This is a genomic window from Halonatronomonas betaini (assembly GCF_015666175.1).
GTDB classification, from domain to species: domain Bacteria; phylum Bacillota; class Halanaerobiia; order Halanaerobiales; family Halarsenatibacteraceae; genus Halonatronomonas; species Halonatronomonas betaini.
This window is the reverse complement of sequence record NZ_JADPIE010000002.1, coordinates 57,672-173,014: the sequence shown is the minus strand read 5'-3', so window position 1 is coordinate 173,014 and position 115,343 is coordinate 57,672. Positions and strand designations below refer to the sequence as shown.

The 115,343-nt window shown below is 33.9% G+C and carries 105 protein-coding genes, 3 pseudogenes and 2 riboswitches (2 of these 110 cut by a window edge); of the genes and pseudogenes, 98 read left to right on the top strand and 10 right to left on the bottom strand.

The window, feature by feature from the left end; all coding sequences use genetic code 11:
* The 20 genes and pseudogenes from I0Q91_RS03920 to I0Q91_RS03820 form a co-directional block, all read left to right on the top strand.
* Positions 1-428 carry the 3' portion of a FadR/GntR family transcriptional regulator gene (locus tag I0Q91_RS03920; RefSeq protein ID WP_270453005.1) on the top strand. 253 nt of this gene lie to the left of the window's left edge, so 428 of the gene's 681 nt are visible here — the last part of the coding sequence; the start codon falls outside the window, past its left edge; its stop codon occupies positions 426-428.
* Positions 429-584: 156 nt separating this feature from the next.
* Entirely contained in the window at positions 585-1,775 is a 1,191-nt protein-coding gene (locus I0Q91_RS03915; RefSeq protein ID WP_270453003.1) for a D-galactonate dehydratase family protein, read from the top strand.
* Positions 1,776-1,930: 155 nt separating this feature from the next.
* Positions 1,931-3,628 carry an ABC transporter substrate-binding protein gene (locus tag I0Q91_RS03910; protein WP_270453002.1) on the top strand — a complete coding sequence of 566 codons (1,698 nt, stop codon included), beginning with the start codon at positions 1,931-1,933 and terminating at the stop codon, positions 3,626-3,628.
* Between the two features lie 77 nt (positions 3,629-3,705).
* The gene (locus I0Q91_RS03905; protein ID WP_270453001.1) at positions 3,706-4,695 is read left to right on the top strand and encodes an ABC transporter permease; all 990 of its coding nucleotides are present in this window, start codon (positions 3,706-3,708) and stop codon (positions 4,693-4,695) included.
* 3 nt (positions 4,696-4,698) lie between these two features.
* Complete coding sequence (locus I0Q91_RS03900) at positions 4,699-5,562, top strand: ABC transporter permease (RefSeq protein WP_270452999.1); 864 nt, start codon at positions 4,699-4,701, stop codon at positions 5,560-5,562.
* Between the two features lie 3 nt (positions 5,563-5,565).
* Positions 5,566-6,558: an ABC transporter ATP-binding protein gene (locus I0Q91_RS03895; protein ID WP_270452997.1), complete on the top strand. Its 993-nt coding sequence runs from the start codon at positions 5,566-5,568 to the stop codon at positions 6,556-6,558.
* Positions 6,545-7,477: an ABC transporter ATP-binding protein gene (locus I0Q91_RS03890; RefSeq protein ID WP_270452996.1), complete on the top strand. Its 933-nt coding sequence runs from the start codon at positions 6,545-6,547 to the stop codon at positions 7,475-7,477. Before I0Q91_RS03895 ends, I0Q91_RS03890 begins: the two co-directional genes overlap by 14 nt.
* Positions 7,478-7,735: 258 nt before the next feature.
* Positions 7,736-8,758, top strand: a complete 1,023-nt coding sequence (locus tag I0Q91_RS03885; protein ID WP_270452995.1) for a sugar kinase — start codon at positions 7,736-7,738, stop codon at positions 8,756-8,758.
* A gap of 132 nt (positions 8,759-8,890) precedes the next feature.
* Positions 8,891-11,125, top strand: coding sequence for a beta-glucosidase (locus I0Q91_RS03880; RefSeq protein ID WP_270452994.1), 2,235 nt, complete (start codon positions 8,891-8,893; stop codon positions 11,123-11,125).
* 457 nt (positions 11,126-11,582) lie between these two features.
* Positions 11,583-12,032, top strand: coding sequence for a hypothetical protein (locus I0Q91_RS03875; RefSeq protein WP_270452992.1), 450 nt, complete (start codon positions 11,583-11,585; stop codon positions 12,030-12,032).
* Between the two features lie 17 nt (positions 12,033-12,049).
* Entirely contained in the window at positions 12,050-13,048 is a 999-nt protein-coding gene (locus I0Q91_RS03870) for a DUF6765 family protein (protein WP_270452990.1), read from the top strand.
* A gap of 79 nt (positions 13,049-13,127) precedes the next feature.
* The gene (locus I0Q91_RS03865; RefSeq protein WP_270452989.1) at positions 13,128-14,051 is read left to right on the top strand and encodes a hypothetical protein; all 924 of its coding nucleotides are present in this window, start codon (positions 13,128-13,130) and stop codon (positions 14,049-14,051) included.
* Between the two features lie 68 nt (positions 14,052-14,119).
* Positions 14,120-15,316: a YfbR-like 5'-deoxynucleotidase gene (locus I0Q91_RS03860; RefSeq protein WP_270452987.1), complete on the top strand. Its 1,197-nt coding sequence runs from the start codon at positions 14,120-14,122 to the stop codon at positions 15,314-15,316.
* A 350-nt stretch (positions 15,317-15,666) separates the two neighbouring features.
* Complete coding sequence (locus tag I0Q91_RS03855; protein ID WP_270452985.1) at positions 15,667-16,695, top strand: S66 family peptidase; 1,029 nt, start codon at positions 15,667-15,669, stop codon at positions 16,693-16,695.
* Positions 16,696-16,977: 282 nt separating this feature from the next.
* Positions 16,978-17,577, top strand: coding sequence for a nitroreductase family protein (locus I0Q91_RS03850; protein ID WP_270452984.1), 600 nt, complete (start codon positions 16,978-16,980; stop codon positions 17,575-17,577).
* 6 nt (positions 17,578-17,583) lie between these two features.
* Positions 17,584-18,017: pseudogene (locus tag I0Q91_RS14405) on the top strand (chorismate synthase); the annotation flags it as partial.
* Between the two features lie 164 nt (positions 18,018-18,181).
* Positions 18,182-19,042, top strand: a complete 861-nt coding sequence (locus tag I0Q91_RS03830) for a macrolide 2'-phosphotransferase (protein WP_270452980.1) — start codon at positions 18,182-18,184, stop codon at positions 19,040-19,042.
* Positions 19,043-19,138: 96 nt separating this feature from the next.
* Complete coding sequence (locus I0Q91_RS14475) at positions 19,139-19,321, top strand: LUD domain-containing protein (protein WP_427854495.1); 183 nt, start codon at positions 19,139-19,141, stop codon at positions 19,319-19,321.
* A gap of 63 nt (positions 19,322-19,384) precedes the next feature.
* Positions 19,385-20,236, top strand: coding sequence for an aminoglycoside 6-adenylyltransferase (locus I0Q91_RS03825; protein WP_270452979.1), 852 nt, complete (start codon positions 19,385-19,387; stop codon positions 20,234-20,236).
* Complete coding sequence (locus I0Q91_RS03820) at positions 20,237-20,410, top strand: hypothetical protein (RefSeq protein ID WP_270452978.1); 174 nt, start codon at positions 20,237-20,239, stop codon at positions 20,408-20,410.
* A 184-nt stretch (positions 20,411-20,594) separates the two neighbouring features.
* Here I0Q91_RS03820 and I0Q91_RS03815 read toward each other — a convergent pair whose 3' ends face one another.
* Positions 20,595-20,954 (bottom strand): helix-turn-helix domain-containing protein, encoded by a 360-nt coding sequence (locus I0Q91_RS03815; protein ID WP_270452977.1) that lies wholly within the window; start codon positions 20,952-20,954, stop codon positions 20,595-20,597.
* An 84-nt stretch (positions 20,955-21,038) separates the two neighbouring features.
* Between I0Q91_RS03815 and I0Q91_RS03810 the strand changes: the two genes are divergently transcribed.
* From I0Q91_RS03810 to I0Q91_RS03615, 41 genes and pseudogenes are all read left to right on the top strand, one after another.
* A complete protein-coding gene (locus I0Q91_RS03810; RefSeq protein ID WP_270452976.1) occupies positions 21,039-21,893 on the top strand; it encodes a DUF2268 domain-containing putative Zn-dependent protease in 855 nt (284 codons plus the stop codon).
* 14 nt (positions 21,894-21,907) lie between these two features.
* The gene (locus I0Q91_RS03805) at positions 21,908-22,294 is read left to right on the top strand and encodes a hypothetical protein (protein WP_270452975.1); all 387 of its coding nucleotides are present in this window, start codon (positions 21,908-21,910) and stop codon (positions 22,292-22,294) included.
* Between the two features lie 159 nt (positions 22,295-22,453).
* Positions 22,454-22,612, top strand: a complete 159-nt coding sequence (locus I0Q91_RS03800) for a MerR family transcriptional regulator (protein ID WP_270452974.1) — start codon at positions 22,454-22,456, stop codon at positions 22,610-22,612.
* A gap of 71 nt (positions 22,613-22,683) precedes the next feature.
* Positions 22,684-23,349 (top strand): hypothetical protein, encoded by a 666-nt coding sequence (locus tag I0Q91_RS03795; RefSeq protein ID WP_270452972.1) that lies wholly within the window; start codon positions 22,684-22,686, stop codon positions 23,347-23,349.
* Positions 23,350-23,642: 293 nt separating this feature from the next.
* On the top strand, positions 23,643-25,331 hold the full coding sequence (locus I0Q91_RS03790) for a hypothetical protein (RefSeq protein ID WP_270452971.1): 1,689 nt from the start codon (positions 23,643-23,645) through the stop codon (positions 25,329-25,331).
* Positions 25,332-25,343: 12 nt separating this feature from the next.
* Positions 25,344-25,565, top strand: a complete 222-nt coding sequence (locus I0Q91_RS03785) for an ankyrin repeat domain-containing protein (RefSeq protein WP_270452970.1) — start codon at positions 25,344-25,346, stop codon at positions 25,563-25,565.
* An 89-nt stretch (positions 25,566-25,654) separates the two neighbouring features.
* Positions 25,655-25,846: riboswitch (cobalamin riboswitch) on the top strand.
* 204 nt (positions 25,847-26,050) lie between these two features.
* Positions 26,051-26,662, top strand: a complete 612-nt coding sequence (locus I0Q91_RS03780; protein ID WP_270452968.1) for a precorrin-8X methylmutase — start codon at positions 26,051-26,053, stop codon at positions 26,660-26,662.
* Between the two features lie 9 nt (positions 26,663-26,671).
* Positions 26,672-27,787, top strand: a complete 1,116-nt coding sequence (gene cbiD, locus I0Q91_RS03775; protein ID WP_270452966.1) for a cobalt-precorrin-5B (C(1))-methyltransferase CbiD — start codon at positions 26,672-26,674, stop codon at positions 27,785-27,787.
* Positions 27,780-28,418: a precorrin-6y C5,15-methyltransferase (decarboxylating) subunit CbiE gene (cbiE, locus tag I0Q91_RS03770; RefSeq protein ID WP_270452965.1), complete on the top strand. Its 639-nt coding sequence runs from the start codon at positions 27,780-27,782 to the stop codon at positions 28,416-28,418. Before cbiD ends, cbiE begins: the two co-directional genes overlap by 8 nt.
* Positions 28,399-28,995, top strand: a complete 597-nt coding sequence (gene cbiT / locus I0Q91_RS03765) for a precorrin-6Y C5,15-methyltransferase (decarboxylating) subunit CbiT (RefSeq protein ID WP_270452963.1) — start codon at positions 28,399-28,401, stop codon at positions 28,993-28,995. Before cbiE ends, cbiT begins: the two co-directional genes overlap by 20 nt.
* 1 nt (position 28,996) lies before the next feature.
* Entirely contained in the window at positions 28,997-29,704 is a 708-nt protein-coding gene (gene cobI, locus I0Q91_RS03760; RefSeq protein WP_270452961.1) for a precorrin-2 C(20)-methyltransferase, read from the top strand.
* Positions 29,704-30,456 (top strand): annotated as a pseudogene (gene cobM / locus I0Q91_RS14400) (precorrin-4 C(11)-methyltransferase); the annotation flags it as partial. The gene cobI and the pseudogene cobM, both read left to right, overlap by 1 nt.
* 9 nt (positions 30,457-30,465) lie before the next feature.
* Entirely contained in the window at positions 30,466-31,227 is a 762-nt protein-coding gene (locus I0Q91_RS14395) for a sirohydrochlorin cobaltochelatase (RefSeq protein WP_345790950.1), read from the top strand.
* Positions 31,228-31,243: 16 nt separating this feature from the next.
* Positions 31,244-32,131, top strand: coding sequence for an ABC transporter substrate-binding protein (locus I0Q91_RS03750; protein ID WP_270452958.1), 888 nt, complete (start codon positions 31,244-31,246; stop codon positions 32,129-32,131).
* Between the two features lie 24 nt (positions 32,132-32,155).
* Positions 32,156-33,163 carry a FecCD family ABC transporter permease gene (locus tag I0Q91_RS03745; protein WP_270452957.1) on the top strand — a complete coding sequence of 336 codons (1,008 nt, stop codon included), beginning with the start codon at positions 32,156-32,158 and terminating at the stop codon, positions 33,161-33,163.
* The gene (locus I0Q91_RS03740; protein ID WP_270452955.1) at positions 33,160-33,936 is read left to right on the top strand and encodes an ABC transporter ATP-binding protein; all 777 of its coding nucleotides are present in this window, start codon (positions 33,160-33,162) and stop codon (positions 33,934-33,936) included. The genes I0Q91_RS03745 and I0Q91_RS03740 overlap by 4 nt, the downstream gene beginning before the upstream one ends.
* Before the next feature lie 41 nt (positions 33,937-33,977).
* Positions 33,978-34,724, top strand: a complete 747-nt coding sequence (cobJ, locus tag I0Q91_RS03735) for a precorrin-3B C(17)-methyltransferase (protein ID WP_270452954.1) — start codon at positions 33,978-33,980, stop codon at positions 34,722-34,724.
* On the top strand, positions 34,721-35,482 hold the full coding sequence (gene cobK / locus I0Q91_RS03730) for a precorrin-6A reductase (protein WP_270452953.1): 762 nt from the start codon (positions 34,721-34,723) through the stop codon (positions 35,480-35,482). The genes cobJ and cobK overlap by 4 nt, the downstream gene beginning before the upstream one ends.
* Positions 35,483-35,485: 3 nt before the next feature.
* Complete coding sequence (locus I0Q91_RS03725; protein ID WP_270452952.1) at positions 35,486-36,568, top strand: cobalt-precorrin 5A hydrolase; 1,083 nt, start codon at positions 35,486-35,488, stop codon at positions 36,566-36,568.
* A gap of 92 nt (positions 36,569-36,660) precedes the next feature.
* Positions 36,661-37,521: a cobyric acid synthase gene (locus I0Q91_RS03720; protein ID WP_270452951.1), complete on the top strand. Its 861-nt coding sequence runs from the start codon at positions 36,661-36,663 to the stop codon at positions 37,519-37,521.
* Positions 37,514-38,377, top strand: coding sequence for a cobyric acid synthase (locus I0Q91_RS03715; protein WP_270452950.1), 864 nt, complete (start codon positions 37,514-37,516; stop codon positions 38,375-38,377). The genes I0Q91_RS03720 and I0Q91_RS03715 overlap by 8 nt, the downstream gene beginning before the upstream one ends.
* Complete coding sequence (locus I0Q91_RS03710) at positions 38,370-39,377, top strand: FecCD family ABC transporter permease (RefSeq protein ID WP_270452949.1); 1,008 nt, start codon at positions 38,370-38,372, stop codon at positions 39,375-39,377. Before I0Q91_RS03715 ends, I0Q91_RS03710 begins: the two co-directional genes overlap by 8 nt.
* The gene (locus tag I0Q91_RS03705) at positions 39,374-40,150 is read left to right on the top strand and encodes an ABC transporter ATP-binding protein (RefSeq protein ID WP_270452948.1); all 777 of its coding nucleotides are present in this window, start codon (positions 39,374-39,376) and stop codon (positions 40,148-40,150) included. Before I0Q91_RS03710 ends, I0Q91_RS03705 begins: the two co-directional genes overlap by 4 nt.
* Before the next feature lie 36 nt (positions 40,151-40,186).
* A complete protein-coding gene (locus I0Q91_RS03700; protein WP_270452947.1) occupies positions 40,187-41,551 on the top strand; it encodes a cobyrinic acid a,c-diamide synthase CobB in 1,365 nt (454 codons plus the stop codon).
* 2 nt (positions 41,552-41,553) lie between these two features.
* Positions 41,554-42,513 carry an adenosylcobinamide-phosphate synthase CbiB gene (gene cbiB, locus I0Q91_RS03695; protein ID WP_270452946.1) on the top strand — a complete coding sequence of 320 codons (960 nt, stop codon included), beginning with the start codon at positions 41,554-41,556 and terminating at the stop codon, positions 42,511-42,513.
* Between the two features lie 34 nt (positions 42,514-42,547).
* Entirely contained in the window at positions 42,548-43,426 is an 879-nt protein-coding gene (locus tag I0Q91_RS03690) for a GHMP family kinase ATP-binding protein (RefSeq protein ID WP_270452945.1), read from the top strand.
* On the top strand, positions 43,427-44,524 hold the full coding sequence (cobD, locus tag I0Q91_RS03685) for a threonine-phosphate decarboxylase CobD (protein ID WP_345790949.1): 1,098 nt from the start codon (positions 43,427-43,429) through the stop codon (positions 44,522-44,524). It begins immediately after the preceding gene.
* Between the two features lie 128 nt (positions 44,525-44,652).
* Positions 44,653-45,576 (top strand): ABC transporter substrate-binding protein, encoded by a 924-nt coding sequence (locus tag I0Q91_RS03680; protein WP_270452944.1) that lies wholly within the window; start codon positions 44,653-44,655, stop codon positions 45,574-45,576.
* Between the two features lie 236 nt (positions 45,577-45,812).
* Positions 45,813-45,894: riboswitch (cyclic di-GMP riboswitch) on the top strand.
* A gap of 71 nt (positions 45,895-45,965) precedes the next feature.
* On the top strand, positions 45,966-47,762 hold the full coding sequence (locus tag I0Q91_RS03675) for a FapA family protein (RefSeq protein WP_270452943.1): 1,797 nt from the start codon (positions 45,966-45,968) through the stop codon (positions 47,760-47,762).
* A 144-nt stretch (positions 47,763-47,906) separates the two neighbouring features.
* Positions 47,907-48,335, top strand: coding sequence for a GGDEF domain-containing protein (locus I0Q91_RS03670; RefSeq protein WP_345790948.1), 429 nt, complete (start codon positions 47,907-47,909; stop codon positions 48,333-48,335).
* Position 48,336: 1 nt separating this feature from the next.
* Positions 48,337-49,431: a cobalamin B12-binding domain-containing protein gene (locus I0Q91_RS03665; protein WP_270452942.1), complete on the top strand. Its 1,095-nt coding sequence runs from the start codon at positions 48,337-48,339 to the stop codon at positions 49,429-49,431.
* On the top strand, positions 49,413-49,925 hold the full coding sequence (locus I0Q91_RS03660) for a hypothetical protein (RefSeq protein ID WP_270452941.1): 513 nt from the start codon (positions 49,413-49,415) through the stop codon (positions 49,923-49,925). Before I0Q91_RS03665 ends, I0Q91_RS03660 begins: the two co-directional genes overlap by 19 nt.
* 30 nt (positions 49,926-49,955) lie before the next feature.
* Positions 49,956-51,386 carry a bifunctional diguanylate cyclase/phosphohydrolase gene (locus tag I0Q91_RS03655; protein ID WP_270452940.1) on the top strand — a complete coding sequence of 477 codons (1,431 nt, stop codon included), beginning with the start codon at positions 49,956-49,958 and terminating at the stop codon, positions 51,384-51,386.
* Between the two features lie 350 nt (positions 51,387-51,736).
* Positions 51,737-52,837 carry a chorismate synthase gene (gene aroC / locus I0Q91_RS03650; protein ID WP_270452939.1) on the top strand — a complete coding sequence of 367 codons (1,101 nt, stop codon included), beginning with the start codon at positions 51,737-51,739 and terminating at the stop codon, positions 52,835-52,837.
* A 236-nt stretch (positions 52,838-53,073) separates the two neighbouring features.
* Positions 53,074-53,997 (top strand): leucine-rich repeat domain-containing protein, encoded by a 924-nt coding sequence (locus I0Q91_RS03645; protein WP_270452937.1) that lies wholly within the window; start codon positions 53,074-53,076, stop codon positions 53,995-53,997.
* A 131-nt stretch (positions 53,998-54,128) separates the two neighbouring features.
* The gene (locus I0Q91_RS03640) at positions 54,129-54,323 is read left to right on the top strand and encodes a PucR family transcriptional regulator ligand-binding domain-containing protein (RefSeq protein ID WP_270452936.1); all 195 of its coding nucleotides are present in this window, start codon (positions 54,129-54,131) and stop codon (positions 54,321-54,323) included.
* Between the two features lie 658 nt (positions 54,324-54,981).
* Positions 54,982-55,656, top strand: coding sequence for a DUF975 family protein (locus I0Q91_RS03635; protein WP_270452935.1), 675 nt, complete (start codon positions 54,982-54,984; stop codon positions 55,654-55,656).
* Between the two features lie 73 nt (positions 55,657-55,729).
* Positions 55,730-56,761, top strand: a complete 1,032-nt coding sequence (rsgA, locus tag I0Q91_RS03630) for a ribosome small subunit-dependent GTPase A (protein WP_270452934.1) — start codon at positions 55,730-55,732, stop codon at positions 56,759-56,761.
* A gap of 43 nt (positions 56,762-56,804) precedes the next feature.
* On the top strand, positions 56,805-57,947 hold the full coding sequence (locus tag I0Q91_RS03625) for a serine hydrolase domain-containing protein (protein ID WP_270452933.1): 1,143 nt from the start codon (positions 56,805-56,807) through the stop codon (positions 57,945-57,947).
* Between the two features lie 2 nt (positions 57,948-57,949).
* On the top strand, positions 57,950-58,477 hold the full coding sequence (locus tag I0Q91_RS03620) for a flavodoxin domain-containing protein (protein WP_270452932.1): 528 nt from the start codon (positions 57,950-57,952) through the stop codon (positions 58,475-58,477).
* Positions 58,478-58,564: 87 nt separating this feature from the next.
* Positions 58,565-58,972 (top strand): ASCH domain-containing protein, encoded by a 408-nt coding sequence (locus I0Q91_RS03615; RefSeq protein ID WP_270452931.1) that lies wholly within the window; start codon positions 58,565-58,567, stop codon positions 58,970-58,972.
* Here I0Q91_RS03615 and I0Q91_RS03610 read toward each other — a convergent pair.
* Positions 58,962-59,900 (bottom strand): alpha/beta fold hydrolase, encoded by a 939-nt coding sequence (locus I0Q91_RS03610; RefSeq protein WP_270452930.1) that lies wholly within the window; start codon positions 59,898-59,900, stop codon positions 58,962-58,964. The genes I0Q91_RS03615 and I0Q91_RS03610 overlap by 11 nt on opposite strands.
* 258 nt (positions 59,901-60,158) lie before the next feature.
* On the opposite strand from I0Q91_RS03610, the gene I0Q91_RS03605 reads away from it, so the two are divergent.
* From I0Q91_RS03605 to I0Q91_RS03570, 8 genes are all read left to right on the top strand, one after another.
* The gene (locus tag I0Q91_RS03605; protein ID WP_270452929.1) at positions 60,159-61,352 is read left to right on the top strand and encodes a M28 family metallopeptidase; all 1,194 of its coding nucleotides are present in this window, start codon (positions 60,159-60,161) and stop codon (positions 61,350-61,352) included.
* A gap of 78 nt (positions 61,353-61,430) precedes the next feature.
* On the top strand, positions 61,431-62,516 hold the full coding sequence (rseP, locus tag I0Q91_RS03600; RefSeq protein ID WP_270452928.1) for an RIP metalloprotease RseP: 1,086 nt from the start codon (positions 61,431-61,433) through the stop codon (positions 62,514-62,516).
* Positions 62,517-63,518: 1,002 nt separating this feature from the next.
* Complete coding sequence (locus I0Q91_RS03595; protein WP_270452927.1) at positions 63,519-64,745, top strand: 6-phosphofructokinase; 1,227 nt, start codon at positions 63,519-63,521, stop codon at positions 64,743-64,745.
* A gap of 96 nt (positions 64,746-64,841) precedes the next feature.
* Positions 64,842-65,729 carry a fructose bisphosphate aldolase gene (locus tag I0Q91_RS03590; RefSeq protein WP_270452926.1) on the top strand — a complete coding sequence of 296 codons (888 nt, stop codon included), beginning with the start codon at positions 64,842-64,844 and terminating at the stop codon, positions 65,727-65,729.
* 92 nt (positions 65,730-65,821) lie between these two features.
* A complete protein-coding gene (locus I0Q91_RS03585) occupies positions 65,822-67,303 on the top strand; it encodes a gluconokinase (RefSeq protein ID WP_270452925.1) in 1,482 nt (493 codons plus the stop codon).
* Positions 67,304-67,528: 225 nt separating this feature from the next.
* A complete protein-coding gene (locus I0Q91_RS03580) occupies positions 67,529-69,952 on the top strand; it encodes a bifunctional diguanylate cyclase/phosphodiesterase (RefSeq protein ID WP_270452924.1) in 2,424 nt (807 codons plus the stop codon).
* Between the two features lie 8 nt (positions 69,953-69,960).
* A complete protein-coding gene (gene arfA / locus I0Q91_RS03575) occupies positions 69,961-71,472 on the top strand; it encodes an arabinosylfuranosidase ArfA (protein ID WP_345790947.1) in 1,512 nt (503 codons plus the stop codon).
* Between the two features lie 120 nt (positions 71,473-71,592).
* Positions 71,593-72,372, top strand: coding sequence for a thymidylate synthase (locus I0Q91_RS03570; protein ID WP_270452921.1), 780 nt, complete (start codon positions 71,593-71,595; stop codon positions 72,370-72,372).
* Positions 72,373-72,497: 125 nt separating this feature from the next.
* Here I0Q91_RS03570 and I0Q91_RS03565 read toward each other — a convergent pair whose 3' ends face one another.
* Both I0Q91_RS03565 and I0Q91_RS03560 read right to left on the bottom strand, forming a co-directional pair.
* Positions 72,498-73,589 carry an NAD(P)-dependent alcohol dehydrogenase gene (locus I0Q91_RS03565; protein ID WP_270452919.1) on the bottom strand — a complete coding sequence of 364 codons (1,092 nt, stop codon included), beginning with the start codon at positions 73,587-73,589 and terminating at the stop codon, positions 72,498-72,500.
* Between the two features lie 188 nt (positions 73,590-73,777).
* The gene (locus tag I0Q91_RS03560) at positions 73,778-74,530 is read right to left on the bottom strand and encodes an RraA family protein (RefSeq protein ID WP_270452917.1); all 753 of its coding nucleotides are present in this window, start codon (positions 74,528-74,530) and stop codon (positions 73,778-73,780) included.
* A gap of 288 nt (positions 74,531-74,818) precedes the next feature.
* Here I0Q91_RS03560 and I0Q91_RS03555 point away from each other — a divergent pair, with 288 nt between their 5' ends.
* The 5 genes from I0Q91_RS03555 to I0Q91_RS03535 all read left to right on the top strand — a co-directional run bounded on the left by I0Q91_RS03555 (position 74,819) and on the right by I0Q91_RS03535 (position 80,061).
* On the top strand, positions 74,819-75,979 hold the full coding sequence (locus tag I0Q91_RS03555; protein ID WP_270452915.1) for an ATP-grasp domain-containing protein: 1,161 nt from the start codon (positions 74,819-74,821) through the stop codon (positions 75,977-75,979).
* Positions 75,980-75,997: 18 nt separating this feature from the next.
* Positions 75,998-76,747, top strand: coding sequence for an esterase family protein (locus I0Q91_RS03550; RefSeq protein ID WP_270452913.1), 750 nt, complete (start codon positions 75,998-76,000; stop codon positions 76,745-76,747).
* A gap of 111 nt (positions 76,748-76,858) precedes the next feature.
* On the top strand, positions 76,859-77,887 hold the full coding sequence (locus tag I0Q91_RS03545) for an alpha/beta hydrolase (protein ID WP_270452912.1): 1,029 nt from the start codon (positions 76,859-76,861) through the stop codon (positions 77,885-77,887).
* 233 nt (positions 77,888-78,120) lie between these two features.
* Positions 78,121-79,809: a hypothetical protein gene (locus tag I0Q91_RS03540; RefSeq protein WP_270452911.1), complete on the top strand. Its 1,689-nt coding sequence runs from the start codon at positions 78,121-78,123 to the stop codon at positions 79,807-79,809.
* A gap of 30 nt (positions 79,810-79,839) precedes the next feature.
* Entirely contained in the window at positions 79,840-80,061 is a 222-nt protein-coding gene (locus I0Q91_RS03535; protein ID WP_345790946.1) for an ankyrin repeat domain-containing protein, read from the top strand.
* 55 nt (positions 80,062-80,116) lie between these two features.
* Here the strand turns inward: I0Q91_RS03535 and I0Q91_RS03530 are convergent, their stop codons facing one another.
* Positions 80,117-80,524 (bottom strand): type II toxin-antitoxin system death-on-curing family toxin, encoded by a 408-nt coding sequence (locus tag I0Q91_RS03530; RefSeq protein WP_270452909.1) that lies wholly within the window; start codon positions 80,522-80,524, stop codon positions 80,117-80,119.
* Positions 80,521-80,745 carry an AbrB/MazE/SpoVT family DNA-binding domain-containing protein gene (locus tag I0Q91_RS03525; protein WP_270452907.1) on the bottom strand — a complete coding sequence of 75 codons (225 nt, stop codon included), beginning with the start codon at positions 80,743-80,745 and terminating at the stop codon, positions 80,521-80,523. Before I0Q91_RS03525 ends, I0Q91_RS03530 begins: the two co-directional genes overlap by 4 nt.
* Positions 80,746-80,965: 220 nt before the next feature.
* Here I0Q91_RS03525 and I0Q91_RS03520 point away from each other — a divergent pair, with 220 nt between their 5' ends.
* The 4 genes from I0Q91_RS03520 to I0Q91_RS03505 all read left to right on the top strand — a co-directional run bounded on the left by I0Q91_RS03520 (position 80,966) and on the right by I0Q91_RS03505 (position 86,974).
* Positions 80,966-81,424, top strand: coding sequence for a GNAT family N-acetyltransferase (locus I0Q91_RS03520; protein ID WP_270452905.1), 459 nt, complete (start codon positions 80,966-80,968; stop codon positions 81,422-81,424).
* A gap of 375 nt (positions 81,425-81,799) precedes the next feature.
* A complete protein-coding gene (locus tag I0Q91_RS03515; RefSeq protein ID WP_270452903.1) occupies positions 81,800-83,479 on the top strand; it encodes a hypothetical protein in 1,680 nt (559 codons plus the stop codon).
* Between the two features lie 166 nt (positions 83,480-83,645).
* The gene (locus I0Q91_RS03510) at positions 83,646-86,372 is read left to right on the top strand and encodes a diguanylate cyclase (RefSeq protein ID WP_270452901.1); all 2,727 of its coding nucleotides are present in this window, start codon (positions 83,646-83,648) and stop codon (positions 86,370-86,372) included.
* 38 nt (positions 86,373-86,410) lie between these two features.
* On the top strand, positions 86,411-86,974 hold the full coding sequence (locus tag I0Q91_RS03505) for a methyltransferase family protein (RefSeq protein ID WP_270452900.1): 564 nt from the start codon (positions 86,411-86,413) through the stop codon (positions 86,972-86,974).
* 89 nt (positions 86,975-87,063) lie between these two features.
* On the opposite strand, the gene I0Q91_RS03500 is transcribed toward I0Q91_RS03505, so the two are convergent.
* Both I0Q91_RS03500 and I0Q91_RS03495 read right to left on the bottom strand, forming a co-directional pair.
* Complete coding sequence (locus tag I0Q91_RS03500; protein WP_270452899.1) at positions 87,064-88,290, bottom strand: NupC/NupG family nucleoside CNT transporter; 1,227 nt, start codon at positions 88,288-88,290, stop codon at positions 87,064-87,066.
* Positions 88,291-88,382: 92 nt separating this feature from the next.
* Entirely contained in the window at positions 88,383-88,835 is a 453-nt protein-coding gene (locus I0Q91_RS03495; RefSeq protein ID WP_270452898.1) for a DUF6075 family protein, read from the bottom strand.
* 156 nt (positions 88,836-88,991) lie between these two features.
* On the opposite strand from I0Q91_RS03495, the gene I0Q91_RS03490 reads away from it, so the two are divergent.
* From I0Q91_RS03490 to I0Q91_RS03450, 9 genes and pseudogenes are all read left to right on the top strand, one after another.
* Positions 88,992-89,981 carry a YhdH/YhfP family quinone oxidoreductase gene (locus I0Q91_RS03490; protein WP_270452897.1) on the top strand — a complete coding sequence of 330 codons (990 nt, stop codon included), beginning with the start codon at positions 88,992-88,994 and terminating at the stop codon, positions 89,979-89,981.
* Positions 89,982-90,207: 226 nt separating this feature from the next.
* Positions 90,208-90,975, top strand: a complete 768-nt coding sequence (locus tag I0Q91_RS03485) for a response regulator transcription factor (protein ID WP_270452896.1) — start codon at positions 90,208-90,210, stop codon at positions 90,973-90,975.
* Positions 90,976-91,196: 221 nt separating this feature from the next.
* Positions 91,197-93,575 (top strand): leucine-rich repeat protein, encoded by a 2,379-nt coding sequence (locus I0Q91_RS03480; protein ID WP_270452894.1) that lies wholly within the window; start codon positions 91,197-91,199, stop codon positions 93,573-93,575.
* A 48-nt stretch (positions 93,576-93,623) separates the two neighbouring features.
* Positions 93,624-95,192, top strand: a complete 1,569-nt coding sequence (locus I0Q91_RS03475; RefSeq protein ID WP_270452892.1) for a GLUG motif-containing protein — start codon at positions 93,624-93,626, stop codon at positions 95,190-95,192.
* 1,037 nt (positions 95,193-96,229) lie between these two features.
* Positions 96,230-97,218, top strand: a pseudogene (locus tag I0Q91_RS03470) (YhdH/YhfP family quinone oxidoreductase).
* An 805-nt stretch (positions 97,219-98,023) separates the two neighbouring features.
* Entirely contained in the window at positions 98,024-98,152 is a 129-nt protein-coding gene (locus I0Q91_RS03465; RefSeq protein ID WP_270452889.1) for a hypothetical protein, read from the top strand.
* Between the two features lie 28 nt (positions 98,153-98,180).
* Positions 98,181-98,306: a hypothetical protein gene (locus tag I0Q91_RS03460; RefSeq protein WP_270452888.1), complete on the top strand. Its 126-nt coding sequence runs from the start codon at positions 98,181-98,183 to the stop codon at positions 98,304-98,306.
* A 576-nt stretch (positions 98,307-98,882) separates the two neighbouring features.
* Entirely contained in the window at positions 98,883-99,254 is a 372-nt protein-coding gene (locus tag I0Q91_RS14390; RefSeq protein ID WP_270452886.1) for a helix-turn-helix domain-containing protein, read from the top strand.
* A gap of 403 nt (positions 99,255-99,657) precedes the next feature.
* Positions 99,658-100,998 carry an MBL fold metallo-hydrolase gene (locus I0Q91_RS03450; RefSeq protein ID WP_270452884.1) on the top strand — a complete coding sequence of 447 codons (1,341 nt, stop codon included), beginning with the start codon at positions 99,658-99,660 and terminating at the stop codon, positions 100,996-100,998.
* Between the two features lie 116 nt (positions 100,999-101,114).
* Here the strand turns inward: I0Q91_RS03450 and I0Q91_RS03445 are convergent, their stop codons facing one another.
* Together I0Q91_RS03445 and I0Q91_RS03440 are read right to left on the bottom strand one after the other, a co-directional pair.
* On the bottom strand, positions 101,115-101,387 hold the full coding sequence (locus I0Q91_RS03445) for a hypothetical protein (RefSeq protein ID WP_270452882.1): 273 nt from the start codon (positions 101,385-101,387) through the stop codon (positions 101,115-101,117).
* A gap of 74 nt (positions 101,388-101,461) precedes the next feature.
* On the bottom strand, positions 101,462-101,881 hold the full coding sequence (locus I0Q91_RS03440) for a MerR family transcriptional regulator (protein ID WP_270452880.1): 420 nt from the start codon (positions 101,879-101,881) through the stop codon (positions 101,462-101,464).
* 409 nt (positions 101,882-102,290) lie between these two features.
* On the opposite strand from I0Q91_RS03440, the gene I0Q91_RS03435 reads away from it, so the two are divergent.
* From I0Q91_RS03435 to I0Q91_RS03385, 11 genes are all read left to right on the top strand, one after another.
* The gene (locus I0Q91_RS03435; protein WP_270452879.1) at positions 102,291-104,147 is read left to right on the top strand and encodes a GLUG motif-containing protein; all 1,857 of its coding nucleotides are present in this window, start codon (positions 102,291-102,293) and stop codon (positions 104,145-104,147) included.
* A gap of 176 nt (positions 104,148-104,323) precedes the next feature.
* On the top strand, positions 104,324-104,521 hold the full coding sequence (locus I0Q91_RS03430; RefSeq protein ID WP_270452878.1) for a hypothetical protein: 198 nt from the start codon (positions 104,324-104,326) through the stop codon (positions 104,519-104,521).
* Between the two features lie 42 nt (positions 104,522-104,563).
* Positions 104,564-105,682: a metallophosphoesterase family protein gene (locus I0Q91_RS03425; protein WP_270452877.1), complete on the top strand. Its 1,119-nt coding sequence runs from the start codon at positions 104,564-104,566 to the stop codon at positions 105,680-105,682.
* The gene (locus I0Q91_RS03420; RefSeq protein ID WP_270452876.1) at positions 105,672-108,110 is read left to right on the top strand and encodes an AAA family ATPase; all 2,439 of its coding nucleotides are present in this window, start codon (positions 105,672-105,674) and stop codon (positions 108,108-108,110) included. The genes I0Q91_RS03425 and I0Q91_RS03420 overlap by 11 nt, the downstream gene beginning before the upstream one ends.
* A gap of 137 nt (positions 108,111-108,247) precedes the next feature.
* On the top strand, positions 108,248-109,420 hold the full coding sequence (locus tag I0Q91_RS03415; RefSeq protein WP_270452875.1) for a dipeptidase: 1,173 nt from the start codon (positions 108,248-108,250) through the stop codon (positions 109,418-109,420).
* 196 nt (positions 109,421-109,616) lie between these two features.
* Positions 109,617-110,489, top strand: a complete 873-nt coding sequence (locus tag I0Q91_RS03410; protein ID WP_270452874.1) for an aldo/keto reductase — start codon at positions 109,617-109,619, stop codon at positions 110,487-110,489.
* 169 nt (positions 110,490-110,658) lie between these two features.
* Positions 110,659-111,801: a Gfo/Idh/MocA family protein gene (locus I0Q91_RS03405; RefSeq protein WP_270452873.1), complete on the top strand. Its 1,143-nt coding sequence runs from the start codon at positions 110,659-110,661 to the stop codon at positions 111,799-111,801.
* A 755-nt stretch (positions 111,802-112,556) separates the two neighbouring features.
* Positions 112,557-113,978: an FAD-binding oxidoreductase gene (locus I0Q91_RS03400; RefSeq protein WP_270452872.1), complete on the top strand. Its 1,422-nt coding sequence runs from the start codon at positions 112,557-112,559 to the stop codon at positions 113,976-113,978.
* A gap of 358 nt (positions 113,979-114,336) precedes the next feature.
* Positions 114,337-114,714, top strand: coding sequence for a gamma-glutamylcyclotransferase family protein (locus I0Q91_RS03395; RefSeq protein WP_345790945.1), 378 nt, complete (start codon positions 114,337-114,339; stop codon positions 114,712-114,714).
* Entirely contained in the window at positions 114,710-115,174 is a 465-nt protein-coding gene (locus I0Q91_RS03390; RefSeq protein WP_345790944.1) for a gamma-glutamylcyclotransferase family protein, read from the top strand. Before I0Q91_RS03395 ends, I0Q91_RS03390 begins: the two co-directional genes overlap by 5 nt.
* Positions 115,167-115,343 carry the 5' portion of a hypothetical protein gene (locus I0Q91_RS03385; protein ID WP_270452871.1) on the top strand. 45 nt of this gene lie beyond the right edge of the window, so the window shows 177 of its 222 coding nt (coding positions 1-177); it begins with the start codon at positions 115,167-115,169; its stop codon lies beyond the right edge, outside the window. The genes I0Q91_RS03390 and I0Q91_RS03385 overlap by 8 nt, the downstream gene beginning before the upstream one ends.

Here is a 115,343-nt window from a genome sequence, read left to right as displayed (position 1 = left end):
CAATACCTACTATATTTTTAAATGAAAAAGATATAATTGATGTTTTGGAATTCAGAAGCATTATTGAAAAAGAAAACGCTCGTTTAGCTGCTATTCGAGCTAACAAAAGTGATATTGAAGAAATTGAGTATTCATTAAATAAAATGATTGAAAATAAAAATGATTATAAAGAATATACTTTATGGGATTATACTTTTCATTTAAATATAGCTAAAGCATCTAAAAATAAAATATTATACCAGACTATGTTAAGGCTAAAAGATATTTTATTAACTCATTTAAAAGAAATGAACAAGAATGGTGATTTTGATAAAAGTATTAAAGGACATAAAAAACTTTATTTTGCAATTAAAAATAAAGATCATGATTTAGCTGTAAAGTTATCAGAAGAAGATAATAGAGAAAGGTCTAAAGATTTAAATATTTAATAAATTTTTTGATAAAATCACAACTAAAACAATTTATTTATAAGTTTGCTTGTTGGACAACCTACAACCAAAACATTTTTTAAGCTTACTTGTTGGACAACCTACAACTATTCTATAGTGTTTTACTGTAATTAAAATTAAAGTGAAGGTGATGAAATGAAAATAGAAAATATTAAGGTAATAGTGACAAGTCCTGGTCGTAATTATGTAGTCGTTAAGATTGAGACTGATGAAGGTATTTATGGTATTGGTGATGCAACTTTAAATGGGAGGGAGCTTACAGTTGCTGAAACTATAGAGGAATATATAGCTCCAATTTTAATCGGTAGGAATTCTGATAATATAGAAGATATCTGGCAGTATTTATATAAAGGGGCTTACTGGCGGGGCGGCCCGGTTTTGATGACTGCTCTGGCAGGAATAGATATGGCGCTCTGGGATTTAAAAGGTAAAAGATGTTCAAGACCTGTTTATTCATTGTTAGGTGGTAGAAGCAGAGAAAAAGTTCTCTGTTATACACATGTTTCAGGAGATAAATTTCAGGAAGTTAAAGAAAATGCTTTAGAAAAGATTGCAGAGGGCTATAAAGTTTTAAGGGTTCAGGTATCAATTCCTGGACTGAATGGAACATATGGAACTGTAGAAGATGATGCCAGGGTACTTCCATTTGTGGAAACCTGGGATTCTAAACCATACTTAAAGGTTATTCCAGAGTTATTTAAGTTTTTGCGGGCAGAGATTGGCGATGAGGTTCATCTGATTCATGATTCCCATGAAAGGTTACAGGTTCCTGAGGCGATAAGACTGGCTAAGGAGCTTGAAGAGTATAATCTGTTTTTTTTGGAGGATTTATTAAAACCCGAAAATATAGCAGGATTTGAGCAGATCCGTAATCAGACTTCAATACCTTTAGCCATGGGAGAACTTTTTAATTCAAAGTGGGAGGCATTACCGCTTATTAAAAATCAGTTAATTGATTATATTAGATGTGATTTAAGTCATATTGGTGGAATAACTGAGGCGATGAAACTTGCGGCCCTGGCAGAGACTTTTCATCTTAAGACTGCTTGGCATGGTCCGGCAGATATATCTCCAATTGCACATCTGGCTAATTTACATGTAGATTATGCAGTTTCGAATTTTGGGATTCAGGAACTGGCTGAATTTCCAGAAGAGGTGTCTGCTGTATTTAAGGGAGGGCCTAAATTTGAAGATGGTTATTTGACTATCCCGGATAGACCTGGTTTAGGCTGTGATATTGATGAGGAGGCTGCAAAGAAGTTTCCATATAAAAAAGCTTATCTACCAGTAGCTGAGAGTCTTGATGGTAGTGTTCATGAGTGGTAAGCAAAATCATTTACTAGAAATGTTATTTAATTATGTTTTAATTTACTTCAATCTTTTAAGTGGTTATTATAATTGAGGTAAATCTAATATAAATAATAGTGAAGGGAGGGTAGCCTGTTAGATTTAATTAAAAAAAATATAAAGGAGTGTAATTAATGAAATTAAATTTAAAATCAATTTTAATTTTAACATTAGCACTATTTATTACTTTGGGGATACAAGTTCATTCAGAAACTGTTGAATTAGGTCCTTTAGAAGCTGAAGAAACATTAGTTATGACAGGAGCATTATGGTCTCCGCCGTCAACCTGGAATATATTGATTCCAGATAGTGTAAGAGGCACAGGTGGTTTAGTATATGAAACTATGTTTTCATATCACCCATTAAATGATGAATTTACTCCCTGGCTTGCTAAAAGTGGAGAGTGGGTTGAAGATGACGTCTATTTAGTTGAATTTAGAGAAGGTATTGCTTGGTCAGACGGAGTAGATTTTAGTGCTGAAGATGTCGTTTTCACCTATGAATTAGCTAAAGAAAATGACTTATATTATTCACCAGTTTGGGATATGCTGGATTCAGTTGTTGCTGAAGATGATTTAACAGTTAGATTTACTTTTGATGAACCACAGTATGCATTATGGGATTCAGAACTTTATGAACGTTATATTATTCCAGAGCATATTTGGAGTGAAGTTCCTTCAGATGAATTAATAACAAGAACAATGAGAGAACCAGTTGGAACTGGTCCATACACTTATAGGAGTTCTGAACAAGATAGAATGGTTTGGGAAAGAGATGATAATTGGTGGGGTATTGAAGTTTTTGGCGAGCCAACACCAAAAAATATTGTTGATCTTGTAGGTGAGAGTAATAATGTTACAATGGGAATGTTAATGAGAGGCGAGTTGGATTTAAGTCATAATTTCTTACCAGGAATTCAAAGAATTATCGAACAGTTTGACCTTCAAACATGGTTTGAAGAAGAACCATATATGATCCCTTGGAATACAGTTAACTTGTATATGAATACTTTAACAGAACCAATGGATGATGTAGAATTTAGAAAAGCTATGGCATATATGGTTAATCCAAATACAATTGTTGAAAGAGTTTATGGTGGATTAGTAGAAGCAGCTAACCCTACTGGCTTATTTGGTGGAGGTTGGGGTGCTTATCTTGATGAAGAAGTTGTAGAAGAGCATGGTTTTGAATATGACATCGAGAAAGCTAAAGAGATTTTAGATGCTGCAGGTTATGTTGATGAAAATGGAGATGGATGGAGACAGATGCCTAATGGTGATAATATTGAACTAGAACTAGCTGTTCCAAGTGGATGGACTGACTGGATGGAATCTGTTAATGTTATTACTAATTATGCTGAAGAAGTTGGAATAAATATTGTTTCTGATTTTCCTGACTCTTCATTATTCCATAATAAAAGGTTTAATAGAGATTTTGATATGATTTTAGCTCACTTCGAAACTTCTATAACTTCCTCACCTTTTGATTATTGGAATGGAGTTGCAAACAGTGACATCCATGGCGACCAAATAACTCAAGGTAATTATGGTTCATATGATAATCCAGAATTATTTGAAATGATTGAAAGATTTAATAAAATACTTGATGAAGATGAAAGACAAGAAATAGCAACAGAAATACAGACAATTCTTTTACAGGACATGCCTACTGTTCCTTTATGGCATAATGGAATGTGGATGCAAGCTACAACAAATAATTGGACTAACTGGCCGAATGAAAATAATCCTTATGGCATTCCTGTAAGCGGTGGAGTAAGTGGATTCCAAATAGGAATGATTCAAACATTAATTGGTATTGAACCGGCACAATAAGTTTGAAATAAGGTAATATAATAATTTAAGGCCCAATAATATTATTGGGCCTTAATATATAGAAAGGAATTCAACCAATGGGCAAATATTTACGAAAGAAAATATTAATGTATGCAATTACTTTTGTATTAGCTGTAACAATAAATTTTTTGATTCCTAGAATGATGCCTGGAGATCCAATTCAATCACTTTTATCTCGGTTTTCAGGTATGGAAGGTGGAAGAGAAATACTTGAAAATCAGCTTAGACTATTATTTAACTTAGATCAGCCTTTATGGAGACAGTACTTAGGATATTGGCGATCAATATTTACTCTTGATTTTGGTATTTCAATTACTCATTTTCCGACACCAGTAATGCAAATAATTAAAAGAGCAATTGTGTATGATTTAGCTGTATTAATGCCAGCAATAATATTAAGTTGGATAGTCGGTAATAAACTAGGAGCATATTCAGGTTCTAATAAAAGAGCAGATAATGTTACAATGCCATTTTTTTATTTTTTAGCTTCATCACCATATTTTTGGATGGCTGGTTTAGTTGCTTTTTTCTTAGGGGTATCTTTAGGCTTGTTTCCTATTAGTGGCCCTTATGGTTCTTTGCAAACTCCAGGTTTAAACTTAGGCTTTATTTTAAGTTTTTTACATCACTGGTTTTTGCCATTTTTTACAATGTTCTTAGTCCAGCTTGGAGGATGGGCTATAGGTATGAGAAATATGATAATTTACGAAACAAGTTCTAATTATTCTAAATATATGGAGACTTTAGGTGCCTCAAACAGATTGATTAGAAGATATGGATTTCGCAACGGAGTATTGCCTCAAGTTACAGGTCTTGCTTTACGTATTGGAAGAATAGTGGGTGGTGCTATAACTGTGCAGGTAGTATTTAATTACCCTGGTTTAGGCCGTATGATGTTAAATGGAGTTCAATCTCAAGATTATTTTTTGATTCAGGGTATTTTCTTGACTATAATAGTCATGGTATTAATAGCAAACTTTATAGTGGATATTATATATATGTTTATAGATCCACGAGTAAGGCTTTCATTTACCGAGGAGGAATAATAGATGTTTAAAGACTTTTGGATTAGACATGAAAATTTATATTATGCTTTGACAAATAAAAAAGTAATCTTTGGTTTGACTTTAGTGGCTTTAGTATTTTTATTAGCAGCCTTTGGACCTAGTATATCACCGTATGGATATAATGAATATGCAGGAGAGGGCTATCTACCACCATCTAGTGATCATTATTTTGGTACTACTATTGATGGAAGAGATGTTTTTACTAGAACTGTATATGGATTACGCTCTACATTATTAGTAGGTGCTATAGCTGGAACAATTGCAACTTTAATAGGTTGTATTGTTGGTTTTTTATCCGGTTATTTTGGAGGAACGATTTTTGATGAAACTTTAATGATGTTAACCAATATATTTGTTGTTATACCACAACTTGCTTTATTAATAGTTATTGCAGCTTTTTTAGAAGTAAGAGGAGTAGTTGCTATGGCAATAATTGTTGCAATTACAGCTTGGCCATGGACGGCTAGAGCAGTTAGATCTCAAACATTATCACTTAAAAATGAGGAATATGTATCTTTATCTAAAGTTTCTTCACTTAGTGTAGGCAGAATATTAAGAGAAGATATAGCGTCTAATATGTTTTCTTATGTTTTTATGGTATTTATTTTACAAGTTAATGGAACTATGCTTGCAACTGTTCAACTTGAGTTTTTAGGGCTTGGGCCTACCCGTGGAATTACCTTAGGACTTGTAATGCAAAATGCAGTAATTTGGAATGGAATTCAACTTGGTATGTGGTGGTGGGCTATAATTCCAGGTTTAATTTTAACAATTTTTATTACTGCACTATATTTTATTAATACTGGACTAGATGCAGCATTTAATCCACGGTTGAGGGAGATGTAGATTATGAAAGATAATGTACTAGAAGTAAAAAATTTGAAAGCTTATTATGACATCATGAAAGGTAAAGTAAAAGCTGTTGATGATATTACCTTTAATTTAAAAAAAGGGGAAATTCTGGGCTTGGCAGGTGAATCTGGGTGTGGTAAAAGCACACTTGCAAGCACATTTATTTATAGGAAAAAACCATTAAAATATATATCAGGAGAGGTTGATTTAGTAGGAAATAAAATCATGGAAATGAGAGAAAAAGAGTTTAAAAAACTACGTTTAAACACAATTTCTTTAATTCCGCAATATGCTTTAGATGCTTTTAGTCCTACAAAAAAAGTAAAACAATATATATTTGATTTAGCAAGACAGCATGGTGTAAAAACAGATAAGAATTTCTTAAATAAAGTTAAAGAGAGATTTGAATTAGTTAATTTGGATGAATCAACATTAAACCGTTATTCTATTGAATTATCGGGTGGTATGAAACAAAGAGTAATAATGGTAATATCTACTATTTTAGATCCAGACTTTTTAATTGCAGATGAAATCACCTCTGCATTAGATGTTAGCTCTCAACGTTTTGTTGCAACTATGCTTGCTAATTTAAGAGATTTAGAGATCATTAAATCAGCGATTTTCATAACTCACGATATATCTATTTTATATCAAATTGCTGATAGAATAATGATTATGTATGCTGGAAATCTTGCAGAAATAGGTCCAACAGATGATATTATTGATAATCCATGTCATCCGTATACAAGGGCTTTGATTGATTCTTTGCCTAAAGTTGGAGTTCAATATAAAGACAATAGGTTATCAGGTATTAAAGGAACGCCACCTCATTTGCTTGAAATTGGTGAAGGCTGTAGATTTAGAAAACGTTGTTCATATGAAATTGATGAATGTAAAGAAACACCTAAAAGAGAATTTGTAGCAGCAGATCACTTTGTTGCTTGTTGGAGATGGAAAGAGTTAGGAAGTGATTTAAATGGAGAAAAATAAAGATGTAGTTATGACAGTAGAAGGTTTAACCAAAGTTTTTAAAAGCGGCATTATTAATCCAGAATATACAGTTGCGGCTAAAGATGTGTCTTTTGATATAAAGCGAGGAGAAATAATTTCTTTAATTGGAGAAAGCGGTAGCGGTAAAACAACAGTTGGTAAGTTAATTTTAAAACTAATTAAGATATCTGAGGGAAAAATTAAATACAAAGGTAAAGATATCACCGAAATCAATAATAAAGCTGAAGTCAAAAAATATTATCGAAGAGTTCAAGGAATTTTTCAAGATCCTTTTGCAACTTTTAATCCTCTATATAGGGTTGATAGAATATTTGATATGATTTTTGATTCTTTTGATTTGAATTATAAGAATAAATCTCAAGCTATTAAAGAAGCTTTAGATGATGTAAATTTAAATCCTGATAGAACTTTGGGTAAATTTCCACACCAATTAAGTGGAGGTCAGTTACAAAGGTTATTAATTGCACGTGCTTTATTAATGGATGTTGATATATTAGTTGCTGATGAATTAATAAGTATGTTAGATGCTTCAACTAGAATTGGAGTATTAAACTTATTGGTGGAATCATGTAAAAAACATGGAATGGCAGTAGTTTTTATTACTCATGATTTAAATTTAGGATATTATGTTTCTGATAAATCACTGATTATGTATAAAGGTCGCTTGGTAGAAAGAGGAAATACTAAAAAGATTTATGAAAACCCTATTCATCCTTATACAAAAATGTTATTTAAAGCTGTACCAGAGATAGGTGAACGTTGGGATCAAGATGTTGAATTCATCCCAGAACAGGTAATAAACGATGTAAATGAATTTTATAATAATAATGAAGGTAAAGGTTTTGTAGAAATTGAAGAGGATCATAGTGTTTTATTTAGTGACAAAGAATATAAATAGGATAATTTTATATTAATAAAATAATATAGTTTGATTTTATAATAATAACAACAGGCAAACTTATTAACGACTGGTGGCGTTAATATTGATAATGCAAAAGATTGGTTTGAAGCCGGAAGCTTTGCAGTTGGAGCCGGTAGCGCCATAGTAAATGGTGCAGAATCTGGAGATTATAAAAAAGTAGAAGAAAATGCCAGACAATTTGCAGAACTAATATCTACTATTAGATAATTAAAATATTACAAAGGAGGAAATAAGATGTCAAAAAAATTAGTTACTTTTGGTGAGATTATGCTCCGTTTAACTCCGCCAGATAACAAAAGATTTGTTCAGGCCGACAGCTTTAATGTTATATATGGTGGTGGAGAAGCAAATGTAGCAGTTTCAGCGGCTAATTATGGCCTGGATTCATATTTTGTTACTAAACTTCCCAAAAATCCAATTGGGCGGTCAGCACTAAATGAAGTAAGACGGTATGGAGTGAACACAAACTATATAGCCCGTGGTGGTGATAGATTAGGTATCTATTATTGTGAAAGTGGAGCAAGTCAGAGAGGCTCAAATGTTATATACGATCGTGCTCATTCGGCAATTGCTGAAGCAGATTTTCATGATTTTAATTGGGATGAAATATTTGATGATACTGACTGGTTTCATGTAACAGGAATTACCCCGGCATTAAGTCCTAGAATGTCTGAAATTACAATTGAAGCTGTAAAGAAAGCACAGGAACTAGGTGTAAAGGTAAGTTGTGATTTAAATTATAGAGCAAAATTATGGACCCAGAAAGAAGCCAGAAAAGTAATGACTAAAGTGATGCAATATGTTGACGTCTGTATAGCTAATGAAGAAGATGCTGAAATGACCTTTGGAATAAAGAGTGGCTCTGATGTAGATTCTGGCGAAATCAATATAGAGGGCTATCAAGATGTAGCTCAGCAATTAATTGATAAGTTTGATTTAGAAATGGTAGGTAGTCATCTAAGAATTAGCCATAATGCTTCACTAAATGACTGGATAGTTGTACTTTATGATGGTGAAAAATTTGTGCAATCTAAAGAATATAATATTCATATAGTAGATCGTGTAGGTGGAGGAGATTCATTTGCAGGTGCATTAATATATGCTCAGTTAACAGATAAAAGTCTTCAGGAAACAGTTGAATTTGGTGCAGCAGCTTCTGCATTAAAGCAATCAATACCAGGTGATTTTAATCATATGTCTGTTGAAGAAGTTGAAGCAATTGCAAGCGGCCCGGCATCAGGAAGGGTCAAAAGATAATTTATTATATACATATTAATTTTTTTGAGTAGCATATTATATGAAAGTGTTTAACCTGAAAATGAACTTGAACTAATTAAAAAAATTTATTTTATACAATTAAAATGAGTGAAAATGAAAAGAGGTAAAATTATGAAAAATAATATTACTGAAATATTAGAAGAACTTACCTTAAAAGAAAAGGCTTCAATGTTTTCAGGTGGAGATTTTTGGCAGACAGAAACAATTGAAAGACTGAGTATTCCTGCAATATTTTTAGTTGATGGTCCGCATGGAGTTCGTAATGTTGTTGATCGACATCATACTGATCCAGCTAAAAAAGCTACCTGTTTTCCAACAGCAGTTAATTTGGCAGCAAGTTGGGACTTAAGTTTAATTGAAAAAGTTGCAGAGGCGCTTGCTGAAGAATCAAAATGTCTTGGAGTAGATGTGCTTTTAGGACCTGGTATTAATATGAAGCGCTCACCTCTTGGCGGTAGAAATTTTGAATATTTTTCCGAGGACCCTTTTTTAACTGCTGAGTTGGCAATAAAATTTATCAATACAGTTCAAAGAAAAGGGATAGGTACTTCCTTAAAACATTATATTGCCAACAACCAAGAATATAAACGCTTTTCGATTGATGCTCAGATAGATGAAAGACCTTTAAGAGAAATTTATTTGTCTGCGTTCGAAAAAATAGTAAAAAAAGCAAATCCCTGGACAATAATGGCTGCTTACAATCAGGTTAATGGTGATTTTGCGACTGAGAGCAGTTATTTACTTAAAAAAATATTAAGGAACGAATGGGGATATAAAAACTTAGTTGTTTCTGATTGGCGGGCTGTGCATAATAGAGTCGAGGCATTAAAGGCTGGTCTTGATCTAGAAATGCCTGGCTCAGTACCAATTAATGATCAAAAAATTTTAGATGCTGTTGAAAGTGGTGAATTAATTAAAGAAAAAGTTGATCAATCAATTAAAAGGCAATTAGATTTAATTTTAAAGTCTCAGTCTACCAAAAAAGAAAATATTGATTTACCTATAGAAAAACATCATCAATTATCAAAAGAAATTGCTAGTGAAACAATAGTCCTTCTTAAAAACCAGGGTAAACTACTACCACTGACAAAAGAAAGATTAGATGATACAAAATCAATGTTAGTAGTTGGAGAATTAGCTAAGAAAATACGTTATCAGGGAATTGGAAGTTCACAGGTTAACCCTACAAAATTGGACACTCACTATAAGGCTTTAAAAGATAAATTTGATAAACAATTGGAAGTAGATTATGCAGAAGGTTATAAGTCTAATGATAAACTAGAAGAAAATGAAAATTTAAAACAAAAGGCACTCAGCACTGCTAAAAATAAAGACTATGTTATTGTGTATGCTGGTTTACCTGATAAGGTAGAAGCTGAAGGCTATGATCGTGAAAATATAAAATTACCAAAAGAACAAAATGAGTTAATAAAAGAATTAACAGAAATTAATTCAAATGTTATAGTTGTTTTAAATAATGGTTCAGCAGTTGATTTACGAGAATGGATTGATAAAGTGTCTGCAGTTATTGAAGCGGGATTACCAGGCCAAGCTGGTGCTTTAGCTTTGGCAGATATTATTTCTGGAGAGGTTAATCCTTCTGCAAAACTAACAGAAAGCTATCCTTTAAAATTAGAAGATAACCCTTCTTATCTCAATTTCCCAGGTAATAATGGGATCGTACGCTATGGAGAAGGAATATATATTGGGTATCGTTATTATGATAAAAAGAAAATGGAAGTTCTTTTTCCCTTTGGTTATGGGCTTTCTTATACTGAGTTTGCTTATAGAAAAGCGGAAGTTCCAAATCATCTAGAAGAAGGAGAAAACTTAAAAATTAAAGTTTTAATTGAAAATACTGGTCTGTTTAAAGGGAAAGAAATAGTTCAAGTTTATATTTCACAAGAAAAACCGCGCCTAGATAGACCTCCAAAAGAACTGAAAGGTTTTGGAAAAATTGAGCTGGATCCAGGAGAAGAAGGACGGTTAGAATTAGAGCTTGATTATCAAGAACTTGCTTATTATCATCCAGAAGAAGGCTGGGTTGTCGAATCTGATTACTATAAGTTAATGATTGGTGCTTCTTCTAGAGATATTAAAATTACAGAAAAGATTTGGGTTGAAAGTTCAACAATTATAAAAGGTTTAACAAAAAAATCTCCTTTTATAGATTGGCTTAATGATCCTTTCGGTCATAAAGCAGTAAAAAAAGTTTTAACTGAAGAACAGATAAAAGAAATTGAATACCATAATTCTAGGCCTATTTATAGGTTACACTTTTATTCTCCTGATCAAGTCAGTCTTAAAAATATAGAAGATATTTTAGATGTTTATCAAAATTTATAATAATTTATTTAATATAATTATATAAAAAACCTGAGTTGGAGACTTTTTATCCAACTCAGGTTTTTTAGTTAAAATGAATAATGAATGAAGAAGTAATTAATAATTAAAGATTACAAATGTTTAAAACTTTTATAACTAATAAATCTTAATGAAAATTTCATTATAATTTTTATGGCATTTATCTATCTTTTTGGGGCTATGCCGAATTCTATCTTACAAACAACTCTAAAAACAATCCTATCAGAAATCAATATATTTCAATTAAATAAAACATCATCCACATAATAACCATCCTAAAAGCATTATAATTCTACAATAAAACAACATGCAAGGCACAATAATGAAAGATATAAGTGACATAATAAAGATAAAGCAATAAATTAAATCTATTTGCAAATTAAACGAACGTGTGTTATGATTATATTGACATTATAAATTAGTGTGAGGAGTGGTTGATATGTCTAAAGATAATAAAAAATCAAACAATATTAAAACTCAAAATGATAATATAGAAGAAGAGAATAAAGATATAGATTTGAATTTTGAATGGTATTCGAAAGAATTAGGAGCACCATTGGTATCAGTAGCGAGTTATGGATTAACATTTAGCAAGTCAGCAGTAAAAAAACTTGGCAAACCTCATTCAATTAAAATTGGTTTTGATAGAACTAATAAATTAATAGTTATAAAAACTTTAGAAGCTTCAGAATCAGATGAAGATTCATTTGAGTTTGCAGACAAAAAAAGAGAAGAGTATGGTCACGTTAGATTAAATAATAAAGGGTTTATAAAGTTATTAATATCTGAAACCGAGTATGATTTTGAAGAAACCCTAAGATTTGTACTAAAAAGATATAATGAAAGTCCATTATATATATTAGATTTAAAAATGCCTGTTAATAACTAACCTGGGAGGTTAAATTAATGGATATTGAATTTCACTATTACGTGACTTATTTGACGTCTGTTATTGCTGGATTTGACCCAGATTCTGCTTATGTAATCGCTTATTCCTCTCAATATGTTGATGACAATGATATTACTTTTGAAATTAATGGAGACACTACTTATGAAAATTATATTAGCCAAACATTCAATATAACTAAACCTCAAGGTAAACTTCAAAGAATCTATTCACTATTCCACTTTATACCTGGTGAAGCTGAACAATACTCTAGAGAGATCACCAAAGATGAATACCCCACTCTAACAACCACCCCTAATAGTATATATGCCAATCAAATGATAGATAAAGCATTAGAATCCGGCAACCTATATAGAATAGGGCTTGCAGCTCATGCTTATCTTGACACCTGGTCACACCAAAATTTTATCGGAACTACAGATTCATATAATTCAAAATCATTTTTAAACCCTCTTAATTTATGTCATGCTAATGCAGGACATAAACCTGATAGGCCTGGATTAGTATGGGAAGATAATCGCTTAATTAATTCAGAAATAGACAACAACAAGAGGTTTTTAGAAGCAATCTCATATCTTTATGATAAATTATCAAATCAAACTAATTCTTCAATAAACAAAAGCAATAAAGAAAGATTAATTACCGATATTGAAGAGATTATTTATAATGAAGATACTAAAGAGTTTAGAATTGATAAGTATAAAGAATTAGCACTTAAAGATATTTACTCAGGAAAAAGAATCCCAGATTACAATAAGTTCAAATGGTTTAATGAAGCAATATGTGAAGATTATCCTGAAGAAAGAACTATTGAAATTTTTTATCAGGATTTTAATTTGAAAGATGCATTTTTTAAAGACTATACATGGGCAGACCATGATAATTATGAAGACACCCACTGGTATAAATTCCAGAAAGCAGTCAAAGACCACCAGGAAATGATGATAGATATTCTAGATGAATTATTGGATGAAGTAAAGGATATGGATGAGTGGTAGGTTGAAATATATATAATTTTGGGCTCATGTAAAATAAATTTTTAATTTCTTAAAGAATAAATAAACCAGGAGGATAAATATGATAATTTCAAAAACAAGAATTTATAATGTAGTTAAATATTTAGGTTTTTTATCAGAAGGAGCTAATTTTATACTTGGAGTAAAAATACAACCAGATGACAATTTCAATTTAGAAAAAATTGGTTTTCCAAAAAACATATCAAATGGTGATACAATTTTACCAAATGCAGATATTGGTCCAGTTTCAAGCTATAATGCAGAAGGTAAATATATTAAACATAAAGATAGAGAAATGGAAACTGCTTATATGCAAAGAGAATGGCATTGGGAAGAATTTAGAGGTCGTGATAAAAAAGTTAAACGTTCAAAAATAGTTGATGTTCCTTATGAAAGATATCCACGTACTTTTATAAAACCATCATCTTTTGAGTTAACTTATGTTTTTAATTCAACTCAATTCATTAAAATTAATTATGTTTTTGAATATAGAAAAACAAATATCGATAATATAAAAGATGGTATTAATTTGTTGTTAGAAATTTTTGGTAGGTGTGAGGTATTCACAAAAGAATTAGATGAAATATCTCCTCCTAAACTGAAACGTTTAAATTGGGAAGTATTGCCAAAAGGTAAATATCCTTGGGAAAAAGTTCAGCCAAAATTAGAGGAAATTATAAAAACTAAGCCTAAAGGCAAGCAACCTGTATTGAGAAATAGATTGGATTTAATTAAAAATTTTGAACCTGAATTTGTAGCAATTGGACAATCAGGTTTTAAGGGTTATTTTATTTTTGGTTTTCCTGAAAATGATTTATATGTTTTAGAAAGCACAGAATACGGAAATGCCACTTATGTTTTGTCAGATGATTGGAAGCAATTATCTCAATTAACAAAGGCAGAACTACTAGATGAAGGCCTCCACGAGAAGCGTATTATTCATAGAGAATCGTGGCAAGATAAAATTATTGATTTGTTTGCTTAATTTATTTATATTTTCAAACTATCAATTTATTAACTTATAAAACTCATACAAAAGCAAGGAGGATCGAAATGATTAATAGTTTGTTTGCATTAAAATTGTTTGAAGCTTTTTCTATTGAACGCTGGAATGATAGAATTCGTCCAATTGTATTAAATGAGATGGATAGAAGTGGGCATAAAATGATGATTGCATACTTTTTAGGTAAGTATGAAGAGAAAAGCGGGAAAGATATAGAGTGGGATAAGATTATCTATGGTGGTTTATTTGAGTTATTAAAAAAAATAGTATTGTCTGATATAAAAGCTCCAGTACATAGAAGAATTAAAGATGGATATCCCGAAGAATTTAAAAAATTAAATAAATGGGTAGTACAGCAATATGAAATAATTATTGAGGACCAAGATTTGCTAGACAATTTTTATAAATATATAGATGAAAAGGAAAATTTAGATGATGTAAATTTTAGAATTTTAAGAGCTGCCCATAAATATTCTTCTTTAAGAGAATTTGAAATAATTAAAAATTCAAATACAATGACTCCTGATTTGCAAAGAATAGAGAAAGAATTAAATGCTGATATTAAACAATTTTCTGACATCCAAGGGTTGCAATCATTAATTTTGAAACAAGAATTATTTGATTTTGTTACAAAGATTGAACAATTGAGATATCAGGTAAGATGGGGACAATCTCCAAGAATCCCAAAGACATCAGTTTTAGGTCATTCAATGCTTGTAGCAATATTATCATTATTAATAACACGTGAATTTAATCCAACGGGCAAAAGAATTTATAATAATTTTTTTGCTGGTTTATTTCATGATTTACCAGAAGCAGTTACTAGAGATATAATTTCTCCAGTAAAAAAAGCTACAGAAAAATTACCTGATATTGTTAAGAGAATTGAAAAAGAAATTGTATCTGAACAACTATATCCATTAATCGAAGACTTTATTGAAAAAGAATTAAAATATTTTACTGAAAAAGAATTCAAAAATAAAATTATTGAAAATGAAGAAATTAAAGAAGTGACCATAAAAAAAATAAATGATGAATATAATTTTGATGAGTTTTCACCACTTGACGGTGAGCTAATTGGTTTATCAGATCAAATAGCTGCATATCTCGAAGCATATAAATCAATTGAATATGGTATAAGTTCTTCTCATTTAGAACAAGGGAAGACTTATATTTATCATAATTTAAAAAATAATAACTTAATTTCTGAATTAGATATTCGAAAATTTTTAATGGAATTAGAATAGACTACCCTTTAATATTGAATAAAATTAATAGTTTTGCTTTTCTTTATGAAAATTAATTTAGCAATAAATACGGCAGGGCTTAGTGAAATTGTAAATTATCTAAAGGATAGTGGACATTTAGTTAATTAAACTCATATTTATTTTAAAAATTTCACTTTACTAAGCAATGACATTTTCTTTTAGACAACTTTTGTTGCAAAAGTTTATTTTGAATTTAAAGTAAAATATTTGATTCCTATGATTATTAAAATAAAATATATATTATAAGTAACTGTTAACATTTATATCTTTAATACTGAGCTATCTACAATAATGATTAAATGTATTTTTTTTAAGGAGTTGACTAATTAATGATAAAATATCCAGAACCATTAAAAAAAGGAGATACAATAGGAATTACAGCACCGTCATCAGGTGTAACCGGAGTTTTTGCGAAAAAGCTAGATAATGCAAAAAAGCAGTTAAAAGAATTAGGTTATAATTTTATTGAAACAGCATCTGTAAGAAAACAAAAGAAATTAACCAGTGCTCCAGCTGAAGTTAGGGCAGAAGAGTTTACATCATTGTATTTAGATGAGAATGTAAAAGCAATTGTTCCTCCCTGGGGTGGAGTATTTTTAATGGATATGCTTCCATATTTAAACTTTGAAGAACTAAAAAATGCTAAGCCTAAATGGGTATTAGGTTTCTCTGATACAAGCACTTTATTATTTGTATTAACTTTAAAACTTAATATTGCAACAGCACATGGACCTAATTTACTTGATTTTGGTAATGATTCAATTGACAGATCTGTATTAAAGGTATTAGATATTTTAAGTAAGAAAGCAGGAGAGAAATTTACACAATTCAGTTTAGGCTATTACCAGAAAGAATGGCTGGAGGTAACAAAAAATAATTTCCCTGCTTATGATTTAACTGAAAAGGTAGAATGGATGATTCTAGGCAATCAGAAGGAAGCCAATTGTGAGGGAAGATTGATAGGAGCAAATCTAGATGTCATCTGCAAATTGATAGGAACTCCCTTTGATCTGGTAAAAAGATATAAAAATGATTATAAAGAAGATGGTTTGATTTGGTATTTTGAGAGTTGCGAAATGAATTCAACTGATATCTATAGAACTTTGTGGCAAATGAAAATGAATGGCTGGTTTGAAAATTGTAAGGGGATATTATATGGAAGGGTTGACGGATATAGAGATGTAGATGACTTTAGACTTACTGATGCATTAGAGTATGCATTATCCGATTTAGAGGTACCAGTTATTTATGAAGTCGATTTAGGACATCTACCTCCCCAATTGACTTTTATTAATGGTGCTTATGCAGATATATTAGTGAGAAATGGAGAAGGAAAAATAACTCAAAAGTTAGTTTAGTTTTCAATCCACCCTGCGTAGAACTTAATAAATGTATCGACTGTACATCCACCCAGCGAGTCTGCAACAGCCTGGTAACCATCGAAGGCCAGGCAGACAGAGACAGAATTAAAGGGAAGAGATAAGTTTAACTGCTAAAGAAAAAGATAATCCTTAATTTTTGAAAAGGCCCAGGGCCATATAGTAGGAATTTCCCCAGTTTCAGCAACAGTTTCATATATCAGCGGCTTTAAAATTATTTGAATGAGGTACTTAGATTATAAGTAGAAAGGAAGATGTAAGGTGTTATTGGATTTACTAAAGAAGCGGTCTAGTGTCCGTAATTTTATAGATAAAGATATTCCTGATGAAATTATTAATTATATACTTGAAGCAGGGAGAATATCGCCTTCAGGTGGTAATGAACAGCCCTGGAAATTTGGGGTTATTAATAATCAAGAGTTGATCAGGAAAATTTCTGAAATAGCATATAATCAAAAATGGATTAGAAATGCAAATTTATTAATTGTTTTATGTACTTATATAGTATCAGATGAACGAGGTGGAAGGGATATACAAAAAGCAAGATTTCCGGAGTTAGAACATGAAATTGAAAAGATGGATAAAGAACTTTATAGTAAGTTAAATCAAGAGGAACATCAGACCAAGATAGTTGGAACTCATATGGTATTGGCAGCTTTAGAACATGGGATTGGTTCTACCTGGGTTTCTTATTTTAAAGTAGATCAGTTATCTAAATTATTAGGTTTGCCTGAGAGTTACATTCCAGCAGAAATAATAGCTTTTGGATACCCTAATGATGAAATGAAGGTTACAAAGAAGAAAAGTATTGATGAAATTATATTTTATAACAGTGAATTCACAGAAGAAACAGAGAGGTGATCTGACATGTCAGGTTCAATATTAGGAAACATATTTAAAATTTCAACCTGGGGTGAATCCCATGGGAAGGGTCTGGGAGTTGTAATAGATGGCTGTCCTGCCAGTCTCCTTTTGCTACCCTGAGAAAAGAAGGAGATAAAATAGAAATATTATCAGGAGTATTCCTGGGAAGAACAACAGGGCACCTATATCTATGATAATCTTTAATAAAAATCAGAAATCCAAAGATTACTCTGCTTTAAAAGATGTTTATCGCCTGGCTCAATACGATTATAGTTATGATTTAAAATACAGTTTTAGAGACCACCGGGGAAGTGGCCGTGCTTCTTGGACAAGAAACAGCTGTCAGGGTCGCTGCAGGAGCTATTGCTAGAAAAACATTGGCGTCTTTAAATATTAAAATAACAGCCGATACTTCCTCAATCGGGCCGATTAAAGCTACTCCTTCTATAGAGAAGACAAAGGTTATCTCTCTGACTACTGGCTGGAGTAGAAGGTCTTATAGCTGCCAGTGAAGAGAAATCAATAAAAAAGAAGATTTCATGACTATATCTGATATTGATATTGTTTTTCTTTATATTAAAAAAAAGAAGGTGTAAAAAAAATGAGTAAAGATAAAAAAGAAATTATTGAAATGGCCAGGGAACATGGGCTGAATTTAAAAAAAGAGTCTTTAAAATATAATGAGTCTGGCCTTGATTTCCAGGTTATTATGGCACAATCTGAAAAGGGAAAAGACTGGGTGTTAAGGATTCCTAGAAGAAAAGATGTAATGGCCATAAGTAAGAAAGAAAAAGAGATTCTTGATTTTGTAAATGGCAAAATATCTATAGAAGTGCCTATCTGGGAAATTTATACTGAAGAATTAATTGCTTATCAACTATTAACAGGAGTGCCTGCTGGAACGATTGATCCAGAGGCCGAGAGATATATATGGGAAATAGATGAAAAGAATTTACCTATACAGTTTATCAAAACTCTGGCCGAAGCAATGGTATCTTTACATCAAATAAATCTTAAGGATTTTGCAAATACAGGTATTGAACTCAAAACAATTGATCAATGTCGCAAGAATATGAGAACCCGCATGGAAAAGGTTAAAGAAGAGTTCAATGTTAATCAGACACTCTGGCGGCGATGGCAAAAATGGCTTGATGATGATTCGCTATGGCCTGATAGAACAGCCTTAATACATGGAGAGCTACATGCCGGTCATATTCTAATTGATGATAACTCTTCTGTAACAGGCTTAATCGATTGGACAGAAGCAGAAGTTAGTGACATTGCAAAAGATTTTGTTGCCTACTATATGATTTTTGGTAAAGAGGCTCTAGATAAGCTCATCTCTTATTATCAAGAAGCAGGCGGTTATGTCTGGCCAAATATGATGAAACATATTATAGAATATAATGCCACATATCCACTTGATATTGCCGAATTCGCTATTAGATCTGGGCTAAGGTAATATAGAGAAATGGCCAGGAAAAGCCTGGGAGTAAAATAATTGCTGTGGGGAGAGATATTAAGTCTTTAAATGAAATAAAAGATTTGACCATGACATATAAAAGCGGTCGAGGTATTTTTAATATCTCTTTTAACTGACTGGCATCTCACAGGAACTAACGCCATCTTATCTACAGGCCACATTGTCAATATAGATCACAGCGGCAATCGAGTTGCTGCCATGCTCTATGGGCCAGAGAGGGTTATAATTATTTTCACCTCTTCTGCAACAGCCTGGTAACCATCGAAGGCCAGGCAGTAACTTAATTTTTGCAGGGTTGAATTTACTGGAAGAGAGGTTCTCATGAGAACAGAAAAAGAAGTTTTATCAGAATTTAAAAAATGGGCTAAAGAAAAAGATTTTATTAGGGCTGCAATCTTAACAAGTTCCCGGGTAAAGCCTGATGCAGAGATTGATTTTCTATCTGATTATGATATCGAACTTTATGTTTCTGATCTGAGTATCTTCAAGAAAGATGACAGCTGGCTTGAGCCATTTGGTCCTATTATGGTCCGCTGGCCTTATAAACCCCGTTCAACAGGCTTTAAGCCAGGCAACTGGATTACCAGGCTTATTTTATTTAAAGATGGCGTCAGAATAGATTTCCAGATTACAGATCAGCAACAGATAAAGCCAGATGCATATGATAACGGTTATAAAGTCTTAATCGATAAAGATCAATTGACCTGCCAGTTAACAGAGCCGACCTATTCAGAGTATATTATCAATAAGCCAGGCAAAGAAGAATATGAAACCCTTGTAAATGAGTTCTGGTGGAATGCCTATTACGTTCCCAAATATCTCTGGAGAGATGAGATAACCTATGCTAAGTATATGCTGGATAATATCCTTAGATATTCATATTTACATAAAATCATAGACTGGTATATCGGGCTGGAAAACGACTGGTCAGTGGAAACCGGTGCATTAGGCAAAAATTTCAAGGATTACCTTAGGCCAGAAATCTGGGCTGATTTAGAAGAAACCTATACAGGAGCTGATATAACAGCTAACTGGAAAGCATTTATTAAGATGACTGATATTTTTAGAAGATTAGCTGAAGAAGTCGGCCAGGAGCTTGGATATAAATATCCAGTAAGAGTAGACCAGGAAGTAATGGAATTTTGCAAGAGTATTTTTACTTGTAATGGATGAGTGATACCGAAAGCAAAAGCTGAAACTATTGCTGCCAGGCTAAATGTAACTATATTGATTTCTGATATACTGGCAGCCAGAGAAAAAATAATGCCTCTAAATAATAATTATTCAATAATCAGGAAAATAACTGCAAAGTTAAAGATACTCTTTTTATTCATTTTTATATTATAACTAGAGTTTTTAGCAACTAAAGCTGCAATCGGTAGCCCTAAAAATAGAACTGGAAAGGCTGCTGTACTCTGATCATACTGATATAGATTTTCTGCTCCTGGATAGATCTTAATAAATGTATCGACTGCTCATCCGATCAATTGTGATAGAAAGGAAAAGCGTTTTTATGTGCAATAAAATTAATTTAAATGTCTTTAATAATATTGATATACTCATAAAGCTTTTTAATTTCTTCTACCGATAAACCACTCTCTTCATAAATTTCTATACCTTGAATAATTTCTAAGACATCTTCTCCTTCAATAGGGTATTTCTTTAATAGTTCATCCTGGTTTTTATAGTCAGTTTTTCCAGCCAGATAATCCATAGAACAGTTAAAGAAATATGCTAATTCCATCAATATTTCTAAACCTGGTTTCCTGGTACCAGCTTCATAATTGGATAGAGCTGACTGAGATATTGAACCCATTTTTCTTGATAAGTCAACCATTGTTAGTCCTTTAGACTCTCTTAATTCCTTTAATCTTTCTGAAAAAATGTTCAAATTTATCACCTCTAAACCTATTATATATAATAAAAACCAAAAAAGAAATAATATTTATATCTTCCTATGCAATTCAAATTATCAATGATAAAAAAGTCTATCCTGACCTGGAATCTGATCAGGCGGAAAAGATATAGAGAACATTATTATCTGCCCAACCAAAGGGTCTTAGATAATCATTTTAGCCGCTGGGGCAGCTCAGATATCCATAAGCTTAAGGAAATGGTAGCTGGCTGGAAAAAGGCAAAATTTAAGCCTGTAATCGAAGCAATCGAAGATTTTAAATTTATCCAGGTTGAAGAGACTATCAAAGAGGCTAACAGTATTTTAGGTGAGATCAAAGATTTTGATATCTACTTTCTCATAGGCGATTTCCGCTCAGGTCTTTATATTGATCAAATTAATAACCGGAATATTATAGTTATAGCAATGGAAGTAGTTAGAGAATATGGAGATTTAGAAAAAGTCATTCTGCCCTCAATCAGCCATGAACTATTCCATATCTATCATTACAGCCGGCTCAAAAAAGAGGGTATCAATCGAGAGAAAAGCTTTAAAAATTTAATTGTTGATGATGGCCTGGCAGCCTATTTTTCATCTATGCTAAATAGTTCTTATAACCTGCAGGAAATATTGCTCTACTCAGATGAGCAGCTAGAGCAGATAAAAGCTAATGAGGCAGAGTATGGCCGGCAATTATTCAAATTAATAGAAGAGAAAAGTCTGGATGAGTCAATATTATTATTTAATGCCCCTAAAGCCATGCAGGAAGAAAAATTGACTCAGGTCCCTGATTGGCCTCCCAGGCTCAGCTATTATTACGGCTTTAAAATAATTGAAAGCTATATCCAGGAACATGGAAAAGACTATATAAAAGAACTAACCTTAATTCCACCAGAAAAGGTTATAGCAGAATCAAGGATATCAGGGAAAAGGTAGCGGATCATTTTGCCATGTCATTTCTTATCCAGAGAAATGTATTAAAAAATTACAGCTATTACTTTGATGGCTATATTGATTTAGACTTGATAATAGAAAAGAAGCAGGAATTTGGTGTTAGTGCAAAAGCACTTATCACTACTTTAAAAGAATATGGTTATATTGACAATAGAATATTAGGTTCATTATTTAAAAAGCTGAAAGATGCCGGTTATAACAAAACCGAGCCTGAACCAGAGGACTATATTAATAAAAATGAAAAACTTCAGGCCCTGGTCAGAAAACTAATAATAAATGAAGAGATAACCATTAATAAAGCAGCAGAAGTCTTCGGAATACCAGTCCTGGATATGCGTAAACTGGCCAGGAAATGGAAAAACTATGAATACAGAACAGCTTAAAGGTGGTTATAAAGGAATCTAGCTGTTATTTATCTTAAAACCTGAAAACCGAAATATCAGATAGTTATTCATTAAAATCTTAATATCTATATAGCCCTTGACTTTAACCTTTGGTTATAGTTTATAGTTAACTTAAACCAAAAGAAATGAGGGATTTACATGTTAATTAATCAGGTAATGAAAGAGACAGGGTTAACCAGAAAAGCCATCTATTATTATGAATCTGAGGGACTTGTATCTCCAGATAAGAATCCAGAAAATAATTATCGAGAGTTTACAGTAAAGGATTTAGAAAAACTAAAAAAATTAATTTGTTAAGGAAGTATGGCCTTTCAATTACAAAAATAAAAAAAATATTTTCAGGAGAAGTCAACTTAGAAAATGTTATATTGGAAAAGATAAAAACTATCGAAAAAGAATTAGAGTCACTAGAAACTGAAAAGGAGATCTTATCTAACCTAATTAAACAGGATAGCGAGGATATTCTAAGGAGACTGGCGGCTGAAGAAAGCAAATTCGAATCGGCAGCAAAAGAAAGAGAAGATTATCTTTTAAAGGAGTTTTTAAGGTTGTTCCCAGGTAAACTGGGATATATTTTCGCTGCAGTCAACAGCTCTTACCTCCTTGATTCAAAATTAGATGATGAAAAGAAAAAAGCGGCCTGGGAAAGATTAATAAATAAACTCGATTCTTATAATGAGCTTGAAGTTGAGGATCAGCTTGCAGGTATTTTAAATAAGTTATATAAAAAGTATGATGAAAAATATTTAGCAGAACTAAAAAACAACTCAGTTGAAATAACAGATGATATTATATCTGGCAAAAAAGATCCAGCCAAATTATTAAAAGAAGTTAAAAACTCTCCAAAGGATTTTGATATTACAGAGGAAGAGGAGGCCTTAGTTAATCAATATCTTGTTAGGGAAATCCAGCCTATCATGTCTGAAGTTGGGGCAGAACTTAAAATTATTAGCCCCAGGTTTAAGGCTTTTTCAGAGAAAATTGAAAGAATGGAAATCGATGACGAATTAGAGGATATGATTCCAGAAGTATAAAAGTAAAGCTAATTTAGAGCGATTCTATGGGCTGGACTACAGGTCTGGCTCAAAGAATCGCTCTTTCAGTTTTCTATTATCCTAAAATGTTACAACAATGCAGCACTTTTGCAAGTTCGACCTTTCTTGCACTTACTTTCTCTGATTATTAACTTTTCTGAGATCAGACCGATAGTAATTCAAAACTAATATCAAAAAATCAAAAAAATAAAAAGGAAAATTTTAAGCAATCACTAATTAGATAAATGATAGCTTTAATAAATATTTATATCACAAAAACTGGAGGGGTTAAGTTGAAGAGTTTAAGGCCTATTCTACTATTTTTTATCGGTTCATTTGTAATCCTGCTGGTACTATCCTTATTTTATTTTAATTTTTATCAGAATAATCCAGATGAAATTCAGCATCTGAGATTAGAAGACTGGTCACAGCCAGTTCAAGTTGCTGCAAACGTACCGACTGGATCCTATGATATTCTATTGAATGATCAGGGCTATAGTCTTTTTACCATTGAAGATGATGATGGCCAGAGAATTATTAAACAAAAAGATATAGTTTACAGTGGCGAAATTCTGGCAGAAGCTGAACCTGTCAGAGTAGGCCAGGTAGTAGCTCCCCAGGCAATCTCTGTTGCAGATGAAGATTACCTCTTTTATTTTGCCGGTTCAAGCTCCAGCAATCAAAACCTAAAATCTCAAAATCTAACTGCTGAAAGTGACCCGGTTACTCTGCAGGAAGATATAAGTTTTCCAGGTTCATTAAGCATTACTGAAACTGATGATATGCTTATTTTAGCCTACAGTGAAAGGGATCAAGAATTAGGGCAAAACATTCTATCCATTAAGGGTTATGATGAGCTTTATGAAGAACAAATTTTTTCAATAACCCATACCTTTGAACAGGGTATAGGCTATCCAAAGTTAGCCTCTATCGATAATGAAGTCTTCTTAGCCTGGCAGGAAATTAATCCAGAGAAAATGTTCATTTCCAGTGATGATGATAGATTTAACCGCTATCTACTTAATCTCAGTCAGTTAGATACTGAAACTGGAGAATTTGAGGCAACAGAAGAACTTGGTCAATCCTATGGAAATAATGCCAACATAAAAATTGGAGAATACAATAATGAGCTATGGTTATCCTGGGTTCAACTTGATAGTGACATTGATAATAATATAATCATAACTGGACATTTAAATAATGAACTGGATTTTCAAGAGTTCTCCCGCAATCCTGGTATAAATCCATCATTTTTTGTTGATGGTGACGAAAAAGTAATTATCAATTCCCGTAATCTTGAAATAAGAGGACAGGCAGCCCTCTTTAAAAATCGCTTTTCTGAAGGCGATAATGGCCTACAAAACAAACGAATATTTCCGGCTTATAATTTCAGCAGTAATTCAAATGTAATAGAACATGAAGATAAACATCATTTATTCTGGACAGAAGCAGCCTCTCCTGGAAGAGATATATATTATTCAAATACAATAGAACCAGAAGAGATTGGAGTTATGGAGTTGATGGGATTCAACACTATCGAAACGCCACTTGAATTATTGTCTATTTTAGGAATCCATCTTTTTTATCCTATAGTTGGATTCAATTACGGCCTGGTAAATATCCTGGTTCCAGTATTACTGGTATTTATAATTATATATTTATTGAGTAAAAAATCCATAAAATTCAGTAACCTGACAAATGATACACCTCTGGTTGCTTTTATAGGCATAGTTTTTAGCATAATTGTCTTTAATATATTTATTCATGGTAGTTTACAGTATCTATTCTTTATATATCAGCCTCCAGCAGGCCATATTCCTCTTATATTTGGAATTGTAACATTAGTCAGCCTTGGATTTATTTATTTCCTTAAATATGACAGGGACCATTCATTATATATAGGCATAGGTTCTGCAATACTGTGGTTTTACTGGCTTAATCAGGCAATATTTGTTTATGAGCTCCATTCGTTTTTGATTTAAGATAATGAAGCATTGTTCAATAATTCAGAAGAAATTATTCATACCCTATTGGATTTTGGTGCAGATCCAACCATGCAGGATAGAGATGGTATGATGGCCTTAGACTATGCAGAGAAAAACCCAGAATTAACTGAAACTGAATCCTATGAAAGATTATCTGAAAAAACTGAAGCAGCTATATTCAATATCTATGCCACCTTTATAATTAAAAACATTGAGGAAATTTTCTTTTAGCAAAAATTTCTTGCTAAGCCTTTAATAAAAAAGATTTAAGAAATAAAAAAGGAATTTTAATTTTTATCTTGAATAATTAAATTAGAAAACAAAATATTATATTATCAGGTGCCTCTGGTTACGGCCAGAGGAGAATAGGGAATCAGGTGTAAAACCTGAACGGGCCCGCCACTGTAATCAGGAGATTATTTCATAATGACCACTTGCTTATTATAGCAGGGAAGGTTGGAATAATCATTAATCCTGTAAGTCAGGAGACCTGCCTGGTAGTATTTATCTACAGAGACCTCGAAAGCAGGTAGAGTAGATAAATAGCCAGCTTTATAGCACTCTTTTTGCATTATTATAGGCAAATCAGGTCTTTTTATAGGCTGAACTATATCTAAATGTGGCTATTTACTCTTTATACTCAACCTTCGGGTTGGGTATTTTTTATTATAATAAAATTTATTTCTTATATAAATGAATTTAAAGAGGTGGTAAGTATGCAGGATAATAACCCAGAAAAAATTGAATCAAAGAGTATGAAAATAATAGAAAAAGAACTAAATCAGCTAAAAGGGTCCGAAAGAGAAAAACAGGTCATCAAAAGAGTTATTCATGCAACAGCAGATCTTAACCTGGTAGATAAAGTAAAGCTCTCACCAGATGGCATTAACCAGCTAAGATCATTAATTGAATCAGGTGCCGATATTATTACTGATGTAAATATGCTTAAAGCTGGCATTAATACTAACAAATTAAAAGAATATGGTGGTCAGTTAAAATGCTATATTGCAGATCAACAAATTCGAGAAGAGGCTAAAAAGACAGGTCTTACCAGGTCAATAATGTCAATGAGAAAGGCAGTTAAAGAACCAGGTAAAAAAGTCTTTGCAATCGGTAATGCTCCAACTGCTCTTTTTGAATTAATCAGATTAAACCAGGAAGAAAATATACAGATTGATTTTATCGTCGGAACACCAGTCGGCTTTGTTGGGGCTGCAGAATCAAAGGACAAATTAATTGCGTCAGATATTCCTCATATTTCATTGCAGGGAAGAAAGGGAGGGAGTGCTGTAGCAGCATCAATAATCAACTCGATCCTTTACATGTAGGTGATAAATATGGCTTTTAACAAATATATAAAAAAAGCTGGCAAAGAATATAGACTGGGCTATACTACTGGGACTGCAGCAGCAGGAGCAGCAAAAGCAGCAGCTAAATTACTCTTTAAAAATGAGAAAGACAGGACTATTATCATCCCAACTCCAGCAGGTATAGATGTAGAATTAGACATTTTGAATTATATCCTTAATGATAAATCTGCATTAGCTTCTGTTAAAAAAGATGGAGGTGATGATAAAGATATAACTGATGGGCTTGAGATTATTGCTAAAATAAAAGAGATTGAGCAGAATGAAATTATTATTAAAGGTGGAAAAGGAGTAGGAACGGTCACTAAACCTGGCCTGGCAGTAGATGTTGGCCAGCCAGCAATAAACCCGGTTCCCAGGAAGATGATAAAAAAGGCAATTAAAGATTATTTGAAACCTGGCAGTGGCCTGGAAGTAGAGATTATAGTTCCAGAAGGAGAGAAGGCAGCTGCAAAAACATTCAATCCAGATCTTGGTATTGAAGGTGGCATCTCTATAATCGGAACTACTGGTATCGTTGAACCGATGTCAGAATCGGCTTATAAAGAATCTTTAGCCCTAAAACTTAAGCAGGCAGCTGAGTCTGGCAGAGAAAAGTTAGTATTTGTCTTTGGCAATCATGGCAAAAATAAAGCCTTTGAACTGGGTTACCAGGAAGATGAAATCATCAGAATGAGCAATTTTGTTGGCTATATCCTTGATGAAGCTAATGACCTGGAGTTGAAACAAATTTTAATTATAGGCCATATCGGCAAGATAATTAAAATAGCTGGTGGCATCTTTAATACTCATAGTAAAGTAGCAGACGGAAGGCGAGAAATTATAGCTGCCCAGGCAGCACTAAATGGAGCCAGTCAGGGGATTATTGACAGGATAATGCAGGCTAATACTGCTGAAGAAATAGCTGCAGACATGATTGCTACTGGTAATAGCGAAATATTTAATCAGCTGGCTGATAAAATCAGAGACAAAATCAAGACCAGACTGGAGAAGAATATATCAGTTGATACAATGATCTACACCTTTGAGGCAGGGTTTATAGGCTGCTCAGAAGGGCTGAGAAAGGATGAATTAGATATTGGCTAAAGTAAATATTTTAGGAATTGGTCCAGGTAGTAAAGATTATCTTTTAAAAATTACTGAAGAAAAAATAAAAGAGGCAGATGTATTAATTGGAAGCAAGCGGGCCCTATCTCTGTTTTCAGATTTAAATAAAGAAACTATGGAGATTACTGCTCAGCTTCAAAAAATCAAAGAATTTATCGCTAGAAACTATCAGAGCAAAAAAATAGCAGTACTGGTCTCAGGCGACCCAGGGTTATTTAGCCTTATGAATTATTTAAAGAGAGAGTTCAACAAAGATATATTTGAGGTTATTCCAGGTATAAGTTCTCTTCAACTTGCAGCTGCCAGGTTACAGATGAGATGGGACGATCTTGAGATAGTTAGCCTCCATGGCCATCCTATCAGTGATGATTTTATAAATCTGGTTAAAGATGAGCCTAAAATAGTATTTTTGACCGACCAGAATTCATCTCCAGATCAGATAGCCAGAATACTAATAGAAAATCAGATAAAAAATAAAAAAGCAGCTGTCTGTGAAGACCTTTCTTATTCCAGCGAGAATATAACAAAAGGCAGTCTTAAAGAAATTGCAGCCCAAAACTATTCAGATTTAAATGTGATGGTGATTTATGATGAAGACTTGGAAATATAATCTGCCAGGTATTCCAGACGAAGAATTCATTAGAAATGATACACCTATGACTAAATTTGAAATTAGATCTGTTATAATGGCCAAGCTTCAGCCTGGGCCTGAGGATATCATTTTTGATATCGGGGCAGGAACAGGTAGTATTACAGTTGAAGCAGCTCTGGCATCAGATAAGGGCCAGGTATATGCCTTAGAAAGGTCTTCTGGTGCAGTAGAAGTATTAAAGGAAAATATAACTAAATTTGATCTTAATAATGTTGAAGTCATTCCAGGCCAAGCCCCGGGAAAACTTAAAAACTTAAAAAAAGCAGATAGAATTTTTGTTGGCGGCAGTGGAGGAAAATTAATAGAGATACTGGATTTATCATTAAAAAAGTTAAAACCAGGAGGCATCCTGGTAATGACAGCAGTTACTCTTAACACTTTAACTGAAGCCAGTCAATATTTCAACAAAAATGATTTGAATATAGATATTATAAGTCTGGCTGTTAATAGGTTAGAAACAAAAGGTTCTTATCAGATGTTTGCACCTTTGAGGCCGGTATTCATTATTAAATATCAGAATAGGAGAGGTGAATGATTTGTCAGGTAAATTATATGGTATAGGAGTTGGACCAGGTGATCCAGATTTATTAACATTTAAAGCAGTTAATATTTTAAATAACGTTGATTATATTTTTGCTCCAAAGGCAAGAGATAAAGATTCAAATGCCTTAAAGATCATAAAAGATAAAGTTGATTATCAGGATAGATTAATTGAATTAAGTTTTACAATGTCAAAGGATAAAAATAAATTAAACGAGAGCCGTCAGCAGATTGCCTCAAAAATAGAAGATAAACTGCTAGAAGGCTATAATTGTGCATTCATTACTCTAGGTGCTCCCTGTCTTTACAGTACATTTATTTATATTAAAGAAATATTAAAAGATAGAGAACAATTACTTGAAGTTGAAACTGTACCAGGGGTGACTTCTATCTTGTCCTGTGCAGCAGGCTATAATTTACATCTAGTAGAAGCCGGGGACGATCTAGCAATCCTTGAAGCCGGTTTTACTGAAGAAAAGTTTAAAAATATACTGGATAATTTTAATACAGTTGTTATCTTAAAGCCGACAACAGATTTAAATAACCTGCTTAATATCCTTGAGAACCAGGGGCTTCAGGACAAAATGCTCTTAGGAAGCAAAACAGGTTTCAGCGATCAATTTTATATCGATAATATAGATGAAATCAAAAAATCAAAAATTAACTACTTATCAACTCTTATAGTTAAGAAGGAGGGCATTTGATGAAAGTTTACATAATTGGTGCCGGTGCCGGAGATCCAGAATTAATCACAGTTAAAGGCAAAAAGGCAATCGAAGATTCAGAAATTATAATCTATGCAGGCTCCCTGGTAAATCAGGAAATCTTAAAATATAACCAGTCTGCAGAAGTCTATAATAGTGCCAGACTTGACCTTGATGAAATAATTGCAATTATCAAAGAGGCAAAAGAAAATAATAAAAATGTTGCTAGAGTTCATACAGGAGATCCCTCAATTTATGGGGCTATTAAAGAGCAGATTGAACTCTTTAAAGAAAATGAGATTGATTATGAAATCATTCCAGGTGTCAGTTCATTTCTGGCAGCAGCTGCTGCCCTTGAAGTTGAATACACCCTGCCAGACATTTCTCAAACAGTAATCTTAACCAGGCAGGCTGGAAGAACTCCTGTACCAGAAAAAGAAGAGTTATCAAAGCTGGCTTCAGCTAGAGCTTCAATGGCTATTTTCCTTAGTGTACAAATGATAGAAGAAGTCCAGCAGGAACTCCTTAAAGAATATGATCAAGAGACCCCGGTTGCAGTTGTGGCTAAGGTATCCTGGCCTGAAGAAAAAATTATTAGAACAACTTTAATTGACTTACCTGAAAAAACAATTGAAGCTAATATCAAAAAGACAGCATTAATTTTAGTTGGTGATTTCCTGGCCAGTCAGGGAGAAAAATCTAAACTCTATGATAAAAATTATAGTCATCAATATAGGAAAGCAGATAAGAAAAAGAAAGCCATTCTGGTAGTGAGTTTTGGTACCAGTTATCATCAGACCAGAAAAAAGACGATTGAAGCCTGTGAAAAAAGGATTGCCAGTGAGTTTAAAGATTATGATATCAAGCGTGCATTTACTTCTCAAATGATCATAAATAAATTAAAAAGGAGGGACAATATATCGATAAATAATCCTAAAGAGGCATTAAAAGAGTTATATAGAGAAGGTTATGAGGAAGTTATAGTCCAGCCGCTCCATATAATAAATGGTAGTGAATTTCATGAAATTGCTAGAGAAGTTAATAGATTTAAAAATCAATTTAAAGAAATTAAATTAGGGAATGCTCTTTTAACAGATCAGTCCGATTATCTAAAACTTGTTGAAACCCTGAGTTCAGCTTTAAATACCCGAGAAAAAGAAGTGGTTTTTATGGGACACGGGAGCAAACATCCTGCAAACGCAACATATCCAGCTTTAGATTACACCTTTAAAGCAGAAGGCTACAGTAATTTTCATATTGGTGCTGTTGAAGGTTATCCAGGTATTGATCAGGTGATCTCAAATTTAAGTCAGGCTAAAAGTAAAAATATAGTCTTAACCCCATTAATGCTGGTAGCTGGAGATCATGCTATCAATGATATGGCTGGAGAAGGCAGGGATAGCTGGCAAAATCTATTAGAATCAGAGGGCTTTAATGTTGAAAACATTCTTAAAGGCTTAGGTGAATACCAGGGTGTCCAGCAAATGTATCTAAATAAGATTAATAATTTAATAAAAAACTAAATGGAGGTAGATTAAAATGAAAAGACTAAGACTATTAACAGGTATATTACTTATTGGATTATTATTATTAAGTGTGGGAACAGGGACAGAAGCTCTGGAACTTAGAGATGGAGAGATATTAATTGATGATCAGGGTAAAGAGATTAATGTAACTGATGTCGAAACTGTCATCTCATTAAATCCTGCAATAACAGAATCTTTATATATGATCGGTCAGTTTGATAACTTAGTAGGGGTAGCTACATCAGCCCGCTCAGCCAATTGGCCAGAAGAAGTAGATGAACTGAATAATGTCGGAACTATTAGAAATATAAATATAGAAAAAATAGTAGATATTGATCCGGATTTGATCCTGGGAGCTGCAATGAGTGAAGCCGGTTTAAATAAAGCTGAAGAATTAGGATATAGAACTGCCTTTGTTTCTCCAGATAATATTGATGATATTCTAAATAATATGCTTATTTATGGTGAAATTTTAGGTGGTTTAGAAACTGCTGAAATAGAAGTAAAGAGATTAGAAACAAAAATAGAAGAAGCTATTGAAAAATCACCTGAAGATGACGAACGCAAGACAGCAGCTATTTTCTCTACTGTAGAACCACCTAAAGTATTTGGTAGAGGGAGTGTTGCAGATCAAGTTGCTACCCTTGCTGGCTTAGAAAATGCTTTTCCCCATGATAATGATAGTAGTTTAACTATCTCCTTTGAGGATATACTTGTTGAAGATCCTGATTATATTATCCTTGTTATGGCAGGAAGAGAAGATATAGAAACTAACTCAAACTGGCAGGAATTAACTGCTGTTAAAGAAGGTAATATTATAGAGCCTGCAACAGAACATATTCTAAGGCTTGGTCCAAGGGTTATTGAGGGAATAACAATTTTAAATGAGAAAGTTTATTAAACGCAATTAGTCAGGAGCCTAATTATGAATAAAAGAAATTTTCTAATAACAGCTATATTATTTTCATTACTTATTCTGGTATCTATATATGTTCTAAGTTTAGGCTCAATAGATATATCTTATCGTACAATCATTAATATTATTGGCTCAAGATTAGGATTAGCCGAACTTTTTGCAAGTAGGACAGATAGAATAATAATTGAAAATGTTAGGTTGCCAAGGAATATAATGGCTTTACTGGTTGGGGCGACTTTAGCAACTTCAGGCCTTAGTATGCAGGGGCTATTCCAGAATCCACTGGTCAGTCCTTATCTGATTGGAATTTCGGCCAGTGCTTCTTTAGGCTCTGTAATAGCTTTTACAATGGGACTTTCCCCGTCTTATTATGGATTGTTTGCTTTTGTAATATCGATGTTAACAGCTACAATAATCTATCTTTTTTCTAGAGTTAATCAGCGCTCATCAGTTACATTACTTCTATTGCTAGGTATTGGATTGGGTTCATTATATAGCGCTATTTCCTCTTTTCTAATATATTATAGTGGAGAAGATTCATTCCAGGTGATTGTCTGGCTTATGGGTTATCTTGGAGATGCCAGCTGGGAGAGAATAACTTATGCAGCTCCCACAATTATTTTAGGTATAATAATTCTTAATTGTTTTGGTTCAGAACTTAATATCTTTATGAGTGGAGAAGAAGAGGCTAAGTATCTTGGAGTTAATGTTGAAAGAACTAAGAAAATTATTTTAGGTATTTCGACATTTATAGTAGCTATTTCAGTTGCCTACGGAGGTTTAATTAGCTTTGTAGGTCTGGTTATTCCCCATATATTAAGAATTTTAGTTGGGAATAATCACAAGATTTTACTGCCTTTAAGTTCTTTAGGTGGTGCATTATTTCTATTAATAGCAGATACCACAGCCAGAACAGTTATAGCTCCTATAGAGATTCCAATTGGAATTATTACTTCAGTTATTGGTGGTCCCTTTTTCATTTACCTTCTAATTAAGAGGAGGGCAAAGCTTAGATGATTATAAAAGCAGAAAAACTCTCATATAATTATGGTCAACTACAGGCTTTAAAAGATATAGACTTTCAGGTAAAATCAGGAGAACTACTTGGTGTAATTGGACCTAATGGATCTGGCAAAACAACCCTGGTAAAAAATATAACTGGTGTTTTAAAAAGTGATGGCCAGGTATATTTTAATAACAAAGAAATATCATTATCCTCTTTAGACAGAAAATCAATAGCAAGAAAAATAGGAGTAGTTCCTCAGAAGAGCCAGCTTAAAGGCGATTTTACTGTTAGAGAAGTAATTGAAATGGGGCGTTATCCTCATCAGAGTAAGTTTAAGAAAGATGATAAATCTGGCAGAAAAGTAGTAGATAAAATAATTGATAAACTTAATTTAAATAAATTTACAGAAAGGTTTACTGGAGAGCTTTCAGGTGGCGAATTTCAAAAAGTACTAGTAGCCAGAGCTTTAGCTCAGGAACCAGAGATATTAATTTTTGATGAGGCTACCTCACATCTTGACATAAATCATAGTATAGATATCTTCAAATTTGCAAGGGAATTAATTAAACAAAATCAATTAACAGTTATAGCTATTATTCATGATTTAAATCTTGCAGCTCAGTTCTGTGATAGATTAATGGTTTTAAAAAAAGGAGAGAAGGTATCCATTGGAAACCCAGAAGAAATAATAACAGAAGAAATGCTGTCTAGCATCTTTGATTTAGAAGCTTTAATTAAAACTAATCCAGCAAATAAAAGACCATTTATAATACCAGTAATTTGATATATAAACAGGATATTAAAAGTTTTAAAGGAGGAAATAAATTGCCAGCAACTAATAAAATACTATATATAATTGGTATCGGACCTGGTTCCAATCAGAAAATGACTATTGAAGCCAATAATATTCTGCAAAAAGTCGATGTTATAGTTGGTTATAAAACATACCTAAAACTAATAAAAGATATAATTTCTCAAAACCAGATAACATATACCAGTGGTATGCGTGAAGAAAAAGATAGAATTGAAAAAGCAATTGAATATACTGCAGCAGGTAATAAGACTGCAATTATAAGCAGTGGAGATGCCGGGGTTTATGGTATGGCTGGGCCAGTAATGGAATTAATAACTAAAAAGAACTACCAGATAGATGTCGAGGTAATTCCAGGTGTGCCAGCAGCTAATGCAGCTGCAGCAGTATTAGGAGCCCCATTAATGCATGACTACGTAACTATTAGCTTAAGCGATATTTTAACTCCCTGGGAGCAGATTAAAAAGCGAATAAAAGCTGCTGCTCAGGCAGATTTTGTTACAGTTCTCTATAACCCCAGAAGTAGTCGCAGAAAGAAACAACTTAATTTCACTAAAGAATATTTTTTAGATAAGCGTTCTCCTGAAACCCCTGTAGGTATAGTTAGAAACATTAGTAGAGAGGGCCAGGAAAAATTATTAACAACACTTGAGAAATTGCCTTTAGAAAAAGTAGATATGCTATCAACAGTGATTATAGGTAATTCTCAAAGCTATATATCAGAAGGGAAACTTATAACTCCAAGAGGGTATAATTTATGATCTGGATAATGGCAGGAACAGCTGATAGTTATCAGGTGATTGAAGCATTAGTCAGCTTAAATAAGAAATTAATTGTTTCAGTAACAAGCAAGTATGGAAAGAGTATAGTTGAATCTAAATATCCTGTTAAAGTCTATCAGGGCAAACTAGATTCTTCAAAAATGAAAGAGTTCTGTGTAGATAAAGAAATAGAATATATTATAGATGCAACCCACCCCTTTGCTGAAGATGCATCAATAAATGCTATTGCAACAGCATCAGAGTTAAATATAGATTATCTCCGTTTTGAGCGGGACAACATAAATTTAGAGCAGTATTCAAATAACTTTTTAATAAAGGTTAAATCCTATCAAGAAGCAGCTCAAGAAGCTAGCCAATATAAAAATATTTTTTTAACAACTGGCTCAAAATCATTGGATATTTTCGCTAAAGAGGTTGATAATTATCAAAATCGTATAACTGCTAGAATATTACCAGTTATAAAATACTTAAAAAAGGCTTATAAAATAGGACTGAAGCCAGTTAATATTCTGGCAGCACAGGGTCCATTTACAACCGAATTCAACCAGGCAGCATTTAAAGAATATAAGGCAGATGTTATAGTAACTAAGGCAGCAGGTAAAACTGGAGGGTTGGAAGAAAAATTGAAAGCTGCCAGTCAGTTAAAAATACCGGTGATTATAATTAAACGCCCAGAGATTGCTTATCCAGTCTGCTATCATCATATTGAGGAACTTATAGAATATCTGGAGGGATAAATAATGGCAAAGGATAAACTTCTTGTCAATAAGAAAAAGCTTGCTGTAATAACCTTAACTAAAGGCGGTATTCATATTGGCGCCCTCTTAAAGAATAACTTAAAAGACCTGGATCTCTATATACCGGAAAAATTTAATACTGGTAAAATCGATTGTAATTATTATCGATCCTTAAAAGATCTAATAGTTGAAAAATTTAAAGAATATGATGCCCTGATATTTGTAATGGCTTTAGGGATAGTCATTAGACTTATTAAGGATTACCTGGTTGATAAAAGAACTGATCCTGCAATTATAACTATCGATGAGCAGGGGAAAAATGTCATCAGTACAGCATCCGGGCACCTTGGTGGGGCCAATCAAATGAGTCAGGAATTAGCAGATCTTTTAAATGCCAGGCCAGTTATAACTACTGCAACTGACACTCAGGGAGTATTGGCTGTTGATCTGCTTTCTTCTCAATTAGACTGTTCATTGGAGCCATTTGACTTACTCACTAAAGCCAATGCAGCACTTGTAAACAATAGAAAAATAAACCTTTATACAGATTACAATATTGAGGTTCCATCATGGAAGAAGGTAGATTTTTATTCACTTGATCGCCTGAGTTATTCAGGCTCAAAACCAGGTTTCGACCTGATTATCTCCAATAATAAACATGATTTAAAAGATAATCAACTCCAGATGATTCCAAAGAACATAGTTATTGGGATTGGGGCTAAAAAAGGTATATCTCTAAAAGATGTTGAAGTGTCTATAAGCAGAATAATTTCAGAATTAAACCTTCATAAAAAGTCTATAAAAAAGCTGGCTACAATTGATTTAAAAGCAGAAGAACCAGCTATATTAGAATATACTAAGAAATATAATTTAGAACTTGAAATAATCAGTAGAAATAAAATCAAAAAAATTGAAGATGAATTAAATATAAAAAAGTCAGATTTTGTTAAAGATACAATTGGAGTTTCAGCAGCAGCTTCACCGGCGGCAATTTTAGCATCTAATCAAGGAGAACTACTCTTAGATAAAATTAGATTAAATGGAATCACAGTTTCAGTATATGAAGAAGAGGTAAATTATGCGTAAAAAAACATATCAAAAAAATATTTAGTCTAATCAAATATTATTTGCGACAAATATAAGCTTTTCAACAACTAAATAAAAGAAAGGAGAAAATAATGACCTCACAAGCCATGACAATAATGATCCAGGGAACAGCATCAAATGTTGGTAAAAGTCTCATAGCTGCAGGACTTTGCAGGGTTTTTCATAATCGAGGCTTAAAAGTTGCCCCCTTTAAAGCCTGGAATATGTCATCTAACTCCTATTTAACTGAAGAGGACATAGAAATTGGAATCGGCCAGACAATCCAGGCAATTGCTGCCGGCTCTAAGCCAGATGTCAAGTTTCATCCAGTCCTTGTAAAACCACTTGGAGAAGGAAAGACTGAATTATATTTAAATGGAATCAGGCAGGGTCAATATCAATTTGGAGATTCAGACCATCAATTAAATTTAAAAATCAATGAAGCAATCAATAAATCATTAGACATTTTAAAATCAGAATTTGATCTAATAATTTTTGAAGGCTCAGGCAGCCCGGTTGAATTAAATAGAGTAGGTCCAGATTTCGGCAATATGTTTGCTGCCAGATTAAATAATACCCCTGTTTTTCTGACAGCAGATATCAGCAGAGGAGGGGCCCTGGCAGATTTAGTTGGAACTTTAAAGCTTCTATCTTCAGAAGATAGAAATCTGGTTAAAGGGCTTATAATTAATAAGTTTAGAGGAGATTTCGAGCTTCTTAAGCCAGGTCTTGATTTTTTAGAGAAGCATACAGGCAAGCAGGTATTAGGAACAGTCCCCTATTTACAGAAAGTTAATCTGCCAGAAGAAGATACCAGCCCCCATCTTCAATTGGATCAGAGTACAGATCTTACTTATCTTGAAGAAGAAATCGAGAATATAGCTCAACAACTAGAAGAGAGCTTACAAATTGACAGTATTTTAAACCTGGCCAGGAGGGATAGAAATGGCTAAATCAATAATGTTTCAGGGGACAGCATCAGATGCAGGCAAGACACTCTTTACCCTTGCCCTCTGCAGGATTTACAGCCAGCAGGGCTATAGAGTAGCACCCTTTAAATCACAGAATATGGCCTCTGATTCATACAAAATCGAAGGAGAAGCGGAAATCGCATTAGCCCAGGCACTCCAGGCTGAGGCTGCTGGTATCAATCCAGAAACTTGTATGAACCCTATCTTAATGAAGCCCCAGGGTGACAATAATTCAAAAATATTTATAAATGGTAGTCCAATAAAAAGTATGTCTGCAGCAGAATACTTTTCTCAAAAAGATAAGTTGTTACAGGCAATTAAAATAAGCTTAAATATCTTAAAAGATAAATATCAATTAATTGTCCTTGAAGGAGGAGGCAATCCAGCTGAAGTTAACCTTAGAGATAAAGATCTTGTCAATATGAAAGTTGCAGCACTGGCCGATGCCCCGGTTATCTTAATTGCCGATATTGAAAGAGGTGGTGTCTTTGCTTCAACCATAGGCACCCTGGATCTCTTAGAGCCTTCTGAAAGAAAAAGAGTCAAAGGTATAATTATTAATAAATTTCATGGCAATCCAGAATATTTCAAGGAAGGTAAAGAGCAGATTGAAGAACTAACAGATCTGCCTGTGCTAGGTGTTATGCCATTTATAGAAGAACTCTCTATTCCAGATGAAGATAGCTGTGGTCAACAACGGGAAAAATTAGATTATAATGCGACCAGTTATTCTGAAAGGTTAAAGAATTACGATAGACTGGCTCAAAAATTTAAAACCTATATAGATTTTGAAAAACTAGAAGAAATAATTTTCAACCAGGAGTTTTCTAATGAATAATAAAGTCTATCCAGTAACTCTTATCTTGATAATATTATTAGTATTTGGCTTTCTCTATGCCTTAAGCCTGGGTTCAGTTGAAATCTCATATAGTGCAATAGTTAATATTGTTAGTTCCAGACTCGGGTTCACTGAACTTACAGCAAGCAGAACAGAAACAGTAATAATTGAAAGAATCAGATTGCCCAGGAATATAATGGCACTGCTTGTTGGTGCAACCCTGGCAACAGCAGGTATTAGTATGCAGGGCCTTTTTCAAAATCCACTTGTTAGCCCTTATCTACTGGGAATATCAGCAAGTGCATCATTAGGCTCAGTTCTTGCATTTACATTAGGCTTTTCACCATCATATTATGGCTTATTTGCTTTTATCCTATCGATGATTACAGCAGCAATTATATATTATTTCTCAAAGGTAAATCAACGCTCATCAGTTACCCTGCTAATACTTTTAGGAATCGGTCTGGGAGCATTATACAGTGCCATATCCTCTTTTTTAATTTATTATATAGGCGAAGATTCCTTTCAAGTAATAGTCTGGTTAATGGGTTATTTAGGTGACGCCACCTGGGAAAGAATAATCTATGCAACGCCACCAATAGTAATGGGAATAATAATCTTGAACTGTTTTGGAGCCGAACTAAATATATTTATGAGTGGCGAAGAGGAGGCAAAATATCTGGGAGTTAATGTAGAGAGAACAAAAAAGATAATCCTTGGAATCTCAACATTTATTGTTTCCATTTCAGTCGCCTATGGTGGTTTAATAAGCTTTGTAGGTCTGGTAATCCCCCATATTTTAAGAATCTTAGTCGGCAATAATCATAAAATCCTTTTACCTTTAAGTACACTGGCAGGAGCCCTATTCTTATTGACAGCAGATACAGTAGCAAGAACAGTTATCTCACCAGTAGAAATACCGATTGGGGTTATAACATCATTTATCGGAGGACCATTCTTTATATATCTAATTATTAGAAGGAGGGCTAAAATCAGATGATTATTGAAGCAGAGCAAGTATCATATAACTATGGGGAAATTAATGCCCTGGAAAATATAAGCTTCGAAGTAAAGCCTGGTGAATTATTAGGAGTAATTGGCCCGAATGGTTCTGGCAAAACTACTCTGGTCAAAAATATTACAGGTATCTTAAAAAATAACGGGAGTATATATTTCAATAATAGAAGCAGTAATTTATCTGAATTAAATCGAAAAACTGTTGCCAGAAAAATTGGCGTAGTACCTCAGATGAGTCAACTTAAAGGCGACTTTACAGTCAGAGAAGTAATTGAAATGGGGAGATATCCCTATCAGAAAAAATTTAAAGATAATGATAATAGGGGTAAAGAGGTTGTAAATAAAGTTATCAACAAGCTCACCCTTGAACGCTTTGAAGATAGATTTATAGAGGAATTATCCGGTGGCGAATTCCAAAAAGTCCTGGTGGCAAGGGCACTTGCCCAGGAACCAGAGGTCTTAATCTTCGATGAAGCCACATCTCATCTCGATATCAATCATAGTATCGATATTTTCAAATTAGCAAAACAGTTAATAAAAGACGAGAAGATAACAGTTATAGCCATTATTCATGACCTAAATCTGGCAGCCCAGTTCTGCGACCGGCTGATGGTCTTAAATAATGGCAAAAAGATTGCAATTGATGAGCCTGAAAAGATAATCACTCAAAATATGCTGGCAGATATCTTCAATTTAGAAGCAATAGTTCAGCCAAATCCAGTCAACAAACGCCCCTACATAATACCTGTCGTTTAATTGAAATAAAATAATTTTAAAAGTGAGGTTAAACTAATGACACAACAAAGAGTAGTAATAGCCGGCACCAGAAGCGGGGTAGGAAAAACAACAGTTTCTCTTGCTTTAATGACTGCATTCAACTCCAGAGGTTATGAGGTTCAACCCTTTAAAGTTGGCCCTGATTATATCGACCCTGGTTTTCATAAAAAAGCAGCAGCTAACCTGGCTTACAATCTCGATAGCTACTTTTTATCAGATACTCAGCTTAAAGATAAGTTCATAACTAAATCAGAGGAGGCTGATATTTCTATAATAGAAGGTGTGATGGGCCTATTTGATGGCAAAGGTAAAAAAATGACAGGGTCAACTGCCTCAATCGCCAAAAAGCTTGATGCTCCTGTAATTCTGGTAGTAGATGCTGCCCGGATCGGTCAGAGTATTGCTGCCCTGGTTTATGGCTATAAAAACTTCGATCCAGATTTAAATCTGGATGGAGTTATTATCAATAATGTTGGGAGCCTCAATCATTATCAGATTATCAAAGAAATAATAGAATCTGAACCAGTTAATCTAAAAGCATTAGGCTATCTTCCACGCCAGCAAAACCTTGAATTGCCTGAGAGCCATCTTGGCCTTATTCCTGCAGAAGATAGCCCTGCACTAAAGAGTTATTTTAAGCAGCTTAGAGAACTGGCAGAAGAACATTTTGAACTGGATAAGATTTATAACCTTTCAGGCTCAAAAGAAAAATTGACAACCTCAGGTCCTGATGAGATAAATGCCAGGTTTAAAGGATTAAAAGTTGGAGTTGCCAGGGATCAGGCTTTTAATTTCTACTATCAGTCAGATCTTGACTTAATAGCAGAATTAGGGGCAGAACCTGTTTTTATCAGCCCGCTAAAAGATAATAAGCTGCCTGAAGTCGATGCCTTAATCATTGGAGGCGGTTTTCCAGAAAGATATATTAAAGAACTTGCTGAAAACATAAACTTTAAAGAAGATTTAAAATCAAAAATACTGGCAGGCCTCCCTGTGTATGCTGAATGCGGTGGTCTAATCTATTTAGGTAACCAGTTTATTGATACTGATGATAATCAATACCAGCTGACCGGTCTCCTTGACATTCAGATTGAGATGACAGACAAGCTCCAATCCATGGGTTACAGAGAAGTTCAGGCTTTACGAGACAACCTTTTATTTAAAAAGGGAGAGTCAGCCAGGGGCCATCTATTCCACTATTCAAAAATAGCTAACAGGGCAGAAGAGATTCCCTTAAATTATAAATCTGGTGAAAAGACCTTTGGCTATAGCTTCAGGGACAATCTCCTGGCCAGCTATTTCCATATTAATTTTTCTGCCTGCCCGGAACTCCTGGAAAGATTCTTAATGAAAGCAGAGGCATACAATGCCAGCAAATAGAGGTGATCAGGATTAACTCAACAATTCTAATATTAACTGGAGCAATCATTCTGGATTTAGTCATCGGAGATCCCTGGCAAAAGTACCACCCGATCATGTTAATAGGCGGCTTAATAAAAAAAGTTGAAGGGTTCCTTTATCCTGAAACTAAAAATACTGGAATTCAGAAATTGAATGGTGCAATTTTGGTCATAATTGTTGTCTCGGTCAGCTATTATGCCAGCTATTATTTAATAAGAGTCGGTGGTTTAATAGATCAGTGGCTGGGTTATTTAATCAGCCTTTTAATTTTCACCCACTGCCTGGCTATTAAAAGTCTGATCAGGGCCGGAGAAGAAGTTGAAAAAAGTCTGGCAGTATCTGATTTAAAGGAAGCCAGAAACTCTGTTAATAAAATAGTTGCCAGAGATTGCAGTCAGATCTCAAAGCCAGAGGTTATCAGGGCAACTTTAGAGAGCATGGCAGAAAATACATCTGATGGAATCCTGGCCCCAGTATTTTTCTTTCTAATAGGAGGAGTACCGCTGGCAATGGCCTATAAAGCTGTAAATACAATCGATTCTATGGTCGGTTATAAAAATCCTAAATATATTAATTTTGGCTGGGCCGGTGCACGCTTTGATGATCTCTGGAACTTTATTCCGGCCAGATTAACAGCACTCAGCTTTATTTTTAGTTCATTAATATTAGGGCTTGATTATAGGTCCTCATTCAAAATGATTTTAAGAGATGCCAGCAAACATCCCAGCCCCAATGCCGGCTATCCTGAATCTGCAATTGCCGGGGCACTTGGAGTCAGGTTTGGCGGTACAAATTATTATCATGGACAGAAAAGTTTTAGAGCTTATCTAGGAGATCCAGTTAAAGAATTTGAAACAAGTGATATTAATAAGCTTAAAAATATGATTTATGTATCTCTACTTATTTTTGTAATATCAGCTACATTAATAAGCTTGATTTAAAATTAATTTGATTTAATCAGGAGTTGATTCCCTATTGCAACAGGTAAAAGTAAGAGTCCCAGGTAGTTGTGGTGAACTAATTCAGGGCCAGCTTGATGGCCAGGATTTCTTAATATCCTGCCCTGTGAACCTTTACAGTCAGGCTAAGGTTAAACTACTACCTGAGACCAATAAAATCAAACTAAATAAAGGTTTCTCTAAAAGCTATAAAGCTGCCAGAAAAACCCTGGAATATTATCAGCTTCAGGGAATCGGTCTGGAAATCGAGATCGACTCAGAACTCCTGATTGGACAGGGAATGGCCAGTTCAACTGCCGACATGGCAGCCGTAGTTTCAGCTATCATGCTTTTAATCAATAAAAAGATAGACTATAAAGTGCTAATTAATATCTTGCTCGCAATAGAGCCGACAGATAGCATATTTCTGCCTGGATTTTATAAATTTGATCACCTAAATGGCCAGATAATTGAAAAACTAGGCCCCCTTCCTGAATTTGATATTTTAATTTTCAGCAATAATGCTGCAGAAATCAATACCCTGGCATTTAATAATTCCGATAAAATAAGGTCTTTGAAAAAGTCTAAAGAGCAGTCAGTAAATCAGGCTCTAAAATATATCCTGACAGGAATTAATACCAGAAGCAAAAAATTAATCGGCCAGGGCATGACTCTCAGTAGTCTGGCCCACCAGAAGATACTGCCAAAGACCGGACTAATCAAAATTAATGACTTAATCTCAGATTATCAACAGATTTATGGACTTAATATTGCCCATAGCGGCAATTTAATTGGTTTATTTATAGAGCCTGGGTTCAAAAATAAAAAACTTATTAAGAATATAGAACACAACTCTGATTTCAAGTTTTATCAGAGAGCCAGATTAATCAGTGGAGGAATAGAAAGGGTGATTTAAATCAAAAGCGAACACGGAGGCAATATTAATAAGATAGCCAGAAAATATAATTTAAATAAAGATGAAATTATAGACTTTAGTTCAAATATAAATTTTTTAGGCCCACCGGATTTTATCAAAAATGCTATTAAAAATAATCTGGATCAGATCAAAAACTATCCTGAACCTCAAGCAGCAGGTTTAAAAGAATTAATAGCAGATAAACATAATTTAAAAAGGGAAGAGGTACTTATAGGCAATGGTGCAGTCGAAATATTGTATCAGCTCACAAAAGTTATTAAGCCGAATAAATCATTAATCCTGGAGCCAACCTTCTCTGAATACGAACTTGCAAGTCGGGCTGCAGGAGCTGAAGTCCATAATATTTTACTGGCTGAATCAGGGGATTTTGAATTAACAGAAACAGTGCTGGCAGAACTAATTACCAGACTAGCTGATATGGATATTTTATTTCTCTGCAATCCTAATAACCCGACTGGAAAAATCATCGCCAGAGAAAAGCTTAATAAAATATTAAGAGAGGCCAGCCAGACAGATACCTTTGTAGTAATAGATGAGGCCTTTATTGATTTTCTTGATAATCATCAGGATATCACTGTAATTAAAGCTATCAATTCCCTTGATAATATCTTAATTTTAAGATCTTTAACAAAGATCTATGGAATTCCAGGTTTAAGGTTAGGTTATGCTCTAACTAATAAGGAAGTCGTTAAAAATATTGAAAATTCCAGAGATCCCTGGTCTGTCAATTACTTTGCCCAACTGGCCTGTCAGCAGATATTTTCACAAACTAAAAATGCTGATATCTATCTCAAAAGAACCCTGGAAAGATTAAATCAGGAAAAAGAATTTTTATATAACAGCCTAAATAAGCTGGAGGGTATAAAGGTTTATTATCCAACTGCCAATTATATATTTATAAAAATAAAAGATGCTGGTTTAACAAGTGAAGAACTAACAGATACCCTGGCAAAAGATGGCGTGATGATAAGAGATTGCAATAACTATACCGGCCTTAATGATAATTATATCCGGATAGCTGTCAAATCCAGAAAAGCCAATAAAATTCTACTTGATAAACTAGCAAAAATACTCTGATTTAAAACTAAAATTTAAAGGAGGTGAAACCATTAAGTAAAAAATATATAAATGGACTTACGTTATCGATACTAAATAAAAATATTTATTACTCAGTTTCTTACAAATAAAAATTGGAGGTTATTAATATGAAGTTATTTAATAGAGTTATTTTGTTAAGTTGTATCTTATTATTTGTATCAATTCTGTTCGCACCTGGACTTGAGGCTTTTCCTGTGGAAGTTACTGATGATTTAGGTAATGAAATTGAAATTACCGAAGAACCTGAAACTATTATTTCTCTTTCACCAAGCACAACAGAAATGTTATTTGCAATTGACTTAGAAGATAGGTTAGTTGGTGTAACTACTTATTGTGATTACCCTGAAGAGGTTAGCAAGATTGATACAGTTGGAAGCATTAGTGAGCCAAATATAGAAGTTATTATAGATAAAGACCCGGATTTAATAGTAACTGCAGGTATCACATCAGTCGATATTATTAATAGACTCCAGGATTTAGGTCTAACAGTAGTTGGATTTGAAGCTAATGATATTCAAGAAGTTTTTAGCAACTTTGAAAATCTAGGCCTTGTCACTGGAAAAACTGATCAGGCCGATCAGGTTGTAAACGATATGGAAACAAGAATGGATAAAATTTTGGAGCTAGTTGAAAGTCAGGAGGAAAGGCCAGAAGTATTTTACGAAATCTGGAATGAACCTATAACAACAGCCGGTGGAGACACCTTTATTGATAATATGATTGAGCTGGCAGGAGGTATAAATCTTGGGGCAGAAATTGATGCCGGCTGGCCTCAAATTGGGATGGAAACATTAATAGATTTAGATCCAGAAGTTTATATCTCCACTCCTCATAGTGCTGAACATCAGGTGACAGAAGAAAAGATCCTGGGCAGAGATAACTTTGAAGTGTTAACTGCAGTTGAAAACGAGAGAGTTCATGTAATAGATCAGGACATCATCAGCAGGCCATCTCCAAGGTTAATTGACGGTTTAAGAGGCCTGGCTATTTCAATCCATCCAGAACTAGAAGAAGAATTAGAGGACATTTAACTGCTTGCTAACATATTAGCTGGAACCAGAAGCAGCTATATTTCATAAGTTAAGACAACAACTGCCGGTCAGGAAAAAATATGGCCGGCAGTTTATCTATCAAGACTAACTCTATTATTGTTATCCTTATAACACTAAATTTTTATTTAAATTAAGCTAATTTGTTACTTTCAGCCGATTGAAATGACTTGCAATTCCATTAGAAAATTGGTACTATTATACTATGTAAAACAATAATAAATATTGGGCAAACCTGCTGTGAGGCAGGGACGCAAAGCCGTGGATCTTATAAATTTATAAGACTGCCTGGTTGCCGCTTGTTTTCAATGTGACATCAACCGGCTATGAAGCCGGTTTTTTTAGTATCATTAATTTCTGGAGGGGAAATTATGCTAAAGATTTCAGGCGATAAGATATTAGTAGAAGAAAAAGAAGATATGATGAGATATCCTGTGCTTTCAGCTGGCGATAATGTAGATCTATTTGTTGATGGCAATTTAATAGAAAAAAGAGCAATAGTAACAGGAGATTCGGATATTAAATATAGAATAAAAGATAAAGATTTAAGTTATAGCTCTTCTAAAACTATTGATGTAGAAGTTACTGAAGATGAGATGGAAGCTTATTTGGAAATCAAAATACAGCCAGCTAAAGATTACCAGGTAAAATTAGTTGAACAAAAAGGAGTATCAGTTCTGGTTAGTTCTGAGACTTCCAGAGAATATCCTGAAGTTAAAAAATCTGAAATATTACAGGCAATTCAGCAGGCTGGAATTATATATGGTATTGATCAGGAAGTAATTTCTAGCCTGGTTAATACCCAGGAAAATCAAAGAGTATTAATTGCAAAAGGTAAAGAACCTAAACCTGGCAGAACGGCTAGAATTGAACCAGTTAATATCAGAGAGGAAAGTAATATCGAATATTTTCATAAACATATTATATCTGTTCTACCTGGCCAGGTAATAGCAGTTAAAAAAGAGGCAACCCCTGGTCAGAAAGGAACAACAGTTAGAGGCAAAACAATTAGGCTGTCTCCACCAGATGATCCAGAAATCATTTTAGGTGATAATGTTATGTCTAATCCAGCAGGTAATAAAATAATCGCTTTAGAAGCTGGCAGACCTGTAATTGAACATAGAAAAGACTCTGTAAAAGTATCAGTAATCCAGCAGCATAGAATTGAGGGCGATATTGATAGGGATACAGGTAAGATCTCTTATTCAGGTGACTTAATTGTTACCGGTAGTATTCAGGATTTCTTTGGTGTCAATATCGAAGGAATTCTTAAAGTTAGAAAACATATCAATAATGCAGAGATAATAACCGGTGGTGATATTTATGCTGGCCACAATATTATCGGTGCAAATTTAAAGATAGGTATTTCTTCAGAAAAAGATGATATAATTGATGAACTTTTCAATAAAAATATTAATATCTTTATTGGTACTTTCGAAAAAATGTTAAATATATATAATGAAGATAGAGAAGTAGTAAAGATTGACCGGAAATTTAGAACATTAATTTCTAACTCTAAAAAACTTTCTAAAATAAAATCGGAGCTAATAAGTAGCTGTCAGCAGGTATTGAAAAATAAAAGACAGGAAAATAATCCTTTTAAAGATAGTATAAAGTTATTACATCAGTATCTGCTTGGATATAAGAACTATTCAAAAGATAGCTATGCTCAATTAAAGGAGATAGCAAATAAGATAGATAATAAACTTTACAGGCAGCAGGCTTTTGGTAAAAGCAATTTAGCTGCCGGTTATATCCAGAATTCAGAGATAACAGCCAGTGGAGACATATATCTTTTCCAGCAGGGGGTATACACATCAACTATTAAGACAGCTGGAAATATAATCGGTAATAATAAAACTTCCTTTTTCAAAGGTGGAACCTATAATACAGGAGGCTGGTTTGCTGGAGGTGCTGTTGGCGCAGAATTAGGTACAACAAAAATAAAAGTTAAAGCAGGATTTCTAGCCCGTGAAATCAAGGAGAATGTAATAGTAGTTGGTCCTGAAGACAAAATGAAATTTTCAGCTGGTAGCAAAAATATTTATATTAAAGTAAATGAAGATGGCAGATTTGAGTCCCACAGCTGGCCAGGCTGGCAGAACTGGATTGACGACAAAGTCGACCAGAATATCAAAAGAATCTGGAGCAAAAGGTCAAAATTCTAGATTTGAATTTTATCTATAACAGGTGTAATTTCTAAGTATCATTAATTATATTATAAGAGGAGTTCTTAGAATGGACAATATATTTCAAAAAAACGAGAACAACCAGGATAAACTTTTTGAATATTGTCCTGATGCTATCAACAGATTTTTAGTCGATCTATTAGACATGATTCCCCTTTATCTTTAGTTATAATTGATTTAGATAATTTTAAAATATTAAATGATACCTATGGCCATAAGACCGGAGATAAAGTCTTAAAAGCTATTGGAAGTTTTCTGGCTGATAATATCCGTTATGAAGATCAGGCTGCTAGAATAGGTGGCGATGAGTTCACTATCTTATTGCCAGAAACTAAACTGGAAGAAGCTGTTGATTTTATAAGCAGGCTAAAATCGGAGCTAAAAGAGATAACTATAGATGAGCCCTCTTTTGAATTATCTGCCAGCTTTGGAGTAGCAGAACTAAATACTCAGGAATCAATGGATGAATTTTTCCAGCGTGCAGATAAAAATTTATATCAGGCAAAAAATCAATATAAAAATGAATTGTTAAATACTGAGAGGATGAAGTAGATTGAGTTTATTATATGATATTACCGATCACAAAATAGAAAAGTTAGCTGAGCGCATTTTTAAAATGCAGTTTACCAGAGAAGCTAAACTTGATAATGAATATGATGATTATAGGAAATCCAAAATGTACAGGGACATTAAATATAACTTAAAAACCCTGGAAGTTACTGTCAGGTATGATGCTGCAGATATTTTCAAGGATTATGCTGACTGGTTAATCAGACTTCTTAATTCAAGGATGAAAGACATTTCGCCTGAGAGAGTCAGAGAGCAGATGATTAACCATTATCAAATAATTGGCGATGTTATCAAAGAAGAGCTTGAACAGGATTATTATCAAAAAGCAGAGATTCATCTTAATAATGCCATTAAAGTCACAGAGGAAGCTGAACTTGATAAAAAAACCTCTCAAAAAATATCCTTTGATAACCAGGAAGAGGCTGAGCTTAAGAGATTACAGTTTAAGTATCTCAATTCGCTTTTGCTCGCTGATAAACATAAAGCTCAACTGACAGTAGAAGAAGCACTGGAAAAGGAAATTTCAGTGGAAATGATCTACAAAGAAATCTTCCAGGAATCTATGATAAGAGTAGGCGAGCTCTGGAATTCCAATCAGATATCAGTAGATGAAGAACATTATATAACTAATATGACCCAGAATATCATGATGCAGCTCTGGCCCCATATTCTTGAGACTGAAAAGAACGGTCTTAGCCTGGTTGCCTGTACAATTGGCAATGAATTACATGAGATGGGGGCACGTATGCTCTGTGATTTGATGGAATATAAAGGCTGGAAAAGTATTTATCTTGGAGCCGCTGTTCCAGCAGAAAATATTCTGACTGCTATAAAAAAACACAAGCCTGAACTGGTAGTTCTTTCAGTGACAATGCCGTTTTATCTAGAACAATGCGAGGAAGCAGTTAGAAAAATCAAAGCAAATGAGGAACATAATGATGTCAGGGTAGCTGTTGGCGGCAGAGCTTTTGAGCTAGCACCTCATCTCCCAGAGGAATGGGGAGCAGATGTAGTTGCTAAAGATGCTGACGAACTGGCAGAATGGGCAAAGGAAAATATATGGGAACCAGTAAATTAGCCCGCAGTGCTCTAACCCTGACATTAATAATCGTTTCATTTTTGTTATTCAGGGGTACAATCAGTATTTTTAGTAGTTTTATTGTTCCTCTGGCACTATATATTTTTTCAAAAGATTTCAGCCTGGTAGAACAGCTGACAACAACTCTGGCAGCTCTTATTTTAGTAACAATATTTTTCAGCACCCAGGCTTTTTTTATGATAGCCTATGGATTACTTGCCTTTCTACTTTCAGTTACTGCTAATAAAAGCATGTTTCTAAAGATACTTTTGCTCTCTCTGGGAGCTGCAGTTTCGTTTATAATTGCAATTCAACTTACAGACCTGATTCTGGGTACGGCAATTCAGCAGGCCTTGACTTCCCTGGCAGGTGGATCTCAGGCTGGCTTCTATCTATTTGTTCTAATAGAGGGAGTTATAACAGGTACTGTTTTAAATGTAAGTAGTTACTGGCTGGAGAAAAGACTTGAATCGAACTGGTCGCAAAATAGATAACTAAGTTATAATAATTATGGAGGAAAAATCATGGCAGAAACAAATAAAGAAATGAGAATGGAAGAATTAGACATAGATGCCCGGCAATATCAAAAATTATTCTATAAATCACCGGCAGGAATGTTGCTTTTAGATCAGGATGGTAATATTCTAAAAGCAAATCAGGCCATATTAGAAACAACTGGTTATAGATTTGAAGAAGTTATCGGTAAAAGTATTTTTGATTTATTTGTTGAGGAAGATTATATAGAAGAAGCAAAGATTAATATTAAGAAAATTATCTCAGGTAAAGATCTTCGCCATATAACTAAGACAAGACATAAGTCAGGCGAAATCTTTTATTCGTTGCTTAAAGAAACCAGAATTAAATTAAATGACGGCAGTTATGGAATTCTTTCAATGCAAATAGATGTAACAGATATCAAGGAAAAAGAAGAGAAGATTAAGTATATCAGCTATCATGATCAGCTAACAGGCCTCTATAATCGCAAGTTTTTAGAGGAAGAGTTAAAGCGGTTAGATACTGAAAGGCAGCTTCCTATCAGTATTATCATGGCAGATGTCGATGGTCTTAAGCTGATCAATGATAGCTATGGTCACAGGGCCGGAGACAAGTTGATTAAAAGATCTGCTGAAATTCTTGAAGAGTCAGTTCGTCAGGAGGATATTGTTGCAAGGTGGGCCGGCGATGAATTTGTTATTTTACTGCCTAAAACCGGATCAGAAGAGACAGAAAAAATTATTAATAGAATAATAACCAGAACAAATGAAACTGATACAATTGATATTCCCATCTCAATAGGACTTGGCTATGCAGTAAAAGAAACTACCGATATTGATATCTATAAAGTATTAAACGAGGCTGACAAAAACCTGTATCATAACAAAATTTCTTATGGTAAAGATAAAGAAAGCAAGATAGTAAAAAGTTTTCTTGACTCTTTAGGTACTCAAAGTGGAGAGACCAAGGAACATGTTCAAAGAATGGCACAACTGGCAAGAAAAGTTGGTCGGCGATTAAACCTGTCATCCAATGAGCTCCATAAGCTTTATCTGCTGGCATATCTTCATGATATAGGTAAGATAACTGTGCCTGCTAATATCTTAAATAAAAATGGTAAGTTAACTGAAGAAGAGTGGGAAATTGTGGCTAAGCACACAGAAAAGGGGAGACAGATAGCCCTGGCAACATCAGAATTTGCTCCGATAGCTGAAGAAATTTATAGTCATCATGAACGCTGGGATGGCAATGGGTATCCAAGAGGCTTAAAAGGCGAAGAAATTCCCTATCTAGCAAGGATTATCTCAATAGTAGATGCCTATGATGTCATGACCAATGGCAGGGTATACCAGAATTCAATATCCCGGGATAAAGCTTTAAAAGAGATAAAAGACTGTGCCGGAACTCAATTTGATCCAGAGCTAGTTGATATTTTCATTAAAGTAATATTAGATGAGTAAAAGATGAATTAAAAGTTATTTTAGCGTATTAACCGGTCTCTTTCTATCCCCTTAAATAATATTTTCAGAGCCGGTTTTATATACATACTCCATAGAGGCCAGACAGGTTTTAGCCATTTCTTAACTATTAATGGCAGCCAGTCTGGCTTTTTATTATTAAGAATTAATTAACTTAAAAATTTCATGATAATTAGAAGGTGTTTAATTCTTTTTCTTGAATTAAGTTAGTGATAGAAATTTAGTTTATCAAAGCGCAATTAAAAAATATTTAGAAGAAGTGACAGGTTTTTAAATTACCAGATTAAATTTTTATAACAGCAAATAAAGAAGAAACAGAGAGGTGATCTGACATGTCAGGTTCAATATTAGGAGATATATTTAAAATTTCAACCTGGGGTGAATCCCATGGTAAAGGTCTTGGAGTCGTAGTAGATGGCTGTCCTGCCGGTGTTGAAATATCTGAAGAAGATATCCAGAAGGATTTAGACAGACGTAAACCAGGCCAGTCGCCATTTACAACCCCGAGAAAAGAAGGAGATAAAATAGAAATATTGTCAGGAGTATTCCAGGGAAGAACAACAGGGGCACCTATTTCTATGATAATCTTTAATAAAAATCAGAAATCCAAAGATTACTCTGCTTTAAAAGATGTTTATCGCCCGGCTCAATCCGATTATAGCTATGATTTAAAATACGGTTTTAGAGACCACCGGGGAAGTGGCCGTGCTTCTGGACGAGAAACAGCTGCCAGGGTTGCCGCAGGAGCCATTGCCAGAAAGATACTGGCAGCCTTAAATGTCAAAATAACAGCCTATACATCTTCAATCGGGCCAATTAAAGCTGATCCCAAAAATTATAATGAAGACTATATCATGAATAACTTCTTATATATGCCAGATCCAGTCGCTTTAGAGAAAGCCGAGGAATATTTAAGAAACCTTATTGCCGATAATAACTCTTCAGGAGGAACCATTGAATGCACTGTCAAAAATATCCCTGAAGGCCTCGGCGATCCTGTCTTTGATAAATGCGAGGCTTTACTGGCAAGGGCTATTATGTCAATTGGAGCAGTTAAAGGAGTCGAGTTTGGCAGAGGCTTTAAAGCAGCAGAAATGACCGGCTATGAGCATAATGATTTCTATAGATACAATGAAGGAGAAATAAATAAAGTAACAAATAATGCCGGCGGAACTCTGGGCGGAATCACCGATGGCAGCGATATCTTATTAAAAGCTGCAGTTAAACCAACTCCATCGATAGAGAAGACCCAGCAGGCAGTCAATAAATCAGGTGAAAATATCGACCTGAGCATTCATGGCCGTCATGACCCGGTTATAGTCCCAAGAGCCGTAGTCGTTGTCGAGGCAATGGTCGCCCTAACTTTAGTTGACCTCCTCTTAAAAAATATGACCTCAAGAATCGAATATATAAAAAACGTATATAAGAAATAATAAACTCGATAACTTTAAAAGAGTTTTAACTTTAGCAATAGCTCAATATTTTTATATCAGGTAGTCTATAGTGTGTATTCTTCTGTAATTTATTTGTTCTGTGTTGATTTAATTAGTTTACAGTTTTGCCACTATAGGCTCTATTAATTTATATAATTAGAGATCATTATATTATGACTGAATTAGACTTTTCAGGATTTTAAAGATTAACTATAAATATTTTGAGGTGAAATCCCATGAAAAATAAGTTATTAGTTTTATTGGTTATATTGATAGTATTAGCATTAAGTAATTCTATTTATACTGAAAAAGCTATTGATTTTGCAGATGATTCCCTGGATAATGAAATTAGAGAAAGACTTAATAAAGAAGAAGGAGATATATATCTTAGTGACTTAGAAGAAATTAGAGAGTTAGATTTATTCGCAAAGGGAATTAGTTCAATAGAAGGGATTCAATATTTAAGTAATTTAGAAAGCCTGGACCTCTATCAGAATTATATAGACGATATTCAGCCACTGGCTGAATTAACTAATTTGAGGAAACTCTCAATTGGTGCCTGGGAACCCAATCAGCTTGAAGATATATCTCCACTTGCAGGGTTAGAAAACCTTGAATACTTAAATCTCTCTGCAAACAGAATTAAAGATCTTTCACCTCTTAGTAATTTAACAAATCTAAAAGAGCTTAACCTCTGGAGAAACTATAATATCACTGATATATCCCCGCTGACTGATTTAAATTCTTTGAAAATATTAAACCTTACTGGAAATCAAATCACTGATATTTCTCCATTAGGTCAGTTAAATAATTTAAAAGAACTTAGATTTGGCAATAACCAGGTAGTAGATATTTCAGCATTAGAACCCCTTGAAAATCTGGAAGTCTTGAATTTTGGCGGAACACCATTACCTGAAGATGGTAATCAGGTTGAAGATATATCTGTTATAAGTAATTTAAATAATCTTGTCACCTTAAACTTTTATGACAATAAAGTCACTGACATTTCTCCATTATTAAATAATGAAAATATAAATCAGTTTATTGAGATAGATATGAGGATGAATCTACTGGATATTTCAGCTAACTCAAATAGCATGGAAGTAATAAATCAATTAACTGAAATTGGTGTAGAAGTTTTATATGAGCTTCAAAAATAATCTTAGCTTTCAGAAAAGGTAGGTATAACCGAATCAAATTTATCTATTTTGAAAACCTGTTAAATTAATTTTTAGTTACCCTATGATATAATATTAATTAACACTAATCAGACTAAGACAGGTGATTTAAAATGAAATTAAAAGATATTTTAGCTATGCCAGAATTCAAAGACTTTAAAGTTCTTGCCGGTGAAGATGGGCTTGATAGAAAAGTTGATATTGTAACTGTTATGGATGCCCCTGACCAAAAATTCGATATAGATGAGTCTGTATTCTGGAAGGGGATTGCCCTATTTGTTAAAACTGCCCATGATTTCTTAAAGTAAAATTTATAATATAAAAATCAGCAAAAGTTTATAATATTCCAGTCAAACCTAAATAATACTAGCATCCTAAGCGGCTAAAGCTTTATTACTTAAAGAGTTTTAGCCGTTTACTTTATTTATAAACAACTTTAAACTCTTCACATATTACTGGCATATCTTGTGAGAATTCCATACCAAATGCGCTCACATTCTATATTTTGTAACTGAATTCATTGCTGGCTGAGGGATTCATCCATAAAATAATCTTAAATTTATTAATAGCATTTTTTCTTAATTTAAATAAATTAATATATAAATTAAATAATTTAATATTAGTATTGACATTATCAATTTATTCATATATAATGTAGGTGTATTTGTGAGTGAGATAACTAAATTATATATGTTTATCAAGTATTTTTTAAAATCAAAGTTTCATAGAAAGAGGGTGTGAAGATGGAATATGTAGGTTTGTTGGCCCCTATTGCCTTTGTTTTTGCCCTGTCAGCACTGTCCCAGGTCGGTTCATTAAAAAAAGAAGTTGATGAGTTAAAAGAAATGTTGAATAAGTAATATTAAATTCAGATTTAACTTTAAAAATCGAATGTTGAATATGATTGATAATTTAAATGTGAGGTTACAGCTAAAAACTATGTTTAATATTAGGAGATGAATTAAGATGTGGCAAAGAGCAGATTTAAAACAGAAGGCCAGACAGGTTTTAAAAGGGCATTACTGGCAGGCTTTTATAGTAAGTTTGATTATTATAATAATTGGAGGAAGTCATAACCGGGGAGAAATTGGAAGTTCCAGGGGAGCTGAAACAACTAACCTTATTAATATTGATTTTCAGTTTGCATTATTTATTGGGTTAGTAATTTTAATACTAGTATTCTTAAGAATATTGATAGGCTATGCCCTGGAAGTAGGAGGAAGAAAATATTTTATCAGATTGTCTCAGGGTGATTCTGATCTTTCAAATTTAGGCTTTGCCTTCCGCAAGAAAAGATACTTTAATATTTTTATTACAATGCTCTCTAGAAGCATATATCTTTTTTTGTGGACATTACTATTAATAATCCCTGGAATTATAAAATTTTATGCCTATAGAATGGTACCATATATTCTAGCTGATAATCCAGAGATGAAACCAGGACAGGCAATTAAACTTAGCCAGAAAATGACTCAGGGAGAGAAATTGAATATCTTTATCCTGGATCTCTCTTTTTTGGGCTGGTTTATATTAGGAGCATTAGCCCTGGGAATTGGCATATTTTTTGTTCAGCCTTATTATGATGCGACCAATGCAGAATTATATTTAAATCTAAAGCAGAACACAATAAGTAGCAATTAAGAAATAAATGAAATGAGATAGTTTAATAAAAAATTAAGTCAGGAGAGTTAAGTTTAAAATAGGAGGAGTCAAATTGAATTTAATAGATTTAGGCTGGAATCAGAGCTTCGCAGATAAACTGGACCAGCTTGAAATTAAAGAAAATTTTAAAATTGCAAGAGTTGCTGTGGAATATAAGGGGATGTATAAATTATATACAGAAAACGGCGAAGTTTTAGCTGAAATCACTGGTAAGTTGAGGTATAATAACCAGTTTCCTGCAGTTGGAGACTGGGTAGTAATTGATCTCCTGGATAATGGAGAGAAAGCCATTATTCATAAAATATTACCCAGGAAGAGCAAGTTTTCCCGGAAAGTAGCAGGCGATGATATTAAAGAGCAGGTTGTTGCAGCTAATATTGATACAGTATTTATCGTTACTTCCTTAAATCAGGATTTTAATTTAAGAAGGCTGGAAAGATACCTGACAATCACCTGGAATAGTGGTGCTAATCCAGTAATTATATTGAGTAAGGCTGATTTATCTGATGATCCTGAAAGCAAAAGAGCTGAAGTTGAAACTGTAGCTCCTGGAGTTCCAGTTCATATAGTTAGCTCTTTAACCGGTGAAGGGCTGTCTGAACTCAAGCAATATCTAAAAAGAGGAAAAACAGCTTCATTGCTGGGGTCTTCTGGAGTTGGGAAATCAACACTAATCAATCAGCTGATAGGCAGCGATAAAATGGAAGTTAATAATATCAGGGTAAATGATGGTAAAGGAAAACATACCACCACTCATCGTGAGTTGTTTGTCTTAGAAACTGGTGGAGTAGTCATTGACAATCCAGGGATGAGAGAAATTCAGCTCTGGGATGATAGTAAAGGTTTCGATGAAAGTTTTGATGATATTAAGGTGCTGGCCAGTAACTGTAAATTCAATGACTGCCAGCATGAGACTGAGCCTGGTTGTGCTGTCAAAAATGCTATAACAGCAGGAGAATTAACTGAAGAAAGACTGGAAAGCTACCGAAAGTTAAAAAGAGAAATATTATATATGGAACGGAAAAGAAAATATGGAGCTGAACATGCAAATAAATTAAAAATCCAGGAGTTAATGGGGTTATAAAGCTGAATAGTAGCTCGCCAATAAAGCCCAGGGGGAGATACAAATGAAAGTTATTTTGATAGTTTTAATAATCGGTTTAGTAGTTTTAGTTGGTACTCAGGTCAGAGGCTATATGATCTGGAGTAATATGGATCAAACTGAAAGATTTGCAGTAAGAATGGATAGTTCGGTTGATGATGAAAAAGTATTTGGTTCTGTAATGAGAATAGAATCAAAGGATAAATCATTGCAATATGAAATAGCTCGAGGGAATTTAGATATAGATGACGTATTTTGTGCAGGTAGTATAACAAAACTGTTTACTGCTACTATCATATTTCAATTAGTCGAAGAAGAGATGATAGATCTTACTGATACTCTAAATATGTTCCTAACAGAAGAAGAATTAGATGGTCTTCATTACTATAATGGCAATAATTATGGAGCATTGATTACAATTGAGCAATTAATTTCACAGACAACCGGACTTCCTGATCATTATCTTGAAGAGGTTAATGGTAAATCTTTATATGAAGAGATAAAAGAAAATGATAGAAAATTTGAATTCGAAGAGTTCCTTCAAAGATCAAAGATGCTGGAACCTCATTTTATTAATGGAACATCAGGCAAAGCCTATTATGCCGATATAAATTTCGATATTCTAGGAGTTATTGCTGAGAGAGTTACAGGTAGTAATCTTAATGATTTATTTACCTGGCGAATTTTTGAGCCTTTAAATCTAGAAAATACAAGCCTGGCAGTTGAAGATAGCCAGTATGCTCCAGTGCATTTAAATGGTGAGATTTTTGAAATTAATTTAGCCAAGTCAAGCATGCAGGCTAATGGTGGTATTATTTCCAATACCCATGATATGATGATATTCTTAAGGGCATTTATGGAAGGGGAACTATTCCCAGTTTTTTATTTAGAGAATGGTGAATGGAATGATATTCAGTTTGATCACCATCAATACAAAAATGGAATGATGCGTTTTCAGATTACAGGATTTTGGTCAATTTTTGGAGATTACGAACTTATAGGTCACTCTGGCTCAACAGGTGGATTTGCTTTCTACTCTCCAGAAAAAGAAGTTTATATTGTAGGCACTACCAATCAGGCTTCTGACCCATCTTTACAGTATAGGCTGGTATATCAACTAATTGGTTCAGTAAAAAATCAAAGAACTAATTCAGAAAAAGGAGGGTAAACATGGAATCAACAATTATAATATATAAATCAAAGACAGGGTTTACAAAAAGATATGCTGAATGGATTACTGAACAAATTGACTGCCAGGCCATACCCTTTGATCAAATAGAAAATATTGACTTAAGTAAATATAATATAATTATTTATGGTGCCGGTCTGCATGCAGGTCAGATACAGGGGCTGTCAAAATTCAAAAAGATAGTAATGAATTTAGAGAGCAAAAATATTATTGTCTTTGCCACTGGAGCCTCCCCTTATATTGAAGAAATTTATACAAAAATAAAAACAGATAATTTTACATCGGATGAACTAAAAAGTATTGAATTTTTTTATTTTCAGAGTGGAATGAATTATGAAAAGATGGGGATAATTGATAAGACAATCATGAAAACTTACAGCAAGGTATTAGAAATAAAAAGCCATAAGTCAGATATAGAAACTGGTACCAGTCAAGCTATCTCAAGCTCTTATGACTCTTCTAGCCAGGAAAGTATTAAACCTTTTATTGAATATTTAAAGCAATTATGATTTAGAAAATTTAATTTTTGTTTTATTTATAAATACCTCAGTTAGTAAAAAGACCAGGATTCTAAATAAAATTAAGGACTGATACAATTGAAGACTTATCCTGATAAAACAGTTTTTGGATGGCCTGAAGATGATGGTATAGGAGAGATGCTGATTCAGCAAATTATTGCTGGAGAGAAAACAGCTACATGTAGCTTCAAAGAAGAATATTCAGCGCAAGAATTGAATGATTTGATTGCAACAAAGGGAAAAATCGTTACTGTAGAAGATCATAGGGGAATGCCAAGATGTAATATTAAAATTATTGATATTTTTGAAACAAAATTTGGCGACCCAGATCTAAGATTGGTTAAGGGAGAATATAATGAAGGCGATGTTCAAAAGTTTCAGGAAGACCATCGCCATGCCTGGAATCAAACAGTAAAAGATAAGAATTTGACTGACGATACAGTCCTTATAGTCGAGCTATTTAAATTAATTGAAGTTAAGCAATAGGATAAGTTTCTTTATAGATATTTTTCATGACTTTAGCAAACTTTTCTGGTTCTTCGTAATTTGGACAATGAGCTGATTCCTCAAAAATTATAAGGTTTTTAGATGGAGCTTCTAAAATGTCATAATAATCCTTTACTATTTCAGTTGGAGTTTGATAATCATATTTACCCATAATAAAATAAACAGGTATATCCAATACTTTAATAGTTTCAAAGAAATTAATATCCATCATTTGGGGAAATAAATATTTGCTGCTGAAATCTAATCCCTTAAAATATTGCTCTGATAAGTCTTTAGGTATATTGTTTAACAAAAATGCAAATACATCAAAATTTCTGCTTGAGCCGCCAAATTGATGAATATATTTCATTTTAATCTCTATTCCGGTCTCTGGGTCTTTAAAAGGTGGTTCGCCTATTATTTCTAGATCTTGAATCGCCTGAATATTTTTTCTAGCCCTGGCTTCATTATAGGCGAACTGATAGGAGACTTCTTCCCCTTGTTTCATATTTGCGACCTGACCAATACCAATATAGGCATGAATCTTATCTGGATATTTACTTGCTGTTATTAATCCTAAAATACTACCCCAGGAATGTCCTGCTAGATATAACTTTTTCTGTTTATGAATATTTAATAAATAATCTATTAGTTCCATTGTTTCATCTACAAATTGCTTGATATTCATTGATTCTTTAGGGGTTTCTTCAGTATAAGTCCTACCTGCCCCTCTCTGATCCCAGTTAACTACTAGAAAATCTTCTTCTAAATCTACTTGTAATTTACTGGCGATATGACTAACAGATGATCCTGGTCCACCATGTAAAATAATTAGTAAAGGATTTCTCTCATCTTTGCCACGGACATCAATATATTGAGATATTTCACCAATTTTAATCATCTTAGAATAGCAAATAGGCTTGCTCATTAATAATTACCTCCTTTTTATTTAAATTAATAAAAATTCAAATCAAAAATAAAATATATTAAGTATATTATAATTCAGAAAAAGTTTTACTGCAATAGCTTAGTCCTAAGTTAATAATCATCTGTATAAAATTTTTAACCCCATACTTATAACCATACTGATAGGTGGTTTATATCTATAAATTATATTGTATACTAAGATTAACTTAATATTTGAGTGGTGGATAGATTAAGGCTAAAACAGAAAGGTTGATGATAAATGAAAAAGAATCAATTAAAAAAAGAGATTAATGAAATATTAAATCATATCACTGTTAATATTGGTGAAAGACCGACAGGTTCAAAGTCAAATAGAAAAGTTGAAACCTATGCCAGAACTTATTTTGAAAAGAATGATTATATTGTAGAATCTCAGGAGTTTCAATGTATTGACTGGATAAATAATGGGGCAGAACTTATTTTTAATGGTGAAAAACTAACTGCAAAGCCTTCATATTATACAACTGGGTGTGACCTGGAGGCAGATTTTGTTGGCTTGAGAACAGTTGAAGAACTCGAGGACAGTGATCTTCAGAATAAGATTGCAGTTCTAACCGGCGAGCTTACTCAAGAGCAGTTGATGCCTAAAAGTTTTCCCTTTTATAATCCAGAGAGCCATCAGAAGATAATCAGACTTCTGGAAGAGAAGAGACCTCTGGCAGTAATTACTGCTGTTGATAATGATACCTCAGTCTTTGAAGATGGTGATTTCGATATTCCTACTGCTTATATTAGTAAAGAAACCGGTCAGAAACTTCTTGATGGACAGGGGAAAATCAGCCTAAAAATAGATGCCAGCCGACAGGAATCTAAAGGGTCAAACCTGATTGCCAGAATCAATCCTGATGCCGAGAAGAAGCTGGTAATAACAGCCCATCTGGACACTAAATATGGGACCCCTGGAGCCCTGGATAATGGAACGGGAATAGCTATTCTAATGCTACTTAGCTCACTGATCAAGCCTGAAGCTATAGATTATTGTCTTGAGCTTCTACTTCTAAATGGCGAAGATTATTATTCTATTCCAGGTCAATTAAAATACATGGAAGAAAATATAGTAGATGATGAATCTATATTTTTAGTAATCAATTGTGATGGTGTTGGCTTAAAGGATAGTAAAACAGCTATCTCCTTTATGGAACTGGATGAATCCAGGCAGGAATTGATTGCTCCCTACCTTGCTGATCAACCGGAAATCGAATTAATTGAGCCCTGGGAAATGGGAGATCATATGCTCTTTGTCATGCATGGCATTCCAGCAATCACCTTCACTTCAAAGGAGATATTAAATCTAATAGATGAGATAGCCCATACTGAAAAAGATGCAATCGATATTATTGACTATCAAAGGGTACTGGAGGTTATTGAACTTATAACTGATTTAGTTTTAAATATTGGCGAAGAACTGAGTTGATTTTTATAAAATGATTTTCAAAAGTAAATTATGAGCTATAGAGTATTCTTTATTAATATAAAAAGAGAAGGTGATAATTTGTTAACTACAATACTTGTATTTATAATATTTTTAGGAGTTTTAATATTTGTCCACGAACTTGGCCATTTTATTCTGGCTAAGAAATCAGGTATAAGGGTCGAAGAATTTGCCTTAGGTTTTGGTCCAAAGTTGATCTCACATAAAAAAGGGGAGACCCTTTTTTCTATTAGAGCTATACCTCTTGGCGGGTTTTGCAATATGGTTGGCATGATTTCTGTTGATGATAGTGATAAAGAAGATTACTCTGAAGAAGAGATTCACCTTTATGAAGAAACTGTAGATCAGGGTCGAACTTTTCACCAGAAGTCACCACTAAAAAGAATTTTAGTTCTCTCAATGGGAGCTATAATGAACTTCATTCTGGCTTTTGTAGCATTTGTATTGATATTTGGAATATATGGTCTCCCGGTAGATTATTCCAGTGAACCGGTAATCGGACAGGCTTATCCAAATCACCCGGCTGCTGAAGCAGAATTAAGAGCAGGGGACAGGGTTATTGCTATAGAAAATCAGAGAGTTGAAAGCTGGGAAGAGCTGGTTGCATATATTCATGAAAGTCCTGATCAGATGCTTGAATTCAATGTTCAGAGAAATGGCAGTGAAATGATTATTAATGTAACTCCACGATATGATGAAGCTGCAGGTCATGGAATTATCGGGATTGAGCCTGATATTATCAGAGAAAGAGGAGGCCCAATTACAACTGCTCAATCTGCTTTTATTCAGACAGGAGATGTTATGCTTATGACTTTAAATGGTTTTCTCCAGATATTCGCACAAAGAAGTACTGAAGGCTTAGGTGGACCGGTTATGATTGCATCGATAGTTGGTGAAGCTGCCAGAACAGGCTTTGATGATCTATTAACCTGGCTGGCAATAATCAGTGTTAACCTGGGCATATTAAATTTACTACCATTTCCTGCTTTAGACGGAGGAAGAATTGTCTTTATATTAATTGAACTGATACTAGGGAAACCTCTATCTCAAAAGAAAGAGAGTTTTGTTCACACGATAGGATTTTCTCTTCTGATATTACTGATGATATTTATTGTATATCAGGATATCTTAACCAGTATTTCTTAAGTTGAATTTTTCATTATTTTGGCATCATAAAGGTTTTTAGCAAAGAAATTTAGATTGACAGTGGCTTCATTTAATAAAAGAGCCATAAAGTTATATGAAAAAATAGGATTTAAAAAGCTTGGAAAATTTGAAAAGAAAAATAAAGATGGCAACATAAATTTTTTTGTTATGACAATGAATTTATTGGATTAGTTATAAAAACATTCCTGATAAAATTGAAAATTATATACTTGAAGCAGGAAGATTATCGCTTTTAAGTGGTAATGAACAACCCTGGAAATTTGGGGGTAATGGTCGAGCTTTCTAGATAATGATTTAAATTATGAGAATTGCAAATGCCAGGCCTTTTAAAATCCAGAGAACAAGATATAATTAATATAGATATTATTCCAGCCAGTAATTTCTGGACTACTTAACGGAGGTGGTAACCGTTGGGTAAGGATCAGACGACTGGCTGGATTTTTATTTTTCAAAAAATTAATTCATCTTGCAGGAACTTTATTATTTATGATGAATTATTATAAATACAGGCTATCATTAAATATCATTCCATTAATTATTATTTATCCAACCAATTTTTCTCTTACACTTTTTAACGTATACAATATTGTGCCTTTTCCTGTTGACTTCGCCCTATGACTTTCCTGTAATCTCATTTATTAAGGCTTATTTAACTAATAATCCTATATTAGAAGGAGGTGAGAACTTATATGGAATATAAAAAAAAAGTGTAAAGATCGAACTGGATAGAGAAGAGTTAAAGTTAATTGTAAAATTATTAAATAAGAAAATAGAAGAACTAGACTATGAGAAGAATAGATTAAATGAAAAGTTAAAATGCCATGATCTGGATAGGGTAGAGAGAATAAATCTGGATCTATATATAAGAGAATTAAGCATATATAGAAAAATTCTAAAAAAAATAAAACCGGTCTAGCTTTATATTATGTCTGAAGTCGTCATAGTTTCAAAAATTTCAAGAAGAGCAGTGGAGGGGTGATTATGAAAAAAAGAAATTGTTTGCTTGGACAATCTGGTGGTCCTACAGCAGTTATCAATTCCAGTTATAGAGGTATTCTCGATCAGGTAAAAAATTCACCAGATTTAGATAGAATTTATGCTATGAGGTTTGGTCTGCAGGGGCTTTTAGAGGGTAAGTTTTTTGATATAACAGATAAAAGTAAGCTGGAATTAGAGTTATTAGAGAACACCCCATCAACTATTATTGGCACATCTAGATATAAGATTTCTCACTATAATAAACATGAAGAAGATTACATCAAATTTTTTGATTTTTTAGAAGAACATGAGATAGGTTATGTATTCTATGTTGGCGGTAATGATTCCATGGATACGGTGGCTAAATTGGGCAGTTATGCCCGGGAAAAAGGAATCGATGTTAGCATAATGGGAATACCTAAAACAATCGATAACGATATGGTCATAACAGATCACTGTCCAGGCTTTGGAAGTGCTGCTAAATATATCGCAACTTCAGTTATGGAAATAGCCAGAGACAGCAGGGTCTATGATCTCAAAAATGTTCATATTATTGAAACGATGGGCCGGGGCAGTGGCTGGCTTGCAGCCTCAAGTATATTAGCAGCCAATGAAAAGTTATATGCTCCTGATTTTATCTATCTTCCTGAAGTAGTATTTGACGTTGATGATTTTTATAAAGATATTGAAAATAAAATGAAAGACCAAAAAGCGATTACAGTTGTAGTATCAGAAGGTATCAGAGATAAAAACGGAAATTATGTTTACGCCGGAAAAACTACTGCCCATGATAAATTTGGCCATAAAAGGCTGGGGGGAGTTGCTGATACCCTAAAACCAATAATTAAAAATAATCTCTGTAAACGAGTTAAGGCCATCAAGTTTGATGTTATGCAGCGGGCAGCAGCTCATTGTGCTTCTGGTCGAGATATTGAAGAAGCCTATCAGGTTGGAGCAGAGGCAGTTAAAGCAGCTCTAGAAGGAGAAACAGGTAAAATGACTGCAATCAAGCGGATTTCTAATGATCCCTATCAGGCAGAAATCATAAGAGTTGAGGCTGAAAAAGTAGCCAATCATGTAAAGCTTGTACCTGATGAATGGATAAATGAAAAGGGTAATGGTGTAACAGAAGAGTTTATAGATTATGTCCTGCCTCTAATTCAGGGAGAAATAGATATTAAGACAGAGAACTCGCTCCCGGTATTTTCCAAATTAGAGACTGGAGTTTAAGGCCTAATTCTAAATTTTGTAATCATGCTACATCTTTTTTATAATAATAATTGTACAATAGTTAGTGTCAATAAACATTAAAAAAGGAGGCTATTTATGAATAAAGAACAGTTAGACTTAATGAAAAATGGTGATGGTTTTATAGCAGCTCTGGATCAAAGTGGTGGTAGTACACCAGGTGCATTAGAGGGCTATGGGATTCCTGAATCGGAGTACGATAGTACAGAGAAGATGTTTGAGTTAGTTCATAAGATGCGGACAAGAATTATCACCAGTCCTTCTTTTAGTTCTGATCATATTTTAGGTACAATTCTATTTAAACACACCATGGAAAATAAGATGGAAGGCAAATATACTGCAGATTACCTCTGGGAAGATAAAGGTATCCTACCAATCCTGAAAGTTGATGAAGGTAAAGAGGATAAGGCAAACGGTGTTCAGTTGATGACAGAGATGAAAGAGCTTGATGACCTGCTTGAAAAAGCCAAGAAGCATAATATTTTCGGTACAAAGATGCGTTCTGTAATCCATTCTGCAAATAAGCAGGGAATCAAAGATATTGTAGAGCAACAATTTGAATATGGCAAAAAGATATTTGCAGCAGGCTTTATCCCTATTTTAGAGCCTGAAATCAATATTAATAGTGACGAGAAAGTAGAATGCGAAAAGATAATGAAAGAAGAGATTATTAAAAATCTGGCCAAATTAGATGCTGAAGAGACAATAATGTTCAAACTTACTCTGCCAGAAGAGCCGAACTTTTATAAAGAAATCATTGAAGACCCACATGTTTTAAGAGTAGTTGCCCTATCTGGTGGCTATAGTCAGGAAGAGGCCACCACTAGACTCAGTGAAAATCATGGCATGATAGCCAGTTTTTCCAGGGCGCTATTGCAGGATCTCCACGTCGATCAGTCAGATGAAGAATTCGACAGAATTTTAAAAGGTGCAGTTAAAAAGATTTATGAGGCCTCAATAACTTAAACTTTATAATTAACTAATTAACCAACATGCCAGGGCATCTGCCCTGGCTTTTAAAATTATATAAATAATCTCAGGAAAGCGAGGCAATCAAAATGAAAACTGTTTATATAGGATCTGACATCGGAACTTCCTCTGTAAAAACAGTAATTTATGATAAAAATTTTAAACAGATAGATAAAATATCGCAGAAATATAGCCTCATAAGCAATCAAAAAAATCAGGCTGAACTTGATCCAGATGAGGTATATAATTCAGTTATTAAAACTTTAGAAACTGTCATCCAGAAATGTAATAACTCTAACTTTAAAGTAGAATTTATATCTTTTAGTTCTGCCCTTCATTCAATGATCATTGTTGATGAAAATAATCAACCTCTAACAAATTGCTTAACCTGGGCTGACACAAGAGCAAAGGATATCTCTGGTGATTTTAAAGCATTTTATAAAAATAATAGTGTCTATTCCAGAACAGGCTGCCCATATCATTCTATTTATCTGCCGGCCAAAATCCTCTGGTTTAAGCAAAATAAAACGGACATTTTTAATCAAGCAGAAAAATTTATCAGTATTAAAGAATTTATTATCTATAAGCTAACTAAAAAATATTCTATAGATTATTCAGTTGCAAGTGGAAGTGGATTATTAAATATCAATAATAAGAAATGGGATAATAAATTATTAAGTTTTCTTGGAATCGGTAAAAGCCAGCTATCCAGGTTAGTTGATATCTACAAGACTTATAAAATAAAAAATACTGAATTACTTAAAGGTATATCCCTGGTCGTTGGTGGAGGTGATGGGCCATTAGCCAATTTAGGGGAACGGGCATTAGCAGAAAACCAATTTGCTGCTACCCTGGGCACAAGTGGAGCAATCAGAGTCTTTTCTGATAAACCAGTTATCGATGCTGAAAATCAAAGCATCTGGTGTTATCTTTTAGATGAAAATACATATCTCCCTGGCGGGGCCATTAATAATGGTGGCATTGTTTTAGAATGGATAAAAAAGAATTTCTTTGAATCTGCTGATGATTATTATAAACTAATCGATCAGTATATAGATGAGGTACCTACTGGCAGTAAAGACTTATTTTTTCTACCCTTTCTTACTGGCGAACGATCACCTAACTGGAATCCTGATGCCCGGGGAATTATATTTGGTCTGGATTATAATCATTCTAAAAAGGAACTAATAAAAGCAGCTATAGAAGGCATCTCATACAGGATGAGAACAATTAAAGAAGCTCTGGAAGCTGATAGCTCAACCTGTAATGAAATAATTTTAAATGGGGGAGCTACGCAGTCAAAGCCCTGGATGCAGTTGCTTGCCGATATATTTAATGCCAGAGTAATAGTTCATGAAAATGAAGAGGCGGTAGCATTAGGAGCTGCCATGATAGGAGCTATAGCACTGGGTATCTATGATGACTATAACTCAATAGAATTCAACCATAAAAAAAGAATAGTCCTGGAACCTGATAAAAAATCAGCTAAAAAGTATAATCAACTATATAAATTTCATAAAAAATTATATGATAACAATCAACATCTATTTGTTGAAGCCAATTCAGTATGATATACTTATCATATTAAATTACTGAAGTCCATTGCAAAAATAGTTGAATATCTTAAATTTTAAGCAGCCAGCATCCCTGGCTGTTTTTTTAAAAAACCATATAAAAAAAGGATTATATCTATAAAGTTTTCTTGTAATCATTGCAGGTAATTAATCTACTATCTTGAACTATTTAATAAGGAATAAATACTGAAAAAATTTAATCTCATTAAGGGGCAGCTAAATATGGCTAAAAACAATGAAGTTAAATGGTATAATAGTCTATTATTAAAAATTAATTGGAGTATTATTTTCCTTTTAATCATTTTTATCGCAGTTCTTTCAATTGTAATTAGAAATTATGTTTCTGAGCAAGTTAACAATCAGATCGAAAGTAGAAATACTGAAATAGCTGATTCACTGGAATATTCAATCAATGATTTTATTCGTAATAAAGAGAGAATTCTTGCATTGACCAGGCAACTACCTGAATTGCATACAGGCGAAAGAGAAGAAGTTTTACCTGTTCTTTCAGCTATTAATCAGGAATATCAGAATTTTAAATACCTTTATTTAGGCAGACCTGATGGAGAAATGATAATCTATCCTGAGATAGAAATGCCAGCAGGATATATTCCAGGAGAAAGAGACTGGTACCAATCTGCCGTAAATAGAGATTCTATCACCTGGACAGACTCATATTATGATGCCAATGAAAATTATCTTATGATAACTACTGCAATACCTGTAAGAGATGAAAACAATCAATTGCTTGGAGTATTGGGTGGAGATATAGTACTAGAAGACTTAAGCCAGCAGGTTGCCGATAAGGGCAGAATGTATGGTACCAATGCTTTCATCACTGATGCCTCCGGCAAGTTTATTGCCCATGATAACCAGGAGTTAATTTTAAATCAGCGAAACATTAATGAGATTTTAGATTACACTGAAATCATTAATAACCAATCGGGTTACATAGAATATCAAGGGTTTAATGGAGATGAAAAAATAGCATTTTATAATAGACTTAGTAATCCTGAAGGGGTTGTTTTCGTTGAAAGCAGCATAAATGAGGTATTTGCAATTCAGAATAGACTTGAGAATATAATTTTAATAAGCTCCATAGTGGTTTCGATTTTATTGATTGTTTCAGTATTTCTCATTAACAAAAAATATCTCTTAAAACCAATTAATAATTTAATTAATACAACTAGAATGCTAGCTGATGGCGACTTTTCAGCTAAAATTAAAGGAACCAAAGATGATGAACTTGGTAAGTTAGCAACTAATTTTAACTATATGACTGACGAGCTGGCCGCAGCCTACCAGCAACTAGAAGCTAATAATGAAGAAATTACATATTTAAATCAAAACCTTGAATATCAGGCCAACCATGATCCGCTAACTGATTTAGCTAACTGGCGTAAATTCATGAAAGAATTAAATTCATTCCTGGAGGAAAAATCCAATAAAGAGGCTGCCCTTATCTTTCTGGATATAAACAATTTCAAAGAAATCAATGACACCCTGGGACATGTTAATGGCGATCTTTTATTAAAAGAATTTAGCAAAACATTATCTCAAATCTGCAATGAAAATAGATTTCTGGCCAGATATGGTGGAGATGAATTTTTGATATTAGTAAAAAATACAGCAGAAAAATCAAAAATAGAGGCCTTAATTCAGCAGCTTTATGAGCTAATATCTGAATCATTTATCATTAATGAAAATAAAGTGTATATAGACCTCAGCATAGGAATATCCCGTTATCCAATGAATTCTGAAGACTCATATCAATTAGTCACTATGGCAGATACAGCCATGTATCAGGCCAAAGAATCAATAGATAAAAACCACCTCTATTATCAAGAAAAGATGAGAAATAGATTAGAAACTAATAAAAAGATTAAAGAAATTTTAAGAGAAGCATTAGAAAATGATGGTTTTAAGCTAGTTTATCAGCCCCAGGTAAATCTAAGAACAGGAAGAGCAGAATATTTCGAAGCTTTATTAAGATTAAAAAATTATAACATCTCACCTGGAAAGTTTATTCCAGTTGCTGAAAGTAGTGGCTTAATAAATGAAATTGGCAGGTGGGTTACTGAAGAAACTATAAAAGAATTAGCGGAACTAAATCAGGAAAGTATAAATCCCATTAAAATCTCAATTAACTTTTCGGTTAAACAGCTTCATGATGCAGGCTATATTGATTTTTTAGAGGAACTATTAAAAGAATATGACCTAAATCCAGGTCTGCTTGAAATAGAAATTACCGAAAGTATTTTAATTAAAGCCGAAGATAAGGCAATAGAGTTTCTAAATAAAATAAGTGATTTAGGGGTTAAACTGGCATTAGACGATTTCGGGAATGGATATTCCTCTCTTAAATATCTATCTTTTATTAATTTTGATAAGATAAAAGTTGATAGGCATTTAGGCAAAATGTTCTTGGATAACGACCAGAAAGAGACTATGGCCAGTTTAATTAATCTGTTTCATAGCATGGGTCTTCCTGTAGTTGCTGAAGGAGTTGAAGAATTAGTTAATTATAATCTCTTAAAGAACTTAAAATGTGATTTCATCCAGGGTTATTTATTTTCCAGACCAGTCGGTAGAGATAAACTTACAAAGATATTAAATCATAATTTTATAAAAGATATTAATTTATAGGAGTGAGCATATTGTCAAAGAAAGCAAAGCTTAAACTTGATAAAGATTTAAAGCATGCCGAAGTAGATGACCGCTTATTTGGAGGTTTTTTAGAACATTTAGGCAGGGCAGTGTACACCGGTATATATGAACCTGAACATCCAGAATCCAATCAAAAGGGCTTTAGAGAAGATGTTTTAGAGCTGATTGAGGAGATGGATGTTTCAGTAATAAGGTATCCTGGTGGTAATTTTGTTTCAGGTTATAACTGGGAAGATGGAGTTGGTCCGATTAAAGATAGGCCAAATAGATTAGAACTGGCCTGGAAAACTGTTGAAACTAATGAGTTTGGGACCAATGAATTTATGGAGTGGACAAAAAAAATTAATACGAAACCGATGATGGCAATTAATCTTGGCACAAGAGGAATGGATGCTGCCAGAAATTTTCTCGAATATTGTAATCACCCTGGAGGTACATATTATAGTGATTTAAGAAAAGAGCATGGTTATCCAGAGCCCCATAATATTAAATTATGGTGTTTAGGAAATGAGATGGATGGCCCCTGGCAGATTGGCCATAAATCAGCCGATGAATATGGGAAGCTGGCAAATGAAACTGCCAAATTAATGAAAGCTATCGATCCCTCAATAGAATTAGTGGTCTGTGGCAGCTCCGGTCGCGGTATGCCAACATTTCCAGAATGGGAGCAGATTGTATTAGAGCATACCTATGAAAATATTGATTATATATCCCTCCATCAATACTTTGAAAATGAAGCTGATAATCTGGAAGAGTATTTAGCCCAGACGGAAGGAATTAATGATTTTATTGAAACCGTTGTATCTATTTGTGATTTTATCAAAGAGAAAAAAGGTAGTGATAAAGAAATATATCTTTCCTTTGACGAATGGAATGTCTGGTATCATTCTAAAGAATCTGATGAAGAGATAGAACCATGGCAGATAGCACCTCCATTACTTGAAGATATTTATACCTTTGAAGATGCCCTGGTTGTCGGCCTAATGTTAATTACATTATTAAAACATGCTGATAGAGTCAAAATTGCCTGCCTGGCTCAACTTGTAAATGTTATAGCACCAGTGATGACAGAACCTCTAGGAGATGCCTGGAAGCAGACCATTTATTATCCTTTCTTACATGCTTCTAAATTTGGAAGAGGAGAGGTTTTGCAGACAAGAATTTCATCACCTGAATACAATACTAAAAGTTTTGGAGATGTATCATGTCTGGAGGCAGTTGCAGTAGAAAACAGTTCAAAAGATGAGTTAACTATCTTTGCTGTAAATAGATCCAGAGATCAATCCCTGGAATTAAATTGCCAGATTAATGGCTATGAAAAACTGTATTTAATCGAACATTTAGTATTGGAGCACGATAATATCAAAGCTCAAAATACATCAGATAACCCCAATAATGTTAGCCCTCATAATAATGGAGATGCAAGGGTTAATAATAACAGAGTTATTTCAAATATATCTAACCTTTCCTGGAATGTAATTAGATTGAAAATCAATTAAAATGCTATAGATAAAGCCTATTAGAGTTTATTGAATTTTTATAAAGGATAATTTCAATATATCTTCAATATAATAAGTAAAGGCAATTTATCAAATCTAATTAACCAGGGAGGCTAACCAATGGAATATAAATTAATTGAAGGCCAGACTTTTCCTGAAGTCTGGGAAAAAGCCTTGAAAATTTGTTGGGAATCTGGCGTTGAAATTAGAACTGACTATGAAGATGAAACAGACCCACCATCTAAAGATATTACTGCCATGCTGGTCGTTAAAGAACCTGAAAGAGAACCTAAATATCATCGGGCTGGATTTCCAATGGGAATAGGAGACCTCCTGGATTATGTAAATGGTATTAAAGATGGTCTCATGAAAACTAATCAGTCTGACCCTGTAGAAGACAGCTATACTAATCGCTTAATTAGTTATCAGGATAGCTATGGAGAGAAATCAGCTGAAAGTAATAGCCCTGATGGCACAAAAGAAGGGGTCAACCAGATTGAATATGTAATCGAAGAACTTAAAAGGGCAGGTTATTCCAAAAAAGCCCAGGCCACTCTCTGGAATCCAAAGATTGATCCTGGCAGGAATAAGCTTTCGCCAGACCTAATCAGGCTCTGGTTTAGAATAGTAGATGATAAGCTAAATATGAACCTTTATATGTGCAGTAACGACTTATTTAAAGCTAATTTTTCTAATATGCTAGGATTTTTTACTATTCAGCAATATGTGGCAGATAAACTGGCCATTCCGATAGGCAGCTACTGTCATATAGTTGATAGCCTTCATATCAATGGAGCCTATTATGAAGAAGTTAAAACCACTTTAAAACAACTTGAGTCAAGAGACTGGGACGAGAAAACCTGGTCCTCGGAAGATATCAATAAATTTCAACAAATTTAAACTAAAAAAACCAGAGATATTAAGCTCTGATCAATAAAATTAGCCAGGGATAGATTTTATATCCCTGGCTTTTGCATGTATAGTCTTAATAAAAAGTAAATCTTAATAATACAAATTTAAAATTTTTAATTTAACATAACTATAGGTTTTACAAGATCTCTAGGTTTATCTTTCATTAATTTAAATGCAGTTTCAATTTCATTAAATCCATAAAATCTATGAGTAATTAATTTACCAGGGTCCAATCTATTATATAATACAAGATCACTTAGCTTTTCCATTCTGATTCTGCCACCTGGACATAATCCACCTCTTATATCCTTGTGTGCCATTCCATTTCCCCAGTCTAGTCGTGGAAGTGGAATCTCATCATCATCATCAAAATAAACCAGGTTTGCTATTGTTCCAGTAGGTTTTGTTATTTTCACAGCATTTTTTAAAATATCACTATGGCCTCCTGCCACTATTGTAGCATCCACACCTTTTTCCTTAGTGGCAGCCATAATTTGATCCCCAATATCACCATTTTTATAATTAATATGATCTGTCATTCCATACTCTTTAGCAAGATTTACACATATTTCTCTGCTACCAACCCCAAATATTCTTGAAGCACCTCTTAATTTTGCTCCGGCAACGGCCATTAATCCAACTGGACCTATTCCAATAACCGCTACAGTATCTCCTAAACCTATTTTAGCAAGCTCAGAACCATGAAGTCCAGTTGTCACCATATCAGTTAACATTAAAGCAGATTCAGTAGAAATTTCTTTATGAAGGTGGGCTAAGTTTAAATCAGCATGATTAACGTGAAAGCATTCACTAAAAACGCCATTTTTTAAATTAGCAAACCTAAATCCTGAAAGCATACCCCCTGCATGCTGATGACTTTTATCCTGAATATCCAGGCTATTCCAATCCGGTGTAATAGCTGGAACTATAACTTTATCTCCTGGCTTAAAGTCTTCAACTTTTTTACCAACTTCAATAATTTCACCAATGGCTTCATGACCAAGTACCAGATTTCGTCTTTCTCCAATGGCTCCAGAATATACAGTATGAATATCCGATGTACATGGTGATACAGCAATCGGCTTTAGAAGAGCATCATAATCTCCACATGTTTCAACTTCTTTTTCAATCCATCCAACTTCACCAACCTGCTTCATTGCAAAAGATTTAACTTGTGTAGATTTAGTAGTTAATTTATTAGACATAGTACCCCTCCCAGATTAATTGTGAAATAATTATTTATCTTGGACACAGTGTAACATCAAATATATCTATTATCAACTAAATAATTAAAGTTTAACTATTAAAATTTTTGTGAAAATAATAATTTTTAATCCTAAAAGAGTAAACTTATTCTTAAGCTTTTATATCAATAGTGTCTATTAATATCTTATTATCTACCATACTTATCTCTTATTGCTTTAGAAGTATAAGCATTTGCTTTATCAATAGCAGCCAGAATCTCATCATTGTTTTTACCTTTGACATCTTTAACGGCTTTAAGCAAGTTCTCATCTGAATTACATCGTATTTCATTCATAAACTCAACAGCTTCAAGCAGGTTTATTTCATCTTCTTCAGGAATAGCTAAAAATCCATGTTTATCTGCATGAATTAATTGTCCTGGTTTAATAGAACAACCGAAAACTTCAACTTCACAATCCCAGCGTATAGGAGTTACATAAGCATTACTAACGCACAACCTTCTGGCAAGTGCTTTAAAACCTACTTTTTTCATTCCATCTAAATCTTTAATAGCTCCGTCTGTAATAGTACCAACACATCTGAAAACTTTATGAAGTTCAAAATTCATTTCGTGCCACAATGAACCAATAACATTTGGTTTATCAAGATCCTGAATAATTACTATCCCAGGAAAAGGAATACTTGCCACAAATTCAGCATATTTACTCCAGGTTTCATAACTATTCTCAAAATGTTCAGGATTGCTCGGCTCTATTACAACAGTAACTGCATAACCTACCATTGGCCCCATTTCAGGCATAAAATCCCTGGTTTCTTCTAAATTTAAACATTCTTTAGTAATATCATGATCTGTCATAGCTGACCATCCATTAAAAATAGTTGGAGTATCAAACTTTTTCAATTGCAGGAGCTCATTATATTCAAGTCTCTTTCTACTCATTTTAATTCGCCTCCTTTAAGCTTTATTATATCACTTAACTAAAGCCTATTAGTCATAATTCAGTAATATCCAGGTCTTATTTCAGTCATATTATTTTATATTATCGATTCGCTATATTATAAACTACAAATCTTTCGGTAGATTAAAAATATAGAGATGAAAATTCAGACATTTTACAACAGTAATTTAAAATGATAAAATAACATAACTTATTAATAATTATTCTTCCTTTAATAAGCAAGCAATACAAGAGTAGCTGAGAAGTCGAGTAGAGAAAGGAATGATAATATGAATTATATTTTTTTATCCCCTTATTTCCCTGATAACTTTTATAAATTCTGTCAGGGATTAAAGGAAGCAGGAGTTAATGTTCTTGGTGTTGGTGATTCAACTTATGACAGTTTAAGTCCAGAATTAAAAGATTCACTGACAGAGTATTACAGAGTTGATGAGATGGAGGATTATCCACAGCTAATTAGAGCCTGCGGGTATTTCACATCAAAGTATGGCAAAATTGACCGGATTGAATCCCATAATGAATACTGGCTGGAAACAGATGCAAAATTAAGAACAGATTTTAACGTTCCAGGTCTAAAAATTGATGAAATTAAACCAATGAAATATAAATCAAAGATGAAGGAAGTCTTTAATCAGGCAGGTTTAAATACAGCCCGGGGCAAAATTATTAATCAAATCGAAGAAGCTGAAGAATTCATTGCAGAAGTAGATTATCCGGTCATAGTAAAGCCTGATAACGGAGTCGGGGCCGTTGATACCTATAAATTGAAAAAACAATCAGACCTGATTAACTTTTTTGAGAAAAAATCAGATACTGATTATATCATGGAAGAATATGTAGAAGGCGATATCTATACCTTTGATGGCCTGATAGATGCAGAAGGCAATCCTGTTTTCTCATCATCTTTAATCTATAGCGGTGGAATCATGGAAGCAGTAAATTATGGCCTGGATTTATTTTATTATATCCCAAAGGAACTGCCTCATGAGATAGTAGAGGCAGGTTTGAAAACTCTAGAGGCTTTTGATATTAAAGAGAGATTTTTTCATTTTGAGTATTTTAAAAAGAGTGATGGCAGCATTGTTGCCCTGGAAGTAAATATTCGCCCGCCTGGAGGATTAACTCTGGATATGTTTAATTATGCCAATGATATTGATATTTACAGACAGTATGGCAAAGTAGTTAAAGATAACCTCTTTGACGCCGAGATAAGTAGAAAATACAACTGTTTCTATATCGGCAGAAAGAATTTTATCAACTATAGACATTCACTTTCAGATGTTTTAGATGAATATGGTGACAATATTGTTCTGCATCAGGGTATAGCACCTATCCTGGCACCGGCAATTGGAGATTACGGAATCATTTTAAGAACTGAAGATCTTGAATTAGGCAAAGAAGCAGTCAACTATATACTGGAGAAGGTTTAGGGGGGAGCAACAAGTAGAATGCATATAGAATATAGAAGTTTTTATAGTTCACATTTAAATAGAGAAATGCCCTTTAAAATTTATGGACATACTGGTAAACCAATGCTTGTCTTTCCTTCATCTGGAGGCAGCTTCCATGAATACGAAGATTTCAACATGATTGATGTTATCTGGCCATTTATTGAAAATGGAGAAATAACAGTCTATGCTGCCAGCAGTGTTGATTCTGAATCCTGGCTAAATCATGGCCTGCATCCCCATGATATGGCAGTAATCCACAACAATTATGATAGATATATCATTGATGAACTGCTGCCCCTGATTAAATATCATTCTAACTGGCAGGGAGGATTAATCGCCACCGGCTGCAGCATGGGCGCTTTCCATGCCCTGAACTTTTACCTGCAGCATCCTGATGCCTTTGATACGGCCATAGCCTTAAGTGGAATTTATGATGCAAGATTCTTTACCGGCGGTTATATGGATGCAGAAGTTTATCTGAATTCTCCTGTAGACTATCTGAAAGAGCTAAAAGATGAATGGTACCTCAACCATTATCATAAAAACAACCTTATAGTCTGTGCCGGTCAGGGCAGGTGGGAAGAAGATACTTTAAGAGATACCAGGCTCCTGGATACAATTTTTGCTGAAAAGGATCTACCGGCCTGGTTTGACTACTGGGGTTATGATGTAGATCATGATTGGACCGGCTGGAGAGAGCAGATGCCCTATTTTTTAGGGAAGCTTAAAGAAAGCGGCATTATTTAACTATATAAAAGATTAAACTAAGTGAAAGTAATTATTGCGGCCACTATTTATCAGATATTGAGAAATTATTACTTTAAAAATATACAATAACTGCAGGCAAGGGGTTTTTTCATGTCAAAAGAAAAGATAGATATAGAAATCATCGAAGATTTTTATTCTAAAGTTCTGGATAATCAGCGGAAACTAAGAATATATTTGCCGCCTTCATATTCAACTCAAAAAAATAAATATTATCCAGTCTTATATGTCCATGATGGCCAGAATGTCTTTCATGGTGAAGAGTCTTACTCTGGAGAATCATGGGATCTCCATAAAACTACAGATTATATGATTAAAGAAGGTTTAATAGAGGAGATAATCATTGTTGCTATCGATAATATGGGCGAAGAGAGATTAAGTGAATATGCTCATCGGAACGGATATTTCAAAAATGAAAGAGTAAAAGCCCGGGGCCATAAATATGAGAAATTCTTAACTGGCGAACTAATGCCTTATATAGCTGAAAATTACCGGGTAAAAGAGGGACCAGAAAATACAGCACTGATGGGCTCTTCAATGGGGGGCTTAGTGACCTTTAATATTGGTTTAAGAAATAGAGACCTATTTTCAAAACTTGCAGTTATGTCCCCATCATTCTGGTGGGGCAGAACTTCTCCCCTTAAAAAACTTAACTCCTATCAATATAATAACCTTGATACTAAAATCTGGCTCGATACAGGTGAGGAAGAGGGGAAATTTATGGCCTTTAATGAAAAGGTTATCTCCCGACTGAAAGATTTAAAAAATAATTCAAAGCTCGATTTAATTTACTATCAGGTCCCTGGAGCTATCCACAGTGAAACAGCCTGGGCAGCCAGAGTCTATTGCCCACTCCTTTACTTTTACGGAGACATCGGAAAAATCAAACAGGTTGACCTGGCTGGCCCGGAGGTTATCACGTCAAATATCAGGATTAATCCTATTGTAACCTTCGATAGCAAGTTTAAAATGTCAGCTTTAGAGGGAGAGTTCAAATCACTTAATCCAGAGATTATAAAAATCAATCAAAATGGAACACTTATCCCTCAAAAGGCCGGCAATGCCAGCATAGAATTCAAATCCTATGGACATCAGGCTTTGAAAAATATTAAAGTAACATAACCTTAACCTGTATTAAATATTAATAATTACAGAAATATCTAACGTAAACAATCAAAAATTAGACTTAACGAAAGTGCTGGCTAATCGCCAGCACTTTTTAGACTAAGGGTAAGTGAAAAACACAAACCATGCCAAAATATTAAAAAGATTTGCAGGAAGATTATGATCAATCATGAATTAGATAATTAACAGATATAGAAGTTTTCCAAACCAAACAACCTGGAGGGGTTAAGTTGAAGAAATTAAGACCTGTTTTACTATTTTTTATCGGTTCCTTTGTAATCCTGCTGGTACTATCCTTATTTTATTTTAATTTTTATCAGAATAATCCAGATGAAATTCAGCATCTGAGATTAGAAGACTGGTCACAGCCAGTTCAGATTGCAGCAAACATACCGACTAGATCCTATGATATTTTATTTACTGATGAAGGTTATAGCCTTTTTACCATTAAAAATTATGATGGTCAGAGAATTATTAGACAGAAAGATATTGATTATAATGGCGAGATCCAGGCAGAAACTGAACCTGTCAGGGCAGGCCAGGTAGTCTCTCCTCAGGCAGTCTCTTTTGCAGATGAAGATTATCTCTTTTATTTTGCCGGTTCAAGCTCCAGTGATCAAAACCTTAAATCCCAAAACCTGAATACAGATAGTGCACCGATCACTCTGCAGGAAGATATAAGTTTTCCAGGTTCATTAAGCATTACAGAAACTGATGATATGCTTATTTTAGCTTACAGTGAAAGAGATCAAGAACTGGGGCAAAACATCCTATCCATTAAGGGCTATGATGAGTTTTATGAAGAACAGATTTTTTCAATAACCCATACCTTTGAACAGGGTGTAGGCTATCCCAAATTAGCCTCTATCGATAATGAAGTCTTCTTAGCCTGGCAGGAAATTAATCCAGATAAAATGTTCATTTCCAGTGATGATGATAGATTTAACCGCTATCTCCTTAATCTCAGTCAGTTAGACATTGAAACTGGAGAATTAGAGGCAACAGAAGAACTTGGTCAATCCTATGGAAATAATGCCAACATAAAAATTGGGGAATACAATAATGAGCTATGGTTATCCTGGGTTCAATTTGATAGTGACCTTAATAATAATATAATCATAACTGGACATTTCAATAGCGAACTGGACTTTCAGGAGTTCTCCCGCAATCCTGGTATTAATCCATCATTTTTTATTGATGGTGATGAAAAAGTAATTATCAATTCCCGTGAACTTGAAAAAAGGGGACAGGCAGCCCTCTTTAAGAACCGCTTTTCTGAAGGCGATAATGGCTTACAAAACAAACGAATATTTCCTGCTTTGAATTTCAGTAGTAATTCAAATATAAAAGAACATGAAGATAATCAGCATTTATTCTGGACAGAGGCAGCCTCTCCTGGAAGAGATATTTATTATTCAAATACAATTGAACCAGAAGAGATTGGTATTATGGAGTTTATGGGATTTAACACTATCGACTCTTCTATAGAACTGGTTTCGAGCTTAGCAATCTATTTCACCTATCCTATAGCTTCAATTAATTTAATGTTAGGGTATTCCTTCATTCCGCTATTGATTGTAATTTTAGCCATATATTTATTTAGCAAAAAGTCAACTAGATTTTATGAAATAACTCAAGATATACCCTATGTTTCTTTTATAATTGCAATTATAGCTATATCAGGAACAGCAATATTAATACAAGGAAATATTAATGATCTCTTTACCTTTAATATACCTCCTGCAAGTCAGAGTCCTATAATTTTTATAGTTGTAACTCTAGTTAGCCTGGGCTTTATATATTTTCTTAACCATGACAAAGGACATTCATTATATATCGGTTTAGGTACAGTTTTAATTTGGTTATACTGGTTAAGTCAGGCTGCATTAGTCTATAATCTCTATAACTTTTTTATATAATGACAGCATTGGAAGGATCATGGTTTAGAAATAGATGCTCAAAATATAAATGATAAAACACCATTAATCTTCTCAGCCAGGTATAATGATTCACCTGAAATCATCAATACCTTATTGGATTTTGGTGCAGATCCAACCATACAGGATAGAGATGGAATGATGGCCTTAGATTATGCAGAAGAGAACCCGGATTTAGTAGAAACTGAAGCTTATGACAGATTATTAGAAGAGACTGAAGCAGCTAAAAATTAACAACTCAAATTTAAATAGACTTAACAAAAGTGCCGGCTAGCGCCAGCACTTTGATTTATCTAATCGTATTAAGATATTCATCTACATTTTCTTCAAGCCATAAAACTAATTCTTTTTTTGATAATTGCCCAGAAGACACCTGAATCATCATTTTATAGGCTTCCTTTTCAGAAGCAGTAATTTCAAAATTGTTCATTTGCAAAAAAGTATCCATAGCAACAAAAGCAATTCTTTTATTTCCATCAACAAAAGGATGATTATTACAGAGGTGATAACCATAAGCTGCTGCCATTTTCATTAATGAATCATGTAAATATTCACCATTATAAGTAGCTTTAGGTTGCTCAAGGGCAGAATCCAATAAATTTTCATCTCTGATACCAGAACTGCCACCATAATCTTTTATAAGCTGTTTATGAAAGTAGAGAACAATATTCTTCGGTATAAATTTAATCTCGCTCATTCAGCTAATTCCTTAAGGGTGTTTTTATATTTTTGATTTGTTTTATCATAAGCCTCGGCCCATTCTTCAAACTCAGGGTCAAATGGGGTCAACTTAAAGCCATCCTCAGTTTCAATGATATGAAGCTCTTCACCTTCTTTAAGATTATATTTTTCTTTAATCTCCTTAGGAATTGTAAAGCCATAGCTATTCCCAACTTTTCTTAATTTTATAGTTTTCATAATCAATCACCTCAACTATATTATAACATCTGTATTACATAAAAAGCAATTGAACAGTAAGGCTATATAGAGATAAATAAAATTATTAATCAAAACTTGACAATTTAAATTTTAGATTTATAATATAAATAAATGATATTAAAAAACTGAATAAATATTTTAAATCAACTTTATTTAAGCTGATAAGTAATCTTTAAATAATTATAAGGAAGTGAAACCATTGCAGATAAAAATTGAAACAGCCAGCCGAGAAAATCTAGAGGCCTGCTATAACATACTCATGAATTCAAAACTGGGCCAACTCTATTTCTCTCAAAAAGATCCAGCAAAATTTCTGGCCAGGGCAATCGATAGTCAGGAAATATTTGTAGCTCTAAATAAAGAAAACCAGACTACAGGTTTCATCTGGGTAGAACTACATGGAACCTTTGGAAAATATCCTTATTTACATTTAATCGTTGTAGCCAGTGATTATCAGTGCCAGGGAATAGGCCAGAAACTTATGAATTATTTCGAAGACGTAATCACAGCAGATTATGACAAAGTCTTTCTTCTGGTAGCCGATTTCAATAAAAGAGCTAAGAAATTTTATGAAAACTTAAATTATAAAGAGGTGGGCCTGATTCCAGATTTTGCAATCGATGGAGTAGATGAATATTTAATGATGAAAAGGAAATAATAACTTATCAATAAATTTTTTTAATATATTATAGAGGGGAAGAACTAAATGTTTTATAAAATTAGTATTAAAAAACATCTGCTATAGATAAACATGATTGCAATTGTGGTTGCTGGGGTTATCCAATGGAAATAGGAACTTACTGGACCTGGGATAAAAGTAAGCTAATCGGCTGTCCTGAATGTACTGAAGAAATTTAAAGGTTATCTATAAAATAAAAAAACTCGCACCTAAATGGAGCTATATTCAGGGCGAGTTTCCTGCTGTTTGCCAACTAAAATAAAAAGAGCTCCATTAAATAGAAGGAGTAAGCAGATATATATTGAAATAAGTAGTGGGCACTAATAATATATACTATTAACTGGAGGAATTGATTTGAAGAAATTCAAACCTGTAATATTATTTTTTATAGGATCATTTGTAATACTAATAGTTTCATCATTATTATACTGGAACTTTTATCAGAACAATCCAGGAGAAGTTAACCACTTAAGGCTAGAAGAGTGGTCACAACCAGTCGATATTGCAAATAATATCTCAACCTCAAACTATGATACTTTATTCACCGAAGAAGTAAATAACCTTTTTACAATTGAAGACGAAAATGATCAGCGAACTATTAAGCAAACAGTATTTAATAATAGTGGAGAAATTCAGGAGACAAACGAGATAGTCAGGGCAGACCAACTCGGGTCACCTGAAGCTATATCATATTTAGGTGAAGATTATCTCCTTTATTTCGCTGGAACCAGCTCCAGCAATCAAAATCTTAAGGCAAAGAATTTAAATGACCTGGAAAATCCAATAACTTTTAGAGAAAACATTGAATTTCCAGGCAGTTTAACAGCTGTAGAAACTGATGATATGCTTGTACTGGCCTATATTGAAAGAGATCAGGAATTAGGTGAAAATGTATTAACAACTAAAGCCTTTGATGATATAAATGGTGAGGAGATCTTTAGTAATACTTATTCTTTTGAAAACGGTGCCTTCTTCCCAAAACTAAATACAATCGATAATGAAATATTTTTAGCCTGGCACCAAAGAAATCCTGATACCATGTTTGTTTCAGGTCAACAGGATAGGTACAATCGTTATGTCTTAAATATAGGTCAATTAGATATTGAAACAGAAGAATTGAATAAGTTAGCAGAGCCTGGAGAGGCCTTTGGCAATAATGCTAATATAGATACAGCAGTTTATAATGACCAACTATGGATCTCCTGGGTTAAATTTGATTCAGAGACAGAAAGCCAATTTATCCATACAGGCTACTTAAACGATGATAGTTTTCAAGAGCATTCATCTATTCAGGGGTTTAATCCATCAATTTTTATAGATGAAGAAAAGAAGTTAATTAACTCCAGGCCATTAGGAGTACAGGCGAGGGCTGGACTTTTCACAAATAAATTATCTGATGATGAAATTACTGGTACTCAAAGAATATTTCCAGCTTTTAACTATAGCAGCAATTCAAAAATAATTGATTATGAAAATAATAAACATTTATTCTGGACAGAACCTGCCTCAACAGGGGCTAATGTATACTACTCAAATACCATTGAACCAGAAGATAACAACATAGCTGAACTTTTAGGCCTTAACACTATTGAGTCGCTAATGGAAATAATGTCTAGTCTGGCAATTTATTTTTTCTATCCTATCGTTGGCTTTACCATGGGAATGTTAAATATACTCATTCCAGTTTTAGTAGTTATGCTGATTATCTATCTATTAAGAAAAAAATCGTCTGGTTTCAAAGACCTGGCAAATGACAATTCACTTATCGCTTTTGCTGGTATAATCACAGGTATCATAGCATTCAATTTAATTATACAGGGCGATATGCAATATCTTTTCTTTTTAAATCAGCCACCGGCCAGTCAGATACCATTAATAATTGGAGTTGTTACAGTAGTAAGTCTAGGCTTCATATATTTACTTGATTATGACAGAGACCATTCTCTATACATTGGCATAGGCACTGCCCTATTGTGGTTTTACTGGCTGTACCAGGCAGCATTAGTCTATGATCTTTACAGCTTCTTAATCTAACCAACCTCTAACCAACCCTGGTTAGACTTTCTTAGACCTTTCCAAAAAAATAATTAATCATCAATCCCCAGGTATAATCGCCTGGGGTTTTAATCTGTACATGTTTGTTTAAATTTCATGAATATTATATAATATCATTAACCATATTATATGAGGAGAGTCTTCATTGAAAAAAATACTTAACAACCTCGAAGAAATCAATAATTATAGGATTATCTTAATACTAATACCAGCACTCTATTTCATCTTTCCAGTTTTCTATTATTATTTTGCTGGTATAACTGATCCAATGCCCTTAATTCACAGGCTTATAGGGGCTTCCATGTTCTTAATAGTATTTCTGATATCATTTTTTAGCAATCAGGTACAACTTAAGATAGAAAAAATAACAATGGTTGTTGTTTATCTGGCTATCCTGCAGTTAGTCTATTTAAATTATATTTCCAACTATCAGCTCGATCTTGCTTTAAGTTTAATAGTAGTAATTGCTGTGGCTAACCTATTCTTTAGTAAAAATAAATTAAAACTCTACCTTAATCTTCCTCTGGCCTTATTAGTAGCAGCCACATTATCACTAATTGAAAGTCCAGATGTTTCTATAATAGGCTACTTCTTCACGTATATATTAGTTGCTGGTTTGACATATTTTATTAGTTATTTTAAGACAAAAGGAGAAAAGAAATTCAATAAGCTCATCGATAATATGCCTGCAGCCTTTGCCCGACATAAAATTATACTTGATGAAAAAGATAACCCAATAGACTATATTTTTCTTGAAGTGAATAAAGCCTTTGAAGAAATGACCGGATTAAATGAGGCTGATATAATCGGGAAAAGAGCAACTGAAGTTCTAGAAAATCTTAGCCATCAAGACTGGATTGAAAAATATGGAGATGTTGCTCAAACACAAACTGATAAAAATTTCGAAGAATACTCTAAACCACTGAGTAGATGGTATGCTGTCAATGCTTTCAGTCAAAAGAAAGGCTATTTCACAACCTTATTTTATGATATTACCGAGCATAAAAGTAAAGAATTAGAAATTAAGAAACAGAAAGAAAAATTAGATTTAATAATTGAGGGTACCGAAGTCGGTATCTGGGAATATAATATCCAGACAGGAGAAACTAACTATAATGAAAAATGGGCAGGAATGTTTGGCTATACATTAGAAGAGCTTAAGCCTACCACAATTAAAACCTGGGATTCTCTTGTTCATCCAGAAGATGCTAAAAAGTCAGAGAAAGTTTTTCAAAAACATCTAAATGGAGAATTAGACTTCTATAGCTGTGAAAAAAGAGTAAAACATAAAGACGGTCACTGGGTCTGGGTATTAGGTCAGGGCAAATTAATTTCACGCACAGATGATGGCAGACCATTAAAAGTTCTAGGGATTAACATTGATATTTCAAAGCAGAAAGAAAATGAGAGAACGATCAAAGAACTAAATAAAATAGCTATTGAGTTCCAGAAACTAAATAGCGAAGATGCTATTTGCAAAAAAACTATTGAAGCAGCCAGGGAAATCCTGGACTTTGATTTATGTGGTATTGCACTGGTTAAAGATAATGAGTTTATAATAAAAGCAACTTCTGGTGATCTGGATATCAAATCATTACCATTAGACCACGGAAAACTTGGCAAAGCATATAAAAATAATAAAAGTTATTTAAATAAAGATATAAATATAGACCCTGATGCCAGACCAGTAAAAAGTACTTATAAGTCAGGTATAGCTATACCAATAGAAAATATAGGGGTCTTCCAGGCAGCATCCAATGAAAAAGCAGCCTTTAACCAGCAGGATCTGGAACTTGCAGAAATACTTGTATCTCACACCAGAGCAGCCCTGGAAACATTGTATTATCAAAAAGAGCTGGAATATAAATCATTCCACGATAGCTTAACGGGACTATACAATAGAAGATTTTTTGAAGAAGAGATGAATAGACTGGATACCGAAAGGAACCTGCCAGTAAGCATTATAATAGCTGACTTAAATGGCCTAAAACTTATCAATGATAGTTATGGCCATGATAAAGGCGATGAGGCCTTAATAAAAACAGCAGATATCTTAAATGAAGTTTTAAGAGATGAAGATATAATATCCAGGCATGGCGGAGATGAATTCGCAGTCTTATTACCTGAAACAGATACCAAAACTGCCGCAGATATCATGAGGAGGATTAAAGATAAAGTCAGGGAGTTTAATCAAAGAGAAAAAATCCCAATATCCTTTGCGCTAGGGGCAGCAACTAAAGAAGAAATCAATCAGGATATAAATGAAACTTTAAAAACAGCAGATGATAATATGTATCAAAATAAACTTTCAGAGAGAAAAAGCAGTAAAAGTAATATTGTTCAGGCCTTATTAAATACTTTAAGTACAAAAAGCGACGAGACAAAAGAACATGCAACCAGAATGACAAAATTAGCCCTTAAGTTTGCAGAAAAACTAAATTTAAATAGTTCAGAAGTAAATAGATTGTCATTGCTGGCTACCATGCATGATATTGGCAAGGCAACGATTTCAGAAGATATCCTGACAAAACCAGGTAGTCTTAATCAAAAGGAATGGGAAATAATAAAGCAGCATTCAGAAAAGGGTTATAAAATAACATCTTCAATTGCAGAACTATCTATAATAGCTGAAGACATATTATTCCATCATGAGCGCTGGGATGGTGATGGCTATCCCCAGGGCCTGTCAAAAAAAGCAATTCCCTATCTATCAAGGATAATAACAATAATAGACGCCTATGATGTCATGACAAATAAAAGAAGTTACAGCGATCCAATTAGCAAAGAAGAAGCCCTGGCAGAAATAGAAAACTGTGCCGGAACTCAATTTGATCCAGAACTGGCAGAAAAATTTATAGAGATGATGAGATAAGCTTAGCATAAATATGAAAATTATACAGGGGGATTAAAATGAATATCAGCCAGATCAGTTTTTATATTGCTCTAATATCCGGTATTATATTAATTATAGGCATAATCATCGATTTAAAGAATCAAAAAATCAACCTCTGGCCTATAACTGAAGCAAGTTTATTTGGTATTATAGAGTTAACAATCTGGCATGTTTTTTATATAGCAACCGTAGTATTTGCAATACTTACTGCAATACCCCTTATTGAATTTAGTATTATTAACTGGGTAGGTTTAATTTTGTTCATAATCGGGTTCTGCTTTTCTATCTGGGCTATTATAGAACTTAATATAAAAGAGAGTTATGGAGTAAAAGGAGAGTTCTGTTCTACTGGCCCATATAAATACTGTCGAAATCCCCAGTCAACAGGAATAATAATTCACTTTCTAGGCGCAGTTTTATTTACCTATTCAGTCTTAATGATAATTCTAACATTAATTCACATGATACTTCTAATTCTCCTGGTCTTTGCAGAAGAACCCTGGCTCCATGAAAAATACGGCCAGGATTATTTAGAATATAAAGAACAGGTCCCATATCGGTTTATCCCTTATATTTATTGATCGTCTCTAATATAAACTAATAATAAAACCGCCCTGGCAGAAACTTATATCCAGGGCGGTTAACTTATATATTTAATTAACCCAGAGATCTAACCGATAAATAGACCTGCAATAGTTGCAGTTGTATAAGTGGCTAAAGTACCAGCAATAAGAGCCCTAACACCTAAAGAAGCGATCATACCCTTACGATCAGGGTCCAGTGGACCAATACCACCAATCTGAATAGCAATCGAGCCGAAATTAGCAAATCCACAGAGAGCAAAAGTAGCTATCGCCTGTGAACGTTGAGATATAGCCTCTTCAGCAATCAACTCAGTCAGGCTGGCATAGGCTACAAACTCATTTATAGCCATCTTCTGGCCTAAAAGACTTCCAATTTCCCTTGCCTCTTCCATCGGTACTCCCATTAAATAAGCAAATGGCGAGAAGAGCAGGCCAAGAATTCCCTCAAGACTGGTACCGAAAAATCCTAGCCCATGATTGATCAGAGCAATTATAGCCATAAAGGCAATCAACATAGCAGCTACATTTAAAGCCAGCTTTAATCCTTCACTTGCACCATCAGCAACTACACCTAAAACATTATCATGCTCAAGCTCTATATTAACTTTTACTGTCCCTGCAGTTGTAGATTCTTCAATTTCAGGAATCATAATTTTGGCCATAACCAGAGATGCAGGTGCCGACATTATACTGGCTGCCAGCAGATATCCAGGGTCGATTCCCATACCAACAAAAGCAGCAAATACACCACCGGCCACTGTAGCCATACCACCGGTCATCAGAGCCATAACCTCGGAGCGGGTCATTTGCGGTAAATACTTTTTAATTACCAGAGGAGCTTCAGTCTGGCCAATAAAAACATTAGCAGCTGCAGCCAGAGATTCGGCTCCACTTAAATCCATAGCCTTTTTCATGACAGATGCCATAACCTTAACTACTTTTTGAATAATTCCAAGATAATAGAAAAGTGACATCAAAGCTGAGAAATAAATAATAGTCGGGAGGACATAAAAGGCAAACGGGGCTTCCTCAAAATAACCGTCTAAAGCACCACCAACACCATGAACAAGTTCTTCACCGAATACAAATACAGCACCATCAGCAGCAAAATCCAGGATTGTAGCAACGAATTCAGTTAGAATTTCAAATAAGAACCTGCCCTGAGGAACAATCAGAATCAGAAAACCAAAAACAAGCTGGAGCAGAATGCCTCCAATCACAGTCTTGATATTAACTTCGCTTCTATTTTCAGATAAAAGAAAGGCTATACCCAGGAATACGAACAGACCAAAGATTGGTATGATTCTTTCCATTTTATAGGCCTCCTTATTTAATTAAATTATATATAATTACTCAGGCATTTACAAACCAAACATCCCTTAGCAGTTAAGAATTATTTAATCAATCACCAGAGTTCAGCATCAATCTCAAACCGCATCTTAATAGCATCAACTGCAACCAGAACATTTTCACCCTCAAGATTATTAAAGATATCCAGGATACCAATATCAAAAAGATCTCTGCCAGTATAAAAATAAAAAGCCAGCTGGACTAAAGCCTGCTCCCCGGGAGATAGTAACTCCCTGAAAGCCTGGGGATTAGGCCGGAGTTCATTAAAGAAAAGAAACTTACCAGGTGCCTGCCTGAACTTTTTAAGAGAGGCCAGTAAATAAAAGAGAGAGAGCCGATCCCTGGAGCCAGGAGCAGTCTCAGTTTCAGCAACCAACCTATCAAAATACTCCTTGTGATCTTTACATTTAAAATAAAATTCATTTCCCTGAGCCCATTCCTCATTAGTCGATAAAGCCTTATCCATATGATCAACAGTACCAACCATATTAATAGTTCTAGGTTTCATAACTAACCCCTCCAGAGAATAATAAAACCTCAATCGAACATCTGTTTAATTATTTTATCATAAAAATTAAAGCTTAACAAGACTCAGTTGCAATGAAAATTATTCTATGTTTAAATTAATATAGATGTAAAATACAAAAGTGGAGGTGCATTAATATTGGATAATAAAAAATTTAAAGCTTTAGAAATAAAAGAAGTCGACAATGACTATAAAAGAAATATTATCGAAAAAGAGATTAATGAACTCCCTGAAGGCGACCTGCTTATCAGAGTTAAATATTCATCTCTGAACTATAAAGATGCCCTGTCAGCAATCGGCAATAAAGGGGTAACAAAGGAATATCCCCATACTCCAGGGATTGATGCCGCCGGTGAAGTTGTTGAAGATAAGAGCAATAATTTCCAGAAGGGAGATAAAGTAATAGTAACAGGCTATGACCTCGGCATGAATACAGCCGGAGGATTTGGCGAATATATCAGAATCCCATCAGACTGGGCTGTAAAACTCCCGGAAAACTTAACCTTGAAAGAGAGCATGATCTATGGAACAGCAGGATTTACCGGAGCACTCTCTGTCCATAAACTTCTATCAGCAGGCATTCCAGGTAAAAACATCTTGGTTACCGGACCTTCAGGCGGAGTTGGCAGTTTTGCCTGCAGCTTTCTGGCCAGAGAAGATTACAATGTCACAGCAGCTACAGGTAAGACAGATGCAAAGGAATACTTTCAGAACCTTGGCGTAAAAGAAGTGATTAGCAGATCTGAAGTTAACGATGATTCCGGCCGGATGCTCCTTAAAGAAAAGTGGGATGGCGTTATCGATACAGTTGGCGGCAATATGCTTGCCACAGCCATCAAATCAACTAAATACTCAGGAGCAATCACCTGCTGCGGCAATGTAGCATCAGCTGACCTGCCAATAAATGTCTATCCATTTATCCTGAGAGGAGTCAGCCTATTAGGAATAGATTCAGTCCAGGTCAATAGAGAACTTAGAGAAGATATCTGGCATAAGCTTGCCAGCGACTGGAAACCTGATCACCTGGATGAAATAAGCACAGAAATCACCTTAGACGAACTTAGCGATTATATAGATAAAATGCTTGCCGGCGACTCAAAGGGCCGAGTCGTTGTCAACCTAAACTAATATAATCTTATTAAACTTGCCCTTTAAGCTAATATAATATTCCCTTAAATTTAAATATAAACAACAGTCTGCCTGGATATTTTAGTGCTAAGAACCCTTTCCAGGCAGGCTTTTTATATATACATTTAATATATCTAATTTGTTTAAAATAGTCGAATAATATATAATAATAGTATTAAAACATATTTGTTAAATAAATATCTGCTTTTTTGAGGTGTATTTTATAATGACTGAATCAAAATTAAGAGCCAACATGTGGCAGTATGTTGTAGAATTTTTAACTAAAACAACTTACATAACTACCCTTGATGAATATGGCTATACTATCTTAAATGAAATTAGAGGCTATATTCCATATGATGTTGCTCATTTTATGTCCTATGATAATGATAAAGTTGTAGATTTCAAGAAAATAGATATTCCAGATAAAACAGTAGATGATTATAATGATTTTTATTATAAAAAAGATACAATCAAAAAAAGATTTTTTAATGAAAAGAAAGCCTCAAAAAGTAGTCTTATCATGGATTATCGTGAGTGGCGCAAAACAGAGTTTTTCAATGATTTTTTATTACCCAATAGTTATTTTTATCTCTGTGGAATAGATATTCATCATAACAATCAACTTCTAGCTACCCTTACATTAATTAGAAGCAAAAAAAGCAGAGACTTTAAAACAATTGACTTATTATTTTTAAATAGAATCTCAACCTGTATAGGTAATCATATATATTTATTAAAAGAGTATAATCAAAATATGACCAGGAACATAACATTTAAAGAACTACAAAAAGAACGAATTGAAAACTTAGAACTAACCCCAAGAGAAATAGAAATAGCACGATTAGTAAAATCCGGTTTGACAAATAAGGAGATTAGCAATCGTCTCTTTATTTCAAAGAACACAGTTAAAAAACACCTCCAGAACATTTATAATAAATGCGATGTATCCAATAAAGTATCTCTGGTTTCAAAACTCCATCAGATAAAATAGCCTGATAGTATATATTTATCAACTAAATCTAAATTAAATATTTAAAACCTTAAAAAGGTCAGATTAAGTAAAGAATAACTCAATCTGGTCTTTTTTGTTTTAAGCTATGGAATTCCATTAATTTATATTAAATATTACCCGAACGGGTAATATTAATTCCCTGGCATCAATGTTATGCTTAATAATATATTTTAAAAGTATAACCGGGGGAGGGGTTCCAAATGATTTCAAAAAGTATAAAGGTTCTTTTCACTATCGTGCTGTCTTTAACAATTCTTTTAATACTAACATCCTGTGATTCATCATCTTCTTCTAATTCATCAGATTTAATTCTAGTTAATGATTACGAGGTTAATATAACAGTTATAGACTCTCACACTGAAGAAAGCATTGCAGGAGCAGAAGTTAGTTTAGGGGATAAAACAGCTATAACAGATGTTAATGGGTTAGCAAAATTTAATTCAGTAGAAGAGGGCCAGTATTCATTATCAGTAACTGCTGAAGATTATAAATTAGCAGATAAAGGAGTCATAACTATAGATTCAGATTCTACAACTTTCATCATTAATATGGAACAGATCATAATTATTTCAGAAGAGTACTTTACATTTGATAGTTCCACTGGAACAATAATAGATTATAATCCAGAAGGTGGGTTAGATGTAGTCATTCCTGCAACTATTGATGGAATTAAGGTGGTTGAAATAGGAAATGAAGCTTTTATGAATAAACAACTTACTGGAGTCTCTATTCCCTATGGTATAGAAATAATTGGAGACAGAGCGTTCAGAGATAATCAAATAAAAATTCTTATTCTACCTGATAGTATTAAAAGCATAGGTTATCAGTCATTTAGATTAAATGAGATTAAATCATTAAAACTTTCTAGAGAAATGGAAAGTATAGGTTTAGAAGCCTTTAGAAATAATGAATTGACAAAATTAATTATACCAGAAAACATTAAAATCATTGAAGAAGAGAGTTTTCGCAGAAATAATCTTATAGAAGTCGTATTTGAGGGGACGCCTAAAACTTTTGAACGCAGAGCTTTTTATCAAAATCAATTAGAGAGTTTTGAAATTCCAGAAGGTTTAAAGATTATAGATGAAGGGGCGTTAAGTTACAATAAGCTAAACTCTATTACAATTCCAGATACAATTACAGAAATGGGTATTAATGTTTTTTTAGATAATGAATTTACAGAGCTTCCAAAGCTTCCTGTTTCTATTACAACTTTACCTGCTGGAATATTTTATAATAATAAAATTACAAATATAGCTATGCCTGATCATATAACAATAATTGGGGAAAGGGCATTTAGAGGAAATAATATTGTTTCTATATCAGCTGAGGACTTTAATAATGTCACAATAATTGAATCTGCAGCATTTCCAGAAAATCAAATTAGTAGTCTAGAATTTTCAACCAAAATTACAGAGGTTAGAGATCAGGCTTTTCATCATAATAATTTAAAAAGTCTAGATATTCCTGAAAGCTTAGCTAAAGTTGGACAAAGTGCTTTTTATTATAATCAGTTAGAAGAGCTTAAAATAGCAAATGATGTAGAGATTGATAACTATGTTTTTCGAGAAAACCAGCTAACAAAAATAATTATCGGTGAAAATGTAACTTTAGGAAAAAGCCTTTTAACTGGAGAGTTTGGAGATCCAGAGAATAATGTTTTTCGGAATATATATGAAAATCAAGGAGCAGGTATTTATATAGGTGAGCAAAAAGGAAGCTGGACAAAAGTTTATGAAATTAATATAAATGATGTTCAGAATGGATCAGCCAATGTAACTGTTAACAAAACATTAGCATCAGAAGGAGAAATAGTAACTGTAAATATCTCAGAAATTGAGTCAGGCAAAGAATTTAAATCGATTCAGATCAACGATGGTTTTATAACAACAAATGAAAAAATAGCAGGTGAAAAGTATACATTCACGATGCCAGCAGAAACAGTAACAGTGACTATTAAGCTTGAACAAATACCAGGAGTATTTATAACTGAAGTTATACTAACAGGTGGTGCAACCATTGCAGATCGTTTTGCTAGCTCTAATACAGCAGCTAATTTAATAGCAGATGCCATCAGGGAAAAAACTTCAGCAGATATAGCTACAATAACTAGTACAATTGTAGAATCAGGGGTTGAAATTGCTGCTGGTAGCTTGACAGAAGATGAACTATTAAGCTTGTATTCATCATTTATTGATGATCGTAAAGCAGTTATAGGAGAAATGAAAGGGGCTAGAATAAAAGAATTATTACTGGAAGAATCTCAAAAGTTCAATGATATTCGTCTGCAGGTATCTGGAATGGTTTATAATATTTATCTAAATAGCAGTGGTGATGCTTATAAAATTGATGATGTATCTTTAGCTGATGGTTCACCAGTTTATGATTCTGAATTATATACAATAACTTTTAATTCTTTTAATTTTAATGATTATAATTTAGTGGAAGGTGATGACATAACTATTATAACAACCACTCAGGAAACTGAAAAAGAGATGCTATTGAACTATGTTAATAATCTAAAAGCTCCTATACCTGAAAGCCTGGCCGATTTTAGAATTCAGATTATCCAGGATTGAATATAATTTTACTTTTGAATATATAATAATAAAAAAGGGGGTAAATTCATGAATACCAATAAAAAAATATTATTATTTATGATTGTATTAATTTTTGCTTTAATAAGTATTGCAGCTTGCGATAGTGGCAGCCAGGTCGTTGATAATCCAGAAACATATAATGCATCTCTAATTATTAAAGGCGTTGTTAATGAAGATCATGCAGAATTTTTTAGTGTCCTAGCAGATGGAGAATCAGGTGTAGATGAATTTTATTATCTAGATAATTCTTTGGCTGGAGATATCACTGGTTTATCAGGAACCACAGAATTAACTCTAGTTATTGATAATGATAATATTACAGATGGAGAGTATACAGTTTATAATAATTTAATAGAGGTTGACAAGAATAATAATAAGGTTATATTTGAAGTGGTCTTTTTAGAATATAATTCAGATTTTGCAGGTGGCTTTGGTACTAAAGAAAATCCATATCTTATAGAAACAGCTGAACAATTAAATAAAGTTAGAAGCTATTTGGATAAGCATTTTAAACTAATAGCTAATATTGATTTGATTGCTTTTGATAATTGGGAACCAATTGGAGATGAAGATAATCTATTTTCAGGATCTCTAGATGGCAATAATAAGATAATCACTAATTTAAAAATTAATAAAACTGATGAAAACTACTTAGGGTTATTTAATCGCATAAGTGAAGAGTCAATGATCTTTAATCTTGGATTACAGGACGTTAATATATCAGGAAATAGATATATTGGTGGCATAACAGGGCGTAATTATGGTGAAATAGTTAATTCTTATGTTACAGGAGATATTGAAGTTAGTGGTGATTATGTTGGAGGTATTACAGGACGTAATGATGGTAATATAATTAGCTCTTATTATATTGGAAATATAAGTGGAAACGAAAATCATTCAATAGGTGGTATAACAGGGTTTAACTCTGGTGAAATAATTAATTCTTATACTGAAGGGAGTGTAGAGTCTTATAGATATTATGTTGGGGGGTTAGTAGGCATAAACAATAATATAATAAGTAACTCTTATAGCCATAGTAAAGTTGTGGCAATTGATTCGGTAGGTGGATTAGTTGGAAGAAACGCAGGCAAAATAGATAAGTCTTTTAGTACAGGTTTGGTTGAACAAAAATCCAGTGAAAATTATCATAGTGGTAGAGCTGGGGGGTTAGTAGGAGATAATTGGAATGCTGAGATCATCAATTCATACAGTACAAGTAGAGTTGAAGGTGAGTGTGAAAATATAGGAGGTTTGGTAGGAACTAATAATAGGGGAGAAATATTTATGAGTTATAGTACTGGTTATGTTAGTGGCAAGGCAAACAATATTGGAGGCTTTATTGGCAATTTTTACAGCGGAACTATAGAATACTGTTTTTGGGATAAATCAATAAATGATCAACTTAATGGAGTGGGAGAACCGGAAGGTGATGCTAACGGTAATGTGGTAGGTAAATATTCCTCTGAAATGAATAAAGAAACTAATTTTAAGAATTGGGATTTTATTGATGTTTGGGCAATTGAAGAAAATGAAACTTATCCCTGGTTATTGTGGCAGGGAGAACCAGCAGATTTCAATGAAAATTCTGCAGAATAAATTTAATTTTTGAACACCGTCAAGACTTAGATTTTCAATTTGGCGGTGTTTTATATTCTTATAAACACAAGAAAACTGAGGGAAACCTCAGTTTTTTATTATACCCTCAGACTTAATCCCCTAAGGGAATTTCATTTAACTTATTTTCCCTGGATGATATAATCTAAAATATTAAATATAAAGTTTAACTAATAAGGCAAGATGTTAATAGGTTTGAAATATAAAGCCATCAATATTACAAAAATCTAGCACAAAACCTGTACCAGCCCCAAACCAATTCAACTCCGATTTAATCTTGGGGCCAAAATAGTATCAATTCGCCCTGGTTTAACCCGCTTGCCTAGTTTTCTGTCATCAGAATTCAATCAACTTCCATACGCTTCCCTTCCTACTCCCCTCCTACACCTACTCCATAACTCTGCTTTCTCCATTCTTTATTAATATTGACATCTAAAATATATTCCTGCAAGATATTTGTGATATCAAAGTAAAATAGTATATTTTTGTATTAATTTGAAAGGAACATAATAAATACAATTCAATTAGATGGGGTGGTTAAAATTAATACCAGCAATGAAATACCTGATAACGAGATAGATATAGCTTTGAAAATAGAATACAGTTTCCTTAAAAAGAACTTCACTAAATTAGATAATAATTTTATCAAAAAAACTGAAGAAATTGCAATAAATGTTTACAATAAATTCGACCAGGAATAGCTGTTCCGGTCTGACCGGTCAAACGACGTCAGTTAGTTAGGGAGACTCTCTCCTATACCCTGGAAGCTAAGTTTCTATAAAGAATATGCACTTAATAATACCCATTAATAAAAATCGTAGAGGATTTTTCAGAAATTTAATATAAATCATTGCAGGATAAATTTAGTAAGTGATGAATTATAATATTGAAAAATAAACAGATATAATGCAAAGTCTCCTATGATATAATTATAAATTTCATATTTCAAATCAAACTTATGATAAATATTAGGTTATAAAAATCAGCAAAAAATTAATTAAATGAAAAGGGGTTTAATTATGAATAACAAAAAGTTTATAGCTTTAGAAATAAAAGAAGTCGACAACGACTATAAAAGAAATATTATCGAAAAGGAAATCAGCCAACTTCCAGAGGGTGACCTACTTATCAGGGTCAAATATTCATCATTAAATTACAAAGATGCACTATCAGCAATCGGCAATAAAGGAGTGACAAGGGAGTATCCCCATACTCCAGGCATCGATGCTGCCGGTGAAGTTGTTGAAGATAAGAGCAATAATTTCCAGAAGGGAGATAAAGTTATAGTAACAGGCTATGACCTGGGCATGAATACAGCTGGTGGTTTTGGAGAATATATCAGAATCCCATCAGAATGGGCAGTGAAACTTCCTGACAACCTGACCCTGAAAGAGAGCATGACCTATGGGACAGCAGGCTTCACTGCAGCACTATCTGTCCATAAACTTCTAAGAGCAGGTACTCCAGGCAAAAAGATCTTAGTTACCGGACCTTCAGGGGGAGTTGGCAGTTTTGCCTGCAGTATTCTCGCCAGGCAGGGTTACGAGATTACAGCTGCCACAGGAAAGACAGGCGCAAAGGAATACTTCCATAACCTTGGTGTAAAAGAAGTAATTAGCAGATCTGAAGTCAACGATGATTCCGGTCGGATGCTCCTTAAAGAAAAGTGGGATGGCGTTATCGACACAGTTGGCGGCAATATGCTGGCCACAGCTATCAAATCAACTAAATACTCAGGAGCAATCACCTGCTGCGGCAATGTAGCCTCAGCTGACCTCCCAATAAATGTCTATCCATTTATCCTGAGAGGAGTCAGCCTATTAGGCATAGATTCAGTCCAGGTCAATAGAGAACTTAGAGAAGATATCTGGCATAAACTCGCCAGCGACTGGAAGCCTGACCACCTGGATGAAATAAGCACAGAAATCACCCTGAACGAACTCAGAGATTATATAGATAAAATGCTTGCCGGCGACTCAAAAGCCGAGTTGTTGTCAATCTAAAATAATATAATCCTAATTAACTTGCCCTTTAAATGCCTTTTAAACTAATATATTAATTCTTTAAGTTTAAATATAAGCAACAGTCTGCCTGGTATTTTATAAAAAGCCTCTCCAGGCAGATTTTATATTTAAGCCACATATCAATAAATTAAGCTTTAATTATAGTTTTGTCATTTAATGCACCCACCACCTATATAAAATTCCTGCTAGCTCTGATAAAATTAAATATAATTAGCTCTGGCCTTTGATTCCTCCTCTAACTCCAGAAATCAATTCCCCTGGCCACTAATTCTGAATTAATCCCCCCACTAAATTTTCATCAACCCTACATCAACTCTACATCAACCCTACCCTGATATTATTCCACTCCAGTATCTACCCAGTACCAACCCAGTACCAACTCAGTACTAACCCAGTCCTGATCCTATTAACAGTTTATAATTATGCTCCTGACATCTAATCAAATATTCTATAGCCAGATCTGGCATTCCTCATCACATAATTCAATAATAACTAATATATCTTAATATCAAAATTAAATATATTTATTTTAAATTATTTTTTAATTAATTTTTAGGATGTTTTATATCGTCAGCAAAATTTCAAAAAAAGGCTATAAATATATGATATAGAGGGTTTTATAAAGGTTTAAATCTCTCAAAAAACAGTCTCTGATACTTTAATATGTTAAACTATTTATTAAATATATCAATTATTTTATTAAAAATATTAATTTAAAGCTTGACAAACTTAATTTTTAGGTTTATAATATAGACAAATAGTAAAAATAAATTAAAGGAGGTTATCGAAATGGGATTCCTAAATAATATTCTAAATTTAGAAAATAACGAATTCAAAATGAAGAATGATCAGAGAGAAGAATTTTATCAGGAACATGTTCATAACTGCTTAAAGAAAAATCAAGATTTCATGTATTAAAAACAAACAAAATAAAGGAGTGATAAACATGTTAAATATAATGAATTTATTCAACCTAAAGAGAGATAACAACATCAAGTTAACCGAAGGAGAAAAAATCAGAGAAGAGCATATCCACAACGGTTTAAAGAATTATCAGGGCCAGATCTTTTAAATAAAAAGTTATCAGGAGGTGGAGTGAGATGATCAGAATATGAAAATTGACAGTAAAGTTATAAAAATAGAATCATTAAAAATTAAATCAACTAAAAATACTTAAAGTCCTCTGATTATTAAAATATCAAGGGGGCTTTTTAAATTTATCATAAAAAACTTAAATATTACTGCCCTGATTATTTATAATACCTGCAGGAGAATAAAAATATTTAGATAAAACCTGCATCTATACCACATCAACCCTACTCCCATATTATCCTGCCACTATAACAGCCTAAACTCGCACCAGCTCCAGCAACCTGGCCAACTTTTCACCATCAAAATTCATCCGCCTTTCATACGTTACCCCTACCTCACCCCTCCTACATCCCTACCTCCATAATACAGTTATATTAATATTAAAAAACACCATATATTTTAAAGTTAACCCATAATAAAAATTGTTTAAAATTACCTCAAAATTATATTGACAACTCGGGTATATTCCTATAAAATTTACGTGATTTATAAGCAAAACACTATATTTTCATACTTATTCGATAGCAACACAAAATACCAAATTTAAATAGATAGGGTGATTAAAATTAATACCAGCAAAGAAACAACTGATAGTCAACTAGATATATCTCAAGAAATAGAATATACTTCCCCTAATCAGAACTTCACTAAACTTGATAATAATATTTTAAAAGACCCCAATATCTCAATTCAGGAGAAAATCTTATATGCATCCCTGGTCAGTTATTGCTGGGATAGCGGCTATTGTTATCCTGGCCAGATGCGTCTTGCCAGTGAGCTAGGAGTTTCCGATAGAAGCATTAGGAACTGGTTAAAGGGTTTAGAAAATTATGGCCTGATCAAAAAAGTAAATAGAACTGGCACCTCCAATATATATTATTTAAAAGATCCTGCAAATATTTATCCTGACGCAGCTTATGATCAATAATCTTTCTTTCTACCGGTCAAAATCATCCGGTCTACCGGTCAAAATTGTCCGGTCACTAAGGAAGTTTTTAACCTCTAACCCTGGAAACCTGTTTCCTAAGAAGAATATGAACTTAATAATACTCATTTAATAATAAACCATCGACACTTTTTAAGATTTTTTAAAAAAGAACTTATTAGAAATTTAATTGCAATCATGCAGGATAAATTTAGAAAATGATGAACTATAATATTAGAACAGATTCAGGCCTATTTCGATATAAATCCAGAACGCACCAGAACCTATAATACAGCCTGGCATAACCAGCAAGAATATAAAACTATAGCTCACAGCCCAGATAGCATTAAAGAGCCAATATAGCAGCCTGTAAGCAGATAAAATAAGGAGGTGTTTATATTAAATCATGCCCAAACTAATAATCCACAGAGATACTGAAAAGATTGGTGGCTCAGTAGTTGAATTAATCAGCAATAATGGCACCAGAATATTAATAGATGCAGGCCTTCCGTTATTAGAAGACGATGGCAGCATGCTAGATTTCAATAAATATAAATCAAAGTCAGTCAAAGAATTAATAGATCTAGGGATAATTCCTTATGTAGACGGCCTTTATAAAGATTTCGATAAAGATATCGTCAGCAAAAATAAATCAGACATAGACGGCATTCTGATCTCCCATGCCCACAGAGATCATTACGGACTCATCCAGTATATAAAAGAAGACCTAAAATATTATCTCACCGAAGCAACCCATAAACTAATTGATATCACAACATTATTTTCAGATAGCAAAATAGAAATAGACAATTATCAACATATTAATAGTGGCCAGCCCTTTACAATCAAAGACTTTAAGATCACGCCAAATTTTATGGATCATTCCGGCTTTGACTCCCAGGCTTTCCTCATAGAAGCCGACGGCAAAAACCTTGTATATTCCGGAGATTTTAGAGGCCATGGCCGCAAAAATTCCCTGGAATATTTCTTTAGAAACCTTCCTGAGAAGATTGATGGCCTGATTATGGAAGGCAGCAATATAGGCAATGAAAATAAAACTGAAAAACCAGAAGCCAGGCTGGAAGCTGAAATTGAAAAAGTATTAGCAGAGCCAGGCCTGGTATTATTTACAGCCTCCGGCCAGAATATAGATAGAATAATTTCCTTTTATAGAGCTGCCAGAAAGACAGAGAGAATATTTTTAATAGATTTTTACACAGCCAGTATCCTGGATATAATAAAAGATTACGCTGAGATACCCTATCCTTCAAGCAAGTTTAGCGATGTAAAAGTCTATTATCCTGAGTTTCTAACAGATAAAGTCTTTAATATGAATCAGGAAGAACTGGCCTATAAATTCAGCGATTATAAGATGGGAAAAGAAGAGATAGTGGCCAAAAGGAATAAAATATTAATGCTGGTCAGAAACTCCACAGTCCATGATCTCAATAAAATAAGCGATCTTGATAAAGATATATTCAAAAATATCAGTTTTATCTATTCACGCTGGCCAGAATATTTAGAGAAGGGCAAGTTTAAAAACCTCCAGAACTTTATAGATGAGAACAACATGAAATTCCATAAGATTTATACCAGCGGCCACGCAGATATCAAAACATCAGCTAAAGTAGTTGATGAATTAAAACCAGCCAAACTATTCCCTATCCACACCTTAAACCCTGAAGAATACAACCAGTTTAATGCAGATGTAAAGAAGCTGGAGAATGGTGAGGTCTATGAATTATAGCTTAAATTAAAATATGACCCTGATAACATTATGCCTTGCCTGATCAACATTTCCAGCTAATAAACAAAAGAAATAATAAATAATAAAAACCTCCGCAAACTGCGGAGGTTTCAACTTTAAGCCTTACCTAAACCAGCTTCCTGCAGAGCTTTAAAGTCAATACCTTTATCATTACAACAATCTGCTAATTCACCGTCAATTGCAACAGAAGGAAGGGTTCTAACTCCATATTCCTTTGCTTTTTCCTCGCAAATATTGGATTCACATTTGCTATTTAAATCATAAACAACCACTTCACAATTAGGACAGGCCAATTCTTTAATTTTTTCAACAGCATTATCACATATAAAGCATCCAGCTGTAAATACTTCAATTTTTCTTTTACTCATCTGTAGCACCTCCTTACACTAATAATTATAAACAATATACCTAACTACAGTGCAAATAGAATTCAAAAATTAAACTAATTATTAAAGTCCAGCTTTTTTTCTTCAATCCCTTTTAATATCGGGCACCGGTCTGTAGTTTTTTCAGTATCACATGCAGTAATTAATTCAGTTAATATTTTCCTCATCCTCTTTAAGTTCTCAATCTTTTTGTCTATGACTTCAACCTTTTCTTGAACCCTACGCCTGACTTCTTTGAAATCTGAATCCTGATCAACACTTAATGAGAGCAGTTCTGAGATCTCTTGCAGAGAAAACCCCAGCATTTTTGCAGTTTTAATAAATTCAAGTCGTGTAATATCTTCCCTGCTATATATTCGATAACCAGACTTATTTCGAGGAGGCTCAGGAATAATTCCCTCTCTCTCATAATATCTAATAGTTTCTATATTAATCTCAACTCTATCAGCAAGCTCACCAATAGTTATTTCACTCATCTCTAACCACCTCATTATTTCAATTTCTCTTATATTTATTATACACCCTGTAGTAAGGTCCAGGTCAAATCCTGATTAAGCCTATCAGATACATCCCGAGCACTGATCTTTATTTATGACCCCCTCCTTACTCGACGGTTACCAAACAGTAACTTTAAGCAAATTTCACAAAGACAAATATTAATTCCAATAATTTGCAGGAACTCTCAAACTTTTCTATAAGTGAATAAATATAAGGTTATATAATTTGATTATAATAGCATTCTAACAAGCTTATTATTCTCAATTTACATAATTTAACCAAAAATTTTAATAAAAGATGTCACAAAATTAAAATTAATTACACTAATAAAATGAGGAAACCTCATTTTATTAGATTTAAATAAAAATTATAATAGGGGGTAAAAAAATGCTCAAAAGATTTTCTGAAAAACAGAAACTCATTGTCTTGCTGGCTTTTGTTGTACTTATCTCTTTGACTTTAGCTGCCTGTGATTCGTCGTCTTCAGATGGTACCAGCCCAGATCCAGAAACATATCAATTAAGTTTCGATTACTTAGGAGAAGGTGATTTACCTGAACTTGATGGAGAATATGATGAAGACTCTTCAGTTGAAATCTCAGCTGATCCAGCTAATGGCTGGGAGTTTTATAAGTGGGAAGGCGAAGGTGTCCAGAACCCTGAAGAATCAAGCACTTCGGTATTAGTAAGCTCAGATCAAGAAATCAGAGCAATATTCATTGAAGAATATGATGGAGAAACTAATGCTGATGGCTATGCTGGCTGGGAAGGAACTGAGGACAAACCGTATTTAATAAAAAATGCTATTCAGCTAGATAATATTAGAGAGAATCTTGATGCTAGTTTTATCTTAATCGAAGATATAGATCTAAATTATGACCAGAATGACGAGTGGGATCCAATTGGTGATTATTGGTGGGATGAAGATGAAGAGAGATGGCTTTCAATTAGTTTCATCGGTCAGCTTGATGGTAGAGGGTATAAAATAAGTAATCTTAAATTTGAATATTATGATGATGAAAATATAGTTCCAGGTTCTGGAATTGGATTTTTTTCAGTTATTGAAAATGCTAAAGTGACAAATATAAATTTCACTGATGCAGAAATAAAATCAAATGGAAATACAGGAATTGTTACAGGCAGAATTGAAAATGGATCAATAATTAGAAATTGTTATGTTGAGGGTAATATAGAATCTAATTTTGCAGTAGGAGGTATTACCGGTACAAATAATGATGGAGAGATTTTAGATTCAACTGCAGATGTTAATATAACAAGTGATGGCTCTGTAATAGAAGAGAATGGACCATTATTATCTAATACTGGCGGGATAGTAGGTACTAATAATGCTGGAGAAGTAAATAACTCTGTTAGTTATGGTAATATATCTGCTGAAGGTAACAATGTTGGTGGAATTGTAGGTTCTAACAGACTTGAAGAGAGTCTTGTGAAAAATAGCTATGCAAATGGGAAAATAGAAGGAAACAATAATGTTGGAGGTCTTGTTGGTTTTAATGAAAGTGATATAGAAAATAGTTATGCTACAGGAGATGTAGAAGGAAAAGAACAAATTGGTGGTTTAGTTGGAGGATTTAATGAAGGTGAGATAATTGATAGTTTTGCTAAAGGAATAATAACAGGTGAAAGTGATGTTGGAGGATTAATAGGTGGTTCAAATGGGGAAATTATTAGAAGTTATGCTTTAGGAGAAGTTTATGGTTTAGTAGAAAATGGCGGTCATTTTGGAGGGTTAGCAGGCACTTTAAATGGAAATATATCAGAGTCTTTTGCAGATGTAAATGTTGAATTACTTCAGGATCAAGATGAACATTCCGTTGCAGGTGGCTTAGTTGGTTTTGTGGGGGAGGATGGAAAGATTGATAATTCTTATGCAACAGGAAATGTATTGTCTGAAGGCGATGAAAGTCCTCTTGGAGGTCTTTCAGGTGAAAATAGAGGAGAGATAACAAACAGCTTTTCAGCAGGAAAAGTAGATGAAGGTAACAATAATGGTGGATTCAGTGGAAATAATGACCACATTATTGAATATAGCTATTACGACAAAGATACTTCCGAACAAAATGATGAAAATAAAGCAATTTCTAAATCTACAGAAGAAATGATGCAGCAGGACACATTTGAACCAGAATGGGATTTTAATGATATCTGGGAAATAGATGAAGGTTCCAGTTACCCATATTTACAATGGCAGGATAACAATATTCCAACGCCAGATAACATTTAATAATAAATACTAATTTGAAAAGCTGAGGATAAAACCTCAGCTTTTTTAAACTCTAACTGTCTGTGATAGGGTTTCACTTATTCAACTGTTAAAAAGTCATCTAATAATTTAAATTTTAATAAGTCATATAATCATAACTGAAAAATTATTGGATTAAGGCAGGATAAATTTAGTAAATGGTGAAATATAGTATTAATAACATAAATCCAGTTAATTCAAAATGTCTTTGGTCATTACCACCATATAAACCAGTAGATTTTATGGACTACCTGGAAAGCACAGGCATCAACCTGGAAGAATTTCGTCAGTTACCTGTCTGTAAGTTTGCCGTTAAAAATGATAAGATTGTAGATGAACAGTGGATCAGAAATTAAAAAGATAAATAAATTATAATCACTCAACAAGGAGGCCCCACCATGCCATTAAAACTTTTACACACCGGCGACATTCACCTGGGTATGCAATTTAATAGCTACCCTGCCTCAGTCAAAGAACAGCTAAAAGAGGCCCGCATAGAGGTGCTAGAAAGGATTGTAGAGCTGGCCAACACTGAAAGTTGCGATCTCATAGTTGTGGCCGGAGATTTATTCAATAATACCCGGGTTAATACAAAACTAATCCTAAAAACAGTCAATATCTTCGACCGCTTCAAAGGCGATGCCATCCTATTTTTACCAGGCAACCACGACTATGATATCGGCCAGGATAACGTCTGGAGAACCTTTGAAAGAAAGGCCACAAAAAGGCTGATCTTATTAAACAAATTTGAGCCCTATAATCTAAGCGATTACGGCCTTGATTTAACAGTCTATCCAGCTCCCTGTGATTCCAGACATTCAAGCTCCAACAATCTCGACTGGATCAAAAATTATGACAGGGAAGATGACAACAAATTTACAATCGGAGTAGCCCATGGAGCCCTCGCAGGTATTTCCCCGGATCTAACTGATGAATATTTTAAAATGTCAGTCGATGAACTATTATCAATAGATATGGATCTCTGGTTATTAGGCCACAGCCACATCCAGTACCCAGAAAATGATACACCTGCCAGTAAAAAAGTTTTTAATAGTGGCACACCGGAGCCAGATGGATTGGATTGCAAACATGAAGGCTTTGCCTGGAAAATCACTTTAGAAGATGATAAACATACCTCTGCAGAAAAACTCAAGACAGGCAAATTTAGATTCTTTGATCTCAAGAAAAATATCAATAATAAAAGCGATCTTGAAGCCATTAAAGATGAGCTACTTGCCGGCAAGCCAGAAAACAAAATAGTCCGCTTAAATTTAACAGGTGGCATTGATGAAGCAACCTATAACCAGCGCCAGAGCTTTTACGATGATTTAAAGTTTAAATTAAGCTATCTTGATATTGAAGATGACGACCTCTATATCAAGCTAAATCATGATCAAATTGAAGATAAATTTACAGCAGGTTCATTCCCCTATCAATTCCTGACCAGGCTGGAAGATGATGAAAAATCACTCCACCTGGCCTATGAACTGATCAAGGAGGTGCAGAATGAAGCTTAAAAAATTTAATACCCGGATATTCGCAGGTATCAACGATAAAGAAATCCAATTTAAAGATGGCCTCAATGTATTACTAGGACCCAATGAGGCCGGTAAAAGCACAATTATCAATGGTATTTTTGCCACCCTATTCAATGATCCTAAAATTAAAAAAGGCACTAAAAAAGATAAAGAATTCAATAAAAAGTTTCTCCCTTATCCAGATGGAGAATACATCCATGGCAATCTAATTATCGAAGATGATGGCGATAAATATAGAATAGAGAAGAAATGGAGCAGAAACAATCCCTCTGTGCTCCTTGAACTGCCAACAGGAAATATGATTGATGATTTAGATAAAATAGATAATACCTTAAATGACATACTGCTCTATGGCGAGAGCACCTATGATAATATCGTTTTTGTCAAACAGAGCGATGTCAAGGCTGCAGTCAAAAGAATTGCCGAAAATACTGATGTCAGAAGCACCGTAAATAACTTCTTAAGAAAAGCTGTTATGGAGATGGACGGCATAGTTACCGATGAAATCAAGGCCAAAATTGAAAATGAAAAGGATGATCTCTTAGCCAGATGGGATTTAGATAGACAGCAGCCAGAAAATACTGATCGAGACGTCAATAATCCCTATAAAGTCGGAACTGGTAAAATATACGATGCCTATATAGAAAAAGAAAGAGTCAAGCAAAAAATCAGATGGGCTGAGAATGGCGAAGAAAAACTGCAGAAAATAAACCAGGAGATAGAAACCCTGGAAGCAGAATTAAAAACAGCTATCAAAAAACTAGATGAATTAAGCGAAATAGAAGATGATATCAATAAAAGAATCGAATTAGAGCCAGAATTAAAAAGAAAAGAGGAGAAATTTGAAGATTTAAATGAGATAGAAACTAAATGGCCAGAGTTAAATCAAGCAATTAAAGAACAGAATAAAAAGCTAGAAGAATTTAATAAGGAGTTAGAGCAGTTAAATCAGGAAAAGGCCGATTATGATAAATTAAAGCAAAAAGAAGAATTAGAAGCTAAGCTCAATAAAATAGCTGAACTTAACTCCAAACTAGAAGAATTAAATAATGAAAAAGAAAAGTATGCAGAAATAGATGAAGCCAGAGTTGAAGAACTTGCAGACCTGGAATCAAAAATTTCCAATATCGATGCCCAATTATCAGCCAGCAAATTAAAGGCTAAAATAATCAAATCATCTTCCAGTACCAGAGTTGTCAGAGGTGTTGGCGATGAAGAAGAGATTACAGCTGGTTCTGAAATAGAAGCCGATGGCTTTCTAAGAATCCATAACAAAGATATTGATCTTGAAGTTAGTTCTGCCGAAATCGATTTTGAAGAGCTAAAAGCAAATTATGATTCAGCCAGAGAAAAATATAATAAAATGATAACTGAATTAGAGGCTCTAGATATCAGTAACTCTAGAGAAGCCCGAGCAAAACTTAAACTTAAAAATGACCTGGCAAGAGATATTGAGCAGGCTCAAAAGGAAAAAGATAAATTATTAGATAGCAATAGCCTTGAAGAATTAAAAGAAGAGTATGCAAAGATTGAAGTTCCTGACGCTATCAGAGAAGTAGATGTAATTGAAAAAGAAATCGAAACCTTAAAAGATGATAAGATCAGTGACTTAAAGATTAAGATTAAAACCGGCGAAAATAAAATAGCCGAGTGGCAAGAAGAATACAATAGCCTGGAGGAATTAAAGTCAGAAATTACAACCCTGGAAACTGAAATCAATGATATAAATAAAGAACTGATAGCCCTGGCTGAATTACCTGAAGAATTTGAGACAAAAGATGAATTCAGGCAGAAGCTAAAAGACTTAAGGAAGATCAAAGAGAGTAAAACTAAAGCTCAGAACGAAAAGAATCAGGAATTAATCGAAATACAGGAAACTATGCCTGATGAATCTCTAGAGGAGTTAGAAGAAAACCAGGCAAATAAAGAGCGGAAATTCAATAGCTTAGAAGATAGAGCCAGGCGTTTATTAAAGGTAGAGGCAGCATTCTCTGAAACACTGGCAGAAATGGACGAGAAGTCATTTGAGCCGCTGATCAATTCATTCAGCTGTCATTTAAATACCTTAACAGCAGGAAATTACCAGGCCAGCAATATCAATGACAGCTTCGATATCGAAATAATTAAAGAAGATGCCGAGAGAAAACTGCCAGTAAATATGAATATCTTATCCTTTGGAACCTACGACAGTGTCGCCCTGGCCTTAAGATTTGCTTTATATGATAATCTCTTCGCAGATAAGCCAGGCTTTATAATCCTTGATGACTGCCTGGTTAATTTAGATCCAAAAAGAACAGAAAAAGCAATTGAACTAATTAAAAACTTCCAGGACAAATATCAGATTATCTTTAGCACCTGTGATCCAGAGACAGCCAGGAGACTAGGCGGAAATGTAATCGATCTCTAGAATCTAATAAATCTATAAATTCAAGAGATTACTAACTTTAAGAAATCGCTAACTTCTTAAGTCCATATTAATATAATCGTGATATAACGCCAGGACATTCTGTCCTGGCATTCCTCATAGGGAAGGTGGTGTTAAATATGGGCCAGATGACAGTAATAGCTATAATAATATTATTGGTCATTATATATTCATCAGCTCCACTCTATATACCTTTCATTGAAAATAAAATCAATAAAATCAACAAAAAATTTGATTACAGAGCGTCTAAAGATGCCAGAGACTTTCATTCAACGCTGTTTATTATAGATCTTCATGCCGACTCCCTATTTTCCTGCCGCAGTCTTCTTCAGAGCAATTCAAGATGCCATGTTGATATACCAAGGCTAATTAAAGGAAATGTCAAACTCCAGGTATTTGCTACACCAACACTTATCCCCTTTAACCCGAATATAGAAAGAAATACTAAAAAGTTCGCAATCTCAGGTTTTCTTGCATTTATGATGCACTGGCCCATAAATACCTGGTATAGCAAGAAAAACAGGGCACTGTATCAGAGCAATAAGCTGCATGAGATTCAATTAAAATCAAAAAATACTTTTGAAATCATTAAAACATCAAATCAACTGGAAAACTATTTTAAAAGGTGTAGGGCCGAAACCAATATTACTGCCGGACTTCTTGCCCTTGAAGGAGCCTATATAATTGACAATATCAATGATGATATTGATGAGCTTTATAACCAGGGCTTCCGGATTATAGGCATAGCCCATTTAACCGATTGCAATTTAGGCGGCTCTGTCCATGGCGTTGAAAAAGGGGGCTTAACTGAGTCTGGCAGAAAAGCAATAAAACGAATCGAAGAATTGAATATGATTATCGACTTAGCTCATGCCTCTTCAAAATTAATAGAAGATGTCCTGAGAATTTGTTCCCGACCGGTAATTGTATCCCATACAGGAGTTAAAGGTTGTCTGAATAATAATCGAAACCTATCAGATCAACAAATAAAGAAGATTGCTGATAAGGGAGGACTGATTGGGATTGGGTTTTGGGAGACAGCAGTCGGCATAAATGGCGTAGAGTCGATAGTGAATTGTATCAAGTACGTTTCTGATTTAGTTGGGGTAGAACATGTAGCTCTAGGCTCTGATTTTGACGGGGCTGTAACCACTCCCTTTGATGCTACAGGCATGGTGCATATTACAGAGGAACTTCTAGAGCAGGGCTTCTCAAAAAAGAATATAAGAATGATTATGGGTGAGAATGCTTTAAACTTTCTACTGAATGCCTTACCTAAAGAATTTAATTAATAGCCAGCAGAAGCAGATAGAAAGATTAAAGAAGAAAAATAACGGCTTAATCAGAAGTTTTAAGCTAAAGACCTAACGGTTACCCGACGGTTACCAAGTAGTATCTTTGAGCAAATTTCACAAAGTATATTTAAGATAAATTATTTTGAAAAAATATTTAAATTGGATGTAACTAATTAATTTCAGGAGGGATAATATGAATTATAGAATTCTAGGAAGAACAGGCCTTAAAGTTTCCATTCTATCTTTTGGAGGTATCATGTTAGATCAATTATTACAGGAAAAAGCTAATGAAACTGTTACTAAAGCTATTGAGTCTGGAGTAAATTTATTTGATGTTGGACCTACTTATGGGACTTCACAAAAAAAATTAGGAAAAGCTATTGAATCTCATAGAGAAGATGTTATCTTAACCTGTAAAACTGAGCCTGACAAAACAGCTTCAGAAGTTAGGAAAGATATTGAGAATTCATTGAATTTGCTAAAAACAGACTATTTTGATGTCTATCAACTGCATGAGGTTACAAATGAAAAATCATTAAATAGTTCTCTAAAAAAAGGCGGGGCTCTAGAAGCTATCATAGAGGCCAGGGATGAAGGAATTATTAATTATATCGGTTTTTCAGCCCATAGTGAATGGGCAGCACTAAAATTAATGGAAGAATTTGATTTTGACACTATAATGGTGCCTGTTAACTGGAATTACTGGTACAATCAAAATCAGTGGGATAAAGTAATAAAAGAAGCCAGAAAAACAGAGAAAGGTATTTTAGCTATAAAAGCACTGGCTCAGCGGCAGTGGAATCCAGAGGAACAAAAGAATAGATATAACACCTGGTATAAACCTATTTATGATAATGATGAATTAGCTGAACTTGCCTTAAGGTTTACCCTGTCAAAGGATATTGATACTGCATTAAGCCCAGGAGACCCAAGGATGTTAGATTTAGGATTAAAAATAATCAAAAAATATGAGAATAGTTCTTTTGAACTCTCCAATTCAGAAGAAGCCCAACTGAAAAAATATATTAAAACAGATGGAGGAAAACTATATCCAATTCCAAAATAATATTATTATAGCAGGATGTCATTGATATTCCAATGATGAGAATGTAATTTTACCCCTAAAAAGAGAACCGCAGCGCACTCCATCCTGTCACTTATATTTTATCAAAAAGTAGTATGGAGCACAAATAGTTAACTTTATAGTTTTAAAATATCTCAACAGGAGGTAAATCATGAAAAATAATTGTTTAAAGTATGGCATGGTTGGTGGAGGACCAGGAGCTTTCATTGGAGATGTTCATCGCCGGGCAATTAGACTTGACAATACTGCCAGACTGGTTGCTGGCAGTTTTTCTCAAGATTACGATAAGACCCTTTCTATTGGACGAGATCTGGGTCTGGATGAAGACAGGCTTTATGATAATTTTCAGGAAATGGCGAAACAGGAAGCTTCTCGGGATGATGGTATCGATTTTGTTTCAATAACCACCCCGAATAACACCCATTATCCAATTGCTAAATCCTTTTTGGAGCAGGGAATAAATGTACTCTGTGATAAGCCAGTGACTACAACTCTGGCTGAAGCAAAAGAATTGAAGGAACTGGCCGATCGAACCGATACGCTTTTTGGTGTCTCGTATACTTTCTCAGGATATCCTATGGTTAAAGAAGCAAGGCGTTTGATCAAAGAGGGAGAATTAGGCGAACTCAGAATGATTATGGGCGAGTACCCTGATGAATGGCTGGCAGCTCCAGCTGATAACAAGCAGGCGGCCTGGCGAACCAATCCTGATCAGGCAGGCATATCTACCTGTATTGCTGATATTGGCAGTCATATTGAAAATACAGTTAGTTACATGACCGGTTGTGAGATTTCCCGATTGAGTGCTAATCTAGATATCTTTGTAGAAGGCAGGAAACTGGATGATAACGGTGGAGTTATGATTAAATATAATAATGGGGTAAGCGGCATGTATTGGGCATCTCAAATTGCAATTGGCAATGAGAATGGCTTGAAGTTGAGAATATTTGGATCAAAAGGATCGCTTGAATGGCATCATAAAAATCCAAATCTTTTAAAATTTACAAAATTGAATGAGGCTCCAAGAATGCTTTCACGGGGGCATGAATATTTAGGGGACGAAGCCCAAGAGAATTCTCGTATTCCGGCTGGTCATCCAGAAGGATTTTTTGAGGCCTTTGCTAATATTTACAGTAATTTTGCAGCTGCAGTCCAGGCTAAGAAAGAAAAGGACAGTATAGACCCTTCTGATTTTGATTATCCTAAGCTAGAAGAAGGGTTAAGAGGAGTTAAATTCATTGAAAAATGCGTTGAGAGTTCCAAGAATGATTCAAAGTGGATAGATTTCAAATAAATTTTAATTATGAGAGTTTTTTGCAAGCTGAGTCTAATTGAGAAAGTTTTAAACTAAGGCCGCCGTAAGGCGGTTTTATATTTTATAAAGACTAATTAAATTCTTATTTATTGTATAATTAAAATAGGATCATTGCAGGATAAAATTACTAAAAGCTGAAGTATTATAATAGACCTGAAATTAAAAATATGAAATCAAAAAAACCATAGAACAGAAGTTATTAAGCCTAAATTCAAAAGGGGGAAAATAAAAAATTGAAACTATCTTAGATGAATTAAAGATTAACGAGAAGCTCTCAATTGGAGTCCAGGCAGAAAATGATGAAGTCGGTTTATTTATCGCCTCAGAGCATGTCTCGGCCAGCTCTGCCTTCCTCCCGGAGGAATGGTATTTTAATTTAATTAGTTTTTAAAAAATTAAAAAAACTAATTGATTAAACTCGATAAATATGCTATACTTTAACAAGTATTAGTTATTAATAAGGCTTCAATTAAATTGGAAGGAGATAATTTTCAACAAATAAACTTTTAATAATTTTGTTGCAGCCATGTTGATTATTAATTTAGATTTATATGTTCTGTCAGGACAGAGGACGTTCAGCTATTATTATCAAATCACCCCAGGTTGTAAACCTTTTCTGGGGTTGCCTGATTTAGATGATTGTTTAAATGGTTCGAATTAGTCTCCTGCTGATAGAATCTCGGTATAGGTTAATTATGACTAATTTTTTCAAAACTGAAGGGAGAGGAATTTTAATGAAGCAGGTTAAGATAAAAACTCTTGATGAGAAAATGATTGAGCTTGATGATGAAGTTCTGACCGATTTAAGCAATCAGCTAAAAGGCAACTTGTTGAAAATGGGAGATGAGGGCTATGATGAAGCTCGAGAAATCTTCAATGGTATGATAGATAAGAAACCTGCACTAATCGTTCGTGCTCAAGGTCCTGCAGATGTTATCTCAGCTGTTAATTTTATTCAGGAACACCAGCTGAAAAGTTCAATCCGAGCTGGTGGCCATAATGTTTCTGGAGCAGCAATTGCAGAACAAGGGCTGGTAATTGATGTTTCAAAGATGCGCAGTGTCCATGTGAATCCAGAAGAACAAACAGCTGTGGTGGAAAGCGGTGCCCTTCTCGGTGATGTTGACCATGAAACTGCCCCGTTTAACCTGGCTGCACCACTGGGAGTAGTCTCTCAGACAGGGGTTGCAGGCCTTACCCTCCACGGAGGTATGGGCTGGTTGACTAGAAAGCATGGACTGACAATTGATAATCTAAAATCAATCGAGGTAGTCACCCCTGACGGAGAACTAGTCAAAGCATCAAAAGACAACCACCCTGATCTTTTCTGGGCACTTAGAGGAGGAGGAGGTAATTTTGGGGTAGTTACAGCCTTTGAATTTGATCTTCATCCTGTAAGTGATCCGATCTCAGCAGTTATAACAGTTTACCCGCTGGAAAAAACCGAAGAGGTTATGGCTTTCGCTAGAGATTATATGTCTTCAGCACCAGAAGAATTAATGCTGATTGCTGACTTTGGCAGAGCACCTGCTATGCCTGGGATTGCTGAAGAGGACCAGGGGAGACCGTCCTTGATTCTTTTTGGTTGTTATTTTGGTTCTCAGGATCAGGCAGAAGAAATTGCAGGCCCACTACAATCAATAGTTGAGCCAATAGCTGATCTAAGCTTTCCTTTACCTTTTAAAGATTTCCAGCAGCTTCTAGATGCTAACTTTCCTGTTGGAAAACTCTATTACTGGAAGTCTATCTATCTGGACGAAATTAATGATGAAGTCTTTGATCTGATTGAAAAATACGTAAAAAAGCAGCCATCTCCTGATTCAACTACAGATTTTTATTTTCTAGATGGTTCTATGAGTCGCGTTCCTCTTGAAGCCACTCCTTTTTACAATCGCAAATACCCTTATATGGTGGCCATTCAATCTAATTGGTATGGCTCTGATAAATCTGAAGCCAATATTTCCTGGGCCCGGTCATTTCACAGCGAATTAGAGAAATTAGCCGGTGAAGGTAGTTACCTTAATATCACTGGAGATCTTGATAAAAGAGAATTAGTACTGAGGTCTGCCTATGGCGATAATCTGGAACGTTTAAAGAAGATTAAATCAAAATATGACCCTGATAATATTATGCCTGGTTTAATCAATATCTCTTAGCAGATATTTGAATGAATTAAAGTCGCCAGGCTTATATTAATATAATCATAAAATATCACGCCAGGACAGTCTGTCCTGGCTTTTTCTATGCCCCCTCCTTACCCGACGGTGACCAAACGGTATCTTTAAGCAAATTTCACAAAGTTTTTAGCCACAAATCCAGCCCTTATTCTGCTCCTTTAACCAGCTAATACATAGGTGATATCACCTAAAAATATAAAATTATATACAAATATATTGAAATTAAATTAAATTTATGGTAATATATACATAATAAATAACAAAATATTTACAATTATTTATAAAGCTGATCAGCTTTAAACAAAACTAACTCAAGGTTCAAGCCTTAAAGGAGGAGATCACCATAAAAATATTTGTCTATGGCACATTAATGCAGGGCTATGGCAATCACAGACTGATAAAACCATATGTAACAGATCTAAAAGCAGCTACAACTCAGGGAAAACTATTTGACCTTGGAGCTTTTCCAGCATTAAAAGAGGGAGAAGACCAGGTTAAAGGTGAGCTAATCATAATCGATAAAGCCCACCAAAAAGAAGCACTGGAAAGTATGGATATACTTGAAGGCCATCCAGATTTTTATCGCCGGGAATTAATAAAGGTTAAAGAAATCAATTCAGGCAAAAACCATCAGGCCTGGACCTATATTTATAACTCTGAAATAAATGATAGATCAAAATTAATCCCAAATGGAAACTGGAAGGAGGTAGATTAAGATATATTATTTTGCCTATGGCTCAAATATGAGCAGCAGAAGATTAAAAGAAAGGATACCTTCGGCCAGGTCAGTAACAACCGCCAGGCTCAATAATTACAGGTTTGCCTGTAATAAGATAGGCGGAGATAATACAGGTTATGCCAATCTGGAATATGATCCAGAGAGCCATGTCTATGGTGTCGTTTACAAATTGCAGCCAGATCACTTTAACACACTGGATCTCTATGAAGGCAATTATCAGAGAAAAGAAGTCAGAGTTGAGGCCGGCTCCAAGAAGTTAAAAGCCATCACCTATATCTCAGATTATACCAGTAATGACCTTCAAGTAGCCGACTGGTATCAGGAGTATATCTTAAACGGCGCCAGGGAGCATCAGCTGCCAGCAGAATACATCCAGACAATTAAAGAAGAATTAAATCATAAAAGAGAAGCTAACTGGAGGATAAGCAATGGATAATAAAATGATATTTAAATGCAAAGTATGCGGTGATTTCAATCAAGAACCGGTGCCAGAATTTCTGTATATCGAAGTCATGCATTATAAAGAGCATGGAGATGAAAGAGACATGCAGGCCCTGACAGATTTAAGGTGCACAGCCTGCATGTCATCCCGGGACTACACTGTC

Excerpts from the sequence above, each read along its gene's own strand:
- I0Q91_RS03580 (WP_270452924.1), top strand. The coding sequence starts at position 67,529 with ATGGCTAAAAACAATGAAGTTAAATGGTATAATAGTCTATTATTAAAA.
- I0Q91_RS03910 (WP_270453002.1), top strand. The coding sequence starts at position 1,931 with ATGAAATTAAATTTAAAATCAATTTTAATTTTAACATTAGCACTATTT.
- I0Q91_RS03475 (WP_270452892.1), top strand. The coding sequence starts at position 93,624 with ATGAATACCAATAAAAAAATATTATTATTTATGATTGTATTAATTTTT.
- I0Q91_RS03480 (WP_270452894.1), top strand. The coding sequence starts at position 91,197 with ATGATTTCAAAAAGTATAAAGGTTCTTTTCACTATCGTGCTGTCTTTA.
- I0Q91_RS03725 (WP_270452952.1), top strand. The coding sequence starts at position 35,486 with ATGGCAAAGGATAAACTTCTTGTCAATAAGAAAAAGCTTGCTGTAATA.
- I0Q91_RS03530 (WP_270452909.1), bottom strand. The coding sequence starts at position 80,524 with ATGAGCGAGATTAAATTTATACCGAAGAATATTGTTCTCTACTTTCAT.
- I0Q91_RS03700 (WP_270452947.1), top strand. The coding sequence starts at position 40,187 with ATGACACAACAAAGAGTAGTAATAGCCGGCACCAGAAGCGGGGTAGGA.
- I0Q91_RS03560 (WP_270452917.1), bottom strand. The coding sequence starts at position 74,530 with ATGAGTAGAAAGAGACTTGAATATAATGAGCTCCTGCAATTGAAAAAG.
- I0Q91_RS03740 (WP_270452955.1), top strand. The coding sequence starts at position 33,160 with ATGATTATAAAAGCAGAAAAACTCTCATATAATTATGGTCAACTACAG.
- I0Q91_RS03885 (WP_270452995.1), top strand. The coding sequence starts at position 7,736 with ATGTCAAAAAAATTAGTTACTTTTGGTGAGATTATGCTCCGTTTAACT.
- I0Q91_RS03645 (WP_270452937.1), top strand. The coding sequence starts at position 53,074 with ATGAAAAATAAGTTATTAGTTTTATTGGTTATATTGATAGTATTAGCA.
- I0Q91_RS03465 (WP_270452889.1), top strand. The coding sequence starts at position 98,024 with ATGGGATTCCTAAATAATATTCTAAATTTAGAAAATAACGAATTCAAA.
- I0Q91_RS03750 (WP_270452958.1), top strand. The coding sequence starts at position 31,244 with ATGAAAAGACTAAGACTATTAACAGGTATATTACTTATTGGATTATTA.
- I0Q91_RS03550 (WP_270452913.1), top strand. The coding sequence starts at position 75,998 with ATGCATATAGAATATAGAAGTTTTTATAGTTCACATTTAAATAGAGAA.
- I0Q91_RS03405 (WP_270452873.1), top strand. The coding sequence starts at position 110,659 with ATGAAAAATAATTGTTTAAAGTATGGCATGGTTGGTGGAGGACCAGGA.
- I0Q91_RS03655 (WP_270452940.1), top strand. The coding sequence starts at position 49,956 with ATGGCAGAAACAAATAAAGAAATGAGAATGGAAGAATTAGACATAGAT.
- I0Q91_RS03485 (WP_270452896.1), top strand. The coding sequence starts at position 90,208 with ATGACTGAATCAAAATTAAGAGCCAACATGTGGCAGTATGTTGTAGAA.
- I0Q91_RS03445 (WP_270452882.1), bottom strand. The coding sequence starts at position 101,387 with ATGAGTAAAAGAAAAATTGAAGTATTTACAGCTGGATGCTTTATATGT.
- I0Q91_RS03710 (WP_270452949.1), top strand. The coding sequence starts at position 38,370 with ATGAATAATAAAGTCTATCCAGTAACTCTTATCTTGATAATATTATTA.
- I0Q91_RS03870 (WP_270452990.1), top strand. The coding sequence starts at position 12,050 with ATGGATATTGAATTTCACTATTACGTGACTTATTTGACGTCTGTTATT.
- I0Q91_RS03865 (WP_270452989.1), top strand. The coding sequence starts at position 13,128 with ATGATAATTTCAAAAACAAGAATTTATAATGTAGTTAAATATTTAGGT.
- I0Q91_RS03680 (WP_270452944.1), top strand. The coding sequence starts at position 44,653 with ATGAAGTTATTTAATAGAGTTATTTTGTTAAGTTGTATCTTATTATTT.
- I0Q91_RS03745 (WP_270452957.1), top strand. The coding sequence starts at position 32,156 with ATGAATAAAAGAAATTTTCTAATAACAGCTATATTATTTTCATTACTT.
- I0Q91_RS03500 (WP_270452899.1), bottom strand. The coding sequence starts at position 88,290 with ATGGAAAGAATCATACCAATCTTTGGTCTGTTCGTATTCCTGGGTATA.
- I0Q91_RS03555 (WP_270452915.1), top strand. The coding sequence starts at position 74,819 with ATGAATTATATTTTTTTATCCCCTTATTTCCCTGATAACTTTTATAAA.
- I0Q91_RS03430 (WP_270452878.1), top strand. The coding sequence starts at position 104,324 with ATGGTGAAATATAGTATTAATAACATAAATCCAGTTAATTCAAAATGT.
- aroC (WP_270452939.1), top strand. The coding sequence starts at position 51,737 with ATGTCAGGTTCAATATTAGGAGATATATTTAAAATTTCAACCTGGGGT.
- cbiT (WP_270452963.1), top strand. The coding sequence starts at position 28,399 with ATGAAGACTTGGAAATATAATCTGCCAGGTATTCCAGACGAAGAATTC.
- I0Q91_RS03415 (WP_270452875.1), top strand. The coding sequence starts at position 108,248 with ATGGGCCAGATGACAGTAATAGCTATAATAATATTATTGGTCATTATA.
- I0Q91_RS03875 (WP_270452992.1), top strand. The coding sequence starts at position 11,583 with ATGTCTAAAGATAATAAAAAATCAAACAATATTAAAACTCAAAATGAT.
- I0Q91_RS03440 (WP_270452880.1), bottom strand. The coding sequence starts at position 101,881 with ATGAGTGAAATAACTATTGGTGAGCTTGCTGATAGAGTTGAGATTAAT.
- I0Q91_RS03525 (WP_270452907.1), bottom strand. The coding sequence starts at position 80,745 with ATGAAAACTATAAAATTAAGAAAAGTTGGGAATAGCTATGGCTTTACA.
- I0Q91_RS03400 (WP_270452872.1), top strand. The coding sequence starts at position 112,557 with ATGAAGCAGGTTAAGATAAAAACTCTTGATGAGAAAATGATTGAGCTT.
- I0Q91_RS03545 (WP_270452912.1), top strand. The coding sequence starts at position 76,859 with ATGTCAAAAGAAAAGATAGATATAGAAATCATCGAAGATTTTTATTCT.
- I0Q91_RS03450 (WP_270452884.1), top strand. The coding sequence starts at position 99,658 with ATGCCCAAACTAATAATCCACAGAGATACTGAAAAGATTGGTGGCTCA.
- I0Q91_RS03800 (WP_270452974.1), top strand. The coding sequence starts at position 22,454 with ATGTTAATTAATCAGGTAATGAAAGAGACAGGGTTAACCAGAAAAGCC.
- I0Q91_RS03625 (WP_270452933.1), top strand. The coding sequence starts at position 56,805 with ATGAAAGTTATTTTGATAGTTTTAATAATCGGTTTAGTAGTTTTAGTT.
- I0Q91_RS03830 (WP_270452980.1), top strand. The coding sequence starts at position 18,182 with ATGAGTAAAGATAAAAAAGAAATTATTGAAATGGCCAGGGAACATGGG.
- I0Q91_RS03720 (WP_270452951.1), top strand. The coding sequence starts at position 36,661 with ATGACCTCACAAGCCATGACAATAATGATCCAGGGAACAGCATCAAAT.
- I0Q91_RS03805 (WP_270452975.1), top strand. The coding sequence starts at position 21,908 with ATGTCATTTCTTATCCAGAGAAATGTATTAAAAAATTACAGCTATTAC.
- I0Q91_RS03900 (WP_270452999.1), top strand. The coding sequence starts at position 4,699 with ATGTTTAAAGACTTTTGGATTAGACATGAAAATTTATATTATGCTTTG.
- I0Q91_RS03605 (WP_270452929.1), top strand. The coding sequence starts at position 60,159 with ATGAAAAAGAATCAATTAAAAAAAGAGATTAATGAAATATTAAATCAT.
- I0Q91_RS03565 (WP_270452919.1), bottom strand. The coding sequence starts at position 73,589 with ATGTCTAATAAATTAACTACTAAATCTACACAAGTTAAATCTTTTGCA.
- I0Q91_RS03715 (WP_270452950.1), top strand. The coding sequence starts at position 37,514 with ATGGCTAAATCAATAATGTTTCAGGGGACAGCATCAGATGCAGGCAAG.
- I0Q91_RS03635 (WP_270452935.1), top strand. The coding sequence starts at position 54,982 with ATGTGGCAAAGAGCAGATTTAAAACAGAAGGCCAGACAGGTTTTAAAA.
- I0Q91_RS03895 (WP_270452997.1), top strand. The coding sequence starts at position 5,566 with ATGAAAGATAATGTACTAGAAGTAAAAAATTTGAAAGCTTATTATGAC.
- I0Q91_RS03825 (WP_270452979.1), top strand. The coding sequence starts at position 19,385 with ATGAGAACAGAAAAAGAAGTTTTATCAGAATTTAAAAAATGGGCTAAA.
- I0Q91_RS03890 (WP_270452996.1), top strand. The coding sequence starts at position 6,545 with ATGGAGAAAAATAAAGATGTAGTTATGACAGTAGAAGGTTTAACCAAA.
- I0Q91_RS03570 (WP_270452921.1), top strand. The coding sequence starts at position 71,593 with ATGGAATATAAATTAATTGAAGGCCAGACTTTTCCTGAAGTCTGGGAA.
- I0Q91_RS03460 (WP_270452888.1), top strand. The coding sequence starts at position 98,181 with ATGTTAAATATAATGAATTTATTCAACCTAAAGAGAGATAACAACATC.
- I0Q91_RS03660 (WP_270452941.1), top strand. The coding sequence starts at position 49,413 with ATGGGAACCAGTAAATTAGCCCGCAGTGCTCTAACCCTGACATTAATA.
- I0Q91_RS03620 (WP_270452932.1), top strand. The coding sequence starts at position 57,950 with ATGGAATCAACAATTATAATATATAAATCAAAGACAGGGTTTACAAAA.
- I0Q91_RS03915 (WP_270453003.1), top strand. The coding sequence starts at position 585 with ATGAAAATAGAAAATATTAAGGTAATAGTGACAAGTCCTGGTCGTAAT.
- I0Q91_RS03855 (WP_270452985.1), top strand. The coding sequence starts at position 15,667 with ATGATAAAATATCCAGAACCATTAAAAAAAGGAGATACAATAGGAATT.
- I0Q91_RS03610 (WP_270452930.1), bottom strand. The coding sequence starts at position 59,900 with ATGAGCAAGCCTATTTGCTATTCTAAGATGATTAAAATTGGTGAAATA.
- I0Q91_RS03590 (WP_270452926.1), top strand. The coding sequence starts at position 64,842 with ATGAATAAAGAACAGTTAGACTTAATGAAAAATGGTGATGGTTTTATA.
- I0Q91_RS03410 (WP_270452874.1), top strand. The coding sequence starts at position 109,617 with ATGAATTATAGAATTCTAGGAAGAACAGGCCTTAAAGTTTCCATTCTA.
- I0Q91_RS03880 (WP_270452994.1), top strand. The coding sequence starts at position 8,891 with ATGAAAAATAATATTACTGAAATATTAGAAGAACTTACCTTAAAAGAA.
- I0Q91_RS03780 (WP_270452968.1), top strand. The coding sequence starts at position 26,051 with ATGCAGGATAATAACCCAGAAAAAATTGAATCAAAGAGTATGAAAATA.
- I0Q91_RS03435 (WP_270452879.1), top strand. The coding sequence starts at position 102,291 with ATGCTCAAAAGATTTTCTGAAAAACAGAAACTCATTGTCTTGCTGGCT.
- I0Q91_RS03810 (WP_270452976.1), top strand. The coding sequence starts at position 21,039 with ATGATAAAAAAGTCTATCCTGACCTGGAATCTGATCAGGCGGAAAAGA.
- cbiD (WP_270452966.1), top strand. The coding sequence starts at position 26,672 with ATGGCTTTTAACAAATATATAAAAAAAGCTGGCAAAGAATATAGACTG.
- I0Q91_RS03585 (WP_270452925.1), top strand. The coding sequence starts at position 65,822 with ATGAAAACTGTTTATATAGGATCTGACATCGGAACTTCCTCTGTAAAA.
- I0Q91_RS03495 (WP_270452898.1), bottom strand. The coding sequence starts at position 88,835 with ATGAAACCTAGAACTATTAATATGGTTGGTACTGTTGATCATATGGAT.
- I0Q91_RS03505 (WP_270452900.1), top strand. The coding sequence starts at position 86,411 with ATGAATATCAGCCAGATCAGTTTTTATATTGCTCTAATATCCGGTATT.
- I0Q91_RS03420 (WP_270452876.1), top strand. The coding sequence starts at position 105,672 with ATGAAGCTTAAAAAATTTAATACCCGGATATTCGCAGGTATCAACGAT.
- I0Q91_RS03705 (WP_270452948.1), top strand. The coding sequence starts at position 39,374 with ATGATTATTGAAGCAGAGCAAGTATCATATAACTATGGGGAAATTAAT.
- I0Q91_RS03425 (WP_270452877.1), top strand. The coding sequence starts at position 104,564 with ATGCCATTAAAACTTTTACACACCGGCGACATTCACCTGGGTATGCAA.
- I0Q91_RS03905 (WP_270453001.1), top strand. The coding sequence starts at position 3,706 with ATGGGCAAATATTTACGAAAGAAAATATTAATGTATGCAATTACTTTT.
- I0Q91_RS03595 (WP_270452927.1), top strand. The coding sequence starts at position 63,519 with ATGAAAAAAAGAAATTGTTTGCTTGGACAATCTGGTGGTCCTACAGCA.
- cobK (WP_270452953.1), top strand. The coding sequence starts at position 34,721 with ATGATCTGGATAATGGCAGGAACAGCTGATAGTTATCAGGTGATTGAA.
- I0Q91_RS03640 (WP_270452936.1), top strand. The coding sequence starts at position 54,129 with ATGAAATTAAAAGATATTTTAGCTATGCCAGAATTCAAAGACTTTAAA.
- I0Q91_RS03675 (WP_270452943.1), top strand. The coding sequence starts at position 45,966 with ATGCTAAAGATTTCAGGCGATAAGATATTAGTAGAAGAAAAAGAAGAT.
- I0Q91_RS03860 (WP_270452987.1), top strand. The coding sequence starts at position 14,120 with ATGATTAATAGTTTGTTTGCATTAAAATTGTTTGAAGCTTTTTCTATT.